This is a genomic window from Bradyrhizobium sp. BR13661 (genome assembly GCF_029892425.1).
Lineage (GTDB): Bacteria > Pseudomonadota > Alphaproteobacteria > Rhizobiales > Xanthobacteraceae > Bradyrhizobium.
On record NZ_JARXWB010000008.1, the window covers coordinates 171,074 to 285,359 of the forward strand.

A 114,286-nucleotide genomic window follows, 5' to 3' on the forward strand; every position below is an offset into this window, starting at 1 on the left:
TCCAGGGTCATCACGAGGTAGGCGAGCTCAGGCGGGAAGCCGAGGCTGCCAAAGAACTTTGCGGTCCCGGCGGGGGTAAAAACGAACAGTTTCAGGCTGGCATGGGCCAGGAACAGCGCGCCGAGGGTCACGCGCAGGACCAGCGCGGCATAGGGAGCGGTACGGGAATCGATCATGAGAGGTCTCCTTTGTTGGGCAACCTATGATCTATTCTCACGAGAATGATAATCGGCTATTATGGAAAAATACTTCATACCCATAGAGTGAGGTGGATGCTCGACCGGCTGACCAGCCTGGAAGTCTTCGCCAAGGTGGCGGCGACCGGCAGCCTGTCCGGCGCGGCCCGGGCGATGGGCCTGTCGCAGACCATGGTGACCAAGCATATCGCTTCGCTGGAGGCGCGGCTCGGCATCAAGCTGTTCCATCGTACCACGCGGCGGCTGTCGATCACCGAGGCCGGTCGCCTTTATCTTGAGTCCTCCGAGCGAATCCTCGCTGACATGGAGAGCGCCGACGCCGCGGTCGCGCGCGAGCGCGTCGAGCCGCGGGGATCGCTGCGGGTCAATGTGCCCGTGGTGTTCGGCACAAGGCAGATCGCACCGCTGATAGCGGATTTCTCGGAACGACATCCCGAGGTCACGATCGAGCTCGGCCTCAATGACCGGCTGGTCGACCTCGCCGAGGAAGGCTGGGACCTCGCGATCCGCATCGGGCGCTTACGTGACTCCAGCATGGTGGCGCGAAAGCTCGCGCCGAACCGCCTCGTCGTCTGCGCCGCCCCGTCCTATCTCGCCAAGCACGGCACGCCGCGCAGCGTCGCCGATCTCGCCACTCACAATTGTCTCGGCTACACGCTCTCGCAACAGGCGAGTGCGGCGGAATGGCTGTTCGGCGCGGATGGTGAGATCCGGGTGCAGGTCTCCGGCAATCTGCGCGCCAACAATGGCGATGCGCTGCGCGCGGCGACGCTCGCCGGCCTTGGCCTGGCGCGACAGCCGACCTTCATCATCGCCGATGATCTGCGCGCCGGTACGCTGGTGGCATTGCCGCTCGATCAGCCGGAGATGCAGGCCTCCGCCGTGCATGCGGTCTACCTGCCCGATCGCAGGCCGCCAGCCAAGGTGCGCGCCTTCATCGATTTCCTCGCCGCGCGCTTTGGGCCAGATCCTCCGTGGGATCGTGGACTATTTTGACATCGGCATGACGCATTGGCTTCGGCAGTGGCTCTGCCCCATTTTGCCGCACGCACATGCGTGAGCTAGCGCACAGACAGAGCAATGGCGGACGACTAGAAAAGGTGACATCCTCGCGCGCATTGCAACGGAGGTGACAACATGCGCCGTCCAGCCCTTTCTCATTTGATCCTTGCCTCCAGCCTGCTCGCCCTCACCCAGTTGATGACGCCGACGCAGGCTGCGGCCGAAGCGCGGCTTGCGCTGGTGATCGGCCAGTCCGCCTATCGCACGGTGCCGGAGCTGCCCAACGCGTCCAATGATGCCAAGGGCATGGCCGAGATGCTCGGCAATGCCGGCTTCAACGTCACCGCCGCGCCGAACCTTTCGCAAACCGAGATGCGCCAGGCGATCTCGGATTTCGCCGGCAAGGTCAGCGCCAGCGGAACCGACACTGTGGCGCTGGTGTTCTACGCCGGTCACGGCCTGCAGATCGATGGCGAGAACTATCTCGTGCCTGTCGATCTCGATCCCAAGCGCGAGGCCGACATTCCATTGCAGGGCGTGCGGCTGAACGATCTGCTCAACACGCTCGGCGCACTGCCGACGAAGGCGCGCATCTTCATGCTCGATGCCTGCCGCAACAATCCATTCCCGGCGCTGAGCGGCGCTGGCCACGGGCTAGCGGTCGTCGACACCAAGGCAGGCGCGCCCGGCACCTTCATTTCCTATTCGACCTCGCCTGGCGCCGAAGCCGAGGACGGTAACGGCGCCGACAGCCCCTACACCACGGCGGCCCTGACCGTTGCCAAGCAACCGAACATCCCGATCGAGGAAGTGTTCAAGCGCATCCGCATCTCGGTGGCGCAGTCGACCGATGGACGACAGATCCCCTGGGAGAGCTCGTCACTGACGACTGACTTCAAATTCTTCGGCGCCGAGAGCAACAACGGTCAGCCAGCCGCCCCGGGCTCGAATTCGATGGCGTTGGCCAGCGCCACGCGCAGCGTCGAGGACTGGCGCAAGGATTTGCAGGGCAAGGATGCCAAGGTCGCCTATGATCTCGTGATCGCCGACGACACCGTCCCTGCGTATCAGGCCTATATCGAGCTGTATGCGCAGGACGCCCGCACGCCGCGCTTGCGCACCGTCATGGAGCGCCGGCGCCAGATGCTGGCGTGGGATCGCGCGGTCGCGATCAACACGCGCGCATCCTACGAGGCCTATCTGGCGAACTGGGACAACAGCGATCTTGCCGCGACCGCGCGCCGGATGCTGCTCCGCGTGCAGAACCGCAACTTCGTGCTGCCGGTTGCAGCGGTGGCGGCCCCGGTCGCCGTCGCAATGGCGCCGACCTGCCCGTGCTCGACGCCGACGCCACCGGCAACGACGCCGATCAACCCGACGGTTGCGCCCATGATCAAGAAGCGCGTCGACGACACGCCGCCGACGACAAAGCGCAAGGTGGTCGATGCGCCGCCGAAGCGCCGGCCGCCGCCTGACGAGCCTGTTGTCGAGCATACACAGTCTCAGGGCGTGCCGCCCGCCGCCATCATGCAAGGCATCGGCATCGGTGTCGGGATTGGCATGGGAATGGGTATGGGCGGCGGCCGCGGCGGTGGCGGAGGCAGCGAGATGGGTCACGGCGACTACGGTGGCCGCGGCAACAGATACTGAGGCTGCCGCACTGCGATAGATACGGATGTCCGCAAGCATTGCTTGCGGACATTTCTGTTGATGGGGCAGAGCCACCGCTGTCTGCCGCCGCCGAAGCCGGAAATGCTGTAGTCTGACCGACCGACACGCATATTCCGGGGATTCGACATCGATGCCAAACGACGCTCACGCCAAAGGCTCATGGCCGGTCTTCCGCTCACTCGCGTCCTATGCGCTGCCCGGCGATCTCATGGCGGGACTGACGCTCGCGGCCATCGCCATCCCCGAGCAGATGGCGACCGCGCGGCTCGGCGGCTTCGCGCCACAGATCGGCTTCTTCGCCTTCATGGCGGGCTCGCTCGGCTTTGCGCTGCTCGGCGGCAATCGCTTCCTGTCCTGCGGCGCGGACTCCACGATCACGCCGATCTTCGCCGGCGGGCTTGCGGCGCTCGCAGCTAGCGGCTCGCCTGAATATCAAGGGCTAGCGATCGCGCTGGCGCTGATGGTGGGCGCGATGATGCTCGCCAGCGGCGCGTTTCGCCTCGGCGGCATCGCCAACCTGTTGTCGATGCCTGTCATGGTCGGCTTCCTCGCCGGCATCTCCGTCCATATCATCGTGTCGCAACTGCCGAGTGTGCTCGGGCTGGAATCGCCAAGTGGGCCGACGCTCGATCGCATCGGCGTGCTCGCAAGCGAGATCGGGCGGACCAATCCGATCACGGCCTGCATCGGCTTCGGCGTGCTGGCCGCGGTCTTCATCTCCGAGAAGATCAGCGCGAAAATTCCCGGCGCGCTGATCGGCCTCGTCGCCGCGACCCTGGCGACGATCGCGCTCGGCCTCGAGAGCAAGGGCGTCAACGTGGTCGGCATCGTACCTGGTACGCTGCCGCGGCCAACCCTGCCCGATCTCGCGCCGGAGCAATGGGTGCATCTGGTGCCGCTGGCCTTCGTGATCACTGTGGTGGTGATGGTGCAGACCGCGGCCACCACGCGATCGTTCCCGTCCGATCCCGACAAGCCCGCCGACGTCGACCGCGACTTCCTCGGCGCCGGCGCGGGCAGCGTGCTGTCCGGGCTGTTCGGCGCCTTTCCCGTCAATGCCAGTCCGCCGCGCACGGGAATCGTGGCCGAGACCGGCGGGCAATCGCAGCTCGCAGGGCTTGCGGCAGCCGCGATCGTGCTGTTGCTGCTCGCCTTCGGAACCGGATTGCTGCGCCATGTGCCGGACGCGGCGCTCGGCGGCATCCTCCTGTTCGTGGCGCTGCGGATCATTCGCACCCGGCAGATCGTCACGATCTATCGCCAGTCCTTCAGCGAGTTCCTGCTGATCGTCGCCACCGCCGCACTGATCATCGTGCTGCCGATCCAGCAGGGCGCATTCCTCGGCATCGTGCTGTCGCTGCTACACGGCATCTGGAGCACGACGCGCGCGCGGCTCATCGAGTTCGAGCGCGTGCCGGGCACCACGATCTGGTGGCCGGCACATCCGCACATCGCCGGCGAGCGCATCGCCGGCGTCGCCGTGATCGGGCTGCAGGCGCCACTGTCCTTCCTCAACGCGCCCGGTTTCCGCAGCGACGTGATCAAGGTTCTCGGCACGGCGACACCGCAATTGCTGGTGCTGGAGGCGAGCGGCATGGTCGAGATCGACTTCACCGCCGCGCAGATCCTGCTCGACGTCTTCAGGGCATGCAGCCAACAGGGCGTGACGGTGGCCCTGGCGCGGCTGGAATCGGTGCGCGCGCAAGACGCGTTCGAGCGCTTCCGCCTGTTCGAGGTCCTGCCGAGAGAGCACGTCTTCCACAGCGTGGACGAGGCCGTGCACAGACTGGCGAAGTAATCGCCGCTACTGCACCAGCGTCGGATGCTCGCGCTGCGCGGTTTCGCGGATCCAGCTGGCGTGGATGGCGCGGAAAAGGATCTGCGCCGTCTTGATGTCATTGGCCATCATGCAGAGATCGACGATGCGATGCACCGCGTCGTCGCGCATCAGGCTGTCGGAGATCTTCATCGCGATTTCCATCGCGACCTTTGCCGCCCGCTCATAGCGCGCGCCGTCGTGCTTGTCGTTTTGCGCACACCCCGCGGCGCTTGGGGCCGCAGCGTCACAAATGGCACGGATACGCGCGGCGGCCTCGATGTCGCCGAGCGGCCATTCGATCGCTTCGTCCCAGATCTCTTTCCGCGTCTTGCGCGCGAACCACTGCATTGCATCGCTCCGCCGTGACGGAGCGAGCATAAACGAAAGCCGATGCCGCGCGCTACGCCTGCGGCACGATCTTGCCGGGGTTGAAGATGTTTTGCGGATCGAGTGCCTTTTTCAGGGCACGCATCGCATCAAGCGCCTCGGGGCCGAGCTCGGCCTTGAGATATTTCTGCTTGCCCTGGCCGATGCCGTGCTCGCCGGTACAGGTTCCGTCCATCGCCTGCGCGCGCTCGACCAGGCGATGCATGAATTCCTCGCCGCGCGCCATCTCGGCGGCATCGTTGGTGTCACACACCAGCGAGCAGTGGAAATTGCCATCGCCGACATGGCCGACGATCGGCGACAACAGGTTGAGCCGCTTGAGATCTTCCTCGGTCTCGCTGACACAGTCGGCAAGGCGCGAGATCGGCACGCAGACGTCGGTTGCAACGACGCCGATGCTGTCGCCGGGCCGCAATGCTTTCACGGACCAGTATGCATCGTGCCGCGCCTGCCACAATTTTGTGCGATCTTCCGGCTTGGTGGTCCACGAGAAATCGCCACCGCCGCATTCCCTGGCGATCTCGCCGAACGCCTTCGACTGTTCGGCGACCTCGATCTCGCTGCCGTGGAATTCCATCAGCAGCAGCGGCGTCTCCGGCAGCGTCAGTTTCGAATAGGAATTGCAGGCCTTCACCTGCGCGGCATTGAGCAGCTCGATGCGCGCAACGGGAATGCCGGTCTGGATCGCGAGGATCACGGCCTGACACGCCCCGTGCACGGTTTCGAACGACACTGCGCCGGCCGCGATCGTCTCGGGAATACCGCGCAGGCGGATGGTCAGTTCGGAGATGATGCCGAGCGTGCCTTCGGCGCCGACGAACAGATGCGTCAGGTCGTAGCCGGCCGACGATTTCTTGGCGCGCGTGCCCGTGGTGATGATCTCGCCGTCGCCGCGGACCACTTTCAGCGCCAGCACGCTGTCGCGCATGGTGCCGTAACGCACCGCGTTGGTGCCCGAGGCGCGCGTCGAGGCCATGCCGCCGAGCGAAGCGTCCGCGCCGGGATCGATCGGGAAGAACAGGCCCTGGTCGCGCAGATGCTCGTTGAGCGCCTTGCGGGTGACGCCGGGCTGGATCACGCAGTCGAGATCCTCGGCATGCACCGCGAGCACCTTGTTCATGTCGCGCAGATCGATCGAGATGCCACCAGCGGGCGCGTTGACCTGGCCCTCCAGCGAGGTGCCGGTGCCGAAGGCAATGACGGGCACGCCGTGTTTGGCGCAAATCCGCACCACGTCCTGGATGTCGGCAGTCTCCTGCGCCATCACCACGCCGTCGGGCGGCTGGTTGACAATCCATGTCGTGGTATGGCCGTGCTGCTCGCGGACGGCCTGCGAGGTGATGAGGCGGTTGCCGAAGCGTGCGGCAAGCTGCTCCAGCGCGCTTGCGAGGGCTTTCGGCTCCGGCCGCGGCGGATTATTGGTGATAGCAGTACCCACGGATCGTCCTCCCGACACAGGAAACCGTGGCAAAGGACATCTCACCGGTCAAGTCAAGCGACCGGACGCATAGCCAGGGAATGAGACATGCCGGAGAGCGCCACCACAGACGCAAAGCCCGAGCCATTCCGCGCCTCGATCATGCAGATCGAGCCGCAATGGATCGACTATAACGGCCATCTCAACATGGCCTATTACAACGTGATGTTCGACCGGGCGATCGACGAGTTCTGGCTCGAGCTGGGCATCGGTCCCGCCTACAAGACAGAGCGCCACGGCTCGACCTTCACCGCCGAATGCCATGTGCGGTATCTGCGCGAGATCCATCTCGGCGACCCCGTGCAGATTCTGGTCTGGCTGCTCGAAGCCGACGACAAGCGGCTGCACACATTCGAGGAGATGCGGCACGCAACCGAGGGCTGGCTGTCGGCGACCTCCGAGAACATGTCGCTGCACATGGACATGAACGCGCGTCGCGTTGCGGCGTTTCCGCCCGATATTCAGCAGCGCATTGCCGGGGTCGCCAAGGCTCACAGTGCACTGGCGCGGCCCGAGGGCATCGGCCGCAACGTGGCGATGCCCTCGAAGACGTCGCGCTAGATCCTGGCGCTAGATCCTGCGGCCGCGGGCGAGGCCGACCACCGCCGAGACCAGGAACAGCACGATCGCGACGAAGAAAATGATCTTGGCGATTTCGATCGACGCGCCGGCGAGGCCGCCAAAGCCCAGAAGACCGGCAATCAGTGCGATAACCAGAAATGTCACAACCCAGCTCAGCATGGCCCTAACCTCTGTTTTGATGTCTGTCTGCGATCGGCGCGGCTGAGGCGCCTCACTTGCAGAACCAATCGCTGGCTCGGAACATTGGTTCCGGCCCGCGGAAGCTGGAAATTCGCCTGTTGCCCAGGAACAAATCGGCCCGCCGCGCACGTGGAAAACCCGGCACGGCGGCCCCATATAGGGGCCAATCCTGTTATGAAGGCTCCCTTCCACCACCCCGCGGTGCCATCGTGGGGCCAATGATTCGCATGACCGAGCCGAGCAAGATCACAACCGTACCCGACCACCAGCCCGCAGCCGGCGGCATCGCCGCGCGTGCGCGCGCGTCTGTGGGCCCGAAATACCTCACCGGGCTCAATCCGGAGCAGCGCGAAGCCGTGGAGACGCTGGACGGCCCGGTCCTGGTGCTGGCCGGCGCCGGCACCGGCAAGACGCGCGTGCTGACCACGCGCATCGCCCACATCCTCAGCCAGGGCCGCGCCCGTCCCGCCGAGATCCTGTCGGTGACCTTCACCAACAAGGCCGCGCGCGAAATGAAGCACCGGCTCGGCCAGATGCTCGGCCACGCCGTCGAGGGCATGCCGTGGCTCGGCACCTTCCACTCCATCGGCGGCCGCATCCTGCGCTTCCATGCCGAGCTCGCGCAGCTCAAGTCGAATTTCACCGTGCTCGACGTCGACGACCAGGTGCGGCTCTTGAAGCAGCTTCTGCAGGCCGAGAACATCGACGACAAGCGCTGGCCGGCGCGCATGCTGGCCGGGCTGATCGACGGCTGGAAGAACCGCGGCCTGATGCCCTCGCAGGTGCCGTCGGGCGAAGCCGCCGTCTTCGCCAACGGCAAGGGCGGCAAGCTCTATGCGAGCTACCAGGAGCGGCTGAAGATCTTGAACGCCGCCGATTTCGGCGATCTCCTGCTCGAGGACATCCGGATCTTCCGCGAGCATCCGGATATCCTGCGGCAGTACCAGCAGCGCTTCAAATTCATCCTGGTCGACGAGTACCAGGACACGAACGTCGCGCAGTATCTCTGGCTGCGGCTGCTGTCGCAGGCGCCTTCTCCCGGCTCGTCATTGCCGGGCTTGCCCCGGCAATCCATCGAGTCTTCACAAGATGGATCACCGGGTCTCGACGCTTCGCGCCGGCCCGGTGATGACGAGCAAACTAATGCAGTGTCTGTTCCCACCAGCGAAAAAGCTCACGTCAAAAACATCTGCTGCGTCGGCGACGACGACCAATCGATCTATGGCTGGCGCGGCGCCGAGGTCGACAATATCCTGCGCTTCGAGCACGATTTCCCGGGCGCCAAGGTCATCCGCCTCGAGCGCAACTACCGCTCGACCGGCCACATCCTCGCCGCCGCCTCGCATCTGATCGCGCACAACGAAGGCCGGCTCGGCAAGACGCTGCGCACCGAGGACGTCGAAGGCGAGAAGGTCACGGTGACGGGCTCGTGGGATTCCGAAGAGGAAGCCCGCGGCATCGGCGAGGAGATCGAGCAGATCCAGCGCAAGGGCGAGAAGCTCAACGAGATCGCCATTCTGGTGCGCGCGTCCTACCAGATGCGCGAGTTCGAGGACCGCTTCGTCACGCTCGGCCTGCCCTATCGCGTCATCGGCGGTCCGCGCTTCTACGAGCGCGCCGAGATCCGCGATGCGCTGGCTTATCTGCGTGTCATCAATTCGCCGGCCGACGATCTCGCCTTCGAGCGCATCGTCAACGTGCCCAAGCGCGGCCTTGGCGACGCCACCGTTCAGATGCTGCACGACCACGCCCGCAAGCGCCGCATCCCGCTGTTCGAGGCGGCGCGCGCCATGGTCGAGACCGACGAACTGAAGCCGAAAGCGCGCGGATCCTTGCGCGACGTCGTCGCCCAGTTCGACCGCTGGCGCGCCCAGCGCGAGGTCACCGCGCATACCGATCTCGCCCAGATCGTGCTCGACGAGAGCGGCTATACCGAGATGTGGCAGAAGGACCGTTCAGCGGATGCCGCGGGTCGGCTGGAGAACCTCAAAGAACTCGTGCGCTCGATGGAGGAGTTCGAGAATCTGCAAGGCTTCCTCGAGCACATCTCATTGGTGATGGACCGCGAAGGCGGCGCCGAGGACGACGCGGTATCCTTGATGACGCTGCACTCGGCCAAGGGTCTCGAATTCGACAACGTGTTCCTGCCCGGCTGGGAGGAAGGCCTGTTCCCGAGCCAGCGCACGCTGGACGAACAGGGCCGCGCCGGCCTCGAGGAAGAACGCCGGCTCGGCCATGTCGGCATTACCCGCGCCCGCCGCCGCGCGATGATCTATTTCGCGACCAACCGCCGCATTCATGGCACCTGGTCGACCACGATCCCGTCGCGCTTCCTCGACGAATTGCCGGCCGCCAATGTCGAGATCACGGAATCCAAGGGCGGCTCGGCCTGGGGTGGCACCGGCGGCTACGGCGCCTCGCGCTTCGACGACATGGAAGCGTTCGGCTCGACCTATTCGACGCCGGGCTGGCAGCGCGCCCAGGCCAATCGCAACCGGGGCGGCGGACGCAATGGTGGCGGTAGCGGCGGCTTCGAGGAACAAGCCTCGACGTTTTCGTCGTCGTCATCCTCACCCGATTTCGGCAGCTTTTCCTCGCGCCGCCGCGGGCCGATGACGATCGAGGGCGAGCTGGTCGCCAAGTCGACCGGCACGACCTCGGAATTTTCGCTGTCCGACCGCGTCTTCCACCAGAAATTCGGCTACGGCCGCGTCACCAAGATCGACGGCAACAAGCTCACCATCGCCTTCGACAAGGCCGGCGAGAAGAAGGTGGTGGACAGCTTTGTGCAGCGGGCGTGAGGAGATTTTCGCCCTCCACTCATCCGTTCAGGATGTTCGCTCCCTGATCGTAGATCAGCTGGTCGACGTGCCCGGCACCAGGCGCGATTTCGAGCCTCCAGCCCAACGCCACATCGAGGCTCTTCGCCAGCTTCGTGCAGTGTTCGAAATGCCAGAGACCACGCGCAAGGCGGTGAGGCCCTTGGGCCATCGCCTCGTCCCAGCGAGGCAGGTCCGGAGCGTCCGGATCGTTGTCGGCATCGCCCAGCAAGATGACGAGCGAGCGCCCCAGATACCTCCGTAGATGACCTTCCTGGAGGCCGATCCCTCCCATGCCGTCCGGATAGTCCTTGGCGAGGTTCGGCAGCATGTAGCATCCGCAGTTGGCGGCCACTGCGACATCAACGGAAGCGGCCTCGTTGAGCGCGAGATAGCGCAGCACAAATTGCGCGCCCGCGGAATTGCCGAAGAGCCCGAACGTGTCCCGGCTCGACCCGATCGCGTGTCGGACATGATGAAACAGCCGGTCGATCACGCCAAAATTCCAATGGTCGCGCGGCAGGACCGTGTTGTCCGGCGGCGGCCGCCGCACGCCGCCGAAATTATACGCGTGGACGCCCGGGAACTGATCCGGATCGAACTCCGGCACCAGCACGATCTGCCCATTGCGCTCGGCTTGCGGCGCCAGCAGATCGCGAAATTCCGCAGCGGCACGATCGACGCCATGCATCGCCATGACGATGCGCGTGTGCCGGGTGCTCGATCGAGGGCAAAACGAGAAGACCCGCATCGAACGTTGTGAGGGGGTGGCCCCTTCATCGTCAAACACGAACGAGCCGGCGCCTTCGGCCAGAGTCAGTTTGCTCAATTGCTTACCTCCACAGATGGGATAGTCATAATTGAAGTAAACCGGGCGGCACAACCGCCCGAACACCAGTTCTGCGAGACCGGCCCTGCCATGCCTCACTACGTCGCCATCATCGAAGACGCAGGCCCGGACGACGTCAGCTTGTGGTTTCCCGACCTGCCCGGCTGCATTTCCGGCGGCGACGACGCCGACGAGGCCCTCGAAAATGCGCCCGAGGCGATCGCGTTCTATGCGCAGGAGCTGATAGACGATGGAGGGCAGCTCCCCCCGCCGCGAACATTGGAGGAGCTCAAGGCAAATCCCGAATTTGCCGACGCGATCCGGAACCACACGGCCGTCCTGATCGAATTCCCTCCCCGCGACGACGCCCAAGAGTGAGGGCCGAGTGAGGACTGTTCGCCGCACTGGCCGGACTCTCGACGGTTCTGGGGCGAACAGCCCTTGACCATGGCAAACTTCCCCGTATCAGATGCAGTCATGGTCCGGGGCTCAATCACACTGATCGCACTTGTATTGGGGATGCCATCGCTCGCGATGGCGGAGACCATGAGCTTTGGCGATTCGATCGGGCTGCTGGCCAAGAGTTGCGGTGCGGAAATCGTCGCCAATTGTCGCGGCGTCAATCCCGACTCGACGCGCCTGAAGGAGTGCCTGTCCCGCAACCGCGACGTGCTCACCCAGCAGTGCCAGAACGACTACCTCACGGTGTTCGACGCGATCCAGAAGCGCATTGCCGCCCGTGTCACGGTGGCGAACGCCTGCCAGCGCGAGATCGTCAAGGTGTGCGGCGGCTCGACCAAGGAGACCAGCAAGTCGATCCCCTGCCTGATCTCGACACCCAAGGGCATCAGCAACAACTGCCTGAAGGCCGTCGACGACGCGGGGTATCGATGATGATGCGCACAACCGGGCACACCATCGCCGGCATCAGCATCGCGTTGGGCCTCGCTCTGCTAACAGGCACAGCCGGGGCGCAGACGGCGCCGACCCGTGACGACATCGTCGGCAAGCTCAATCATTTCGAAGAGGCCGGCGAGGTCGACATCCCCGCGCTGAAGCTGCAGGTGATGGAGCGGGCCAAGGCCAGGATCAAGAACGATCCGGGTCCCGTGAACCGGCCGCCGATCGCGCCTGATCTCGCCAAGCTGCCCACCTTCAACGCCCAGATCCAGTTCGACGCCGACACGCCGATCATCCAGCCGGAGTCCTACCAGACCGTCGGCCGGATCGCCGACGCGCTGGTCCACGCCTCGCTGCTGCCCTACACGTTCCTGATCGTTGGCCACGTCGAATCCAATCAGAAGACACGGGAAGCCAACGCAATCCTGAGCCAGCGCCGGGCTGACGCGATCCGCGACGTGCTGGTGAACACGTTCAAGATCTCGACCAAGCGGCTGCAGCCGATCGGCCTCGGAGAGGAGCAGTTCCTCGACCGCGCCAAGCCGACCTCCGCCCTCAACGGCCAGTTGCAAATCCTGACCTTTGCCAAAGTGCCCGAAGAAGCGCCTGCGCATCCCGCGGCGGCCCCTGCGCCTGCGGCGAAAAAGCCCGCCAAGAAGCACTGACCACCCGGCCTTTGCGCCCGGCGGAACCCATTGAAGTTCTGATTATTTTGTGACCTGTCTCACAGCGCGACAGCAGGGCTTTGCGCGACAATAGTGCCGGTTTGTGCACTGCTCTTTCAGGTGCTATAGGCTCTGTTCGTCCTTCCCCGACCCCCGTGCTGCAAGAGACCGAGATGGGTGGCTTTTTTCATCGCCAACTGGCCGTTTATGTCGAGTATCATCGCGACCCCCGGAACACGGCGATGCATGTGGTCGGTATTCTCCTGCTGTTCACGGGCGCCGTCCTGCCGCTGACGCTGGTGAGGCTGTCTCTGTTCGGCTTCGACGTCAGCCTGGCGGTGATCCTGGCCCTGCCGGTTCTGATCTATTGGCTGCTGCTCGACGTGGCACTCGGGACCGGTATTCTGGCCGTCTCCATCGTGCTGTTTTCGATCGCGACGACGATTGCGACGCAAGTCAGCACCGTGACGATGTGGGCGATTTTCGCTGCGCTGGTCGTGCTCGGCCTCGCCGCGCAGACCATCGGCCACAAGGTCTTTGAGGGTCGCGAGGCGTCATTGTTCACGTTTCCGTCTCATCTCTTGCTCGGACCGATGTTTGTGATGGCAAAATTGTTTATTGCGCTGGGTTTCCGTCGCGACCTTGCCGCGATTCTGGCGCCTGTTCCGACCAATTCTCTTTCGACCCGTTAGTCCTAGAAGCGAAACAGCAAACCATTTGCATGACTCTCGTACTGGTTACCGGTGGCAGCGGTTTCATCGGACAGCATCTCGTCGAAGCGCTCCGCGCCCGTGGGCAGCGGGTACGTATTCTCGATGTCCGGCCGCCGGCGACCGCGAATGCGGACGTCGAGTATGTGCACGGCTCGGTGCTGGACGCTGCGACGGTCGACGCGGCGGTTTCGGGTATAGATCAGGTCTATCACCTTGCCGGCCTGCCCGGCATGTGGGTCGCCAACAAGCAGGATTTTCACGACGTCAATTTCCGCGGCACCGAGGTCGTGCTTGCGGCTGCGATGAGGCGCAACGTCTCGCGTTTCCTGCACTGCTCGACGGAATCAATCCTGTTCCCCTACGCCAATCTCAACGGCGTCGCCGCCGAGGAGGCACTGCAGCCGGCCGATGCGATGCCCGGCGCCTATACGCGGTCGAAGTCGCTCGCCGAGCATCATGCCGCCAAGGCCGCAGCCAGCGGCTTCCCGCTCGTGATCGGCACGCCGACCATGCCGATCGGCCCTGCCGACCATAATCTGACGCCGCCGACCGCGATGCTGTGGTACTTCCTGCAGAAGAAAGTGCAGCCGCATATCGACTTCCCGGTCAATCTCGTCGACGTCCGCGACGTCGCCATGGGCCTGGTGCTGACGATGGAGCGCGGCCGCATCGGCCAGCGCTACATCCTCGGCGGCGATTGTGTCAGGCTCGGCCAGATCCTGCGGATGATGTCGGCGATGAGCCGACGGCGACAATATCCGGTCGTCGTTCCCGGCAAGATCGCCGAGCTCTCCGCGATCATGCTTGAGAAGATCTCCGATCACATCACGCGCCGGCCGCCCAACGGCACGGCGGAGGGCGTCCGCATCGCGCTCGCCGCGAGCGACCTTTCGATTGGCAAAGCCCGTCAGGAGCTCGGCTATGCGCCGCGCCCGATCGAGCCGGTGCTGCGCGAAACCATCACCCATCTGCTCGCCCGCGGCGGCCAGGCCGCCTCCAATGCCATCGAGCATCACGCGCTCTCCTCGCGCGTGAGCTGATCTGCTCCCGAACCCAAAGAACCTTTCCTTATGTCCTTCGATTTCAGCAAGCTTCTGTCCGTCGCCTGGGGTGGCTGGACCACGACCTGGCCGACCGAGCTCCTGGCCCTGATCTGGCTCGCCTTCCTCGCCAGCTGGGTCGGCGCCTCGTTCTGGCAGGGGCGGACCAAGAAGCAGGTCATGACGCTCGAGTCGCAGCGCTATCGCCTGCCGATCCTGATTGGGGGCATCCTGTACACGCCGTTCATTGCGGAGGTGATGGGCTGGAAGCCGCTCTGGGTGCTCGGCAACACCGGTATCACCATCGCCGCGGTTCTCTCGGTCGCCGGCATCGCCTTCGCCTGGTGGGGCCGGCTGCATCTCGGAAAGTTCTGGTCCAACACCATCACCCACAAGGAAGACCACCGCGTCATCGACACCGGCCCCTACGGCATCGTCCGTCACCCGATCTACACCGGGTTGATCTTCGGCATGCTGGTCACCGGCTTCGCGATCGGCAGCGTCACGACGATCCTCGGCGCGATCCTGATCTCGCTCGGCATGTGGCAGAAGGGTCGGATGGAAGAGGTGTTCTTGTCGAAGGAGCTCGGCGAGGACGCTTACGGCGGCTATTGCCGCCGCGTGCCGATGATCATCCCGTTCACGTCGCCGCGATAAAGGCCGGCCGGACGTCTCAGCACCACCCCATGCAAATTCGATCGGCAGCCATTCCACGGGAATAGGCACCGATCGGGTTTTGCCCCGGTTGACCTTTTTACCGCCAGCCAGTTGGATGCGCGCGCAAAAAGGGCACGACGACGTTCCATCGGCGATCTGGAGAGGTCGGCGATCAGACAGAGATTGGTTTCCTGGCCCGCGCGGGGCTTGGTGCGATCCGGACCGTGCCGCAGGGTTCGACAGGGGCTTCTCATGACTTTTTCCAGTATCTTCGCGCAGTTCGTCGCAGTCCTCGGGGGCATCGCGCTGCAATGGCGGAAGCTGACAGGCACCGAGGCCGCGCCGGCCTGGGGCCAGACGCCGGCCATTCCCGAAGCCAAGCCGCAAGGTGCGATCCCGACCTTGAAGATGCCGACCGCGCGCGGCTGGAGCCAGGGCCAGAAGCCGACGGCGGCGCCCGGGCTCAAGGTCAATGCGTTTGCCACCGATCTCGATCATCCGCGCTGGATCGAGGTGCTGCCCAATGGCGACGTCCTGATCGCGGAAGCGACGCAGATCGCAGGCCCGCCGCGCAGCGTGTTCCACTACGCGATGCAGGCGACGATGCGGCGCGCTGCGGCGCTCGGCGAATCCGCCAACCGCATCACGCTGCTCCGCGACAAGGACGGCGACGGCGTTGCCGAAGTGCGCGGCGCCTTCATGGAAAACCTCAACCAGCCGTTCGGCATGGCGCTGGTCGGCAACACCTTCTATGTCGGCAACACCGACGGCGTGATGGCGTTTCCCTACGTCGCCAACGCCGACAGTATCAAGGCGCCGGGCAAGCGCCTCACCACGTTCAAGCCGAGCGGCCACTGGACGCGCAGCCTGCTCGCCAGCCCCGACGGCAAGAAGCTCTATGCCGGCGTCGGCTCGCTCAGCAACATCGCCGAGATGGGCATGGAGGTCGAGGAAGGCCGCGCTGCGGTCTACGAGCTCGACCTCGTCGCCGGCACCCATCGCATCTTTGGCGCGGGCCTGCGCAATCCGGTCGGTCTTGCCTGGGAGCCGAATACGAACGTGCTGTGGACCGTCGTCAACGAGCGCGACGGCCTCGGCGACGAGACGCCGCCGGACTATCTGACCTCGGTGCGCGACGGCGGCTTCTATGGCTGGCCCTATTGCTACTGGGGCAAGACGGTTGACGACCGCGTGCCGCAGGATCCGGCTATGGTGGCCAAGGCGCTTCAACCGGACTACGCGCTCGGCGGTCACACCGCCTCGCTCGGCCTGTGCTGGGTGCCGGCGGGCACGCTGCCCGGCTTCCCCGACGGCATGGCCATCGGCCAGCACGGTTCGTGGAATCGCAGCACGCTGTCCGGCTACAAGCTGGTGTTCGTCCCGTTCGAGAACGGAAAACCTTCCGGCCCTGCGCGCGACATCTTGTCGGGCTTCCTTGCGCCGGACGAGAAGGAATCCTACGGCCGCCCGGTTGGCGTCGTGATCGGCCCCGACAAGAAGTCGCTGCTGATGGCCGACGACGTCGGCAACGTGATCTGGCGCGTGACAGGCGCGTAGGGCTCTATTGTTTGAGCATGATCTTGCCGGAAAACCGCTTCACACTTTTCCGGATCATACTCTAGGTCCCAACGCACAACGTGGCGCGCTGCTTGCGCAGCAGCGCGATCACGGACAGCGCGGTGATGATCCCGGTCTTGGGATTTTCAGACGGAATGTTCTCGATGCCCATCGAGAACCGCGCTGAGTCCGCCTCGACCTCGATGCGATGAACATTGCGCGTCACGGTCGGGTCGGCCCAGACCTGCATCTGGGTGCGATCGGGCCCGATGCCCGCCAGCGACAGCGCAACGGCGACATTGACGTTCGCCGGAAAACCCTTCGCCGCTTCGCGCGCGCTGCCCTCGAACAGTTTCAGCGGTTCGCGCAGATTGTCGATGTCGATGTTGTTCTGAACGATGAAGGGGGCGCCTTTCAGCCCGTCGACCGGCTTGCGCGTGACCATCTTCACCGAATGAATGGTGCCGACAGCTGCGGCGTTGACCGCATCGAGCCCGATCAGCGCACCTGTCGGCACGAGGATGCGGCCGCCATTGGCGCGGGCGAGATCGATGAGGTCAAAATTGTCGAGCAGCCCGCCGACGCTGACGACGACCGCGGACCTGCCGCGCTTGACCGCTGGCTCCACGATCGCGCGCAGCTGGCTACTCGGCGCGCATTCGACGACGATGTCGGCGGCCTCGCCGAGCTGGTCGATCGGCAGGATTTGCGGCGGATGCTTTAGACCGCTGATGAAGGCCTGATGCTTGGCGGGATCGCGCACCGCGACGGCTGACAACGCCAATCCCTCGATGCCCTGATCGAGCGCGGTGGCGACCTTGGTGCCGATCGAACCGAGGCCAGCGATGGCAACCTTCAACTCGCCCGAAGCTTTCTGTTCAGTCATTGCATCCTGCCGCTTGTCCAAGCCGATGTCATAGCCCCTCAGGCCTCCCGCGCATAGCTGCGCAGCCGCGCCTCCAGCACAGACAGCATTGCATCACGGGCTGGATCGCGCGAGCCACGCAACCAGGCCGCCGCTAGCGGCAATCGTCCGACGGGACCGCTTTGTTTCGGTCGGAGCGGCACGAAGCGTACGCCTGATACCGCCATCCGCGTGGTCCAGCGCGGCACGATGGCGACCCCAAGCTTTGTTGCCACGAGGTTGATGATGGTCTGCTTCTCATCGGCGACCTGCACGATGCGCGGCGCCAGGCCAGCCTGCTCGAACAGTTTGACGGTGAGGTCATGGCTGTGCGGCCGTGAGCGGCGGTCCGGCACCAGCATCGGCTCATCGGCGATGTCGGCGAGCGTGATCGACTTGCGTGAGGCGAGCGCATGGCGCACCGGAAAGGCCACGATCGCGGTCTCCCGAAGCAGCGGGCGAAACTCGAGCCGTTTGTCCGGCCGATCGGGCGGACGAACAAAGGCGAGATCGAGCGCGCCGGTCAGGATCTTTGGCAACAGGCGGATGGTCTTGTCTTCGAGCAGCTGCACCGCGACCTCGGGATGCTTGGCGCGGAAGTCCCGCAGCAACAGCGGCAGCAGCCCAGCGGCGGCGCTATCGACAGCGCCGATCCGCAACCGCCGCGCGGCGCCCGCGCGCGAACGGTTGCGCAGGTGACTTTCGACCGCCTCGACCTTGGCGAGAATGGCGCGGGCATCGCGCAGCAGCGTGGTGCCGTCCTCGGTGAGCGAGACAGCGCGGGTCGTGCGCGCGAACAGCCGCGTTCCCAGATCCTCTTCCAGCAGCCTGATCTGGCGCCCGAGCGCGGACGGCAGCATCTGCAGATGCTGCGCCGCGCGGCCGAAATGCAGCTGCTCGGCCGCCGCCACGAAGCATCGCAACTGATACAATTCCATCCCAAGTCCTCTCGTCTCGCCTTAAAATGATTATATCATTTTTTTGTATAAACCAGCGCCAATTGAGTGCGCCTCCCGCATCCGCCTAGGCTCATGACCGGCGTGGACCTCTGGGTCCGCCGAGATAACCAAGAACCGGAACTTTGGGAGGCCAGGGTGGCGAGCGAGATTCAGACGCGCGTGCTGCGCAAGATCAGCTGGCGCATCGTTCCCTTCATCATGCTGCTGTACTTCGTGGCCTTCATCGACCGCGTCAATATCGGCTTCGCCTCGCTGACAATGAACAAGGACCTCGGCCTGTCGTCGACGGTCTACGGTCTGGGCTCCGGTATCTTCTTCTGGGGCTATTTCCTGTTCGAGGTGCCCTCCAACATCATCCTGCACAAGGTCGGTGCGCGGATCTGGATCGCGCGGGTGATGATCACTTGGGGCCTCGTCTCGGCAGCGATGGCCTTCGTGCAAGGCGCGACGAGCTTCTACATTCTCCGCTTCCTGCTCGGCGTCGCGGAGGCCGGCTTCTTTCCCGGCATCATCCTGTATCTCTCCTATTGGTTCCCGGCACGCCAGCGCGCGGCAGTGACCGCGCTGTTCATGGCGGCCGCCCCGCTCTCGACCGTGCTGGGCTCGCCGGTCTCCGGCGCGCTGCTGGAGATGGATGGCCTCTTTGGCTTCAAGGGCTGGCAATGGCTGTTCGTGCTGGAAGCGGTGCCGGCCGTGCTGCTCGGCTTCGTGGTGCTGGCATTCCTCACCGACCGGCCCGAGAAGGCCAAATGGCTCGCTGACGACGAACGTCGCTGGCTGGTCGAGACCATGAATGGAGAGACCACCAGCAAGGCCGCGACCGCGAGCCACAGCATCTGGCGCGGGCTTGCCGATCCGCGCGTGCTGGCGCTGTCACTGATCTATTTCGGCACCTCGGCCGGTCTCTATACGCTCGGCATCTGGGCGCCGCAGATCATCAAGCAGTTCGGCCTGTCCTCGCTGCAGATCGGCTTCCTCAATGCGCTGCCGGCCACGGCTGCCGTCGTCGCCATGGTGCTGTGGGCACGGCATTCGGACCGCACCGGCGAGCGCACCTGGCACGTCGTGATCGCCTGCGTGGTCGCGGCCGCGGGCCTTGCCTATGCCGGCCTTGCATCCGGCGTGATCGCGGTGCTGATCGCGCTGACGCTGGTGAACATCGGCATCTCCTCGGCAAAGCCGCCGCTCTGGAGCATGCCGACGCTGTTCCTCTCCGGCCCCGCGGCCGCGGCCGGCATCGCCACCATCAACTCGATCGGCAATCTCGGCGGCTTCGTCGGACCCGCCATGATCGGCTGGATCAAGGACCAGACCGGCAGTTTTGTCGGTGGCCTCTATTTCGTCAGCGGCCTGCTCGTTCTCTCCGCCATCCTGACCCTGCTATTGTCGCGCGCGCAGACAGCGCCCGTCGAACCCGTCCCGCAATCCCACTGACATCCCGACCGGAGCCTTCCCATGCGCACCCATTCGATCGCAGCCATTCCCGCCGACGGCATCGGCCCCGAGGTCATCTCGGCCGGCGTCCGCGTGCTAGAGGCCCTCGCAAAACGCAGCGGCGACCTCGCCTTCAACGTCAAGACCTTCGACTGGGGCTCGGACTATTACAAGAAGCACGGCGTGATGATGCCGGCCGACGGCCTCGCTGAACTGAAGACGTTCGACGCGATCTATTTCGGCGCGGTCGGCGCCCCTGATGTGCCCGACCACATCACCCTGTGGGGCCTGCGCCTGCCGATCTGCCAGGGCTTTGACCAATACGCCAATGTGCGCCCGACCAGGATCCTGCCCGGTGTCGCCTCGCCGCTGCGCAATGTCGGCGTCGGCGATCTCGACTGGGTGATCGTGCGCGAGAATTCGGAAGGCGAATATGCCGGCATGGGCGGCCGCGCGCACAAGGGCCTGCCGGAAGAGGTCGGTACGGAGGTCGCGATCTTCACCCGCGTCGGCGTCACCCGCATCATGCGCTATGCGTTCCAGCTCGCGCAGTCGCGTCCGCGCAAGTTCCTGACTGTCGTGACCAAGTCGAACGCGCAGCGCCACGGCATGGTGATGTGGGACGAGATTGCCGCCGAAGTCGCGACCGAATTCCCCGACGTGACCTGGGACAAGATGCTGGTCGATGCCATGACCGTGCGCATGACGCTGCATCCGAAGAGCCTCGACACCATCGTTGCGACCAATCTGCACGCCGACATCCTCTCCGACCTCGCCGGCGCGCTTGCCGGAAGCCTCGGCGTGGCGCCGACCAGCAACATCGATCCGCAGCGCCGCTTCCCCTCGATGTTCGAGCCGATCCACGGCTCGGCCTTCGACATCACCGGCAAGGGCATCGCCAACCCGATTGCGACGTTCTGGACCGGCGCGCAGATGCTCGAGCATCTCGGCGAGAAGGACACGGCTGCGCGGTTGATGAAGGCCGTCGAGCGCGTCTGCGCGGCCGGCGTGCTGACGCCTGATGTCGGCGGCAAAGCGACGACGAAGGAAGTGACTGATGCCGTGATCGACGCGATCCACGGCTCGAACGTCTGAGAGGTTCTACTTCTTCCGCCCCGAAGGTGCCGCCGGCGGCGGCACCGCCATCGCGGCCGTTGCGTCCAGCGGCGTCAAGTGCCTGGGCACAATGACGGACTGGCCAGGTGTGAGCGTCGCGTTCTCCGCAAGCGAATTGCTCTGCGCGATGGTCCAGACCGGAACACGATGCGTCGCCGCGATGCTCTCCATCGTGTCGCCGGCACGGGCCGGTAAGCGCACGCCGCTGTCCCACAATTCGACCAGCGTGTCCGCGGGGACCTGGTAGCGCAACGGCACTGCGTCAGCCTGGGTCTGCGTCTGGATGCGCGAAAGCTGCGTCACCATCTCGACGATCTGGCGGTGGATGTCGTCCGATTTCTCGATATTGATGTGCGAGACGCGCTTGTTCAGCTTCAAATCGTAGCTGGCGTAGTGGCCGCGAAAGCCGGGCACCGTCACCACGTCGCCGCCTCCGAGCACGCTGTCGGAGAGAAAGATGTTGATGAAGCGCTCGACATTGAGCGGCACGTCGTCGGTCGCATGCGCGGGGTCGATGGTGATGACGAGGCTGATCGGGATGTTCTCCTTGGCCGCCATCTCGGAGATCAGGACCGAGCACAGCCCGCCCATGGAATGGCCCATCAGGACGATCGGCGCCGGGCTCTCCTTGTAGCTGGCGATCGCGCGGTTGCCGATCAGCCGGCACAAGGTGAACTCGTAGACGTCGGCCGAGAAGCCGGCCGCCGTCAGCTTCTCGCTGAGCCGGTCGATCCCGGTCGAGAAGATCGGCCCCATCGCGCCGCGGAACAAATAGATCTTCGGCGGCGGCAGCGGCTCTGCGGGCGGCGCGGGAGGCGGCGGCGCGACAGCTGGAGCCACGACCGGCTTCGGCTTGGCAGGCGATGCTGCAGCCAGACCGGAATTCAAGGCGAGCAGCGCAACAGCTGCGAACACCACAAGTCGCCTTGGATCAATCATCAAGTCCTGCAGTCCCACCACGGAAGGCGAACGCCTCCGTCGCGGGGCTTAGTGACCGCGGAATTGGCTGATTTTGCGGCACCTCGCGTGCAGCCGTGGTCATTCAATTCCGCGCCGGGGCCGTTGCCGCCGCCGAGCGGGCCGCCGCCCGCGGTGCGGCGCCGGGCTCGGCGACCGGGGCAGCCGGAGCGCGCGAGCGGGCGATTGCGGCATCGATCTCGGCGATGACGCGGCGCTGGATCGCCTCGTTCTTGTCGATGGTGATGTGGCCGACGCCACTGCCGCGCACGTCGACATTGTCGAGCTTGCCGCGCAGGCCGGCCGCGGCGCGCACGGGTTCGCCCGGACCGTCACCGATATAGATGTTGATGTAGCGCTCGGCGCCAGCCGTCAGCTTGGTCTTGAATACGGAGTCGAGGCCGATCGCGAGCTTCACGGGAACGCCGAGCTGGTTGAGCTTGGCGATCATGTCAGGTAGCGCGGTCGCACCTGAGGAGTGGCCGACCAGGATGATGGTCTTGAGCCGGCCCGCCCTGTATTCGGTCGCGGCTTCATCGGCGAGCGAGGACCAGGACACGAAATTCGCGACGGTCACCGGGATGCCCTGCGCCTGGAGCCGGGCGCCGATCGTGTCGAGCCCGAGCGAGAAGATGTTGAGCACACCGCGCAGCAGGTAGACATGCGTCGTCGCAGCGGTCTGGGTCGGTGCCGCCCCGGCCGTGGTCGGGTTGATGGCAACAGCTGACAACAGGAGCAGGCAGATCGCCCACACGCGGAGGGCGGGCAATTGGCTTGCACCGGCGGTGTGACGGCCGTTCAGTCTCATTGATTTTTTCCCTGGGGACAAACGCTTCGCGATTGGGCGGAATCGTAGCCACGGCCTGCTCGCAGACGCAACAAAGAGCCGCGTGAATGGCGATCTTAGCCGCAAGTCGTGACCATCGCGCAACACTTGCCCGAAATCTGCCACGTAAGGGACCGTTTTGAGGCCATTTTTCTCCAGGCAATTGCGGCCGGGCAAGGCCGTTCCTATTTCGGGGGTCCCCCGGTTTTCCCGCCCAACAGGGTGCGGGTTCCGGCGAATCAATCCCCATCCCCACCGGCCATCATGTCTTCCATCATTTCCGTCGCCAATCTGTCGAAGACCTATGGGTCCGGCTTCAAGGCGCTCAAGAACGTCAATCTCGACATCGAGCGCGGCGAGATCTTTGCGCTGCTCGGCCCCAACGGGGCCGGCAAGACCACGCTGATCTCGATCATCTGCGGCATCGCCAATCCGAGCGAGGGCAAGGTCCTCGTCGGCGGCGAGGACATCCAGGCCTCGTACCGCAAGGCGCGCTCGCTGATCGGCCTCGTGCCGCAGGAATTGCACACCGACGCCTTCGAGAGCGTGTGGGCGACGGTGAGCTTTTCCCGCGGCCTGTTCGGCAAGCCGAAGAATCCCGATCACATCGAGAAGGTGCTGAAGGACCTCTCGCTCTGGGACAAGAAGGACAGCAAGATCATCACGCTCTCCGGCGGCATGAAGCGCCGCGTGATGATCGCGAAAGCGCTCTCGCACGAGCCCCAGATCCTCTTCCTCGACGAGCCGACCGCCGGCGTCGACGTTGAGTTGCGCAAGGGCATGTGGGAGGTGGTGCGGACGCTTCAGCAGTCCGGCGTCACCATTATCCTCACGACGCACTACATCGAGGAAGCCGAGGAGATGGCCGACCGCATCGGCGTCATCAACAAGGGCGAGATCGTGCTGGTCGAGGACAAGGCGACCTTGATGCAGAAGCTCGGCAAGAAGCGGCTGACGCTGCATTTGCAGGGCAAGGTCACCTCGCTCCCGGAGAGCCTCAGCCAATACCAGCTCGACCTCTGCGACAGCGGCGCGACGCTGGTCTACGATTACGACACCAAGGGCGAACGCACCGGCATCACCAGCCTGCTCAGCGACCTCCGCAACGCCGGCATCCGCTTCAACGATCTCGACACGACCCAATCGTCGCTCGAGGACATTTTCGTCGACCTCGTGAGGACGTCATGAACCACCGCGCCGTCCGCGCCATCTATCTGTTCGAAATGGCGCGCACCTGGCGAACGCTGCTGCAAAGCATCGTCTCGCCGGTGGTCTCGACCTCGCTCTATTTCGTGGTGTTTGGCGCCGCCATCGGCTCGCGCATCAGCCAGGTCGAGGGCGTCAGCTACGGTACCTTCATCGTGCCCGGCCTGATCATGCTGTCGGTGCTGACGCAGAGCATCGCCAACGCCTCGTTCGGCATCTACTTCCCGAAATTCACCGGCACGATCTACGAGATCCTGTCGGCGCCAATCTCCTATTTCGAGGTCGTGCTCGGCTATGTCGGTGCCGCCGCGACCAAATCGATCATTCTGGGCCTGATCATCCTGGCGACCGCCGGGCTCTTCGTTCCACTACACATTCACCATCCGGTCTGGATGCTGGCGTTCCTGGTGCTGACGGCGGTGACGTTCAGCCTGTTCGGCTTCATCATCGGTATCTGGGCCGACGGCTTCGAGAAGCTGCAGATGATCCCGATGCTGGTGGTGACGCCGCTGACCTTCCTCGGCGGCAGCTTCTACTCCATCGACATGCTGCCGCCGACCTGGCGCACGGTGGCGCTGCTCAACCCGGTCGTCTATTTGATCTCCGGCTTCCGCTGGAGCTTCTATGAGATCGCCGACGTCAGCGTCTCCGTCAGCATCGGCATGACGCTGGCGTTCCTGGCTATTTGCCTGGCGGTAATCTGGTGGATCTTCCGGACAGGATACCGGCTGAAAAATTGAGCTGTCCTTCCAGGGGCGCCCGAAGGGCGAGCCCGGAATGACGACTGTGGGCTCACCTGTAGCAGTGGAAGCGGTGGTAGCCGTCATAGTAGCCACGGCAGCGGTAATGGTGGTGATGGGGAATGCCGAACACCCCCTCCACTGCGCCTACGGCGCCGCCCACACCGGCGCCGACCGCGCCGCCAACCACGCCACCGACGGGCCCGGCGATCCGGTTCCCCTCATAAAACCCTTCCTGGGCACCACGCACGATGCCCTGGGCATGGCCGGCTTGCGGCAGCGAGATCAGCGCGAGAAGTATGGCGGCAGCTGCAAACGACACGCGGACAGGCAAGCCGGCCAACGGGCTGGCGGCGGTAGCACGGGCTTTGTTCATCTTCAGTCCCAAGGGAAAGTACAGGGGTTAAACGGCGGCGGAAGCCGCCAGTCGGTGGGCCACGATCAACGCCCGAAGCGGCCAAATGGTTGCGCCTTTGCGACGAATTGTCGGCGTCGTGAATGCAGCTCCCGCTCGCGAAAATGTCAGCATCGCCAGAGCCGGCACGGCACAAAGCGGCCTTGCTTACGCCCGGCGTCACGTTAACGATGGGTGGCTAGGCCGCTGGAACGAAAGCCGGATTGCAGGCATAGTGCACGCCGGGGACGGAGAGCCGCGGCGCCTAGCGTGAACAGGCCGGAGGCCAGAATTCAGATGCGTTCCTTTTTCATTGCATTCACTTCCCTGATGCTTTTGAGCGCGGGCACCGCGCAGGCCAAGGTCGACATTACGGTCGACAAGGACAATCAGCAGATGACCGTCATGGTCGACGGCGTGACGCGCTATCACTGGCCGGTCTCGACAGGCATTCCCTCGCGCGAGACGCCGAACGGCGCCTTCCGCGCCTTTCGCATGGAAGAGGATCACTTCTCGAAGGAATTCGACGACGCGCCGATGCCGCACTCGATCTTCTTCACCAAGGTCGGGCACGCCATCCACGGCACCGACTCGGTCGGGCGATTGGGCACGCCTGCCTCGCATGGTTGCGTGCGACTGTCGCGCCAGAACGCCTCAACGCTCTATGCGCTGGTACAGGAGCAGGGCGTGCTCAACACCTCGGTGACGCTGACGGGCTCCGCGCAGGTGGCATTGGCCCGCAACCCGCGCGGCCGCACGAACAACGCCGTCGCCCGCGCCCAGCAGCCGGCTGAGCAGCAATACGCCACCTCAGGCGATCCCATGAATCTGACGCCGCCAATGCAGCCCGCGCAGCGCTACATGCAGCAGGACAGCAACTACATCTATCCCGCCGACGGCAGCGACACTGGCGCGCGCTATCCGGCGCCGCGTCCGATCACCCGCCCCTACGGCACGCAGGTCTACCAGCAGCTCCCGCAACCGCAGCCGGGCTACGGTTACGATCCGGCCTATAGCCAGCAGCAAGGCTACTACTATCAGCAGCAACAGCCGCGCCAGTACTATCAGCCGCGCAATTACTACTATCAGAACTGACGCTATTGTTTGAATGCAGCGTCGCCGCGCTCAACAATTTTCCGCGCAGCATCGACGAACGCACGTGCGACCGGCTCCAGAATCTCGGGCCCGGTCGCGTTGAGATCGTCCGCCGGCGTATGGAAGGTCTGATGGCGGCCGGCCATGCCGAGGAAATTGGCGTAGCCCGCCGCATGGACGTCGCGCAGCTCACCAACCGCCTGCTTCTCCGTCACCAGACGTTTGGCCGCGACTGAGGCAAACGCCTCATCGGTCACCGCAACGGCTGACTTACTGAGCACGAGATAGCGCTCCTCCTCGGGCCTGACGGTGCGAACGCCTTCCGCAAAGGCGTAGCACGCATTCGACGAGCCGAAATGGATCCAGGCCAGCGTCTCCTTCGGCACGGGGGCGCCGTCTTTCAGGAACAGCTCCATGCCGCCATGGCCGATCTCGTGGCCTGATGTCGCGATGAAGACGAAATGCGCCGGCCATTTCTCCGCCGCTGCCGTCCGCGCCAGCGCGAGAAAATTGGCGATGCCGGGGCCGCGCTCGCAGACGCAAGAGTACCAGCCGGTCATCGGCGTGGAGACGACGATGGTCGGCCCGCGGCCGACGCCGGTCTCGGCAATGACATTGCGCCCCGACACATTGCTCTCGTAATGCCCGACAACATCGAACGTCACCGGCGCGCCTGAGGCGAGCGCACGGTCGAACGTGCCACGCATCGTGGCGCCGACCACCATCACCGGCACCGGCCAGGGTGCGTCTTCCTGCGTGACGTTGTAGGCAAACCGGTCGTCGGCAGGATTGCCGATCATCAGCAGGATGGCGGCAGGCTTCTTTCCAGCGGCTTCACTAATCGCAGCACGATGCGCCGGACCGAGATAGGCGCCGCGATCAAACGGCAGATCGACCCAGAGAATTTTGCCGGCGACATCGCCATCCCGCGCGAGCGGCGCGGACAGATGGAAGCTTGCCTTGTCTTCCGGCGGCCACCAGAACGGCGTCGCCTCGACCACCGTACCGCCCGCCTCCGCGCTCGCCCGCTCCACGACATATTGCCGGCCGAGCACGACCGGCTGGAATTTGATCGCGTAGCCGGCCTCGGAGAGCTCGCCCGCGATCCAGTCGGCGGTCGCGCGATCGCCGGGCGAACCGAAGCGGTGCAGACCGAAGGAGGCGTAGCGCGCCACATCGGCATAGAGGCTCGCGCCCGACAACACATCCCTGGCTGCCGCCTGTCCAAGCATCAGAGCCACCATCATTGCGATGAGAATAAGCCGCATGTGAATTCGCTCCCGATCTTTTTTGAAGACCAGTTTCGGCTTTCTTCGGCCGCCGTCAACCACCCTCGCCGACCAGCACGAACGGCGCCCATACGGCAGGATCGGCATTGCGGGGCGACGACCGATCCGCAATCAAGGCCCTCATCGAGCGCCGCAGCGCTTCGGCCCGGCCAATGCCGGGATGCGTCGTGAGTTCGGAGAAGGCCCCCGTGGTCAGGCGCACGGCCGCGTCGGAATCGACCGGCCAGTGCGAAACCAGCAGCGCGCGTGCACCGGCATAGAAGAAGGCGCGCGCAAGACCCGACAGGCCTTCTGCGCCCGGCGTGTCGCCCGCGGCCGTGTTGCAGGCCGACAGCACGGCCCAGTCGGCATCGAGCTTGAGTTTTGCGACGCGGCTTGCGGTCAGTAGACCATCATCGTCATTTGTTGGCTTGTCAGGCAACGTCAGCACGAGTGCAGGTTCGCTGAGGCCGTTGACCTCACCGGCGACGAGACCATGGGTGGCGAAATCGACGACGCGGTATTGGTCCAGCGACAGCTGGTTGACGTTGGTCACGGTCGCGGCCGCACCAAGCTTGACGTCATCCTGCGGCGAAGCACCGAGCGCCTTCGCCACGGCCCGGAGTTCGCCCGCGGTCTCCGGCAGCGCGGGCAGGCCGGTGCGCAGGCGATCAAGATCGACAGCGGAGCCCTCATAGTAGTTCTGGTAGGGCTGCACATTGCGCCCCGCGCGCTTGTCGCCCGGCGATTGTTGAAACACGGGATCGCCGAAGCCGATGAACGGCTTTTGCGCGCGCGATTCCCTGGCAAAACTGCGCAGTGCGCGCAGGCTGGGCACCGAGGGCAGCACCGTGATGGCGCGCTCGTTGAGGAGCCAGGCCGCCTGCCGGTAGCGGTCGGCGGATGCGCCATCAGGCTTCTTCGTCACCAGCACCTGAAACGGCAGGCTGGTCAGCGCTCCCGCCGGAACGATCAGCCATTTCGGCTTGCCGGCGATATCAGCCGTGATCTGGCTAAACAACGCATTGTAAAGCTCGAAGGACGCAGCGAGATCGAACGACGAATGGGCGGTCTCGGAATTGGCAAGCCCCTGCCGCAAATGAGCGACGCGATCGCTGATCTCGCGGCTGCCGAGAGGGATCTGGCGCAGCGCACTGGCCTCGCGAGTGACTGCAAAAGCATAAGTCTTGTCACTGAGCGCGATGAACGTCACCAGCGCTTCGTCCGGTCTCAACAACGCTTGCGTCTGCGCGATCGACAGCGGCTGCGGATTGGACAGTTCGGCATAGGCCGGAAAGCTGCGGTCGAGCTGCGCGGTGACATCGTCGAGCGACTTCTGCGTTTGCGTTGCCTGCGCGCGCAGGCTCGCGATCAGCTGATCGTTGCGCTTTCCGTCCGCCTGCCCGAGCTCCGAGGTGATCCGTTTGCCGAGCGTCTCGAGACTCGTTCTGAGATCCTGCTGCCGCCGGACCAAACCCGCGATCGCATCGTTGCCAGCGCCGAAGCGGGCTGCCATCTGCGACAACGCGGCGCCCGCCCTGGTCTCATGCGCCCGCTGCGCGGCACCAAAGGCTTCGTCGCTCGCAGCGAGGTCGGGCTTGCCGTCAGAGACGCGCCAGATCGCCTCGATCAGCCAGGGATCGATGTCGCTGAAGCGGGCGAATTGCGCATTGCGCTGCGCGTTGAGCGCCGTTGCCGCAAGCCGCAGCCGCGCCAGGCTGTCCGGCCATTTGCCCTCGCGGCGATCAATTTCGGCGAGGTTGATCAGGGTCCCGATGGTTTCCTGATGGTCCGGCCCGAGCTTGCTCTGCGCGATCGCCAGGGCCCGATCAAGCTGGCCGCGGGCCGCGGCCAGCTTGCCGGTCTTCAGGTCGAGCACCGCCACGGCGCGCAGATCCCTGATCAATTGTGGATGGGTGCCACCGAGCACGCGCTGGTCGATCTCGAGGCAGCGCTCCAGATATTGCCGCGCCTCGTCGGTCTGACCCGCGTCCAACAAGGCCACTCCAAGCGAACGCGCCGCCAGCGCGCTCGCGCCGCTGCCCTCCCCGAACTTGTGCTCCATCACCGCCAGCGAGCGACGATACAGGCCGAGCGCCTGATCGTTGCGGCCGAGGCTCGCATAGCTGGTGGCGAGATTGTTGAGGGCGCGTCCCACATCGGGGCTGTCAGGCCCGAAGGCCTTTTCATAGATCGCGAGCACGCGCTCCTGCAAGCCGGCAGCCGCCTCGTTCCTGCCCTGCGCCGAGTAGACGTTGGCTAGATTGTTCAGCGCGATCGCCGTGGTCGGATGGTTCGCCCCATAGATCCGCTCATAGACCTGCAACGTCTGCTGATTGAGCTTTTCCGCCTCGGCGTAGCGGGCCTCGTGCTCCAGCACCGTTGCAAGGTTGCCCATGGTCGCGGCGACATTTGGATGTGCATCGCCGCTACGCGCCCGCGTGACCGCCAGCGCACGCCGCATCGTGGCCTCGGCGTCGCGCAGACGACCCGCGTCGAGATAAAGGTTGCCGAGATCGTTGAGCATCTTGTCGTAGTTCAGCGCGGCTTCGGCCCGGTTGCCAAAGCTGCGGTCGAGTAACTCAAGCCCCTGTTTCAGCAAACGCTCGCCGTCATCAAAACGACCCTGCAAGCCGTAGACATCGCCGAGATTGTCCATCGCGGATGCGATTTCCTGCGGCGGCGCATTTGCAGCCTGCAAGCTCGTGAGCGCGCGCTCGAAATAGACGGCAGCCTCCCTGTAATTCTCCTTGTCGCGCGCCAGTCCGCCAAGCGCGGCAAGCGGGTCCGCAAGGCGGACGTCGTTGGACCCGAATGCGCCGGTGCCGAGGGCCAGCGCCCGCTCGGCGACCGTAGTCGCCTCCGCCCGCCGGTCGAGCATACCGAGCGAGGCGACCAGGATCTTGGAGGTGCGCAGCGTGGAGGCCACGTCGTTGTTGCGCAGCTTGATGGCCAGCGCGGCATTGAGCTTGTCGACCGCCTCGTTGAAGCGACCGAGATTGTTTAGGTACATGCCCTCGTTGTGCAGCACGCCGGCATAGTTCATGTTGTCGGCGCCCTGCTGACGGCGCACGAGTATTTCCAGCTTCTGGGCCGCCGCCAGCCCCTCGGCCCAGTGCCCGCTTTCTGTCGCCGCATTCATCTGCGCCAGCAGCGAATCGAAATCGTTGCCGCGCTGGGCGGCGGCTGGCTTCTGTATGATCAGGGCCGCGAGTAAAAGGGCGGCGAACAAGCGGGCGCGGTTCATGCGAAAATCCCGTCACGCGCGTCAAATAGCAATCCCAGGACCATACGGGCGCTCGCCGGCCCTGTCGACGGCGGGTCGTCGCGACGAGATACCCACGACATGACGCCTCGGACAGAAACGGGCGGCTCGAGCGGCGATCCCCTCACTTTTGCGAGAGCAGACGGTGGCGCGGCTTCGGGCGGCCCGGCCAGTCATCCAATTGTAAAAAAAGCCCGGCAATAGCCTCTCACACGGACGTCCGGCCGGGCCCCGAGGCCGCTTTGACCATCGAGACCAGACACGGCGTCCCACCGGCATGATTTCGAACACGGATACGGAGATTGTCATGAAGCGTGGCATTGCCGTTTTCGCCTCAGTCACAGCGCTGATGGCCTTCATCTATTTCGTTGCCGGCAAATGGGCTATCCATCACAGCACCATGGCGTTCGCCGACATTCTGCGCGGCGACCGCGACGTCACCGTGGAGGTCTCGGTTCGCCGCGACCGCGAGATGGAATCGATCGCGGAGATGATCGAGCTACCGGTCGTGATCCTCAGCCACGGCAACACGGTCAAGCACACCGAGTATTCGTTCCTCACCAATACATTCGCCGCACGCGGCTATCTGGTGGTCAGCATCCAGCACGATCTCGCGGCCGACGATCCCATGGTGACCAAGGTCGGCGAGGAATATGTCGGCCGCCGCTCGCAATACAACCGCGGCATCGCCAACATCCTGTTCACGATCGACGAGCTCAAGAAGCTCTACCCGAATGCGGACTACCGCCATTTGACCATGGTCGGTCATTCCAACGGCGGCGACATCTCGATGTATTTCGCCAAGCTGCATCCGGACCTGGTGAAGAAGGTCGTCACGCTCGACAATCTGCGCGTGCCCTTCATGACCGACGGCAAGGTCAAGATCCTGTCCTTCCGCTCGAAGGACCCGCAATTCAAGGCCGATCCCGGCGTCGTCCCTGACGACGAGACCTGCGCCAAGGCCGGTATCCAGGTGGTCAGAACCGAATTCCAGCACAATGACCTCAGCGATCGTGGCTCGGACCAGGTCAAAGGCTTCATCGGCAGCGCGGTCGACGAATTCCTCAACGAGCTCGGCGAAGACGACAGCCCGTTCAACATGCCGCGCCCGTCGAAGGCGCATCCCACGATCGACCAGCTGACGGCCTCGGTATCCGACCGCTGAGCGCCCGAGCCGCGCATGTCTCCGGCGGCTCTGATGCTCCGCCCTCGCCGGGTGGACGGCACTGATAATGCCGACTATTGGTCGATCCGGCTTTAGCGGCTGAAACTGCCGTCCCTCTTGCCCCCAGCGGTTCATGATGTCATTCCGTCCCGCGCTACTACTCGGCACAATCTGTCTTCTCGTTGCAGGAAGGGCCATGGCCTTCGATATGGCTTTCGATCTCGAGGCGCATCGTGGCGGGCGGGCGCTGCTGCCGGAAAATACCCTTCCGGCCTTTGCCAATGCGCTCACGATGGGCGTGGATACGCTCGAGCTCGATGTCGGCGTGACCGCCGACGGCGAGGTTGTCGTGTCGCACGAACGCGGGCTCAATCCCGATCTCGCACGGGATGCCAATGGTGGGTATGTCGCGGCCCCGGGCACGCCCTTCGTGAAGCTGCAATTCGCCGACGTCAGGACCTACGACGTCGGCCAGATCCGGCCGGACAGCGCCTATGCAAAGCAGTTCCCCGACCAGCATGCCGTGCCGGGGACCCGCATTCCCACGCTGAAGGAGCTGTTCGCGCTGGTGCGCAAATCCGGCAACGAACGCGTGCGCTTCAACATCGAGACCAAGATCGATCCGGATCATCCGGATGAATCGCTTCAGCCGCAGGCCTTCGTCGCGAAGCTGCTTGGGGTGATCGAGGACGCAAAGTTCTCCGACCGCGTCATGATCCAGTCGTTCGACTGGCGGACGCTACGCCTCGTCCAGCAGCAGGCCCCGACAATTCCGACGGTGTATCTGACGCTCCAGCGCGGCTCGGCACCAACAGTCGTTCTCGACAAAGCCACCAACTGGACGGCGGGATTTAGCCCTGCCGATCACGGCGGCTCGCTGCCGCGCACGATCAAGGCTGCTGGCGGTGCGGTGTGGTCGCCCAATTTCGGCGACGTGACCGCCGCGCTTGTCAGTGAGGCGCACACAGAGGGATTGCGCGTCGTGGTCTGGACCGTCAACAAGCCCGACGACATGGCGCGGATGATCGAGCTCGGTGTCGACGGCATCATCTCTGACAGGCCCGACCTGCTGCGTCAGGTCGCCGGCGAGAAGCGAATAAAGCTGCCGCTCGGGACGCCTGTCCAGCCGTAGGCTTGCCCGACCGGCGCGATGCGCCACTTGCTGCGCACCCTCCTCGCCCAGCCGAGGCCGCCCTCCGGCAAAAGGTGAAAAACAACCCCATGCACAGTAGACGTGCGATCGCTCGCCGGCGCTTGGTCCGCTCGGTTAGGCCCTTGCTGCGTCGAGCAAATCAGCGGCAAACCGGCAAGGAGCGCGGCACCTGCGGCGCGTGTTCGTTTTCGTAACCAACCGTGCTGTCTATCGGCCGCGATTCAGATCTGTGTGATTTCGAATTTTTCGAATATTGTTTGACTCGTCGGGCAAAACAGTGGCACTATGCCATGCTGCCTTCGGAGGCTCACGAGCTGGACGCCATATGCGACCCGGGAAAGTCTTGTCCTTCGCGATCCTCAGGTCATGCCGAACCAGATGCTTGATGGTTGCGGGCTCAGCAATTTGAGCGACCGTCGGTCACTATAATTATCGTGTCTCACTTCAGGGGTGAGTCCAGCACTGTCACCGTAGTTCCAGTCGCTGCATTGTCTCGTATCACTTCGGGGATCCAATCTTGTAGGGTGTTCCTTTGACCCGCCTGACAATCGGGATCATTATCCACTCCTTCGTGCGCGGATCTTGGATCCTTGTGTCTTCAACTACGACCATCTGATTCCAAAGATTTGCGCCAGCGACCCATTGTTCGAGCCACGATTGAAGGTCCTGCCCTGTGTCCATCAATCCCGATTCGCTCATTGTCAGGACCGCGCCCGTCGCGTTGTCAAGGCAAGTCCAAATTCCATCACCCCAATCGCAAAGCGGAACAACGTGACGATGGTCGTTCGGCCAGAGTATTTGACGTAACTCCGTTAACGTGCGCCCCTCAACATCCAATGAGCCCCCCGCGATCCCAATCAATCCGTCGCCAGGTCCATAGCCGCCATTACCAACGGTTTGGAGCAAATGTCGGAGTAGCGGATAAAGCAAGAAGCCAAGCTCTTGCTCAGCAGCCCGTATCGACTCTGTCGTGGCGAGCGGCGCAACCTCGCGAGGCCTTATTTTGGCATAGTCGGTACGGGTCTCTGTGTTTGCGATCCGCTTGCCAATCGCAACAACCAGTTCGTTGTTCATCATCGGTCAACTCACGGCCCAAAGATAAATGTGCGAGCACTTGTAAGCCCTGCGCCCAGACTATAAGGCGCAACAGCGCATTGTGAGCACGACGCCGTCCCGTAGACCGGATTTCTTGCAGCACAATCCGGGTACCGGAAAACTACTGCTCCCCGAACCGCAGGCGCCGATACAGTGCGCCGAGGATGTTGGAATAATCGTCGGTCCAGACCCGCACCTTCTCGTCCGGATCGGTCTCCTCCCACTGCTTCGAAGACGCCAGCTTGCCGACGTCTTCAGTCTCGCGCGCGGAGATGACGACATCGGTCGAGAAGATGTAATCGGCGTCGCGGCCGGAATCCTCGTCGAAGACCCAGCTCTTGAGATCGTTGGCATCGGCAATGCCGACCACGACCGGTTCGAGATCGAGATGCCGGTTGGACACGTGCATCACCACGGCGCCGTGCGGCGCGAGCTTGTCCTTGTAGATCTTCATCGCCTCTTCGGTGGCGAGATGAATCGGGATCGCATCCGACGAATAGGCATCGACGATGATGAGGTCGTAGACGCCGTCGGGCTCCCTGGCGAAGGTGAGACGCGCATCGCCGATGACAGGCTTGAAGTTCGGCTGGCAGCTCGAGATGTAGCGGAAATTCTTCGGATCGCTGGCGGCATCAACCATCGACTGATCGATCTCGAAGAACTTCCAGTCCTCGCCGGGCTCGGCGGCGCAGGCAAGCGTGCCCGAACCGACGCCGATCGCCGCGACCTTCAACGGCGCGCCCTTGCGCTCGCGGATCGCGGTGATGGCCTGACCGATACCGCCGTCCTTGTGATAATAGGTGATCGGCTCCGGCCTGCCGGCGACCGGCGTGCCGTCATTGTTGCGGAAACGCTCGGCGCCGTGAATCGTGGTGCCGTGCATCAGCACATGGAAATAACCGCCCGGCGTCACCACGATCTTGTGGACGCCGAAGAAGCTGCGCACGGTGGTGACGCGGCCTTCGTCGGCGGGGTAGATCCGCGTCAAGGCCAGCGCCAGCGCAACGGTGGCAAAGATCTTCCAGCGGCCGGCGTTGAACGCCAGCGCCAGAACGGCTGCGAGCACGCCAACCGCACTGGCGATCCAGACGCGCTGATCCTCGAACCAGGTCGAGAGATCACCCGTCATGGTGGACGGCGCAACCAGTGCCGCCGCGAGCACGGCAAGTGCCAGCCAGTACCACTTCACGATGCCGGCAAAACGCTCGTTTGCCGACGGCCGGCACAGCGCCGCGAGCGCAACCAGGATCGGATATTCGGCAATCCAGGAGAAGGTGAAGGGCGCCACGAGGCCGGCAAAGAGACCGCCGACCATGCCGCCGAACGACAGCGCGACATAGAAGCCGGTGAGATATCTGGCTGCGGGGCGGGTCCGCGCCAATTCGCCGTGACAGGCCATCGCGATGACGAAGAAGCAGAGTTGGTGTCCGCCGAGGGTCAGCAGCAGATTCTGCTCGCCGCCGAAGGCGAGCAGGAAAATGACGCCCGCGATCGCGACCGGCTGCAGCATCAGCATCCATTTGTGCGGCAACAGCGGCCGCGACTGGAACACCACCACCCAGGTCAGGAGGTACAGCGACAGCGGCAGCACCCACAGCAGCGGTGCCGCCGCAACGTCGGTCGAGATATGTGCGGTCACCGCGATGAGCAGGCCTGACGGCACGGCGGCGAGGAAAATCCAGCGCAGCCGCGTCACAAGAGTCGGTGCTGGGGCGTTCCCCTCCTCGGTTTGCGCATCGACGACCGCGAGCTTCGGCGAGCGCAGCAGCAGCACGCCGCAGGCCACGATCAGGAGGATCAGAAGGCCATAGCCGCCGGTCCAGAGCCTGTTCTGCGTGTGCAGCGTGAACATCGGCTCCAGCAGGAATGGATAGGATAGCAGCGCGAGAAAGCTGCCGATGTTGGAGGAGGCATAGAGGAAGTAAGGATCGTGGCCGTCGGGATGTCCGGTGCGCACGAACCAGGCCTGCAGCAGCGGATTGTTGGCGGCGAGCGCGAAGAACGGCAGGCCGATCGACATCACGAACAGGCCGAGCAGCCAGACCGCATAGCCCGACGCAGGCGGCTCGCCATAGGCGCTGGCGATACCGAGCGGCAGCGTGATGAAGGCCGCGATCAGCAGCACCAGATGCACCGCGACCGGAACGACGCGGCTTTTGATCTGCATCAGCAGATGCGCATAGGCGTAGCCGGCGAGCAGCAGCGACTGGAAAAACACCATCGCCACCGACCACACCGCCGGCGAGCCGCCGAGCCGCGGCAGCACCATTTTCGTGAACAGCGGCTGCACCGAGAACAGCAGCAGCGCGCTGACGAAGATCGCAGCCGTATAGACCGTCAGCAGCAGCCGGTTGCGCGACGAGGACGGCAGCTCCGTGGCGGCGGGTTGCACGATCGAATCCATGGGAGCTCCAGGCAAAAGCGTTTTCCAGCGAAGTGGGCACCGGTTCGCGCTCGAAAACGCGTCGAATAAAGCTTCCGGCAGGCGCCGGCCGGGCGCAATGGAGCACACCGCGCCTGAACGGGCAATAAATGGTCTCGTGATGTTGCCGCGAGAAATGCCTGATATAGAACATCATTTCCGGGACGGTCGAAGGACCCGCCCCGGGTTGATCCTGGGAACAGCTAGAATTTTTCATGACTGAAACCGACGTCGTCATCATCGGCGCGGGCCACAACGGCCTCACCTGCGCGGCCTATCTCGCCATGGCGGGCCTGCGCGTGCACGTCGTCGAACGCCGCAAGGTGGTGGGCGGAGCTGCGGTAACGGAAGAGTTTCATCCCGGCTTCCGCAATTCGGTCGCGGCCTACACCGTGAGCCTGCTGAATCCGCAGGTCGTCCGTGATCTCGGGCTCGCCGAGCAGGGGCTGCGTGTGGTCGAGCGGCGTGCGCAGAATTTCCTGCCGGCGCCCGACGGCAGTTATCTTCTCACCGGCGAGGGCCGGACCAAAGCGTCGGTCGCACGGCTCAGCGCGCGCGATGCGGATGCGCTCGACGGGTTTTCGCGCGAGCTCGAGGACATCGCGGATGTGCTGCGGCAGTTCGTGCTGCGCGCGCCGCCGAACCTGCTCGATCATTTTGGCATTGGCGCGCTCCGCGAGGCCGCGAACGCGCTGACGACGGCCAACATCCTGCGCGGGCTCACACTGGAGCAAAGCCGCAGCCTGCTCGATCTCTTTACGCGCTCCGCCGGCGAGATGCTGGACGACCGCTTCGAGCATGATCTGGTCAAGGCGCTCTTCGGCTTCGATGCCATCGTCGGCAATTATGCGAGCCCCTACGCTGCGGGCTCGGCCTATGTGATGCTGCATCACGCCTTCGGCGAGGTGAACGGCAAGAAGGGCGTCTGGGGTCATGCCATCGGCGGCATGGGCGCGATTACGCAGGCAATGGCGCGCGCCGCGCGTGCGCGCGGCGTCACGATCGACCTGGATGCCGGCGTGCGCGAGGTAATCGTCGAGCGCGATCGCGCCGTCGGCGTGGTGCTGGAGAATGGCACGTCGATCCGCGCCAAATATGTCGCGGCCAACGTCAATCCAAAGCTGCTCTACACACGGCTCATCGCAGCCGACGCGCTGCCGCAGGATTTCCTCGCCCGCATCCGCCACTGGAAGAACGGCTCCGGCACCTTCCGCATGAACGTGGCGCTGGACCGCCTGCCCTCTTTCACGGCGTTGCCCGGCGAAGGTGATCACCTCACCTCCGGCATCATCCTCGCGCCAAGCCTCGGCTACATGGACCGCGCCTGGCTCGATGCGCAGGCAGAGGGCTGGAGCCGCCAGCCCATCGTCGAGATGCTGATCCCATCGACGCTCGACGACACGCTCGCGCCTGCGGGGCAACATGTCGCGAGCCTGTTCTGCCAACACGTCGCGCCTAAGCTTCCTGATGGCAAGTCGTGGGACGACCATCGCGAAGAGGTTGCCGATCTCATGATCGCGACGGTGGACAGCTACGCGCCGGGATTTGCGGCAAGCGTGCTCGGCCGCCAGATCCTCTCGCCGCTCGATCTGGAACGGCAATTCGGGCTGTTGGGGGGCGACATCTTCCACGGGGCATTGTCGCTGAACCAGCTGTTCTCGGCGCGGCCGATGCTGGGTCACGCCGATTATCGCGGGCCCGTGAAGGGCCTCTACCATTGCGGCTCCGGCGCCCATCCCGGCGGCGGCGTCACCGGCGCCCCCGGCCACAACGCCGCGCAGGCGATCCTGCGGGATCATCGCAGCCTGTTTGCAAGCCGTGGATAGGCTGTGGATGGGCTGTGGACAAGCCTGTTGGCTGGGCTGTGGTGAAGCGGCGGAAGCTTCGCGCCGAAGCCTGGTACAATCGCGAACCAGGCTGTGGAGAACGGACGGGATAAACCGGGTACAAGCCGGTGGATGGCCTCGGGAGTGTGGGTAGACAACCTGTGGGCACGGATAGCAGCGACGCCTGGCCCCCGAAACGACCTCGCCCGCCAGGAGCAATTCCCAGCGGGCGGTCGTCCAAAAAAGCCATCCATGAAGAAAGTCACCCCCACTGGGAAATGGGAGGCAGAAATTACTTCAAGGAGCTGCTAACCGAACCGAACTTGTCATTCATTGTGGTGCCCAGGCTGTTCACGACGGTGATGATGGCCAGCGCGATACCGGCCGCGATCAGGCCGTATTCGATTGCTGTCGCGCCTCGCTCATCGAACCAGAACTTCGAAACCATGTGCTTCAAGACTCGCCTCCATTTCCATTCCAGGATGTGCTGGTTGCTTCCAACATCCGGAAATCTACGGAATACAACCTGCGGTCTAGTTAACTCGAACATCGCAAGTTATGCGAAAAATCGGGAACAAAAGTTCCCTAAATTGAATCTCGGGGAACCCTGACATGCAGCCTTTGCCCACTCATCGCGCCAGCTTTTCGATCGGCAATGAGGCTGCTGCCAGGCGTGTCGTGGATGTGCTCACGGAGGTGTTTTTCGAGGGCGATGCCGCGGTGGCTGCCTTCGAGAGGCCGGACGGACAATGGGACGTCACACTGCATTTTGCAGAGGCGCCTGATCAGGAATTGCTGCGCGAACTCGTTGCAACTTCTGCAGGAAACGACATCGCAGCCACCCTCGCCTTCGATACGGTCGAGGCCAAGGACTGGGTCAAGGCGAGCCTTGAGGACCTCGTTCCGGTGCCGGCCGGACGCTTCGTCGTCCATGGCAGCCACGACCGCGACCGCGTGGCGCCAAACAAGCTCGCCATCGAGATCGAAGCGGCACTCGCTTTTGGTACGGGCCACCACGGCACCACGCGTGGCTGTTTACTTCTGCTTGACCATGTCCTGAAACATGCGCGGCCGAAGCGCGTGCTCGACCTCGGCACCGGTACCGGCGTGCTGGGAATCGCGGCCGCCAAGGCGTTGCATCTGAGGGTGCTGGCCTCGGACATCGACCCGCCGTCGGTGCGGGTCGCGGCCGAAAACGCCACCCTGAACGAGGCTGGTCAGTCTATGCGGGTGATCCGGGCGACCGGCTTTGCCGCACCGGATTTCGCCAGAAGCGGTCCGTTCGACCTCGTGCTCGCGAACATCCTCGCCAATCCGCTGCGGCAATTGGCCGGCCCGATGGCCCGGCATCTGGCCCCCGGCGCCCGCGTCATCCTCTCCGGCCTGTTGACCCACCAGGCGCCCGCGGTGATCGCTGCCTATCGCGCGCGAGGTCTCGTGCCGCTGCGGCATCTGCGGATCGAGGGGTGGAGCAGTCTGTTGCTGAGAAAGAAGGGGTGAACTCCCTCGCCCCGTTCTTACGGGGATAGGGTTGGGGTGAGGGGCTGTATCCGCGAAGGCGGTGAGATTTGAACTTGCTGAGAGTCCCCATCACCCGATCGCTTCGCGATCGACCTCTCCCCGCAAGCGGGGCGAGGTGAAAAGACCGCGCTACTCCGCCGACTTGTCGTCCCGGCGCATTGCGCGCTCGGCCTGCAAGGCCCGCCTTGCACGCCGCTCGGAGATGCGATCGATCATCTGGCTGATGAGGCCGCGTGGCTTCTTTGGCGGCGTTGCCGCGGGTGCAAGGCGCACCGGCGGCGAAATCTTCTCAAAGGTGAACGCTGGCATCGTGTGTCCCCTCGCCGTTGAGATGAACCACTTGCTCGAATTTCCCTGACATCCGGACGAAGCGCAACTGCTGCATCCACTACTCCACTCAATTCGAATGGAACATTTTCAAGCACAGTCCATGCCAGATGAGATGCCAATTGCGTCTACATTGCGGACTGATCTCCATGATCCTAAACTGAGCTATGTTCGAAGCTCACTTCCAGACATTCGAAGAGCCCGAGGCCGGCGTCGCATTGACGGCGCGGCTGGCGGCGCTCCGTGAAGAACTCGCCCGCCGCAAGCTAACCGGCTTCGTCGTTCCGCGCGCCGATCAGCAGCAAAACGAATATGTAGCGCCCTCCGAGGAGCGGCTTGCCTGGCTGACCGGATTTACCGGCTCGGCCGGGCTCGCGGTGGTGCTGACCCAGGAAGCCGCATTGTTCGTCGACGGCCGCTACACGATCCAGGCGGCCAAACAGGTCGACGCCAAGGCATGGGCGGTGGAATCGCTGATCGATCCGCCACCGGAGAGCTGGGTCTCGACCCATCTCAAAGCCGGCGATCGCCTAGGATTTGATCCGTGGCTGCACACTTTTGCGGCAGCTGACCGTCTCTCGGCCGCTTGCGCGAAGGCCGGCGCCGAACTGGTCGCGGTCGACAGCAATCCCATCGATGCGGTCTGGCAAGACCGGCCGCAGCCGCCGGTCGCGCCGGTCGCAGTCCACGGCCTGCAATATGCCGGCGTTGCCGAGGCCGAGAAGGTCGCGCAGATCAAGAGCGAGATCGAGAAGCTCGGAGCCGAGGCGCTGGTGCTCTCGGACAGCCATGCGGTGGCCTGGACCTTCAACATCCGCGGCGCCGATGTCGCGCATACGCCGCTGCCGCTGTCCTACGCGCTGGTGCCCAAGGTCGGCCGGCCCACGGTGTTCATCGATCACCGCAAGCTTTCCAACCTCACCCGCGACCATCTCGAGCAATCCGCCGACGTGCGCGAGCCCGACGCGCTGACGCCGACGCTGATGGCGCTCGCCAAGAGCGGTGCGGCGATTGCGCTGGACAACGCTACCGCGGCGGACGCCCTGAGCCGGTTGATCACGAGCGGCGGCGGCAAGCCGGTGCGCGGCAGCGATCCGATCGCGCTGCTGAAGGCCGTCAAGAACGCCACCGAAATCAAGGGCACGCAGACCGCGCACCGGCGCGATGCGATCGCGCTCGCGCGCTTCCTCGCCTTCATCGATCGAGAGGCGGGAAGCGGCAAGCTCACCGAGATTGATGCGGTCGAGGCGCTGGAGACGTTTCGCCGCGACACCGGCGCGCTGAAGGACGTGTCGTTCCCGACCATCTCCGGCACCGGCCCGAACGGCGCCATCGTGCATTACCGCGTCACCCGCAAGAGCAACCGGCGCATTGCGCCCGGCGATCTGCTGCTGATCGATTCCGGCGCACAATACGAAGACGGCACCACGGATGTGACCCGCACCATGGCGGTGGGCGAGCCGACCGAGGAGATGCGCGACCGCTTCACCCGCGTGCTGCGTGGCCATATGGCGATTGCGCGCGCGGTCTTCCCTGATGGCACCACCGGCGCGCAGCTCGACACGCTGGCGCGGCAATATCTCTGGGCGGCCGGCGTGGATTTCGAGCACGGCACCGGCCACGGTGTCGGCAGCTATCTCAGCGTGCACGAAGGCCCGGCGCGGATCTCCAAGCTCGGCACCACGCCGCTAAAGCGCGGCATGATTCTCTCCAACGAGCCCGGCTATTACAAGACCGACGGTTTCGGTATCCGCATCGAGAATCTCGAGCTGGTGGTCGCCGCCGATATCAAGGGCGCCGAAAAAGCGATGAACGCATTCGAGACGCTGACCTTGGCACCGATCGACCGCCGGCTGATCGACACCGCGATGCTGAACCGCGACGAGCTCGCCTGGCTCAATGCCTACCACGCGCGTGTCCGCACCGAAGTGGGGCCGGCACTGGACGAGGCGACGAAAGCCTGGCTCGATCAGGCCACGGCGGAGCTGAAGCTCTAAATCCGTCACAGACTGCTGCGCCTTGACGCCGTGCGCATAGCCGTATTCCGAAATGGCCGTATTCGCTCGCAACGCGGTGCGGCTAGTGTCCGGCGATGCACGGCATGATCAGCAAGCCGCCGGACGCGGCGACGAAGAAAATCGCGACCTCGCGCGTGGTGTTGCTGCTGCTGGTCGTCATGACCGGGATCGCGCCGATCTCGCTCTACATCCTGGTTCCGGCGCTGCCTGTGCTGGCGACGAATTTCGGGCGCGACATCTCGATCGCGCAGATGACGGTGTCGCTCTACATGGTCGGCATCGCGCTGTCGCAGCTGATCATGGGGCCGTTGTCGGACAGGTTTGGCCGGCGCCCGGTGCTGCTTGGTGGCCTCGCGCTGATGGTCGCCGCAAGCGTCGCCTGTATCTTCGCCGAAACCCTGCCGCAGCTGATCGCGGCGCGCTTCTTCCAGGCGCTTGGCGGCGCCTCCGGCATGGTGATCAGCCGCGCCATCATCCGCGACATCTACGAGCGCGACCGCGTCGCCTCCATGATCAGCCTCGTGGTTGCCGCCCTGATGATCGGCCAGATGGTTTCGCCGCTCACCGGCGGCCTGATCGAGACTGCGTTCGGCTGGCGCGCGATCTTTTACGCGGTCACGATCGGCGCGCTTGCGGTCTCCGTCGGCATTGCGATCGCGTTGCCCGAGACGCGCCGCGACCGCGCAGTCGGCAGCGGCGGCTTTCGCAGCGACGTCGGCACCCTGATCAAGAGCCGCGCCTTCATCGGCTATGTGATGTGCCAGGTGCTGGCGTCGCAGATCATCTTCACCTTCGCCGGCGGCGGGCCCTATATCGTGGTGACGCAGATGGGCCGGACCAGCGCCGAATACGGCGCGTGGTTTGCCACGACAGGATTTGCGTATCTGGTCGGCAATCTGCTCTGCGTGCGCTTCGCGCCGCGGCACTCGCTCGAAAAGCTGATCTGGTTCGGGCTCGGCCTGCAGCTCTGCGGCAGCCTGCTGAACCTGTTCTGGAGCTTCACCGGTTGGAATGAAGCGCCCGGCTGGCTGTTCGGCACGCAGATGATCGTGATGGTCGGCAATGCCTTCGTGATGGCGAACTCCGCGGCCGGCGCCATCAGCATCCGCCCCCAAGCCGCCGGCACCGCGTCGGGCGCGATGGGCTTCCTGCAACAAGGCATCGGCGCGCTGATGTCGCAATTCGGCGCCTATCTCGGCGGCCATTCCGCGACCACGCTGCCGCTGACGTCTGCCGTGCTGGCGATCTCGCTGCTCTGCGCCTGTATGATGATCTTCGTCGTCCCCCGCCACGAGCTCGTGATGAGCGAGGACTTGATCGAGCAGGCGGAAGAGGAAGAGGCGGGGATGATGTGAGACGCGCACAGCGCGTACCCCAACCTCGCTGTCATGCCCCGGCTTGACCGGGGCATCCAGTACGCCGCGACGCCTATGGCAACAGCGAGAAATCCAACGCTCGCCTCTGGATACTGGGTCGCCCGGTCAAGCCGGGCGACGACAGCGGAACGAATGGCACGAGCGCGCCCCTCACTCCCCGATCAGCTTCAGCCACTCATCCTCGGTCAGCACCTTGACGCCGTGCTTGTTGGCGTCCGCGAGTTTTGAACCCGCACCGGGGCCGGCAACCACGAGATCCGTCTTCTTCGACACCGATCCCGAGACCTTGGCACCTAATCGCTCGGCAGTCGCCTTGGCCTCGTCGCGCGTCATCTTCTCCAGCGAGCCGGTGAACACCACGGTCTTGCCGGCAACCGCCGAGTTGCTCTTCGGCTTCTCGGCGTCGACGATCTCGACCTCCTTGGTCAGCCGCTCGACGATGCCGCGATTGTGGCTCTCGCCGAAATAGTCGGCGATGCTCTTGATGACGGTGTCGCCGATCTGGTCCAGTGCGTCCATTTCCGCGATCGCTTCCTCGTCGCCCTTGGCGACCTTGAGGCAGGCCTCGTGGAAGGCATCCCAGGAGCCGTAGCCGCGCGCCAGCGCGAGCGCCGTGGTCTCGCCGACATGGCGCATGCCGAGTGCAAAAATGAAGCGCTCCAGCGCAATTCTGCGGCGGCTCTCGATAGCGCCGAACAAATTGCGCACCGAAGTCGCGCCGTAGCCTTCGATCTCCTCGAGCTTCAGCTTCGAATTGCGCTTCTCCAGCGTGAAGATTTCGGCGGGTTCCTTCACCCATCCTTCATCGAAAAAATACTGGAGCTGCTTCTCGCCCAAACCGTCGATGTCGAAGGCGCGCCGCGACACGAACAGTTTCAAGTGCTCGATCTTCTGATACGGGCAGGCGAACTCACCGCTGCAGCGGGCGCGCGACTCTTCCTCGCCGGCGGCCGTTTCCCCGCGCACGACGTCGGTGTGCAGCGGGCACGGACACTTCTTCGGAAAGTGGAATTCCTTGGCGCCCTTCGGCCGCTTGTCGAGGACCACGTCGACGATCTGCGGGATGACGTCGCCGGCGCGCTGGACCACGACGGTGTCGCCGATCCTGATGTCGCGGCCATCGCGCAGCACCTCGCCCTTGTTGCCGATGCCCTTGATGTAGTCCTCGTTGTGCAGCGTGACGTTCTGCACGATCACGCCGCCGACGCCGACTGGCTCGAGCTTGCCGACCGGCGTGAACGAGCCGGTGCGGCCGACCTGGATCTCGATGTCGCGCAGCACGGTCAGGGCGCGCTCGGCCGGGAATTTGTGCGCGATGCCCCAGCGCGGCGTGCGCGACACGAAGCCGAGCCGCTCCTGCCAGTCGATGCGATCGACCTTGTAGACGACGCCGTCGATGTCGTAGTCGAGTTCGGCACGCTCTTCCTCGATGCTCTGGTGGAACGCGATCAGCTCCTCGACGGAATGGCAGAGCTTGGTCAGCGGATTGGTCTTGAAGCCGCAGCGCTCGAACCAGTGGATCATGCCGGTCTGCGTCTCTTCCGGCATCGCGCTCATCTCGCCCCAGGCGTAGGCGAAGAAGCCGAGCGGACGCGACGCGGTGATGGTCGGATCCTTCTGCCGCAACGAGCCTGCAGCCGAATTGCGCGGGTTGGCGAAGATGGTGCTGCCTTCCGCCTTCTGCCGCTCGTTGAGCGCGAGGAACGCCTTCTTGGTCATGTAGACTTCGCCGCGCACCTCGCAGACATCAGGGATATTGCGCCCCTTCAGCCTCTCGGGCACGTCCTCGAGTGTCCGGATGTTGGCGGTGACGTCCTCGCCCTCTGCGCCGTCGCCGCGCGTCGCCGCGGTGACGAGCTCGCCGCCCTCATAGCGCAGCGACATCGACAAGCCGTCGATCTTCGGTTCCGCGGAGAAGTCGATTCTGTCGTCGTCGAGCTTGAGGAAGCGCACGATACGGCCGACGAAGTCGCGCACGTCCTCGTCGGCAAAGGCGTTGTCGAGCGACAGCATCGGAACCGAGTGCCGCACCTTCTTGAAACGTCCCGATGGCGCAGCGCCGATCTTCTGCGAGGGCGAGTCCGAGCTGACGAATTCCGGAAAGCGCTTTTCGATCGCGTTGAGGCGCTGGCGTAGCGCATCGTACTCCGCGTCAGTCACAACAGGCGCATCATCCTGATAATAGCGCTTGTCGTGCTCTTCGAGTTCGAGCGTCAGACGCATGTGCTCGACCCTGGCCTGCGCCTTGGTGAGATCGGCGACGTCGCGAAGCGGTTTCGATTTTGCTGCTCTTGCCATGGTGCTTGGATACGACGGAGCGGGCGGGAGGGTAAAGGCGGTAAAGATCCTGTGCCCCGGACGCAGCGCAGCGCCTCTTAGCGGTGCGCTGCAGAGCCGGGGCCCATACAGTGGAAGTTCTGGGTCCCGGCTCGCGCTGCGCGCGTCCGGGACACAAGAGTCAGGACGCCGCCTTGAGCAGCCGGTCCGCGGCCGCCCGCGCCTCGGCGGTGATCTCGGCGCCGGCGAGCATGCGGGCGATTTCCTCGCGGCGGTGGTCGGCGGCGAGCGCGTTGACGCGGGTGGCGACGCGCTTGCCCTTGTCCAGCGCATCCTTGGAGATCAGCAGATGCTGGTCGGCGCGCGCGGCAACTTGCGGGGCGTGGGTCACGGCCATCACCTGAACCTTGCCGGCAAGTCGCGCCAGCCGCGCGCCGATCGCATCCGCGACGGCGCCACCGACGCCGGTATCGATCTCGTCGAACACGAGCGTCGGCGCCGAGCCGCGGTCCGATAGCACGACCTTGAGCGCCAGCAGAAAGCGCGAGAGCTCACCGCCGGAGGCGACCTTCATCATCGGGCCCGGCTTGGTGCCCGGATTGGTCTGCACCCAGAACTCGACGCGATCGAAGCCTTGCGGCCCCGGCGTCGCCTCGTCGGTGGTCACCTGCGTGATGAATTTCGCGCGTTCGAGCTTGAGCGGCGCGAGCTCGGCGTTGACGGCCTTGTTGAGCTTCTCGGCCGATTTCTGCCGCGCGGCCGAGAGCTTTTTCGCGGCAGCCGCATAGCGTGCGTCGGCCTCGATCGCGGCCTGCTCCAGCTTCTTCAGGCGTGAGGCGCCGGCATCGATCAGCACGACGTCGGCGGCGTATTTGGCGGCAAGCGCGGCCAGACCATCGACCGGCGTCGAATATTTGCGCGAGGCGGCGCGCAGAGCGAACAACCGCTCCTCGATGCGTTCGAGCTCGGCCGGGTCGAAATCCGTTGCGGCAAGCGCGGCCAGAAGATGCTGGTCGGCCTCCTCCAGCGCGTTGATCGCGATGTCGATCGCCTTCACGGCCGGCTCGACCAGCGCAGGCGAATTGACACCGCGACGCTCCAGCCGGCGCACGGCGGCCGATAGCGCCGCGACTGGCGAATTATGCCCGCCGACGACCTCCTGCGCCTCGCGCAGATCGGAGGCGATCTTCTCGCCCTGCATCATGGTGGTCCGGCGGTGGGCCAGCGAGGTTTCCTCGCCATCCTTCGGCGAGAGCTGCTTCAGCTCGTCAGAGGCATGGCGCAGATAGTCGGCTTCGCGCGCGGCGCGTTCCATGCCGGCGCGGTGTTCTTCGAGCTCGGTATTGGCAGTGCGGCGCGCGTCCCAGAGCACTTCGACGCTGGCTACGTCCTTTTCGAGGCCGGAGAAGGCATCAAGCAGGCGACGATGGGTGGCAGCATCGACCAGCGCGCGCTCGTCATGCTGGCCGTGGATCTCGACCAGCGCGGCACCGACTGCCTTCAACGTCTGCACGCTGATCGACTGATCGTTGATGAAGGCGCGGGTGCGGCCGTCAGAGAGCTGCACCCGGCGCAAGATCATCTCACCGGTATCATCGAGCCCGTTCTCGGCCAGGATTTTCGTCGCGGGGTGATTCTTCGGGATATCGAACACGGCGGTGACCTGCCCCTGCTCCGCACCGTGGCGCACGAGGCCGGCGTCACCGCGGCCGCCAAGCGCCAGTGCAAAGGCATCGAGCAGGATGGATTTGCCCGCACCGGTCTCGCCGGTCAAAACCGCAAGTCCGGTGGCGAATTCGATATCGAGCCGTTCGATCAGGACGATGTCACGGATCGACAGACGCGCCAGCATGGAACCCAATTTCCTAGCCGAGACCTAAAGGCCTATCTTCTTGAAGGTCTGGCTGATCCAGGACCCCTGATTCTCGCTCGGCTCGAGACCGCCGGATTTTACAAGATTATAGGCGTCCTTGTACCAGCGGCTGTCAGGAAAATTGTGGCCGAGCACGGCGGCGGCGGTCTGGGCCTCGCCGACAATGCCGATCGACATATAGGCCTCGGTGAGACGGTAAAGCGCCTCCTCGACGTGGCGGGTGGTCTGGTATTGCGTCACCACGGCCTTGTAGCGGTTGATCGCGGCCGTGTAGTCGCGCTTCTGCATGTAGTAGCGGCCAACGGCCATCTCCTTGCCGGCGAGCTGGTCGCGGGCGCCCTCGATCTTGGCCTTGGCGGAGGTCGCATATTCGGACGTCGGATATTTGCGCACCACCTCTTCCAGCGAGGCGATCGCTTTCTCGGTGCGGCCCTGGTCGCGGTTGATGTCCGGGATCTGATCGTAATGCGACGCGGCGATCAGATATTGCGCGTAAGCGGCGTCCGGGCTGCCGGGATGCAGGGTGACGTAGCGGGTCGCAGCGCCGATGCAGCTGTCATAGTCGCCGCCCTGGTAAGACGCGTAAGCCGACATCAGCAGCGATTTGCGCGCCCAGTCGGAATAAGGATGCTGGCGGTCGACCTCTTCGAACTTCTTGTTCGCCGCCTTCATGTCCTTCTTTTCGTTCATGAGGTACAGGCCCTCATTGTAGATCTTGTCGGCGGGCTCCTCGACGAAGGTGTCGTCCTTGTTGGTGAACTTGTCCCAGAGGGAGCCGGTGCCGCAGCCAGCCAGCGGCACCGCGAGCAGGAACAGGGTTGCCGCCTGAAGCAGCCCACGGGCTTGAGATGAAATCGAGAGATATCCGCGCGTCATACGCTGTGCCGACATAGATTTAAGACCTGACGCCCTGTGATGCGGTGTCCGCAGGCCCAAGATCCCCGTCATGGGCGCGAAATGTGATCGTGGTGCCTGCCATGCGACCACGCCGGTGTAACCGAAAATCGATCGTTAACCTACCGGATAGGCAGGCATTCCGCCCGGATTAAGGCGAACTTGCCGCAATCCTAGGGGATCATGGTTACCAGGAGTTTCCCGGGAGAAATCGTCGCTTGATCGCCTGCTGCAGCCGGCGCTCAGGACACGTCCGGCCCGTAGGCCGCGGCGATCCGACCACCGACAATGCCGCTGCCGACCTCGACCACGGGACGCGTGGTGCGGCGGGCTGCCTCGCCCTCGACCACCCGCCAGGCGGTACGGTCGGCGAGCAGTGCGGTCAGGACGGCGTGGTTGAGCTTGTGTCCGCCACGCACCGAACGATAGGCGCCGAGCAGCGGCAGGCCGGCGAGCGCAAGATCGCCGATCACGTCGAGCACCTTGTGGCGGGCGCATTCGTCGGCGTAGCGCAGGCCCTCGGTGTTAAGCAGCCGCTCGTCGTCGAACACGACGGTATTTTCAAACGAGGCGCCGAGCGCGTAGCCCGCGCTCCAGAGCCTGGCAACATCGCCCATCAGACCGAAGGTCCGGGCGCGGCCGACTTCGCGGCGGAAACGTTCCGGGCTGACGTCGAAGCCATAGCTCTGCTGGCCGATGACAGGATTGGTGAAGTCGATCTCGACCTCGGCGCGGAAGCCATTTGCGTAGGGCCTGATCTCGCCGAAGGAGTCGCCCATCTTGACCGAGATCGGCTTCAAAACCTGGATGAACCTGCGCTGAGCCGGCTGGTTGACGATGCCAGCCTGATCGATCGCGGCGATGAAAGCAGCGGCGCTGCCGTCCATGATCGGCACTTCGGGACCGTCAACTTCGATGACGGCGTTGTCGACCCCCATGCCCCGCAGCGCAGCAAGCACATGCTCGGCAGTTGAAATCAGCGGACCGTCGCGATCACCAAGGACAGTCGCCAAATCGGTGGCCACCACATGCTCGGCAGTCGCCTGGATCTCGCGGTCACTTCCCTCAAGTCCGGTGCGGACAAAAATAAGACCTGCATCGACAGGTGCAGGTCCAAGCGTGAGCGTGACGGGAAGACCGGAATGAACGCCGACGCCGGCCACGGTGGCTTGCGCACGAAGCGTTGTTTGCCGGCTAAATTTCATCAGGAACCCGCCCCACTACAACCTACTGCGACTTATACTGACCCGACTGATCGATCGAGATCGACCGTCCGAATCCCCGTATCCCCAAGTCACGGCAAACCATAGTCACTGCCTCAAAGAGCGCCAACTCACGCTTTTTTACCGATTGTTACCCCAAACCTGCCGTATTCGCGCCAAGGCTTAACCAAATTGCACCTCGGTCTGGGGCCGTTACCGGCGATTTTACTGAAGCACCGAACAGGTAATTAATGATTTAAAATCAGTTGCTTGAGCGTGCACCCCGGATATTTACGGGGCATAAGAAAAGGTCCCGGCGAGGGTCTCGCCGGGACCTTTTTGCGTCCGCCTTATTGTAACAATCCTCAGGTCGCCTGCCGTCGCAGGAAGGCCGGGATATCAAGATGGTCGTCTCCCTGTGGCGCCGGCGCAACAGGTGCGGGGCGACCATGGGCATCCAGACCCTGCGGCGCGGGCCGGCGGGCATATTCGGACACCGGCTCGCTGGCTGCGATCTGCTGCTGCACCGTCCGTTGCGGCTTGCGATCGGGCAGCGCCGGCATGGCGGGGCCGGAGGTCCGGGCAGCGATCGGCGCCTCGGTCTCCTCGTCGCGACGGCCGAGGCCGACATTGGCGAGGCGCTGCAGCAGCGACAGGCGGGTCTTCTGGGGCGTCTCGTCCTCGACCTCACCACGGGCCTGACGAAGCTCGGCCTGGGCCGGCATCGGCAGTTCATCGAGGCGCGGCATCCGCGGCGCGCGGGCCGGAGCACGCTCGGCCTGCGGCGGGATGAAGGTTTCCGGCGTCATCGGCTCCGACATGGCAAGCGGCGCCTGCTCGGGCTCCGGAAACAGCGTGGGCTTCTGCGCGATCGGGCGCACGGTGACGTCACCATAGGTCTGCGGCGCGGCGGCCTGCGGAACTTCGGCAACCGCAGCCGCGATGGCGGCCAGCGCCGCACGCTCGACATTGGGACGCGGGGCGGGCGCAGCGGCGACGGGTGCGGCGGCCGGGATCTGCGATTCCAGCTTCTGGGCACGCTCGGCCATGCGCTGGTTGTCAGCGCGCAGGCGCGCGGTCAGGTCGGCGAGACGGCTCTCGGCAGCGGCGGCCGGAGCCGCAGGAGCCTGCTGCAGCTGCTGCGGCGCGGCGTTCGCGACCGGAGCGGAGGTGGCCTGGCTGTTGCGGGCGATCGCCGCCTGCTCGATGCCGGTGGCGACGACCGAGACGCGGATCAGGCCATCGAGCGCTTCGTCGAAGGTGGCGCCGACGATGATGTTGGCGTCCTGGTCGACTTCCTCGCGGATGCGGGTCGCGGCTTCGTCGACTTCGAACAGGGTCAGGTCCTTGCCGCCGGTGATCGAGATCAAGAGGCCCTTGGCACCCTTCATCGAGCTATCGTCGATCAGCGGGTTGGCGATCGCAGCTTCGGCGGCGGTCAGCGCGCGCTTGTCGCCGGAGGCTTCGCCCGTGCCCATCATTGCCTTGCCCATTTCCCTCATCACCGCTCTCACGTCGGCGAAGTCGAGGTTGATCAGGCCTTCCTTGACCATCAGGTCGGTGATGCAGGCGACGCCCGAGTAGAGCACCTGGTCGGCCATCGCGAAGGCGTCGGCGAAGGTGGTCTTTTCGTTGGCGACCCGGAACAGGTTCTGGTTCGGGATGATCAGCAGCGTGTCGACCACCTTGTGCAGCTCGGCAATGCCGGCTTCGGCGGTGCGCATGCGGCGGCCGCCCTCGAAGTGGAACGGCTTGGTCACGACGCCGACGGTGAGGATGCCCATGTCGCGCGCGGTCTTGGCGATGACGGGAGCAGCACCGGTGCCGGTGCCGCCACCCATGCCGGCGGTGACGAACACCATGTTGGCGCCCGAGAGATGGTCGCGCAGCTCGTCGATCACTTCCTCGGCAGCAGCGGCGCCGACGTTCGGCTGCGAACCCGCGCCGAGCCCTTGCGTCACCGCAGTGCCCATCTGCACGATGCGCTGCGCCTTCGACATCGTCAGCGCCTGCGCGTCGGTATTGGCGACCACGAAGTCGACGCCCTGGAGGCCCGCCGTGATCATGTTGTTGACGGCGTTGCCGCCGGCGCCACCGACGCCGAACACGGTGATGCGGGGCTTCAACTCGTGAATATCAGGAACGTTGATGCTGATGGTCATGTTTGCCTCTCGATCACGCGCGCGTGGGTTCGCCCCGGCCTGCGGCCGCGGGAGTTGGTGAAATCAGACATGTGCGGAAAGCGGTCATCAAAAGCCCTCGCGTAGCCATCGTCCGACCTTTCCGAAATAACCGCCCGTTCCTGTCCTGACCTGCTGCCGCGTATGCCGCGGTTCGACATGTTCCTGGTGAACATATTGCGGGTAGACGAGAAGACCGGCCGGCACCGCGAACGCGGCGTTCTTCGCCTCGTTGGGCAGCCGGCCGAAACCGAGCGGACGTCCGACCCGCACGGGCCGGCCGAGAATCTGGGTGCCGAGCTCGACGAGGCCGGTGAGCTGCGAGGCGCCGCCGGAGAGCACGACGCGGCCCTTGGGCTCTGCCGCGAAGGGCGAATCCTTCAGCTTGTCCCGAACCATTTCGAAGACTTCCTCGGCACGGTGCTTGACGATGTTGGCGATGGTGGCGCGCGAAACGATCTGCGGCAGATCCTGGTCGTCACCGGCTGTCGGTACAGACATCAGCTCACGCGAGTCCGATCCGCCGGTGATGACGGTGCCGTATAACGTCTTGATTCGCTCGGCATCGGCAATGGTCGCCGAGAGTCCGCGCGCGAGATCCATCGTGATGTGTTGCCCGCCGACCGCAAAACCGGCCGCGTGCACGAAGCGGCCGCCGGAATACACCGCGATCGTCGTGGTGCCTGCCCCCATCTCGACGACGGCGGCGCCGAGATCGGCCTCGTCGTCGGTCAGCACCGACAGGCCGGCCACATAGGGGCTCGCCGCCATGGCTTCGACGTTGAGATGGCAGCGTTCCACCGCCAGCATCAGGTTCCGCGCCACGGTCGCGTCGCAGGTGACGACGTTCATGTCGACGCCGAACTGATGCGCGACCATGCCGCGGGGATCGCGGATGCCCTTGACGCCGTCGAGCGTGTAGCCGACCGGCAGCGCGTGCAGCACGGTGCGGCCCTCGCCGGTGGCGTGGCGCATGCCGGTGGAGGTGACGCGGCTGACATCGGCCGGCGTGACTGCGCCGCCGCGGATATCTGCAGCAGCCTCGACCAGCTGGCCGGAAAGGCGTCCGCCGGAGACCGACAGCAAAACGGACTCGACCCGCACCTTGGCCATCTTCTCGGCGAGACCCACGGCCTGGCGCACCGCCTGCTCGCATTCGCCAAGATCGACCACCGCGCCGGCCTTCATGCCGCGCGACTGGATCTGGCTGTAACCGATCAGCTCCACCGCATGGGTGCGGCCGCCCAACGCCTCGCTCGGCGCCGACGGCTTCAGCCGCGCGATCATGCAGGCGATCTTGCTGGTGCCGATGTCGAGGCAGGCGACGAGGCCGCCGCGCTTGTGCGGCATCGGGCGCGTCTTCGGCGTCTGGGTGCGATCAAGACCGGTCATGCGGCGTCCCCGGCCTTCTTTTTCTTCTTGTCCTTGAACAGATCCTCGCGCGCCTTGGCGGCGTCGTCGGACAGCTGCACCACCAGACGGTCGGGCAGGCGCATGTCGATCGCGACGATATCCTTCGAGAACAGGCGATCGTCCTTGTCGAGCTTGGACAGCGCGGCGAGCGCGTTGCCGACGTCCTGCTCGGGCAGGCGGACGTCGAGGCCATCCTTCAGCCTCAGGTTCCAGCGCCGCTCACCGACATAGATCGCGGCCTTGGTCACCGAATTCACCTGCGGATAGCGTGCGAGCAGCGCGAGGAAATCGCGGGCCTGGGTGTCGGCGCCCTTGCCGACCACGAGCGGCAGCGACAGGAACCGGCGCGACACATAGGGTTCGAGCAGCGCACCGTCGTCGGCGATGACGGAAAGCCTGCCGGCCTCCTGCCACAGCGCGAACGCCTTGCGCTCGGTGATCTCGATCATCAGCCGGCCCGGATAGAGCTTCAGCACGGTCGCGTCGGCAATCCAGGGATTGGCCTTGAGCTTGTCGCGGACGTCGTCGGCATCGAGGAAGAGCAGCGAGGAGCGGCCGCTGACGCCGCCGATCGCGAGGATCTCGTCCTGGCTGAGCTGCTTGCGACCGTTGATCACGACCGAGGTGATGCGAAAGCCGGCCGAATTGGCCATGGCGTTGCGCGCGTCGCTGACGGCGGTGATGAAATCCTGGAGATGGCCGCCCTTGACGATGCCGAGGCCGCAGCTGCCGATCAGCAGCAGCACGGTCATGGTGATCCCGACCCGGCGCGGCAGATAGCGCTCGACCAGCGCAATCAGTCGCGGCGGCGGCTCGCGCTCGACGACAGCCTTGATCTTGGACTTGGCCTTGATTTTCTGCTTGGCGGTGGCGGGCTTCTCCGCACGCGTGTGCTCGAGCTTCTCTTGCACCCACTCGCGCAGAAGCACGACCGCTCCGATAGCGGCCGCCTTCAGGTCAGCTTGGGGCCTCAGCGATCTCACAAACGACCGGGTGAGGCTTCCTGCTCCATCCATTGCACGAGCTCGTCAACAGTTTGCCCGCAACACTGCGCGGGTCCTGGCGAACATGACGTCTCGGACGTGCCGGGCCGGGTGGTGGTCTTCGGCAGAAGAAACCGCTCCCCTTCAAAGCGTTCGCCGGTCGGATCCTTCCCAAACGGTTCACGCGCCGGCAGCCAAAACGCCATATGCGCCGCCAGCGTTAACCTTCGGATGTCCTGGTAAACAAAAGGTAAAATTCGTTAACGCCGGATGCTTTTTGCCCAGACGAGTGAGGCAGTTGCGCCACGATCTCCGGCATTTTACCGGTTTTGGCCGCCAAACCGGGCGTTTTGGCAGGTTCGGCCGTTAACCAATCCTAACTATTTCCGCACCCGCCGCTCGGCGAGCTCGATCAGGCCGCGGAGGAAGTCGACGAATGCGATGCCCTCGGCTTTCAGCGCCTTGGGGTAGAGCGAGGACTTTGTCAGCCCGGGCAGCGTGTTGGTTTCGAGATAGACCAGCTCCTTCGCCGAGACGATGAAGTCGGAGCGGGAATAGCCGGTGCAGGACATTGCACGATGCGCCAGCATCGCCTGGGTCTTGAGCGCGGCGGTGATCTCAGGCGTAAAGCGGCCGGGGCAGATCTCCTGGGTCGTCGACAGCAGATATTTCGCGGCGTAGTCGAAACTGCCCTCGCCCGGAATGATCTCGATCGGCGGCAGCGAGATGATCGATCCATCGAGCCGCTCCAGCACACCGCAGGTCGCCTCGACGCCCGCGATGTAGGGCTCGATCACGTACTCCTCGTGCTTGGCGGCATTGCGGACGGCGACGAGATCCTGCCTGGCGTTGACGAAGATCAGGCCGTAGCTCGACCCGTCACGCGCCGGCTTTGCAATCAGCCTGCCGTATTCGGCAAAGGCATCGTCGATGTCATCGAGCGCGATGCCCGCGGGCGGTGTCACGCCACCGAGCGCGGCAAAACGCTTGGCCGCGATCTTGTCGAAGGCAAGATGCGAGGAGGCCGAGCCGGAGCCGGTGAACGGCACGCCGCGTGTCTCGCACATCACCTGCAATTCGCCGTTCTCCGCGCTGCCGCCGTGCAGGCTGAGCACGAGGACGCGATCTTCCGCCTTGGCCTTGTCGAGCGCCTGTACGAGCGGAATGCCTGATGTGCCGGGCTTGAACTCGTCCTCGAACGGACGGGCGTGTTCGAGCAGTTGCCTGGACTGCACCACATGCACCTTGTCCTCGACGTCCCAGAACCAGAGATCGGCCTCGGGCAGCGCCTGATGCAGCGCCTGGGCCGAGGCGACCGAGACCAGACGTTCGCGGTTGGAGCCGCCGAAGAGGATGGTGATGCGCATGTTCTCTCGTCCCAATCTCTCTATTCGTCATTCCGGGGCGCGACGAAGTCGCGAACTACGGTGCGCACTTGCGCACCTGAGAATCCATTTCGCCACCGTCTCTGCCGCCCGATGGATTCCGGGCTCTCGCTTCGCGAGCCCCGGAATGACGGTGATCATGAAACCCCGATCCGCTTGATTTCCCAGTGCAGTTCAATCCCGGAATTCGCCTTCACGCGTTCGCGCACGGTCTCGCCTAGCGTCTCGATGTCGTGCGCGGTGGCATCGCCCGTATTGATCAGGAAATTGCAGTGCATCTCCGAGACCTGCGCGCCGCCGACACGCAAGCCCCGGCAGCCGGCAGCATCCACCAGCTTCCAGGCAGAATGGCCGGGCGGATTCTTGAAGGTCGAGCCGCCGGTCTTCTCGCGGATCGGTTGCGCGGTCTCGCGGTGGTTTTGCACCTCAGCCATCCGCGCCCGGATCGCATCAGTATCCCTGATCTCGCCGCGGAAACGCGCGGACGTGAAGATAATGGTGGGATCGACGCCGCTGCTGCGGTAGACGAATTTCATCTCGGCGTTGGAGAAGATTTGCTTGGTACCGTCACGCCCGACGCCGCGCGCCTCGACCAGCACATCCTTGGTCTCGCCGCCATTGGCACCGGCATTCATGCGCAGCGCGCCGCCGATCGTGCCGGGAATGCCGAAGTAGAATTCGAGCCCGCCGATATTGGCGGACGCCGCCACTTCCGCGACGCGCTTGTCCAGCGCAGCCGCACCGGCGGTGACGATATCGCCATTCGCAGTCGCCTCACCGAAAGCGCGAGGCGCAAGCCGGATCACCACGCCGGCAATGCCGCCGTCGCGCACGATCAGGTTGGAGCCAACGCCGACGACGTAGACGGGAATATCGCTGGCGAGATGCGCGAGGAAATAAGCGAGATCATCCTCGTCCGCCGGCGTGAATAGCACCTGCGCCGGTCCGCCGACGCGAAACCAGGTGAGCTCGGCCAGCGACTGGTTCGCAAGCAGCCGGCCACGCAAGTCCGGCATTGCGGCTTTGAGTGAAGGGGTGATGTCGGGGAAGCTCATAGCGCGCTGACCGACATACGAGCTGGGTCAAGATTGCGGCGCATGACGTTGTCCGCCAGCGCCCGGGGCTTACTCCTCTCCCCAACCCTCCCCCGCAAGGGGGGAGGGAGCCTGACCAGCGTGCTCACCTCACCTCGCGTCACGGCTGCGCTCTGATCCCTTTCGGGAGTCAGGGAGGCACGGGCGGATGGGTTCTCTCCCCCCTTGCGGGGGAGGGTTAGGGAGAGGGGTGGCCACACGGGCGGTGATCGACGATGACTCGACATCAACGCGCCCTACCCCAACGCCTTCAACTGGTCCGGCAGTGCATAGGCCCATTGCGTGATGTTGCCGGCGCCGAGACAGACGACGAGATCGCCCGACTTGGCGAGCCCCTTGACGATGCCCGGGAGCTCCGTTGCAGCCGGCAGCGGGATCACCTCGCGGTGGCCGTGCGCACGCAAGCCTGCGACGAAGTGCTCGCGGTCGATGCCATCGATCGGCGTCTCGCCCGCGGCATAGACGTCGGCGACGACCACCGCATCGGCATCGTTGAAGCAGGTGCAGAATTCCTCGAACAGCGATTGCAGGCGGGTGTAGCGATGCGGCTGCACCACGGCGACGATCTTGCCATTGGTGGACTCGCGCGCCGCCTTCAGCACCGCAGCGATCTCCACCGGATGGTGACCGTAATCGTCGATCACGGTGACGCCGTTCCATTCGCCTGTCTTGGTGAAGCGGCGCTTGACGCCGCCGAAACCGGCGATCGCCTTGCGGATCGCATCGTCGGAGACGCCGAGCTCGCGCGCGACCGCGATCGCGGCCGTCGCGTTCGATGCGTTATGGCGCCCCGGCATCGGCAGCATGAGATCGGCGATCTCATGGACGGCGCCGGTCTTGCGATCGTGGAACGCGACCTTGAACTTCGAACCGCCGCTCATCGGGGTCAGGTCAAGCAGTCGCACATCAGCCTGCGGGTTCTGGCCGTACGTGATGATGCGGCGATCCTCGATCTTGCCGACGATGGTCTGCACAACGGGATGATCGGTGCACATCACGGCAAAGCCGTAGAACGGCAGGTTTTCGACGAAATGGCGGAACGCGTCCTGCACGGCATCGAATGTCTTGAAGTGATCGAGATGTTCAGGGTCGACATTGGTGACGATTGCCACGTCCGTCGGTAGTTTCAAAAACGTGCCGTCGCTCTCGTCGGCTTCCACCACCATCCACTCGCCGGCACCAAGCCGCGCGTTGGAGCCGTAGGCGTTGATGATGCCGCCGTTGATCACGGTCGGATCGAGCCCGCCGGCATCGAGCAGCGTTGCGACCATCGTGGTCGTGGTGGTCTTGCCATGCGTGCCGGCAATCGCGACGCAGCTCTTCAGCCGCATCAATTCGGCCAGCATCTCGGCGCGGCGCACCACGGGAATGCGCCGCTCCCGCGCCGCCATCAGTTCCGGATTGTCGCGCTTGATCGCGGTGGAGACGACAACGACCTCGGCACCATCGACGTTCTCGGCCTTATGGCCGACCGAGACCTTCGCGCCCTTCTTGCGCAGACGGTCGAGATTGTAATTGTCCGAGGCGTCCGAGCCCTGCACAACATAGCCGAGATTGACCAGCACCTCGGCGATGCCGCTCATGCCGATCCCGCCGATCCCGACGAAGTGGATGGGTCCGATCTCGCGCGGCAGTCTCATGGTCTATCCTATGGTTCCGTCGTCATGCCCGGGCTTGTCCCGGGCATCCACGAATCCTAGCGTCTTTCTTGCAAGACGTGGATGCATAGGCACTCGGTATACCGAGTGCCGTTCCTTTTGAAAGTACGAAGTCGGATAGATCCGACTTCGTGTGACAAGCCCGGCCATGACGGTAAAACTATGGAAATTCCCCGTTTCGCGTCAGATTCCCGCAACCTTCACCACCAGATCGGCCAGACGCTCGGCGGCATCGAGCCGGCCTGCCCCTTTGGCCGCAGCAGCCATGGCGGCAAGACGCGCCGGCTCGGCGGCAAAGGCGGAGATCTCGGAGGCGAGACGGTCGGAGGTAAATTCGGTCTGCGGGATGCGGATGGCGCCGTCGACCTTGGCCAGCACGCCGGCATTGGCAAATTGGTCCTGGTCGATCGCGCCCGGTAGCGGCACCAGGATCGAGGGCCGGCCGATCGCGGCGAGTTCAGCCACCGTGCCGGCGCCGGAGCGCGACACCACCAGATGATTGGACGCGAGCCGTGCCGGCAAATCCGTGAAGAACGGTGCCAGCTCGGCATTGATCTTGAGCTTGTCGTAAACCGCGCGCACCCGGGTCATGTCTTCGTCGCGCACCTGCTGGGTGAGGACGAGACGGCTCCACAGCGCAGGCTCGAGCCGCTCGATCGCACCGGGCACGATGTCGGCCATGATGCGCGCGCCCTGGCTGCCGCCGACGACGAGCAGACGCAGCGGGCCATTCACCTCGGGTGCGGCATAGGGCACTGCGGCGGCGGCGAGGATCGCCGGCCGCATCGGCGTGCCGACCATCGTGGTCTTGCCCGCCAGCGCCGGGTCGCGGTCGAGCACACCGGGCAACGACGTTGCGATGGCCTGGACGCGGCTCGACAGGAAACGGTTGGCGCGACCGAGCACCGCATTGGCGTCGTGGATGATGCCGGGCACGCCGGCGAATTTTGCCGCAACCAGTGGCGGCAATGTCGGATAGCCGCCGAAACCGATGACGGCAGCGGGCTTCAACCGCTTGATCAGGCGGTACGCAGACAGCGTGCCGGTCGCGAGCGTCAGGCCGGCATAAGCGAGCTGGATCGGATTGCGGCCGCGCGCGGTTTCGCTCGCGACGACGTCGATCATGTCCTTGGTGAACAGCCCGCTGTAGCGCAGCGCGCGCTCGTCGGTGACGAGGCGGACGCGAAAGCCGCGCCGGATCAACTCGACGCCGAGCGCCTCGGCCGGAAACAGATGGCCGCCGGTGCCGCCCGCGGCGAGAAGAATCAAGGGGGATTGGTCCATGGAGGCCGTATTTACAGGGAAAGGGCGATCATTGCGAGCTAGCTACCAAGGCTCGTGCCCCCGGGCGCAGCGCAGCGCGCCGCCCTTCGCGGCGTGGTGCGCTGCTGAACCGGGGCCCATCTCTTCCAGCAACATGGTTGCGGCATTCTGGGTCCCGGCTCTGCGCGGAGCCTGTCATCGGGCCGCGCAACGCGCGGACCCGTTGGCTTGTCCGGGACACGAGAGCGGTTACGCGTAGCTGCGCATCGCCTCGGCGTGGCCGCTGGCCTCGACCTCGGTGCGCGGGCGCAGGCGTGTCAGGGCCAGCATCATGCCGACGCCGTAAGCGAGCGACACGATCGAGGAGCCGCCGTAGGAGATGAACGGCAGCGTCATGCCCTTGGCAGGGATGAGCTGGAGATTGACCGACATGTTGATCGCGGCCTGCACGCCGAACAGGATCGCGAGACCCGACGCCGCGAAGCGCGAGAACATGTCCTCATTGGCATAGGCGCGCGACAGCGTGCGGATGACGACGAAGGCGAACAGCGCCAGCATCGCCAGACACAGGATGATGCCGAACTCTTCGGCAGCGACCGCGAACACGAAATCAGTGTGGCTGTCAGGCAGGCTGCGCTTGGCGATGCCCTCGCCCGGCCCCAAGCCGAACCAGCCGCCGTTGTAGAAGGCCTCCATCGCGGTATCGACCTGGAAGGTGTCGCCGGAGGCCGGGTTCATGAAGCGCTTGATGCGGCCTGCGACGTGCGGAACAAAGAGATAGGCGCTGAACAGGCCGGCCGCGCCGATGCCGGCGAGACCGAACACCCAGATCATGCGCATGCCGGCGATGAAGAACAGCGAGCCCCACACCATCAGGATCAGCATAGTCTGGCCGAAGTCCGGCTCCATCACCAGCAGCGAGACCAGCATCAGCAGCAGCACCAGCGCCATCGAGGTTGCCGGCATCTCCGGCCGCTTGGTCGATTCCGCGAACAGCCAGGCGGCGATGACGACGAAGGACGGCTTTGCGATTTCGGAGGCCTGGATGTTGACGCCGATCAGCGTGATCCAGCGCCGCGAGCCCTTGACCTCGGGGCCGATCGCCAGCGTCACCACGATCAGGATGATGCTGAGCGTGAAGATGATCAGCGCCGAGCGGCGGATCGCGCGCGGCGACAGGAAGGACACGCCGAGCAGCACAATGAAGGACGGCGCCAGGAACATCACGTGACGGCTGAAGAAATGGAAGGGATCGAGCCCGATGCGGGTCGCAACCGACGGGCTCGCCGCCAGCGACAGGATGACGCCGGTCAGCATCAGCAGCAGGATCGCGCCGAACAGCGGCTTGTCGACGGTCCACCACCACTCGGAAAAGGGGGTGCGTTCTTCACGGGAGAGCATGGGCGGCCGCTTTCGGACAGAGGTCGGTCCATTGGTCGCCGAGGTTGGTTACCGGGAGGTTAAGGGAATGTATGAAGTTTTTGGGAGTGCCCCGGACGCAGCGCAGCGTCTCTTCGACGGTGCGCTGCAGAGCCGGGGCCCATCTCTCCGACCCGGCGTGCAACTTCTGGGTCCCGGCTCGCGCTACGCGCGTCCGGGACACGAGGGCCCTATTCGTAGACGATCGCGACATCCCCCGCGCGCTGTTCGCGCTTGTCGATCTGGCTTGGCTCGGGAATGAGACCGATCCTGACCGCCCGCTCGCTGCTCCAGGCGACGACGACCTCGAGATGCCCGCGCACGCTGACGAAGGTCGGCGTGCTCTCGGGCGAGAACGTCCGGCCGCGCGCCACGATGCTGGCTTGCGTGCTGTCAGTTGCTCCGCACGACTTCCAGACCACGACGACCAGCTGACCGCCGCTCGGAGAGGCATACAACTTCTGGCGAACGACGTGACACGCACCGAATCCGGTCATGACGTTGTCAACGAGGACAACGCAGAGAAAACCAACGGGAACAGCAAGCGCAGCGACGATAATTGCGATCCGGCGCCGCCGCGACATCACACCACCGGCTTCACGCCCGGCAACGCCTGCACCAGTTCGCGGAACCTGGTGCCGCGGATCTCGAAATTGCGGTACTGATCGTACGAGGCGCAGGCCGGCGATAGCAGCACGACGGCGTCGGCAAGACCGGATGCTTCCGCATCGCGCGCGGCGTGCTCGACGGCGACGTCGAGCGTCTGGCTGATCTCGTGCGCGACCGAACCGAGCGTTCCCGAAAACTCCTGCGCGGCCTCGCCGATCAGATAGGCCTTGCGGATGCGCGGGAAGAATCCGGTCAGGCTGGTGATGCCGCCCGCCTTCGGCTTGCCGCCGGCGATCCAGAAAATGTCGGCAAAGGACGACAGCGCGTGCGCGGTGGCGTCCGCATTGGTGCCCTTGGAATCGTTGACGAACAGCACATTGCCGCGGCGGCCGACCTGCTCCATGCGGTGCGCCAGGCCCGGAAAGCTGCGCAGGCCGTTCTGCAGCACGTCGAGGCTGATGCCCATCGCGAGCGCGGCGGCCGCCGCGCAGGCTGCGTTCTGCGCATTGTGCAAGCCGCGCAGCGAGCCGATGCCGCCGAGCGTCGCAATCTCGCTGCGGGCGCCGCCCGAATTGCGCACGATGGTGCCGTGCTCTACATGGATCCCGGTCGCGAGCGGATTCTTGACGGAGATGCGCACAACGTTCTTGCCCGCACGATCGAGCCGGTCGGCAATGTCGCGGCAATAGCCGTCATCGACGCCCACGATCGAGGTGCCGCCTGCCTGCACGTTCGCAACCAGGTGCTCCTTCACTTCAGCGTAATGCGCGAGCGTGCCGTGACGATCGATGTGGTCTTCGCTGACGTTGAGCAGGATGCCGACGGAGGGATCGAGCGACGGCGTGAGGTCGATCTGGAAGGACGACATCTCGATGACGTGGACTCGGCCCGTGCGCGGCGGCTCCAGCGACAGGATCGCGGTGCCGATATTGCCGCCCATCTGGGTGTCGTAGCCGGCAACCTTCGTCAGATGCGCGATCAGGGCCGTCGTGGTCGACTTGCCGTTGGTGCCGGTGATGGCGACGAACGGCGCGTTCGGCGCGTGGCGGCGACGCTCGCGGCAGAACAGCTCGATGTCGCCGATCACCTCGACGCCCGCTTCGCGCGCTTTCAGCACGCTCCAATGCGGCACCGGGTGAGTGAGCGGCACGCCGGGCGCGAGCACGAGCGCTGCGAAATTGTCCCAGGAGACGTTGCGCAGATCGGCGGTGATGAAACCGGCCTGCGCGGCCTTGGCGACGTTCTCGGTATTGTCGTCGGCGGCGATCACTTCGGCGCCGCCCGCCTTCAGCGCGTGGCAGGAGGCCAGCCCCGAGCCCCCGAGGCCGAACACCGCGACCGTCTTGCCGGCAAAGGATGTGACCGGGATCATGACTTTACTCCCGTCATTCCGGGGCTCGCGCAGCGAGAACCCGGAATCTCGAGATTCCGGATCGCCGCTTCGCGCCGTCCGGAATGACGAGAATGGGATACAGGGCCGTCACCATCATCACCGCAGCTTCAGCGTGGAAAGGCCGGCGAGGGCCAGCATCACCGAGATGATCCAGAAGCGGATCACGATCTGCGGCTCGGTCCAGCCGAGCTGCTCGAAATGGTGGTGGATCGGCGCCATGCGGAAAATGCGCTTGCCCGTGAGCTTGAACGACACCACCTGCACGATGACCGAGACCGCCTCCAGCACGAACAGGCCGCCGATCACAGCGAGCACGATCTCGTGCTTCACCGCGACCGCGATCGACCCCAGCATGCCGCCGAGCGCGAGCGAGCCGGTGTCGCCCATGAAGATCGAAGCTGGTGGGGCATTGAACCAGAGAAAACCGAGACCCGCGCCAAATAGCGCGCCGCAGAGCACCGCGAGTTCGCCGGTGCCCGCGACATATTTGATCTGGAGATAGTCGGCGAAGACAGCGTTGCCGGCGAGATAGGCGATCAGCGCGAAGCTCGTGGTCGCGATCATCACCGGCACGATGGCGAGGCCGTCGAGGCCGTCGGTGAGGTTCACCGCATTGCCGGCGCCGACGATGACGAAGGCGCCGAACACGACGAAGAACCAGCCGAAGTGCAGCACGGTGTCCTTCAGGAACGGGATCGTCAGCGCGGTCGAGGCGGGATCGCGGTTCAGCCGCACCAGCGCGTAGCAGGCGACCAGCGCGATGACCGCTTCGATGAGGAGGCGCAGCTTGCCGCCGAACCCGCTCGTGGTCTGCTTGGTCACCTTGAGGTAATCGTCATAGAAGCCGACGAAGCCGAAGCCGAGCGTCACCGCGAGCACGATCCAGACGTAAGGATTGAGCGGATTGGCCCACAGCACGGTGCCAACCGTGAGGCCGGACAGGATCATCAGGCCGCCCATGGTGGGCGTGCCCTTCTTGGCAAAGTGCGATTGCGGACCGTCGGTGCGGATCGGCTGGCCCTTGCCCTGGCGGATGCGCAGATGATCGATGATCCAGGGTCCGAACAGGAACACGAACAGCGCGCCGGTGGCGATGGCCCCGCCGGTGCGGAAGGTGATGTAGCGGAAGACATTCAGAACGGTGCGAACGGCACCTAAACCCGGAAATGTGTTGGAGAGCTCGATCAGCCAGTAAAACATTCAGTCGGTCCTATGGCGCCTTTCGCACGCGGCCTTCACGATGGCCTCACCGTGTCTCGCGCATTCGCTGGTCTTCATCATGGGGTCGGGCGACCCCAAAGAAACCGGACGGCGGCGCGCCGCAAAGGGTGGGATTCGGGAACTACGCCTTCCAAGCAGTTTACGCCTTTGCCTGCAAGGCGGCCACTAGGCCCGGCACAAACTTGTTGACCCAGAACATCTTCTTGCTGCCCTTGACAACGACGACATCGCCTGCCTTCAGCAGGCTGGCGACCTCGCCGGCTTTCAGCGTCGCGGGATCGTCGTGCCAGCCGAGCCCCTTGCCGGCGGGAAGCGCGTCGTAGAGGTGACGCATCAGCGGTCCGACACAATAAATGCCGTCGATGCCGTCGAGATGCGCGGTGAGGCCCGTGTGGTAGCGCGGCGCGTCGTCGCCCAGTTCAAGCATGTCACCGAGCACTGCGATGCGGCGGCCGCCCGTCATATTGCGCGCTTGCAGGCTTTGCAGCGCGGCAGCGACGCTTGCAGGATTACCATTAAAGCTGTCGTCGATCACGGTGACGCCGCCGACCGCCTGCTCCACCCCGCGGCCGGTCATGATGCCGACGCGATCGAGCTTGATCGCGAGCGTCGCCACATCGAGATGCGCGGCGTGAACAGACGCGAGCGCGGCGAGCGCATTCTGCACGCGGTGCGGCGCGCCGGGCGTCAGGCTGAAGGCGATCTCCTTCTTGCCGATCGCAGCCACGACCTGCCAGCTCTCGCCATGCGGGGCGTGTGCGACCTCGTGCACCTCGGCCTTCTCGCCGAAGCGCACCACCTTGCCTTTCCAGTCCGGCGCCTTGATACCTGATGGCAGCACCAGCACGCCGTCCGCGGACAGCCCGAGCGCGATCGACACCTTCTCGCGCCTGATGGCATCGAGCGAGCCGAGCTTTTCCAGATGCACCGGTTGGACGTTGACGACGAGCGCGACCGTCGGCCGCGTCAATTCGCTGAGCCGCGCGATCTCGCCAGCCTGGTTCATGCCCATCTCGACGACCCACAAGCTCGCGTCAGGCCGGGCATTGCACAGCGTCAGCGGCACGCCCCAGAAATTGTTGAAGCTCGACGGGCTCGCATAGGCATTGGGATAGGCCGCGAGAAACTCCTTGGTGCTGGTCTTGCCGGCGCTGCCGGTCAATCCGATCACCGGGCCTTTGAAGCGCGCGCGTGCGGCGCGGGCGAGGCCCCAGAGCCCATCGATCAGCGTATCCTTCACGACGACCTGCGGAATGCGGATGCCCGCAATCTCGTGCGGCACGATCATCGCGACCGCGCCCGAGGCTTCCGCCTTGTCCGCGAACTCCCAGCCGTCGCGCGCGCTGGCGAAGGCCGAGATGAAGCCGCCGCTCGGCGTGCCTGATAGCGCGACGAACAGGCTGCCGGGCTTCACCAGCCGGCTGTCCTGGGTGACGAAGTCGATCGGCGTGTTCGGGAACGATCCGGTCGCGCCAAGCGCGCGTGCCACCTCGGCAACCGTCCATAATGGCCCGCTCATGCGACCCTCGATGCTAATGCGGCGGCAACCGCCTCGTGATCACTGAACGGCAGGACCTCGCCACCGACGATCTGCCCGGTCTCGTGGCCCTTGCCGGCGACGAGCAGCGCATCGCCCTCTTCCAGCTCCTCGATCGCGGCGCGGATCGCGGCCGCGCGGTCGCCGATCTCGCGCGCGCCCTTGGCCGTGGCGAGGATCGCGGCGCGGATCGCTTCCGGCTTCTCGCTGCGCGGATTGTCGTCGGTGATGATGACGCGATCGGCATTTTGGGCCGCGATCTCGCCCATGATCGGGCGCTTGCCGGCATCGCGATCGCCGCCGGCGCCGAACACGACGATCAGTCTTCGTTTCGCGTAAGGACGCAGCGCCTGCAACGCCTTCGCAAGCGCATCGGGCTTGTGGGCGTAATCGACGAAGATCGGCGCGCCGTTGCGCTCGCCGACCCGTTCGAGCCGACCCTTGGCGCCTTCGAGATGTTCGAGGCTGGCAAACACGCCTGCCGCATCGCTGCCGGTGCCGATCGCGAGGCCGGCGGACACCAGCGCATTCTCGATCTGGAATTCGCCGACCAGCGGCAGCCGGACCGCATAGTTCTTGCCGCGATGTTCGAGGCTGAGCCTTTGCGAGAAGCCTTCGACCACCGCATCGGCAAGACGAATACCCTCACCTGCCCCATCGCCGCGACGTCCCACCGCCATCACGCGCAGACCGCGCGTCTTCGCCGCATCGATCGCCTCCGCCGAGCAATCATGATCGGCCGAGATCACCGCGGCGCCACCTGATGGAACGAGCTCGCGGAACAGCCTGAGCTTTGCTGCAATGTAGTGCGCGACAGTCGGATGATAATCCATGTGGTCGCGCGTCAGATTGGTGAAGCCGCCGGCGGAAACACGCACGCCATCGAGGCGATATTGATCGAGCCCATGCGATGACGCCTCGAACGCCAGATGCGTCACGCCCTCGCGCGCGATTTCATCGAGCTGCCGGTGCAGCGCGATCGGATCCGGCGTCGTCAGCGAGCCATAGACGGTGCGCTTGGGCGAGACGAGCCCGATGGTGCCGATGCTGGCCGAGGCATGGCCAAGCCGCTCCCAGATCTGGCGCGTGAAAGCGGCGACGGAGGTCTTGCCGCTGGTTCCGGTCACCGCCGCGATGGTCGCAGGCTGGCCCGGGAAGAACCTTGCCGCAGCCAGCGCCAGCGCGCGGCGCGGATTGACGACGGCAACGAACGGCACGGGGCACGCATCAGGCGCGTGATCGCCGACCACCGCTACAGCGCCGCCCGCAATCGCAGCATCTATGAAGCGTGCGCCATCGGTCTTGCTGCCGGCGAGCGCGAAGAAGAGATCACCCGGCTTGACCACGCGGCTGTCGAGCGCAATGCCTGTCACCTCGAGCGCCGCAATGTTGGGCTCGGTGGCGGCATCATTGCCTAAGAGGTCAGCCAGCTTCATGGTCTTCCAGTCGCGGTGCCGGAAAGCCGAATCTCGAGGGAAAATCCCGACTCAGCAGCGGCTACGGCCCACCCGATTGATTACTGGGTTGTCCTGGATGTCGCAAGAATAAGGCGGTCCGCGGGCGGCAGGTCGTAGCGGGGCTCGATGCCGAGCAGCGGCCCGATACGGGTAATGACGTTACCCGCGGTCGGAACGGCGTTCCAGCCCGAGGTGATGAAGCCGTAGGTTTCCTTCAGGGGCTGCGGCTCGTCGAGCATGATCAGAAGCTGGTATTTCGGCTTGTCGGCCGGCAGGATCGCGGTGAACGCGGTCAGCACCTTCTTCTTGGCATAGCGGCCGTTGATCACCTTTTCAGCAGTGCCGGTCTTGCCGCCGATATAGTAACCGGGAACGTTGGCATTCTTGGCGGTGCCGATCTCGGCGTTGAGCCGCATCAGGAACCGCATCTTGTCCGACGTCTCGGGCTTGATCACGCGCTTGGCAATCGCGCGGGCCTCCTCTTCGGAGCGCTTGAGGAAGGTCGGCGGAATCAGCAGGCCGCCATTGGCGAGCGCGCTGACGCCCATCACCGCCTGCAGGGGAGCCACCGCGATGCCGTGGCCGAACGAGATGGTGATGGTGTTCAGATCGCTCCAGCGTCGCGGCACGATCGGCGAGGCGCTCTCCGGCAGCTCGGTGCGTAGCCGCTCCATCTGGCCCATCTTGCGCAGGAACGCCTTGTGCGCCTCCACGCCCTGCGACAGCGCAATCCGCGCCGCACCGACGTTGGAGGAGAAGGTGAACACCTCTTTCATGTTCAGGAAACGGCCTTTCGGCTCGTCATCATGGATCGCGAACTTGCCGTAGTGCAGCGGACCGCGTGCATCCCACAGCGAGTCGAGGCCGTACTTGCCGGTATCGAGCGCCATTGCGAGCGTGAAGGCCTTGAAGGTCGAGCCCATCTCGTAGACGCCGGTGGTCAGGCGGTTGATGCGGTCGGGGTCGTGCGCTTCCTTCGGATTGTTCGGATCGAAATCCGGAACCGAGACCATCGCCACGATCTCGCCGGTGTTGACATTGGTCACGAGACCGGAGGCCGCCTTGGCGTGGAACTTCTCCTTGGCCTTCAACAGCTCATCGCGTAGCGCGTGCTCGACGCGCAGATCGACCGACAGCTCGATCGGCTTCTGCAGCCGGTCGATGGCGAAGCCGGCTCGGTGGAGATCGGCGAGGCCCTGATTGTCGAGCCACTTCTCCATCCCGGCGATGCCCTGATTGTCGATGTTGACGAGACCAATGAGGTGGGCGACCTCGTTGCCGGTCGGGTAGACGCGCTTGTTCTCGCGCAGGAAGCCGATGCCGGGAATACCGAGCTTGTGGATGTCCTGCTGCTGCTTCGCCGTGATCTCGCGCTTCAGCCAGACGAAGCCCTTGCGCGACGACAGGCGATCGCGCACCTCGGCTTCATCGAGGTCGGGCACGGTCGCGGTCAGAAGCTCGATCGCCTCGTCCTTGTCGATGATGCGGCGCGGCTCGCCGAACATGCTGGCTGCCTTGACGTCGGTCGCAAGGATCGCGCCGTTGCGGTCGACGATGTCGGGCCGCGCGGTCGCAACCACTTCCTGCGAGGCGGCGCGGCGCGCGCTATGGGCGTCGGCGCCGATCGCGAACATCACGAGCCGGCCGCCGATCAGGGCATAGACCATGGCAAAGGCGAGCATCGCCAGCCCGACGCGCGCGCGCGCCTTGGCGGCGCGATCGACATTGCGCCCGTAGAGCAGGCTGCGGATCAGACGCTGATGCCAAGGCTCGGCTGGCCGTGCGGTGGGTTTGGCCGGAACAGCGCTCATTGCTTGTCCTCGGTCTGAGGCACGGAGCCGGTCACGCTGTCCGGATCGCTCGCGGCTTCGATCGTGTTGATCATGGACCCGATCGGATCAGGCTCGCCCGGCCTGAACATCCGCGGCGGACGAGCCGGCAGGTTCTTCAGCGAATCATATTGCGTGCCGTTGACGGGCTTGAGCGGCAGATGCCGCTCGGACAGACCCTGCAGGCGCAGGGGCGCATCGAGCTTGGCCCATTCGGAGCGTAGCTGAGCGATCGCATCGCGCTGCTCGCGGATTTCCGCATGCAGCCGCAGCACCTTCTCGGTGCGCGCGGTGGAATCCATCTTGATCCGGTAGACATAGGCCGCCGCGAAGATCAGCGCGCCGATGACGAGGAGGTGGATGAAGCGCATGGGCTAGCCACCCCTCATCACTTCGGAGAGTTTTGGCCAGGACGACGGCTCGTCGTCACGATGCGCGGGCGCTTCCGTGCGCTCCGCGGCGCGCAGCTTTGCAGACCGGGCGCGCGGATTGTGTGCGACTTCCGCTTCGCCGGCGATCACGGGCCGCCGGGTCAGAAGCTGGAAGCTCGGCACCGTCTGCGCCACTTCCGGCAGATGCCGCGAGCCGCCGCCGGTCTTTGAGCGCTCGGAAAGGAAATTCTTGACGATGCGGTCTTCCAGCGAATGGAACGAGACCACGACCAGACGACCACCGGGCTTGAGCACGCGCTCGGCCGAGGCCAGCGCGGTCTGAAGTTCCTCGAGCTCTTCATTGACGAAGATACGCAGGGCCTGGAACGTTCGCGTCGCTGGATGAATGTCGCCCGGCTTGGAGCGAACCACGCGGCCGACGAGATCGGCGAGCGCGCGCGTGGTGGTGAACGGCGTCTCCTGCCGGTCAGCCACGATGGCGCGGGCGACGCGGCGTGAATGCCGCTCCTCGCCGAAGAGATAGATGATGTCGGCGAGATCGCTTTCCGAGGCGCGCGCGACGATGTCGGCAGCGGTCGGTCCTGTCTGCCCCATCCGCATGTCGAGTGGACCGTCGAGACGGAACGAGAAGCCGCGACCGGCCTGGTCGAGCTGCATCGAGGAGACACCGACATCCATCACGACCCCGTCGACCGCATCGACGCTTTGCGCGGCGCAGACCTCGGCGAGATTCGAGAAGCGGTCTTCGACCAGCGTCAGCCGGCCGGCGGCGCGGGCCACCAGCTCGGCACCGCCCGCGATCGCGGTGCGGTCACGATCGATCGCGATCACGCGAGTTCCCGGCACGTCGAGGATGGCGCTTGTGTACCCGCCAGCGCCGAAGGTGGCATCGACATAGATACCGCCCTCTCGCGGCGCGAGATGCTCGATTGCCTCGCGGCCAAGCACGGGAATGTGCGGCGCGTCGCTCATGCGTCGCGCCTGCTGCGTGCGCAGGTATAATCGTGGGCGAAGCAGCCCATGACGCCTCGAATAATTCCATGTCGCGGCGGTTCCACGACCCAACCCCAGTCCAGCATGTGCGCCGAGCCCGGTCGTCCCAGGCGGCAAGCCCGGTGTCCCCAGCGGAATATGTCGGGCAACCATGGGATTCCGAGCCAAAAACGCTTTTTTGGCCGCCTCCGGACGCGGGTCGGCTCTTCACCTCTCAGTAACGGCCCTTAGCGTTAAGAAAGCGTTGATCGGCTCGTTACATCTCGAAAAGGTCGCCCGCCGGTGATGCGTCATCCACACACATCGCCAAAATGCGCCCGTTAACCGACCTGCGCGATTGCGCGGACCGGAGGGTAAAGGAATAGTAAAGAGAAGGGCTTGGTCCACTCCTTGGCCCACCCTTCGTCCGATTCCGAGCTGTTTATGTCGTCCGGTTCGTCCACGCCGCCAGGAACTGATTCGAAACGTCAGCGCGTTCTCCCGGTTCCCAAGACCGCGGCGAGCATGCGGACGTTCGAGCCGGATTCATCGATCGTCTCCGACATCATCCCCTCGCCCAATCATGGCGAGCGCAGCAAGGGCCGCCAGCCCGACATGATCCTGCTGCACTACACCGGCATGCCCGACGTCGAGGGTGCGCTGGCGCGGCTGTGCACCGCGGGCACCGAGGTGTCGGCCCATTATGTCGTGCTGGAGGATGGCCGCATCGTGCAATGCGTGCCGGAGTCGCGGCGCGCCTGGCACGCCGGCGTCTCGTCCTGGGCCGGCGAGGACGACATCAACTCCTGCTCGATCGGGATCGAGATCGTCAATCGCGGCCACGATTGGGGCTATCCCGAATATCCGCTGCGCCAGATCGCGGCCGTCATCGCGCTGTGTCGCGGCATCATGCTTCGCCGCAAGGTCGCGCCGCAGCGCGTGCTCGGTCATTCCGACGTCGCGCCTGCGCGCAAGAAGGATCCGGGTGAAAAATTTCCCTGGCATTCACTCGCCAATTCCGGCGTCGGCCACTGGGTGACGCCGGCGCCGATCGTGCGCGGAGAGAGCCTGATGCTCGGCACCATCAGCGACGAGGTGCTGAGCCTGCAGCAGGCGCTTGCGAAATATGGCTACGGCGTGCCGCTGTCCGGCAAATATGACGCCGCCACCATGGAAGTCGTCACCGCCTTCCAGCGCCACTTCCGCCCGGCGCGGCTTGATGGCGTAGCCGATCATTCCACGCTCTCAACGTTGCAGGCGCTGCTGGCGAGCCTGCCGCCGGAGGCGAACGTCGTGGCGGCGAAGTGACGAGCAAGCCGTCGGTCGGGGGCGAAGACGAGAGACACGACGTCCCGTCCTTGCACGGCGTGAGCGCGCGCATCCTGCGAGACCCTCGCCTGCAAAACCCATGGCGGCTGATGCTGGCCGTCAACATCGCCGTAGTGACCGGGGTTTTCATTCACAAGATCCTGCTGCAGCCTTATGTTCCGTACATTCACCTGCTGGTCACCTATCAGTTCGGCTTCATCAAGCGCGCGCTGATCGGGGCCATCGTCGGACTGTTCACGGCGAAGGTGCCGGTCTGGCTGGTGTTCGCGCTCGGCGGCACGGTGTGGCTCGTGACGCTCGGGCTGTTCGTTCAGCTCTTCCGCAGGACGTTCGGGCTCGATGACAAGAGTCTGCCGCTGTTCATTTTCATCGCGGGGTCGCCGTTCTTCTTCAAGAACTTCATGCACTCGCTGGGGCATTTCGACATCTACGGCTGCCTGCTGGCGATCGTGCTCTTGCTGCTGCCCGCGCGCTCGGTCCTGTTCATCGTCCTGGCGGCGCTGTTTTCGATCATCCTGATCCTGATCCACCACATCCATCTTCTGATGTATGTGCCGACGATCGTCGTCATCGTGGCGGCGAGGCACTATCTCGCCCACGGCCTCAACCGGCTGAGCGTCGCGGTTGGAATCCTGTCGGCAGCCTGCGTCGTCGCACTGTTCTTCGCGGCGCAATTCTGGGGGACGATGCCGATCCCGGAAGCCGACTTCGTCAAATATCTGCAGGGCCGGATGGCGGACCCGTCCCGCACCAACCTGCTGAGCTTCAGCTACATCTGGTACCAGCCGCTGTCGAAGGAGATCGCGGACACCTGGGCGCGCATGCCGTCGAACATTCTCGGCGTTCCCGTTTTCGCACTGCTGATCTGGCTGCATACCCCGCTGTGGCGCTACTTTGCTGACTCGATCCGCGCGCTCGCGAGCGAGACGCACCGGCGCCTCGTCGTTGCGGCGCTGATCGGGGTCGGCCTCGGCTATCTCGTGATGTTTGCCATCGTGTTCGACTATTCGCGCTGGATGTCGAACTGGGTCGTCTGCATGTTCCTGATCCTGCATGTGGTGAAGATGCTACCGGCCGCGCAGGTGGCGCCGCCGATCCTCGCGCAAGACCGCAAGGCCGGCGTGTTCGGCTGGATCGTCACGCTGTACCCTCGGGTCGGTATCGTGCGGCCATTCTAGCCTTTGATGCAGCGAATGGACACTTTCGTTTCCGCGGAAAAGCCGATAGTCTGGATATCAGATTATCAACGTCGGTTTTTGGCTTCCTCTGGGTGTAGTGATGGCGACACTTGCTGAACGCATCAAGTCTGATCTGGCAGACGAGCTCACCGCGCACGCGGTCGCGAGCATCAATGCCGCGGATCATTTCGCGCTTCCTTTCCCCCATATCGTGTTCCGCGATTTCTTCCCGGCGGATTTCTATCGGGATCTGGTGCGGCATGTCCCGACCCAGGGATACGATCCGATCACCGGCACGGGAACGCGCATGGCACTGCGGCTCTACGGCGAGAACGTCGACAGGATCGAACCGGCACTGCGCCCCGCATGGGCCGCCGTGTCGGCCATGTTGACATCCAAGGAGGTCGAACAGGCGATCCGCAATCGGCTGCACGACGGGCTCGAGATTCGCGCCCGCGGCGACAAGGTGCCGAGCGCCGAGGACCTGACGCTGGTCGCGAAACCGGTCGTCTACCGGGACACCGACGGCTACCAGATCAAGCCGCATCCCGACACGCGCAAGAAGGTCGTGACGATGCAGCTCTATTGCCCGACCGACGACAGCCAGGAAGCGCTGGGGACCACGCTCTACCAAGCGTCGCTCAAAGGTCTGTTCCACGTCGGCTCCTACTGCCTGGAGCCGGTGAAGACCATCCCGTTTCTCCCCAACGTCGGATACGCGTTCGTCGTCCTGAAGGCCTACCATTCGCTGACGAAGATGAGCTGGCATGGCCGGCCGAAGATCGAGACCAACAAACCCCGCATCACGATCCTCAACACGTTCTACATGAACGAAAGCGTGGGATTCTAATCCGCCGCAGAAGGCGGACATCGCGATTGCCAAGTCACTTCCCTCGCCTGCGGGGCGGCGCTAGGCCAGCTCCGTGATTCGCCGCGCGTACAGTCTGCGCAGCGGCTCCAGTTGCGTCGCCTCCGTCGCGGCCACATACGCCGCCCGCGCCTCGTCCTTAAGGTCCAGACGGCGCAGCAGGTCGGCGCGCACGGCCGGCAACAACTCGTAGCCGTCGAGCCCGCCGCGCGCCGCGATCGTGTTGACGAGGTCGAGCGCGCGCGCCGGGCCGTCGACCATCGACACGGCGGCCGCGTGGTTGAGCTCGATCACCGGTGACGGGCTGATCCTGAGCAGCACTTCATAGAGTCCGGCGATCTGCGGCCAGTCGGTGTCGGGATAATTCGGCGCGCGCGCATGAAGGGCTGCGATCGCGGCCTGCACCGCATAGGGCTGCGGTCGGCCCGGCACGCGCAGCGCCTCATCGACGAGGCGCAGGCCTTCCTCGATCTGCGCGCGATCCCAGAGCGAGCGGTCCTGCTCTTCGAGCAGCACGATGTCGCCGGCCGCGGTTTCGCGCCCGGCGCGGCGTGCATCGTGCAGCAACATCAATGCCAGCAGGCCCTTGATCGCCGCGCGATCGGGCATCAGGTGGTCAAGCAAGCGGCCGAGCCTGATCGCTTCCACCGCAAGATCGGGCCGCATCAGATCCGCACCCGAGGTCGCGACATAGCCTTCGGTGAAGACGAGATAGATCACGGCGAGCACACCGTCGAGCCGCGGCGCCAGCGCGTCACGTTCCGGCACCTCATAGGGAATGCCGGCGAGCCTGATCTTCTGCTTGGCGCGGACGAGGCGCTGCGCCATCGCGTCCTCACCGATCAGGAACGCGCGCGCGACCTGCGCGGCGGAGAGACCGCAGACGGTGCGCAGCGTCAGCGCGACCTGAACCTCGGCCGCGAGCGCCGGATGGCAGCAGGTGAAGATCAGCCGCAGCATGTCGTCGTCGAGCATCGCGGGCGGCTCGGCCGGCGCCTTCGCGTTGAGCTCGAGCTCGTGCAGGAGCGCCTGCTGCTTGCCGCGAAACACCGCCTGGCGGCGCACACGATCGATCGCCTTGTTGCGACCGACATTGACGAGCCACGCGCGCGGATTGTCGGGGACTTCGCCAGCCGACCAGCGCTCCAGCGCGACCGCGAACGCATCCTGCAGCGCGTCCTCGGCCAAATCGAAATCGCCGACGAGGCGGATCAGGGTGGCCAGCGCCCGCCCCGCCTCGTCGCGGAAGATCTTGTCGATGTCCTCGGGGCAGATCACTTGTAGATCATGACCGGCCGGACCTCGATCGAGCCTCGCTTGGCCTCGGGAATTCGCGCGGCGAGCGCAACGGCGTCATCGATATCCTTGGCCTCGACCAGATAGTAGCCGCCAAGCTGCTCGCGCGTTTCCGCGAACGGACCGTCGGTGGTCATGGTCTTGCCGTCGCGCACGCGCACGGTCGTCGCCGTCGTCGTCGGCTGAAGCCCGTCGCCGGCCTTGAAGTGGCCGCTCTGGATGATCGACTGCGTGAAAGCGCCGTATTCTCCCGCCAGCTTCTGGCGGTCAGTGGCGCTCATGCCGGTCATGTAGTTTTCGTTCCGGTAGATCAGCAGCAGATATTGCATGGTTTAACTCCTGTGGTTCGGCTGGATCGCCGACATCAGTCGAACGAGCCAAACGTCAAACGACATCTCCGCGGATTATTTCGAGGTCATTTGTAGATCATGACCGGCCGGACTTCGATCGACCCGTCCCGGGCGCCGGGAATTCGCGCGGCGAGCTCGATCGCGGCGTTGAGATCCTTGGCCTCGACCAGATAATAGCCGCCGAGCTGCTCGCGGGTCTCCGCGAACGGACCCTCGGTCGTCAGCGTCTTGCCCTCGCGCACGCGCACAGTGGTTGCGGTCGAGGTCGGCTGCAGCCCGTCACCGGCCTTGAAATGGCCGCTCTGCACGATGGACTGCGTGTAAGTGCCGTACTCCGCCGCCACCGCCTGACGGTCTGCCGGCGTCATCTTGCTCATTTGCGCTTCGTTCTGATAGATCAGCAGCAGATACTGCATGGCTCAACTCCTGTTGTTCGGCTGGATTGCCGGCATCCAGTCGAACCGGGTTCGCGCCCGACGACATCTTCAGAATAAATTATTTACGCTGCCGCGCGCGCCACGATCTTGGCTTGACGAAACCGTCACAAATGCCCATTGCGTAACCCGTCAGTCGGCCGGACGGCCGCTCCGGCAGGTGCCGAAAGGCCGCCGGGGAGGAAAGTCCGGGCTCCCTTGACATACGGTGCCGGATAACGTCCGGCGGGGGCGACCCCAGGGAAAGTGCCACAGAGAACGAACCGCTCCCTCCTCGGAGGAAGTAAGGGTGAAAAGGTGCGGTAAGAGCGCACCGCGGGTCCGGCAACGGAGCCGGCATGGTAAACCCCACCGGGAGCAAAACCGAATAGGGACGGCGTAGCGGGCTGTTCGCGAAAGCGATAACGCCGCGGGGCGATGTCAGGCCCGCTGTCCGGGTAGGTTGCTCGAGGCCATGTGCAAACATGGTCCCAGAGGAATGGCCGTCACGTATCGCTTGCGCAAGCAGGCGGTGCCCTACAGAACCCGGCTTACAGGCCGGCTGATATCTTGCGACGAGGGGTTCGATGCTGACGCATCGGACCCCTCACCAATTTTGGAAGGTCGTCATTCCGGGGCTCGCAAAGCGAGAGCCCGGAATCCATCAGGCGGCAGGGAACGTGGAGGAATGGATTCCGGGCTCGTGCTGCGCACGCCCCGGGATGACGACGGAGGCCTAGGCCACGATCTCCTGCAGAGCCTTCATCAGCGCCTCCGGCGCCGTGACATTCGGCGCGTGGCTGGCGTCGAGCTCGACATAGCGCCAGCCATCCTCGCTGTTCGCGCGCCTGGCGAATTGCCCGAACACATCGCCCGGCGGAATGCGTTTACAGTAGATGTAGCTGCGCGGCATCGCGGGTTCACCGTGTTGAAGCTTCAGCTTGGTCTCGAAACATTGGATCGGCATGTTGATGCGACGCGCATTGAGCCAATCGAGATCGGCCTGCGGCGTGTCCGGCGGCGGCGGGTTCGGTGGGATGCGGTAGCCATCGGCGGCAGCAGCCGCCTTGCGCATCGGCTCGCGCCCGCCTTCGTTGAGATCGAACAGCGACTGGCCATCGCGCGGCACGAACGCGTCGAGATAGACCAACTGTGTCACGCGCTCGCGGGCGCGATCGGCAACGCCTGTTGCGACCATGCCCCCATAGCTGTGGCCGAGCAGCACGATATCGCTGAGGTCCTCGAACTTGATGACGTTGAGGATGTCCTGGATATGGGTCTCGAGATCGACAGCGGCACTGGCGAGATGCGACCGTTCACCGAGCCCGGTATAGGTTGGCGTGACCAGGCGGTGGCCGGCCTGCGCCATCAGCGGATGCATCTTCTTCCAGGCCCATCCGCCGGACCACGCGCCATGACAGAGCAGGAAGGTTTTCGCGCGTGCGGTCATCGGCGTTTCCATCGGTCTTGTTTTGATACGATGGAGTGTAGCGGCCGAACGCGCGAAGTAAACGCCGCGGCTCAGGCCGCGCGCGGCGCCTTGACCAGCACGGGCGCAAGCTGGCCGGCTTCGCGCCGCAACTTGCTCGCCTCGAAGCCGTGCATGCCGATTTGCCATTGCAGGCCGACGATGGCGCCCTTGGTCGGTTGCAGCAGCGCCAGCGAGGCAAACAGCGTCACCGGCAGCCACACCGCGAGTTGCAGCCAGACCGGCGGCGCATAGGCGGTCTCGACCGCGAGGATCGCCGGCACCACGAGATGGCCGACCACGACCATCACCAGATAGGCCGGAAAATCATCCGCGCGCTGGTGAAACAACTCCTCGCCGCAATGATCGCAAGCGTCGGCCACTTTCAGGAAGCGGCCGAACATGTGTCCTCCGCCGCAGTTCGGGCACTTGCCGCGAAAACCGCGCCACATCGCTTTTGCCAGGGAAACTGAACCGGTCGCCATGACGACACCTCTTCCGTTTTGCTGATCCATACAATAATATATTGCATCCATACATTCAAAGGATATGGACCTAAATTGCATGGACTGGACCCCTACAATCTCGGAGCTGTCAGGGCCGCGCTACCAGCGCATCGTCGAGGCCATGGAGGCGGACATCGCCGCCGGACGACTGGTGCGCGGCCAGCAATTGCCGACGCAGCGCGCTCTCGCCAAGGCGCTGGGCATCGATCTGACCACGGTGACGCGCGCCTACACCGAGGCACGGCGCCGCGGCATCATGGAGGCGCGCGTCGGCCAGGGCTCGTTCGTGTCGGAGACCAGCGCGCGCCGCGCGGTCGACCTGCCGCATCCGGTCGCGATCGACCTCTCGATGAACGTGCCGCCACATCCGCTGGAAGCGCAGCTCGACGAACGCATCATCGCCGGCCTCGAAGCCGTCCGTGCGCAATCGGGCCTCACTGCATTCCTGAATTACCAGCCGCCCGGCGGCAGCGCCCATGAACGCGAGGTCGCCGCGCGCTGGATGCGCACGCGCGTTCCCCACGCCAACGCCGACAAGCTCGTGATCTTTCCGGGCGCGCAGACGATCCTGTTCAACCTGCTCGCCCATCTTGCGCAGCCCGGGGACGTCGTGCTGACGGAGGCCATCACCTTTCCCGGGATCAAGGCCGCGGCAGCGCAGCTTGGCGTCAAGCTCGTTGGCGTGACGATGGATGACGGCGGCATCCTGCCCGATGCGCTGGCGAAGGCCTGCAGCACCCACAGGCCAAAGGCCGTCTATCTCATTCCGACGCTGCACAATCCGACCACGGCGACGCTTGCTCCCGAGCGACGCAGCGCAATCGCAAAAATCATCCGCGATGCCGATACTGTTCTGATCGAGGACGATGCTTACGGACTGCTCGACAAATCGGCCTCGCCGATCGCCAACCTCATCCCGGAGCGGACATATCTGGCGACGACGCTGTCAAAGTGCATCGCGCCGGCATTGCGCGTCGCCTATCTGCTGACGCCTGACAGCGACGCGCAGCTTCAGATGCGCGGCCATTTGCAGGCGACCGTGCAGATGCCGGCGCCACTGATGGTCGCGCTGGTCACCCAATGGATCGAGAGCGGCATTGCCGACCGGATCATCACTGCGATCCGCAACGAGGCCGTCGGCCGCCAGCAATTGGCCCAGCGCGCCCTGAAGGGGTTTCGGCTTCAAGCGAAGCCAGCCGCGCATCATCTGTGGCTGCATTTGCCGGAGGGACTAGGCCGCCGCGATGTCACCGCGCGGCTGTTGCGCGATGGGCTCGCCGTCGTGGCCAGCGACTCTTTTGTGGTCGATGGCAACCCGCCGAATGCTGCGCGGCTGTCGCTCGGCGCCGCGCGCAATCGCGCGGAGCTCACACAAGCACTTCGGATTCTGATCGGCGCGCTGCAGAAGCCCGCTGATGCCAGGCAGATCGTCTAAGGCGCGTTAGCCACCTCGTCTCACGCTGTCGAGAAATTCCTCGCGTTCGCCAGGCGCGTAACCCTGGGAAGCCCCCGGATACGCTTCATATCTTTCGCCATACGGTGCCGTCCCGGACGGCGCGTAGCCAAAAGCCGAAGCGGGGCCTGAAACGCCTCCCCCCTGATCGGGACGAACGATGGCATGCTGCCGGTGCGCGTGATGCACCGTAGCCGCGTTCGCAGAGCCAGCCAGGGCGATCAAAAGGCCCGAAGCCAGAATAATACGCATCGCATTCTCTCCAATCGACAGCCGGTGGCTTACATACAAATCAGGTCGCTCGATTCCAACACGGAGCGGATTCACGATTAGTCACATCGGTGGCATCACGGCTGCTGCGCCTCTATGGTCGTTTTCTATCGCCCAACCTGGGACTGCGGATCAGCAGGGCTTCGCTCATCGCGCCGCTAGCCCAAATCCTATGCGGGCTATCCGGGCGTGTCGTTCGAAAATGCCCGACGATTGCAGGTCTCGGGTCCGTGCAAGCATGCATTGACCGCCACGCCCGCGGCTGTGCTATGCCCGGTGCGGCGATCACGAGATCGCGACAACAGGAACTTGGTGTTGGAAACGTTCACGATTGCATTGCTCCTGTTCGGTGCGCTGGCCGGCGGCTTCGTCTCGGGGCTTGCAGGGTTCGGCACGGCGCTAATGGCGCTCGGCATCTGGCTCTACGTGCTGGCGCCCTCGCTCGCGGTGCCGTTGGTGCTGATCTGCTCGGTGATCGCGCAGACCTCGACGCTGCCCTCGATGTGGAAGAGCTTTGATCTCTCGCTAGTGTGGCCGTTCCTGATCGGCGGGCTGATCGGCGTGCCGATCGGGACCACCCTGGTTGCCTCCGCTGATCCGAAGGTGTTCAAGCTCTGTGTCGGCGTGTTGTTGCTGATCTTCTCGAGCGCGCTCTACTTCAACAAGAGGCAGTTCACCGTCACCTTCGGCGGGCGCATCGCCGACGGTGCGGTCGGTTTTGCCGGCGGGATTCTGGGCGGGCTCGCCGGACTGTCCGGGCCGTTGCCGATCCTGTGGGCCAATATCCGCGGCTGGAACAAGCACGAGCGGCGCGGCATCTTCCAGCTGTTCAATTTTACGGTGCTCGCCGCCGCGCTGGTGTTGCAGACGGCATCGGGCCTGGTCGCCGTCAAGGTGGTCTGGCTCGCGATGGTCGCCTTTCCCGGCACGCTGATCGGCGCATGGGCCGGCGCGCGCGTCTATCACGCGCTCAGCGACAAGCATTTTGGCGATGTCGTGCTCGGCCTGTTGTTTCTGTCGGGCGCCACGCTGGTCTGGAACAGCATCGGGACGCTGTAGCCCGCGCTTTCGTCGCAGCGCCCTGGAGCGTTCGGATCGAACAAGCCATCGCTACGCGGGCTCGCGCGCGAGAGGTGCGATGGGCTCGGGGCTGGCGGGCTCCGCGGCTTTCGGCGTCACCAGGCGCTTCCTGAACTCGCGGCGCAGCAGCCACAGGCTCTGGACGGCCTGCAAGGTCGTCGCCGCGTTCGATATGTACCAGACGTACTCGATCCGAAAACCCGGCTGCGTCGAAAGCCAGATCGCCGGCAAGGAATAGGTGAGCACCCGCGTCGCCGAGCTCCACAACACCGGCTTGGTGTTGCCGAGGCCCTGAAACATGCTGGAGCAGGTGAAGATCAATCCCTGCGCCACCATGTTCAGCGAAATCATCTTCAGGAACAGCAACGCGACCTTCATCGTCTCCGGATCATTGGAGAAACTGGCCAGCAACCATCCGGGCTCGAGCTGCGCGAGGAGCGTGAGCGCGACCATCACGACGGTCGCGATCATCGCCGCTCTGACGAAGGTCTCCCGCACCCGCTCGTAATTGCCGGCGCCGAAATTCTGTCCCGCAATCGGCCCGGCGGCGAGCGCAACGGCAAGGGCCGGCATCTGGATCAAGCCCACGACACGCGTGCCGATACCAAAGCCCGCTTGCGCCGTCGGGCCAAGGTTCCGCAGCACGTAATAGATCGCGGCCATGAAGATGAAGATCATCACGAACTCGCCGCCGGCCGGCAGGCCGACATTGAGGATCCTTTTCCATTGCCGCAATTGCGGACGCCATTGCGCGGGATGGAAGGCGACGTAGCGCTCCAGCCTGTGAAAATACGCGAACAGCATCAGCGCGCCGATGAAGACGGCGATCGTGCTCGCAAGGCCCGCCCCGGCAACACCGTACGCGTGCCCGGTGCCCCAACCCGAGATCAGGACCGGCGCCAGCGCAATGTTGATGACCACGGCGAGCACCTGGACCAGCATGCTCGGCCGCACGATGCCGGTCGCCCGCAGCGCGGCCGCCATCACCTGGGTGACGAATTGCAGCGCCAGCGCCGGCATGAACCACAGGAAATAGGTGGTACCGGCGTCGATGGTGGCCGCATCGGCCGCGATCGCGCGCATATAGGGACGCGCCAGCACCAGGCCGCCGAGCAACGTCAGCAGCCCTGATAACACCGACAGGATGACCGCCTGGTTGAAGACGAGATTGGCATCGTCGCGATCCTTGCGGCCCACCGCATGCGAGACCAGCGCAACCGTGCCGACGCCAAGCATCTGCATCAGCGCGTTGACGAGGAAGCCGGCGTTGCCGGCCGCAGCGACGCCCGCAACAGCGGCATCGCCGAGCCCGGTCACGAAGTACAGGTCGACCAGCTGGCAGATCATGATCGTGATCATGCCCGCCACGATCGGTGGCGCCATGCTCAGGATGTGGCTCACGATGGAGCCGCGCGTCAGGTCCTTCATCTCATTCCACCTTCGGCGAGGTGACGGCGGGGCATGTGCCCCGCCGCCCCGCCTCATTCCGCTGCTGCGATATGCCCGAGCTCCACCACCTGGCGCTCGAACAGGCTGCGATAGATGCCGCCGGGCTTGCCCGCGAGCACGGCATGCGTGCCCTGCTCGACGATCTCGCCGCGGTCGAACACCAGGATCCGATCGAGGCTCTTTACCGTCGACAATCGGTGCGCGATCACGATCGAGGTGCGGCCTTTCATCAGCCGCTCCATCGCCTGCTGGATCAGCGCCTCCGATTCCGAATCGAGGCTCGATGTCGCCTCGTCCAGGATCAGCACCGGCGCATCCGCCAGGAAGGCGCGCGCCAGCGCCACGCGCTGCCGTTCGCCGCCCGACAGTTTCACCCCGCGCTCACCGACCAGCGTGCCGTAGCCCTTCGGCAGGCGCAGGATGAAGTCGTGCGCATTGGCAAGCCGTGCCGCCTGCTCGATCGCCTCCAGGCTGGCGCCAGGCCGGCCATAGGCGATGTTCTCGGCGAGTGTGCGGTGAAACAGGATCGGCTCCTGCTGCACGATCGCGATCTGGCTGCGCAGCGATTGCTGCGTCGCCTTCGCGATATCCTGCCCGTCGATCAGCACACACCCATCCGTGACGTCGTAGAGCCTCTGCACCAGCTTGACGAAGGTGGTCTTGCCGGAGCCTGAGCGACCGACGAGACCGACGCGTTCGCCGGCGCGGATCGTCAGCGACAATCCGTCGTAGAGCGGCGCGCGATGGCCGCCATAGTGGAACGTGACGTCGTCGAACACGATCTTGCCGCCCTCGATCGCGATCGGCCGCGCATCGGCAGCGTCTGCAATGCCGATCGGCTCGTCATGGATCGCCACAAGCTCCTCCATGTCGTTGACCGAACGCTGGAGGTTGTTGATGTGCATGCCGACGTCGCGCAAATAGGCGTGGATGACGTAGTAGCTCGTCAGCACGTAGGTGACGTCGCCGGGCGAGGCATGTCCGTACATCCACAGCAGCACCGAGCCGCCGATGACAGACCCCCGCAGGCACAGCAGCAGCGAGAGCTGCACCATGGCGGTGTAGTTGTAGCGAAACCACGTACGCCGAACGCGCGCGCCCCAACGCTTGATGACACGGGCGAGGCGCGCATCCTCGCGCGCTTCCGCGCCGAACGACTTCACCACCGCATTGCAGGTCAGCGCATCCGCCAGGGTGCCACCGACCTTGGTATCCCAGGCATTGGAGACGCGCGCGGCGGGCGCGATGTAGCGCGTCGAGAACAGCACCGTCGTCGTGACATAGCCGAGCGCGCCGAGCGCGATCACCGTGCCGAGCGAGGCCCAGTGCACGCCGAGCAGGATCATCGATCCGATCAGAACGACCAGCGACGGCAGCAGCGCGAGCAGGATGGTGTCATTGAGCAAATCGAGCGCCCACATGCCGCGCGTGACCTTGCGCACGGTCGAGCCCGCGAAGGAGTTGGCGTGCCAATCGGTCGAGAAGCGCTGCACGCGCAGGAACGCGTCCTGCGCGACGTCGGACATGATCTTCAGCGTGAACGGCACGATCACCTGCAGGCCGCTCAGGCGCAACACGATCGAGGCCGCGCCCAGCACGACGATGCCGCCCAGCGCCACCAGCGCGGCGTGGCGCGCTTCGGAATCGGACGGGCCGCGCGTCAACGCGTCGATCAAATGCCCCGAGAAGACCGGCATGAAGAGGTCGGCGACGGTCGCCCCCAGCAGACCGGCGACGATGGCAAGCGTCCGCCGTGGCTGCTTCAGCCAGTGCCGGAATACGAAGGGCAGCACCACGCGGATCGCCGCGGGCTTTTTTGACAAAGCGGTCATGGCATCATCCGGCCGCTGTTGGCGCGGGCCGGCTCCATCAATGGACGCAAGCCGGCCGCGAGGGCCGAGACGGCGTCACTTGAAACTGACTTGATTTGGGAAGCGGAACGATCGGGGAAAAAAGCCCAATCGAAGCTGGCGGAAGCGGCCTCTAGCAGGCCGAAAGATTACCGAGCCAGACCATCATCGAGCGCGGAAACGCGATCTGCGATTGCGACGAAATCATGCAAATCTCTCCCCGGTTCGATTAAATGAGGTGCGCTTTATAGATGTGGGATTCGCCATTTGCAACGGGGCCCGCGCGAGATCCCGCACGAGTGTTGCATTTTGGTGCGCCTGCCACCCGGTCGAGCCGGGGCGGCGCACTGATCGTATCGCGTCAGTGCGCGTCGCCGCCGCCGGTCATCGGGGCCGGCTTGTTCAACAGTGTGACCAGCAGGCTGAGGCCGAGATAGAACAATGTCAGAATGAAAAAGGCATCGCCATAGCCCATGACGGAGGCCTGGCGATGCACGATCTGGCTGAGCTGCTTCATCGCCATCAGCGTGGAATCGCCGAGCCCCTGGAACTTCTGCTGCAGCATCGTCAGGGTTTCGGTGGCGGTCGCATTGCCCCAGGTCACGCGCTCCTGCAGGCGCGTGATGTGCAGGTCGGTGCGGTCGTTCAGCACGGTGTTGATGACCGCAAGGCCGACGGCGCCGCCGAGATTGCGCATCAGGTTGAACAGGCCGGAAGCGTTCTTCACCTTTTCGGGCGCCAGCGTGCCGAGCGCGACGTTGTTGGTCGGCACCATCGCGAACATCATGCCGATGCCGCGCAGGATCTGCGGCATGAGCAGCTCGTAGAAATCGTAGTCGCGCGTGATCCAGGTCATCTGGTAGGAGCCGATCGCGAACACGATCAGCCCGAACGCGATCATGTAGCGCATGTCGACCTTGACCATCAGCCTGCCGACCAGCGGCGCGACCAGGAACATGGTGATGCCGGAGACGAACATGGTCTCGCCGATCATCAGCGCGCTGTAGCCGCGCACCTCGGCGAGGTAGCGCGGATAGATGTAGGTCAGGCCGTAGAGGCCGATGCCGATGCAGAATTGGAGGATGCAGCCGACGGCGAAATTGCGGTTGGTGAAGGTGCGCAAATTGACAATCGGCTCGGCGGCCGTGAACACGCGCCAGAAGAAGGCGATCGCCGAGATCGCGCAGATCCAGGCGCAGATCGCCACCGACGTATCCTGCATCCATTCATATTGCGGACCTTCCTCCAGCACATATTCGAGCGTGCCGAGAAAGCCGGCCATGAAGATCAGACCCCACCAGTCGAAGCGATCGAGCAATTCGAAGTGCGGCTCGTCGAAATCGACCAGCGCCCACACACCGAGCGTAATGCCGATGCCGGGGACGACGTTGATGAAGAACAGCCAGTTCCACGACATCAGATCGGTGATGTAGCCGCCGACTGTCGGTCCGATCGTGGGGGCCAATGTCGCAACGAGGCCGATGATTGGACCGACGATGTGGAATTTCGAACGCGGGAAAACCGTATAGGCCGAGGCGAAAACCGTCGGGATCATGCCGGCGCCGAGAAAGCCCTGCAGCGCACGCCAGAGGATCATCTCCTCGATGGTCGTGGCAAAGCCGCAGAGCAGGCTCGAAATCGTGAAGCCGGCCGCCGAGATCGCGAACAACAATCGCGTGCCGAAGGCACGCGACAGGAAGCCCGACAGCGGGATCGCGATCACCTCGGCGATCAGATAGGCGGTCTGGACCCAGGAGACCTCGCTCGAGCTCGCTGACAGGCCGGCCTGGATTTCGCTCAGAGATGCCGAGACGATCTGGATGTCCAGGATCGACATGAACATCCCGAACACCATGATGATGAAGGCAAACAGCCGTTTCGGCGCGATGCGCTCCGAAGCAGCTGATGCCATCATGGCAGGTGAAGCAGTCGTGGCGTTCGCCATGGTCTGACCTCGCAGCGCTGGTTGCGCTTACTGCGGATGGATCATGGTGGGATCGTCGAGATCGATCTCGCTGTCGGCGTCGGCGGCCCCCTTGTTGGTGTCGACGGTTGCGTAGACCGACATGCCGGCGCGGAGCAGATTCTGCCGCGCGACCGATTTCGGCACGCGGATGCGGACCGGCACACGCTGCACGATCTTGGTGAAGTTGCCGGTGGCATTGTCGGGCGGCAGCAGCGTGAACACCGAGCCCGCGCCCGCCGCGATGCTGTCGACGACACCAGAGAACTTGCGCATGCCGTAGGCATCGACCTTGATCGTCACCGGCTGGCCGGGACGGATGCGCTTGAGCTGCGTTTCCTTAAAATTGGCGTCGATATAGACGTCGTCGAGCGGCACGACGTTGCCGAGCCGCTGGCCGACCGCGATGAAGTCACCAGCGTTGACGAGACGGTTGGAGAAGGTGCCGTCGACCGGCGCCCGCACTGACGTGAAGGCGAGATCGCGCTCGGCCTTGGCCAGCGTGGTCTTGAGCTCGGCGAGTTGCGCCTGCGCTTCGGCCTGCTGGGCCTTGGCGACGTCGACATTGCTCACGGCAACGTCGTAGGCCGCCTGCGCGGCCTTGACCGCGGCGGCGCCCTGGTCGCGGCCGGCTTCCGAGGTCTCGAACGTGGCGCGCGAGGCGAAGCCCTTGTTGCTCAGCGCCTGCTGGCGCTCATAGTCGAGATCGGCGCGCTTGAGGCCGGCTTCCGCCGAAACCAGTTGCGCCTTGGCCTGCGCGACCTGGCTGTCGAGCGCCGCGATCTGGCGGCCGATGCGATCGATGGTGGCCTGCTGGGTCGCGATCCGGGTCGCGGCGGCGTCGACTGCGATCTTGTAGTCGCCGTCGTCGATACGCAGGATGGTGTCGCCGGCATGCACCAGCGTGTTGTCGCCTGCGAGGATCGAGGAGATATGGCCGGCCACGCGCGCACCCAGCATGGTGTTGTTGGCGCGGACATAGGCGTCGTCGGTCGAGACAAAGAAGCGCCCGACCAGCGTGTAATAGCCGGCATAGCTTGCCGCCGCGAGCGCCAGCACCAGGCCAATGCCCATCATGACGAATTTGCGCTTGCCGGATTTTGCCGCGACAGCGGCGGGCGCGGATGCGGTCGGGGCCGGCTGGTCGGTCACGGGCTTCTCCGGCACCTCGCCGGTGCGGCGCTTGGTCTCCTCGGCCACGTGAGAGCGCAACTGCTCGGCGAGAACAGCGGATTTCTCGAGCGCCGCCTCGCCATTCGCCGAACTCGTCTCCACCGCTTCCTGGCGAAGGACGCGCGCAGCCTGGTCTCTCGATGTGGCCATAAAGGCCTCCCCAATAAAACGCGATCCGGGGCATCCGTCGCACGGCTGCGATCCCGTTCGCCCATCCCAAATAGCATTGACCGAACGGTTCGGTCAATATACTTAATATTCCCGGGCAGGACCCTACTGGCCCGAATCCTTTATTCAGGTTTCATGCTTCGAACCCGACCCAAAAACCTTCCGAGACGCTGAACCAATGGTTGTAGCCGGCCCCGAATCTGTGCGCGTCCTCCAGGAGGAGGACAGCTCCAAACGCCGCCAGATCCTGGCCGGCGCCCGCAAGGTGTTCATGGATCTGGGTTTTGACGGCGCCAGCATGGGCGAGATCGCGCGCGCGGCCGGTGTCTCCAAGGGCACGCTCTACGTCTACTTCGCCGACAAGAGCGCGCTGTTCGAGGCCATCCTCGAGGAGGAAGCGCTCTTCCACGGCCAGGTCGTGTTCAATTTCGACCCCGCCCGCGATGCCGAGACCACGCTGAAGGACTTCGGCCAGGCCTATCTGCATCTGATCTGCCGGCCCGGCGGCGGGTCGGCCATCCGCACGGTGATGGCGATCGCCGAACGTATGCCCGATGTCGGCCGCCGTTATTATGTCTGCGTGCTGGAGAAGACCATCCGCCGACTCTCCGACTATCTCAAAGCCCATGTCGGCCCCGGCGATCTTGCGATCGACGATTGCGACCTGGCCGCCTCGCAGTTCATGGAACTCAGCAAGGCCTCGCTCTTCCTGCCGCTCATCTTCCAGGCCGCGCCGCCGCCGTCGGAAGAGCGCATGGCGGAAGTGATCGACAGCGCGACGCGGATGTTCCTGGCCGCGTACAAGGCGAAGTAACGGCAGCAGGCGGCGCGTTGCGCGTGCGCCGCGCGGCACTATAGTAAGTGCCATGTCCCGTGATCTTCGCCCGCCGGTCGATATCCTCCATTATGAGATCGTCCAGGAACAGGCCTCAGCGCTTGGACGGATGGGCCGCGCACTCGAACAAGCGCTGACGCAATTGCGCGAATTCGATGCCGTTCACGCAGCTTCCGAGACGCCGGCCGCGATGCAGCCGGCCAGGCGCAAGCTGGTGATGGAAGCAGGCCAGGCACTCTGGATGTTCGTGGTCCAGCGCGAGGCGACGGGCTTGCGCGACAGCCGCCACATCATGCGGACCTACAATGTCCCCGCCGAAGTGCAGCTCTGCATGGGGCTGGCGCCGGCGCCGAACACCGCAAAGCTCAAATCATGATCACCCCTGGTCGCCATCGCGCACTTGTGCAGGACGTCTGGAGCGAGCCGGCTGTCCGCACCGCGATTGCGGACATCGTTGCCGACGCCATCGCGGATTTCGATCCTGACGCATATTGGCCCGGTCATCCCGGCGACGATGGGGTGGGAGACGGCAACCCCAGCTTCTACTTCGGCGCGGCGGGCGTGATCTGGGCGCTCGACTATTTGCATAGCGTCGGCGTCGGCCCCGTTGCAAAGGACTTTCGAGCAGTCCTGCCGAAACTCCTCGAACGGACCACCGCCAGATTCGAGAACAATTCGCCGGCCGGCTATGCCAAACACGGCTCATTGCTGTTTGGCGACATGGGCACCGCACTTCTCGCCATGCGGCTTGCTCCGACGCCGGCCCTGGCCGATCTCGTCCACACGCGGGCCGAAGCCAATAGCGGGCTGCCGATCCGCGAGCTGATGTGGGGCATGCCCGGATCCATGCTGGCTGCGATCCACATGGCCGAGATGACAGGCGAGCCGCGTTGGCGCGCCCTGTTCGAAGCGCAAGCAGCCCGGCTGCTGGATGATCTGGAGGAAACGCCGCAAGGCCGGCTCTGGACCCAGGATCTTTACGGCGCCAAGGACCGCTGGCTTGGGCCGGTGCACGGCTTTGCCGGCAATATCATCCCGCTGCTGCGTGGATGGGACTGGTTGACGCCGGCACAGCAGGCGCTGGTCACCGATCTCGTGCCGAAGTCCTTGGCGGCGAATGCGTGGTCGACCGAGTTCGGAACCAATTGGGGCGCGCGAAGCAAGCGCGAGACGCTGCCGACCTTGTGTCAGCACTGCCACGGCGCTCCCGGCATGGTGACGACATTTGCCGACGCGCCGTTCGCGACGCCTGACTTTGACGAACTTCTGCTCGATGCCGGCCGGTACACCTGGGCGGCCGGACCGCTGACCAAGGGTTCGAATCTGTGCCACGGCACCGGCGGGAACGGCTACGCATTCCTCAAACTCTATCGCCGCACAAAAGATCCGGTCTGGCTCGACCGTGCGCGCCAATTCGCGATGACCGCCATCGTTCAATATCGCGGCTCCAAGACGGCCGTCGGCCGCGGTCGCTATTCGCTTTGGACCGGCGACGTCGGCCTCGCGATCTACCTCTGGGACTGCATCACCGGCGAGCCGCGCTTCCCGACGATCGACGTATTCTGATCCGAGCGGCGGCTAATCGTCCGAGAACTCGTCTTCCTCGTTGATCTTGTCGTGCTTGCCGCTCTTGCGCGCGCCGAGCGCGCCGGTGACGTAGGGATCGCGCGAATGCGCGTAGGGACTGCGGCCACCCGCACGTGCGGCGACCTCTTCGCCGGAAACCGCGGCGGGCTGGCAGATCAGCCGGCGGCTGGCGCGGCGCATCAGATCCACGTGGATGTGATCGTAGTGATAGACGTTCGAGCCCGGCGCCAGCACCGTCGTGAAATGCGCGCACGCGCCGGCTTGCACGTCGCGCAAGAACCCCTGCTCTTCCGGCATGCCGCGCCAACCGTCCTTCACCGTGATGCGACGGCCATCGGCAAGCACGAAGGCTGCCACATCGAGCGCGTTGCCGAAGGCGTGCTCGGAGATATGGGCGTGGGGGTTGCCGTTCATGCCGCGGCAGGAATAGGCGGAGATCTGCTTGATCTCGACCACGCGGGCGCCGAACCAGCGCATCGCAGACGGCTGCACGCTATCGGCGAACCAGCGATCGAGTTCGGACACGATGGGACAGGCCAGCGTCGCGGTCGGCTTCACCGCGACCGGACCGACGGCGGTGACGGGATTGCCCTGCGCCGGACCCAGCCGCGGCAGCGGCTGCGCGGGCGCCTGCGAATACGGTGCCGGCTGCCGCGCCGGATAGCTCGGCGCATTCATGTAGCGCTCCGCACCCGCGGCATCGGTGCCCTCGGGCGGCAGATCGATCTCGTCGTCCTGCTGCGCGATGCCGGGCGCGCTCAGCGACACCGGACCTGATGAGGCGCCATAGCCGGCAGGCTGGCGTACCGCGCTTTCGGGATAGTTCGAGCGCTGCGGATAGCCGGAGGCCGGATAATTCGATTGCGGCTGCGTCACCGGCCAGCGCGGCTGATTGCCAACGTTCCCGGGCGGGCGCAATTCCTCGTCGGCAAAGCCATAGCTCGATGACGGGTCGCCGATCGCGGCGACCTTCAGCGGGAACTCGGCGCCGCACATGCCGGGGCCGGAGATCGGGTCGATCCGGACGATGTCCGCGCTCTCTTTCACGGCGCCCGATTTCAGGCACGCCGCTTCGGCCTCGGCCCGCCACGGTTCACGTTCGGCCTGGAAAAAGCCGCGTCCGCAACCCGCGAGCGAAACGAGGACGATGGAGCCGACGAGATACAAACGAACTCCGCGCGTCATGCGCGCACGTTCGGTGAATTTACTTAAAGACTCTTCAACGTGTTGACTTCAACGTTCCTTAACCATACCGCCCGCGGACAGCCGGCCGTGGTGGTCGTCATGCGTCATTCGTAGTTCGAGCACTCCGACCCCGTGATGCCGCCGATCCTAAAATTGCGGCACATCATGCCGGGATCGTCGGGGTCAGGATAGCGGTCGTCCTTCTCGTGCACGGTGTGGCTGAAGCGCCAGCCGCGAGCGCGCATGCAGCGCTTGTACTCCGCCGATGTCGGCGTGCCGTTCTTTGGTGCACCCAACTGCGCATCGCAGAACGAGCTGTCGATATCCAGCGCGTCGTGGCCGCGCTTCTGCTTCAGGACATTGGTCCAGACATTGGTGTCGGCGTGGGCCGAGATCGCGCTGCCGATCAGCAGCGCCGCGATGAGGGCGAGACGTTTCACATGCAATCTCCTTGCGTGCGTTGTCAGCCATGGGTCGCGCGCAAGGCGGATGCAGGTTCGGTGCAGGACGATTACGAATTGGACAGACGTGGAGCTGCGCTCCGCTACCGCCAGGTCGTGGTGAGCTTCTCCTGCACCTCCTCGACCCGTGTCCAGTCATTGCCGGAACACCAGAAGTGGCCGAACGCGCAGGCTTCGACATAGAGCTTGCCGGAGTTTTTCAGCGTCATCGTCCCATAATAGGTATCGCCGCTGGAGCGACTGTAGATGTTGCCGGTCCAGACGTCGTGCGCTTGCTGCTTCATGTTGACCAGCACGTTCTCGCCCCTGGTCGACGTCCCGGTCAGCGCATAACCGCATAGCGCGGCGCCGCAACGTTCGATGCGGACCGGGCTCTTGTCACCGCTCTTGGCGCCATCGCTCTCCCACTCGCCGAGCGGCATATAGGCCGGGACGTCATCGCTGCGCGGCGCCGTCCCGACGGTCTGATCGGACTGCGGAACGATCGGCGTATCGTTCCGCGAGAGATCAACGCGTGGCGGGTTGGTGCTCAGCGCCTCGAATTTGGGCGCCTCGAGTTTGGGCTGCTGCGGCATCACCACGGGCCGCGAATTCGTCGCGGCAAGAACGGGGGCTGGCAATGGCGGCGGTGGTGGAGGCGGCGCGGTGACTGTTGCTTGAGGCGGCCGAACAGGCGCAGCGGGAGCAACCGGCTGCGGCGCCTGAACCACCGGCGCAGCTGTGGGTGCGGGCGGCGGAGCCGGCGTCGTGTCGGCATCCTCGAACGACTTGTGATCCGTGGAGATCGAAACGCAGGACATCGATCGGCAATTGCGCGGCGCCTCGACGCGAATGCGGTGGCCGTCGATCGTGAAATTGTAGGAACCGGCCTGCGCCGCGGACGCAACCGCAGTCAGTACGGTCAACGCGCCAAGCAAAGTCGCAGCAAGCCGCTTCATCGACGTCTCCCTCTTTGTCCCGGCGATGCTAGGCAGAAGAAGCGCTCACTGAATGTGCGCGGACTCACTCAAGCCACGGCACGGCGGTTGTGACGTCCATCACGGAAGGCCCGACTGCGCCGGTCTAGGGTCGAACCACATCCAGTCCACCACCGACTCCAGCCCATACCGGACCCAAACCCTTTCGGAGGTTGTCATGAACAAGCTCGCTATCGCCTTCACTGCAATGTTCCTCGCGTCGACCGCCGTCGCGCACGCCGGCAATGCGATCTCGTTTCAGATAGACGGCCAGCGCGTCCGCATCGAGAGGCCGCGCAATTGCTCGTCTCTCGATTGCCTCACCATCGCGACGCAAGATCTGTCGAACAAGTCGGACAAGTCGACCACAACCACGGCGCCGCCCGCGCCGGCTCCGATGCAGCAGCAGCCCGCACAGCAGGCGCCGGTGCAGGCCACCGCTCCGGCAGCTCCAGCTGCCCCTGCCGCTCCCGCAGCTCCCGTGATCGTTGCCGCCGCACCGTCCGTCGACACGACCACACCGCCCGCGCCCGTCGCACCTCCGGCACCTCCCGCACCAGTCGCTGCTGCGCCCGCTCCGGCCCCGGCGCCTGCAGTTGCTGCTCAGTCCGCGAACACGCCGGTCGGCGTGTGGGCGACCGAGGACAACAAGGGCAATGTGCGCGTCGAACAGTGCGGCACCAATCTCTGCGGCTATGCCGAGAAAACCAATGATCAGATCCTGGTCAACATGAAGCCCAGCGGCGCCAATTGGAGCGGTCGCATCCGCGATCCCAGGTCCGGCAAGAACTACGACTCGACGATCGCGCTTAAGAGTCCGAACGCGCTGCGCGTGCAGGGCGGTGCCTTCGGCGGCATGATCTGCGGCGGCGAAACTTGGAAGCGCGTGAGCTGACACCGGACGCCAGCGCCGCTGGCAAAGGTTCTTGTTCTCAAGATGGCGCCACGTCCCTTACCCCCGGGACGTGGCGTTTGCACGTTCTCCGGTCCCGTGCGACAGATGTTCATCCGCCATTCAGCAATCTCCGGCTGATATCAGCCAATCTCGCCTCGCGTTCTCACCGGGACCTCAATCGTGGCTTTGATGGTGGCTTGGCGCCGCTTCATGTTTGCTTTGCCGCTGCTGGCACTGCCGCTGGCCGGCGCGGACAATGCGCGCGCATCCGACGCGATCGAGCTCGCCCAGGCGCAGCCACAGGCACAAGCAACGCCCGTACCTTCTGCGACTCCATCGGCTTCGCCGACGCCGGCCACCGATACACAGTCCACCTCAGTCGAGCCGATCGGCAACGTCGCGACCGTCACGGGCATCGCAACCGTGGTCCGCGACAAGAACTCCTATCCGCTGAAGGTGCGCGACGACATCTATCTCAATGATGTCGTGCAGACGTCCTCGAACTCGTCGCTCGGCATCACCTTCAATGACGCTACCACGTTCAATCTCTCCGCCAGTGCCAAGATCACCATCGACAATTATGTCTATGAGGACGGCGGCAAGCAGAACTCGGCGATCTTCGACATCGGCAAGGGCACGGTCGCCTTCGTCGCAGCGGCGGTGGCGAAAACCGGCGACATGAAGATTGCGACCCCGACCGCTACGCTCGGCATCCGCGGCACCACCGGTGTCGTCGACGTGCCCGAGGGCGGCGCGGGCGCGCAGAGCGCCAACAACGTCAACATCAAGCTCTATCCCGACGCCGACGGCCGGGTCGGCCATATCGACGTCAACGACCGCGCCAGCGGCACGCGGCTTGGCGCGCTGACGCAAGGATCGAGCGGCTTTGCGATCCGGCCGGGTACGGCCGGCCCGGGCGGCACGCGCTTCGCAGCGGTGCCGATCACGATCCCGCCGCAACAGCTCGCGCGCGACCGCGGCTTCGTCAGCCAGGTGCATGAGGCGCAGACCACCGGCCGCCAGATCGTCACCGAGCAGCGCGACTTCCGCCGCGCCAACCCGACCGCAGTCAGCCGGATTCCGCGCCCGGCACAGCCGCCGCAACAACAGCAATTGCGGCCGAACCCGGCGCCGAACCAGCAGCAGCCGCAGCGGCCGAATGGTCAGCCGGGCCAGCCCGGTCAGAACAACCGTCCGGGTCAGCAGCAGCCGGGTTCGCCGAACCGCCAAGGCACGCAAAAAGGCACGCAACAGGGAACGCAACCAGGCACGCAGCAACCGCAGCGCCAAGGTGGTGCCGCGCAGCCGGGCACGCCGCGCGCCGGGCAGAATCAGCAGCAGCCGGGCCAGCAGCAAGGCACGGGGCAGCCGGCCGCCCAGCCGCGCACCGGACAAGGCACGCAGCCCGGTGCCACACCGCAGCCGCAGCGCAGCGGACAATCTCCGCAGCCCGGAGCGGTCACGCCGGCGCAGCCGAACGGCACCACGCCGCAAACGCCGCGCACCGGAGTGCAGCCCGCCGCGCAGCCGACGGCCCAGCCGCAACAAGGCGCCGCACCGCGCCAGCCCGGTTTCCAGCAGCGCCTGCCCGGCGCCCAACGCCCCGCCGCGCCGCGCAAACCGGCGCCGGCTCCGAAGGAAAAGAAGAAGCGGTAGAGAGCGCGCTCCAGCCTCTCCACCCGTCATTGCGAGCGCAGCGAAGCAATCCAGAGTCCCTCCGCGGAAAGATTCTGGATTGCTTCGCTGCGCTCGCAATGACGTTGTGGGAACAGCCGAACGGAAACCTCACGCCTCGCCGCGCAGCCAGGCCTTCACCTTCTGCAACAGGCCGTGCCGAAACTCGTCAACGGACGCCACCTCGGCCGGAGTCAACGTCTCCAAGGCCGCGTCGACATCATCGGCTGCCAGCGTTGGCGTCGGCTCGGGCGCGGGCGCGGGGGACGGCGCAAGTCCCGCCGCGGCAATGGCGATCGGGCCAACCTGGGTGAGGAAGGCGCGCTCATATTCACGCGACAGGCGCGCGAGCGCGTCGTCCAGCGTTACCCAGTCGACCGCCTTGATGTCACTCATCAGTTTGCGGACGGGACCGCCCTCGGCCTCCATCCGCCAGAAATGCACGACTTTCGAGCGCCCGCCCGACTGGTACACGAGCGTGCCCAGAAACTCGTGCATGGCGACCTCGTGGCCGGTCTCCTCCAGCACCTCGCGGTGCGCGGCCTCCTTCGGCGTTTCGCCGTCGTCGAGCTTGCCCTTCGGCAACACCCATTCATTGCGCTTGCGCTGACGCACGATGGCCATCAGCGGCGTGTCGCCACGCCGCAGCACAATACCACCCGCCGCCATGACCGGCGCCCGCGCCATCACAAGTCCCGTCGAATCGTCGTTTGGTCCCCACCGAAATTATAGACGCCCGGCGCGGCGGAATGAAGACTACTTCCTGCGAAGCAGGGCTTGCCCCGCTTGGATGCGCGTTCCCTCGGCTATCCCGTCGCAGAACGAAAAGTCACCCGGCGCCAGGATGATGATAGTCGAGCCGTGCTCGAACCAGCCGAGCTCCTCGCCCTTGGTCACGTTGACATCGCAGGGAAAATTGACCGGCCCCCTGGTCTGAGCGTTCAACACCATGTCGAGGAAGTGCAGCCGGATGCTGGCGACGAGAATCGCCGCCACCGGCACCAGCGTCACGGCCTCGCCGGTTGCCAGATGCGTGCGGATCACCGCGCGCTCGTTCTTGCAGAACAGGCGCTCGACCCTTTTCAGCGCAATCGGATTGACGTTCCAGACGTCGCCATGGATCAGCGTGACGCGCTCGATATGCGCGTCGTACGGCGCATGAAAGCGATGATACATGCTCGAGGTCAGCCGCAGGGTCACGAAGCTGCCGTTGCGGTGCTGCTCGACCAGTGCGGGGTCGCCAAGCAGATCGAGCAACGAATAGGGCGCGCCCTTGACCTGGAACAGCTCGGTGTCGGCGATCCGGCCATGGGCGCCGACGATGCCGTCCGAAGGGCTGGCAATCACGGAAGCATCCGGATCGAATGGCCGCAGGCCCGGTTTCAGCTCCCGGGTGAAGCAGTCGTGGAGGCTGGTGAAATGGTCCTTCTTCGCCTCCGACAGATCGAGGTCGGAGAACAGCTTCCAGAGCGCGATGGAGCCGTCCCGCACCAGCGGGTTCTCGATCTTGGAAAACCAGCCCATGAAGCGGGTCAGCGCCGCGCGGGGGATACGGTTGGTCAACAGGAAGTTGAGATCTTCCTGCTGGGTGAAAGAGGCGATGAGGGCTTTGACTGTCATGAATCTGTCAGCTGGTCCGGTTAGCGCTTGTTGTCATGGAAACGACACTCCCGATTCTCTCATTTTCCGTGGCCGCCGCAGCGTCTGCTGCCGCCGTCCTTCCGAAGATCAAGGCGCGGGTCGAGCTGTCCCGCGCCAAGCACCGCTCGCTCGCCGGACACTCCAAGATGTCGCGCCGGGTGGCCAAGCTGCTGCCGTTCTACGAGTTCGAAGGTGACAAATACTTCGGCTGCGACGGCGCGCCGGCGAACGTGGTGATGCAGCGCAAGGACGCCTTCTTCCGCCTCGCGCGCATCTATGCCGATCGCTACCCCAAGGGTCGCACGATGACGAAGGAGGCGGCGGAGACGATCTCCGACCTCAACTTCACCGAGAGCTACCGCGTGCCGTTCCAGTTCTCGCGTCTCGTCCGCGAGCATCTGGGCACCTCGACCTTCATGGAATCCTCGAGCGGTGTCACCGTCACCGATGTCGACGGCAACACCTCCTACGACCTCACGGGGTCCTACGGCGTCAACATCTTCGGTAACGACTTCTACAAGGAGTGCATCGAGGGCTCCGAGAAGCGCGCGCATGCGCTCGGCCCGGTGCTCGGCCCCTACCACCCCGTCATTCTCGAAAACGTGCAGCGGCTCTGCCAGATCTCGGGCCTCGACGAAGTCTCGTTCCACATGTCCGGCACCGAAGCCGTCATGCAGGCGGTGCGCCTCGCGCGCTACCACACCAAGCGCACGCATCTGGTTCGTTTCGCCGGCGCCTATCACGGCTGGTGGGGCGACGTGCAGCCCGGCGTCGGCAATCCTATCCCAGCGCACGAGACCTACACCCTCTCCGAGATGTCGGAGAAGACGCTGCACGTGTTGAAGACGCGCAAGGACATCGCCTGCGTGCTGGTCAACCCGCTGCAGGGCCTGCATCCGAATGTCAACGCGCCCGGCGATTCCTCGCTGGTCGATAGCTCCCGCGGCGGCAATTTCGATCGCGCGGCCTACACCGAATGGCTGAAGAAGCTGCGCGAAATCTGCACCGAGCGCGGCATTGTCTTGATCTTCGACGAGGTCTTCGTCGGCTTCCGTCTCGCTGCCGGCGGCGCCCAGGAATATTTCGGCGTCAAGGCCGACATGGTGACCTACGGCAAGAGCCTCGCCGGCGGCCTGCCGGTCGGCGTGGTCTGCGGCAAGCGCGACCTGATGCGCCGCTTCAACGACGACCGCCCGGCCGACATCTGCTTTGCCCGCGGCACCTTCAACTCGCATCCCTACGTCATGACGGCGATGGACGAGTTTTTGAGCCGGCTCGCCAGCCCGAACTTCCGCGCCATCTACGATGGTCTGGATGCGACCTGGAACGGCCGCGTCGCCAAGCTCAACAAGATGATGAGCGACGCCAAGCTGCCGGTGCAGTTCGCAAACTTCTCGTCGATCTGGACAGTGAAATACACCACCCCGTCGCGCTACAACTGGATGCTGCAATATTACCTGCGCGCCGAAGGCCTGGCGCTGAGCTGGGTCGGCACCGGCCGGCTGATCTTCAGCCTCAACTACACCGACGCCGACTTCGCCGAGGTCGCCGATCGCTTCGTCCGCGCCGCCGAGAAGATGAAGGCCGACGGCTTCTGGTGGCACGATGGCGTGCTCACCAACAAGAACATCAAGCGGCAGATCCTGAAAGAGATGCTGGCCAAGCGCTTCGGGCGCTGAGGCCAGCTCTTTCCGCACAACCACAACCACCGTCATTCCGGGGCGGCTCGAGGAGCCGAACCCGGAATCCCGAGATTCCGGGTTCGATGCTGCGCATCGCCCCGGAATGACGGAGCTAGCGGCAGCCCCCAAGACGTGGATGCCCGGCACAGGGCCGGGCATGACGTAACCATCAGACATCGGAGTGCTTGTTAGGCGCGGCGCGCTCAGGCGTGCTGCTCTTCGAGAACAGGCTCGTCGATGAAGCCCAGCGTGTGCTCGGGGTTGAGATGCAGGCCCGGATCCATCAGCTCGCCGCGCATCAGCGCCACCGGAGCGCTGCGATAGAGCATCAAATCGTGGAACGGGTCGGTCAGGATCTTGGTCATCCAGACGAGGCCGGTCTCGACGTCGCGGATGAAGAACAGGTGCACGGTGCGGAACAGCAGACCGCCGCCGCCGATCACCAGCCAGATCTTGGCGACCTGCCGCATGAAGTCGGCCGCTGTCGCCCACGGGGTGAACAGGCCGAACAGCGTCGGATCGACCACCAGCACCAGCGGCGACAGCGCCCAGATCGCCATCAGCACGACCTTGCGCTGAAGGTTGTAGCCGACCTTGATGTCTTCCTTGTACTCGTGCGTCGCCTGGTTGATGTGGTCGTAATCATGCGGCTCGAAGAAGAAGTGTCCGGCCTGGCGCGAGGTCATCGAGACCAGCCAGCCGACCAGCGCCGAGATCATGGGATCGACGAACAGCCAGACATAGGCAAAGAGGAAGCTCAGCGCGCTGACGAAGTGCAGGCTCTGATTGATGCGGCTGTGGTGATAGTAGCGATGGTCGTCCCAGCGCTGGATCCGCAGCTGCTCGAGGTAATTCTTGATCATGATCTCCCCCAAAATGCTTTCGGGTTCAGGATTTACAGGGATTCGATGTACGCCGTGTGACATCATCATTTTGTCATATGACGAAGCAGCGACGCGGTGACGCACGCGAATGCGTGAGCGGCGGACAGGCCGCCGCTCTTGCAGCCCGCTCAGGCTGCCTTGGCGACGTCGACCTTGCGGAAGCGCACCAGCGAGAAATGACCGAGCGGCGGAATCAGGCGACGCTCGGCGAGCTCGATGCCATGCGCGCCGGCGAGCCATTTGGCATAGCGCGACCAGGCGAACTCGGCGGTGCGGAAGCCGAGCGGACGCACCACCGGCTGCAGCTTCTGTTCGATGAAGCGGCGCATGCCGGTGTCGGCGCTGACGCGGGTGAGGATGATCAGCTCGCCGCCCGGACGCAGCACGCGGGCGAATTCGTCGAGCGCCTTCTCCGGGTTCGGCACGGCGGTGACGACATATTGTGCCATCACGACGTCAAAGGAATTGTCGGGGAATTCGAGCTTCTCGGCGTCCATCACCGCAAGGCCCTCGACGTTCTTGAGGTTGCCTTCGCGAACGCGACGGCGGGCCTTGTCGAGCATCGCATCCGAAATGTCGGTGCCGAAGATGCGCAGATTGGGGGCATAGAGCGGCAGCGAAATGCCGGTGCCGACGCCGACCTCGAGCACGCGACCGCCGATCTTGTTGGTGGCTGCGATCGCGGCCTGACGGCCCTTGGCGAACACACCGCCGAACACGAGATCGTAAACGGGCGCCCAGCGGTCATAGGCCTGCTCGACCGAGCCACGGGTGAGGTCGAGCTGCTGGGTGCCGTCAAGGTTCATGATCTTAGCCATCGATGAGGTTCTCGCTGTGGGTCAAAATATGGATCAGCCACGCACTGGCCGCCGCGCCATGACGGGCGAGGCGCGCAGGACGCGGCTGGGCTGGAGTGAGGTGAGATTGCCGACGAACTGGCGCGCGCTGTTTTCCCAGGAGCGCTCCAGCGCGAAATTGCGGCAGGTCTCGCGCGACATGGTCAGCGCGCGCAGGCACGCGGCACGCAGATCATTGTCGATTGCGCCGATCGGATGATCGGCGATGACGTCCTTCGGCCCCGTCACCGGAAACGCGGCAACAGGTGTACCGCAGGCGAGCGCTTCGAGTTGCACCACGCCGAACGTGTCGGTGAGGCTCGGGAATACGAAGACGTCGGCGGCGGCGAGATGCGCGGTGAGGTCCGCGCCCTTCTTCTCGCCGAGGAAGACGACATCTGGGTACTTCTTCTCCAGCGCCGCCTTTTGCGGACCGTCGCCGACGACGACCTTGGTGCCGGGCAGATCGAGCGAGAGGAACGCCTCGAGATTCTTCTCGACCGCGACGCGGCCCATGGTCATGAAGATCGGGCCCGGCAGGTCGAGCTTGGCTGGGGAATCAGGATGGAACAGCTCGGTGTTGACGCCGCGCCCCCAGAAGCCGAGCCGCTTGAAGCCTCGGGCAGCAAGCTCCTGCCGCAGCGACGGCGTGGCCACCATGGTCATGGCGGCGGCATCGTGGAAGTGGCGCAGCACGGCATAGCCGACGGCATCAGGGATGCCGGTCCGCACCGAGACGTATTCGGGAAAACGCGTCGTATAGGAGGTGGTGAAGGCGAGCCCATTGCGGCGGCAATAAGCGCGTGCGGCCCAGCCGATCGGGCCTTCGGTGGCGATATGCAGGGCTTCCGGCGCGGCCTTCTCGATCCGCCGCGCGATCTCTTTACCGCTCGGCAACGCAATGCGAAGGCCCGGATAGGTCGGCAGCGGCCAGGACCTGAAGCCCTCAGGCGTCAGGAAGTCGATCTCGACATCGAGGGCCCTGGCGGCAGCCGCCAGCGAGGTCAGCGTCCGGACCACACCATTGACCTGCGGATGCCAGGCGTCAGTCGCGATTAATACCCGCATGGGGAAATCCCGAGAGTTTGATGATTCTCGGGAAACGACCATCAACGAAGGATATTTCAGGCGTGTGACGTCACATAAGTGTCGGCCCACTGTTTTGTTCGTTAACGAACCTCCGCGGCCACGAAACTGTCATGAAACAATCCTTGCCGGGATGAAACCGTTTTCGGTTTTCCGCGCAAACGTCCCGAAACTTCTTTCCGTTAGTGAATTAGGCAACGGAGCACCGAAACGGTGCCGGGGTGACCAAGAAACACCAAGCAAACAGGGGCGACCAATGTTCAATCTGGACACGTTCAAGACGTATTCGCGCGCCGCTGCTTTCGGCGCAGTGGCTGTGACCGCCATCGCGTTCGCCGGCCCGGCCAAGGCCGCGCCCGTGCAGCTCTTCCCCTTCTTCCAGCCGCTGCCGATGATGCAGCCGGTCGAGCCCTATCAGGCGCCGACCTATCAGGCCGCGCCGTCGGAAGATCAGGACGCCGTCGAGACGCCGGCGCGCTTCCGCCGCCAGACCGTCAGCTACTCAACGCGTGAAGCCGCGGGCACCATCATCATCGATACGCCCAACACCTATCTCTACTACGTGCTCGGAGGCGGCCAGGCGATCCGCTACGGCATCGGCGTCGGCCGCGACGGTTTCACCTGGTCCGGCACGCAGTCGGTGACCAAGAAGGCCGAGTGGCCGGACTGGACCCCGCCGCCGGAAATGATTCAGCGCCAGCCCTATCTGCCGCGCCACATGGCCGGCGGCCCCGGCAACCCGTTAGGGGCCCGCGCCATGTATCTCGGCGGCACCGTCTACCGCATCCACGGCACCAACGCCCCCGATACGATCGGCAAGCACGTCTCCTCCGGCTGCATTCGCCTGACCAATGACGACGTCTCCGACCTCTACTCCCGCGTCAACGTCGGCACCAAGGTGATCGTGCTGCCGATGACCGAGCGCCGCGCCGAGCTTCGCTAACGCAAGGCGCTCATCAGCGAACAAAATTGCGAACGGCCCCGGCTATGTCGGGGCCGTTTTCCTTTTCGCCACGCAGTCCGTCATGAGATATCATTGCCCGCATGATCCGACTGCTCACGCCCGCCGACGCTGCTCTCTACCGCACAATCCGGCTGGAAGCGCTCGCGGCGCATCCCGAGGCTTTCGCCAGCACTTTCGCGCGCGAGCAGGAGAAGCCGCTCGCCTGGTTCGAGGAGCGCCTCACCAATTCGGACGTGTTTGGCGCCTTCATCGACGGCGAGATCGTCGGCATCGCCGGCTTCCACCGGCAGGATGGTCCCCAGACCATGCACAAGGCCCATCTCTGGGGCATGTATGTGCGACATCAGGCGGGGAGAGCGGGCGTTGGCCGGCGTCTCGTCGACACGGTGATTGCCCATGCCGCAGAGCGCGTCGAGAAACTCCAGCTGAGCGTGATGAGCAGGAATGAAGCGGCGTTGCGCCTCTACAAGGCCGCCGGCTTCGTCGAATACGGCCGCGAGGTGAAGGCGCTGAAACAGAACGGCCGATATTTCGATGAAGTGCTGATGGAATTGTTCGTCGACGGAAGCGGCAAATAGCGAAGACGGCCCCGGGGCTGGGATCAAGGCCGTCTTCGCTCTGCAATGATGACCGCGCTCTATGCCCGCCCGGCGCGCCGCCCCGAGATCAGCCGCAGCCACGCCGCCGAATGAAACGCGCTCATCAAGAGATACATCGGCGCCATCCCGCCCGGCGACAGCCAATGACCGCCGGAGCAAAGCATGTCCGCCGGGCCGCCGCCGATCACGGCCGTCAGCACGGCCATGATCGCAAACGTTGGGGTGGCAGCAAGTCCCAGCCATCGGGCGAACTGAGATGCGGCCTCCCTGCCGTCACGGCTGGCGCCGGCGGGATGGACCTCGGTCACTGCGCGCCCGGCGCACGGAGGGCGATTTCACCCACGTCGGTGATCTCGACCCATTTCTTGTCGGGCTCGCTACCCTCCTCGTAATTGTCGTTCCAGTTCCACCATTTGTAGGTCGGCGTCTGCGGATAGCCGGCCGGCGAATCCTCCCAGACCTCCTGGCGGCCGAGCGGCGTGATGTCGAGATAGTTCCAGGTGCCGCCCATCTGCTCGTCGCCGCGGCTCTTGATCAGATAGGTGCGGAAGACGCGCGTTCCGTCGCGGAAGAACACGTTGGTGCCGTGCCACTCGTCGACGCCGAAATCGGCATCGAAACTGTCGGTGATGGTGACCCACGGAATGTTCCAGCCCATCCGCTGCTTCAGCCGCGCGATATCCGCTTGCGGCGCGCGCGAGGCGAACACCAGCGTGGTATCGCGGGCATTCAGGTGCGACACATGGGCGACCTGGTCGGCCACCATGGAGCAGCCGCGACAGGCATGGTCGGGCCAGCCGAACACGCCGGGCTCGAAGAACGCCCGGTACAGGATCAGCTGGCGCCGGCCCTGGAACAGATCGAGCAGGCTGGCCTTGCCACTCGTCTTGCCTTGGGGCACCTCGAATGCGTAGGTTTTGGTCACTTCCATCCACGGCATGCGCCGTCGTTCGGCGGCGAGTGCGTCGCGGGCGCGGGTATGCGCCTTTTCCTTCACGAGCAGGAGCTGGCGGGCAGCCTCCCACTCCTCCGGCGAGACCACCGGCGGTGTTAGCATGGCGCCCTGTCCGTTCGTCGCTGCTTTGTTTGCTGTTGTCATCATGGCTCTCCAAATCTCTCGCTCACCGCACATCGTCGGCCGTCGACGATTTCTGGCACCAACCGGTTGCGCGGTGGGAGTAACAAGTGTGGCGGGATTTTCATGGAGTCGCTGATCACGGCCGCCGCACGCGCCCTCGAGGCCGGCGATCCGCTCGGCGCGCTGAACCGCGTCGCATTGCGCAACGATGCGCCTTCGCTGGCGCTGCGCGGCATTGCGATGGCGCAGCTCGGCGATCTCGCGAAGGCAAAGACGTTGCTGCGCAACGCCGCACGCGCCTTCGGGCCGCGCGAGGCCGTCGCGCGCGCCAGATGCGTGGTGGCCGAGGCCGAGATCGCATTGGTCTCGCGCGACCTGAATTGGCCGGCGAAAACGCTCGCGGCGGCGCGGGCGACGCTCGCAAGCCACGGCGATCTCGCCAATGCCGCCCATGCCGGTCATATCGAGGCGCGCCGCCTGCTCCTGCTCGGGAGGGTCGACGAAGCCGAGCGCACCCTGGCCGAGATCAGCGCCTGCCCGCTTCCGCCTGCATCCCAGGTCGTTCGCGAGCTCGTGGTCGCCGGCATCGCCATCAGGCGGTTGAAATCGAAGCAGGCGCGCAACGCACTCGATCTGGCAGCCAAGGCCGCGCGGCAAGCCGGGATCCCGACGCTGTTGGCCGAGGTCGACAGCGCGAGCCTCATCCTGAATACGCCGGCCGCGCGCCTGATCGCGCGCGGCAGCGAGCATCCGCTGCTGCTCGGCGAGGTCGAGCGCCTTGCGACCTCGACAGCGCTCGTGGTCGACACCTTTCATCATGTCGTGCGCAGGCAAGGCACGGCCGTGTCGCTCGGAACGCGGCCCGTGCTGTTCGCGCTGGCGCGGCTGCTGGCGCAAGCATGGCCCGCCGATGTCTCGCGCGAGGCGCTGATATCGGGCGCGTTCCAGGCCAGGCACGTCGACGAGTCGCACCGCGCGCGCCTGCGCGTCGAGATCGGACGGCTGCGCACCCAGCTCAAGGGACTCGCCGAGATCAGCGCCACGAAACAGGGATTTGAGCTGGCGCCGCGGAAGACGCGCGACGTCATCGTGCTGGCCCGTCCCGTCGAGGAGAAGCACGCCGCGGTCCTCGCCATTCTTGCCGACGGCGAGCCCTGGGCGAGCTCGGCGCTCGCGCTTGCGCTTCAAATGAGCGCACGCACGGTGCAGCGCGCCCTTGATGAGCTGGCGCGGTCGAACAAGGTGCAATCGTTCGGACACGGACGGGCGCGCCGCTGGATGACGCCGCCGGTGCCGGGATTCCCGACAGGCTTGTTACTCCCCTCGCCGCTCTTGAAGACGTAAGATGATTGATCGCCGCACCGGGACCACACCAAGGACGACACGATGAAACGAGCACCCGCCGAGATCATCCGCGAGTACGGCCCTTTCCCGGGCGTCAAGGCCGTGCATGGCGTCACCTATGACGGCAGCCATGTCTGGTTCGCGTCCGGCGACAAGTTGAATGGCCTCGATCCGGCGAGCGGCAAGATCTCACGCTCCATCGACGTCGCCGCCCATGCGGGCACGGCGTTCGACGGCCGCCACCTGTTCCAGATCGCGGAGGATCGCATCCAGAAGATCGACGCGGCGAGCGGCGCGGTGGTCAGTACGATCCCCGCACCCGGCGGCGGCGGCGATTCCGGATTGGCCTGGGCCGAGGGCTCGCTCTGGGTCGGGCAGTATCGCGACCGCAAGATCCATCAGGTCGATCCTGAAACGGGAAAGATCCTCCGCACCATCGAAAGCAAGCGCTTCGTCACCGGCGTGACCTGGGTCGACGGCGAGCTCTGGCACGGCACCTGGGAAGGCGACGACAGCGACGTCAGGCGGATCGACCCTGACACAGGCAAGGTGCTCGAGCAGCTCGACCTGCCCGCCGGGACCATGGTCTCGGGGCTGGAATCCGACGGCGGCGACCAGCTGTTCTGCGGCGGCGGCGACAGCGGGCGCGTGAGAGCGGTTCGCCGCCCCAGGCGCAGCTAGAAGCGCGCAGCCAGCACGAATAAACCGTAACAGCGCGGCCGCCGCAATTAACCCATTTGCCCCAATTCCACCCCACCGGTGCGCTCTAGCGCCCTCCTCGCCTGCCCTGTAGAATCCTCCCCGGGGCGGCCTGGGGGATCGATGCGTCTGACGTTGAATGTGAAGACTGTCCTGATCGCCGTCGCGGTGCTCGCGGCGTCGTTTTTCATCAGCCTGAAGGCGATGGACTGGCTCGCGCCGCGCGCGACCAACTCCGCGCCGCCGATCGCGCCACTGCCGCCATTGCCGCCGGTCTCCAAGAACTCGATCGTGGTGGCCCCCGTCGCGATTGCGCTGTCGGCGATCCGGGAGCAGGCCGAGAAGGCTGCACCGCGGAATTTCGCCGGCAAGGCCGAGAACCCGATCTCGCAGATCCTGCAGGACGCCGATATCGGCTGGACCGCGGCCCGCGGACCGATGTCGGCGACCGGCGACAAGGACGTGCTGACGATCTCGACGCCGATCACCGGCAAGCTGAACGTGACCGGATCGCTGTCGGCGAAAGCCACCGGCGCGCTCGGCGATGCGCTGGGCAGCGTGCTCGGCGGCGACGCGGCGAAGCGGATCGGCGCAGTCAACATCAAGAACCTGAACGCCAGCGCCGAGATCAGGGGCAACGTGATCGTCACCTCGCGCCCGAAGCTCGCGGCCGCCTGGCATCTCGAGCCCAATCTCGGCGCGCAGGTCAATCTCGGCGACACCAACCTCAACGTCGCCGGCGCCAAGGTCAACGTGCCGGCGCAGGTGAAGCCGCTGATCGACAAGACGGTCGGCGAGCAGCTCAACGCCGTCGCCGAGCGCATCCGCAACGATCCCAGCCTGCGCGACAACGCGAAGGTGCAATGGGCGAAAGCCTGCCGCTCGATCCCGCTGCAGGGCACCGGCTCGTCGGCTGCGCTGCCACCGCTCTGGCTCGAGATGAAGCCAACCCGCGCCATCGCCGCGCAGCCGCGCGTCGACGCGCAGGCCGTGACGCTGCTGCTCGGTCTCGAGGCCGAGACGCGCGTAACCTCGACGCCGACCAAGCCGGACTGCCCGTTCCCCGACAAGATCTCGATCGTGCCGCCGACCGCCACCGGTGTGAGCATCGGCGTGCCGATCGACGTGCCCTTCACCGAGATCAACAAGTTGATCGCGGCGCAAATGGTCGGCCACACCTATCCCGAGGACGGCTCCGGTCCCGTCGCAATCACCGTGAAGAGCGTCGACGTGATCCCGTCAGGCGAACGGCTGTTGATCTCGCTTTTGGTGCGCGCCAAGGAGAAGAAGAGCTGGCTCGGATTAGGGGCCGAGGCGACCGTGCACATCTGGGGCCGGCCGATGCTCGACCAGGCGCAGCAGACGCTGCGGCTCGCCGACATCCAGCTTGCGGTGGAATCCGAGGCGGCCTTCGGCCTGCTCGGCGCGGCCGCCCGCGCGGTGGTGCCGCAGATGCAGCAGGCGCTGGTGCAGAAGGCGACGCTCGACCTGAAGCCGATCGCCGCCAATGCGCGCGAGAAGATCGCAGCCGTCATCGCCGACTTCCAGAAGAGCGAGGACGGCCTCAAGGTCGACGCCGTCATCAGCAGCCTGACGCTGGCCGACATCGCCTTCGATGCCAAGACGCTGCGCGTGGTCGCGGAAGCCGGCGGCACGCTGAATGTCTACGTGACCAAGCTGTCGGGGATGTAGCGCGTCTTCGTCGCTTGCACCGCTGGCATTCTCATCGGAGGATGCTAAGCTATCTCGCAACCTCGGATGAGGTCCTGACAGCACTGGTGCTGATAACGCGAGGATAACATGGACGCCGGCATGGTTACATCTGCGCCGGCACTGGTGCGATTTTCCGGCATTCAGAAGACCTATGATGGCGAGCATCTCGTGGTGAAGAACCTCGATCTCGAGATCAAGAAGGGCGAGTTCGTCACCCTGCTCGGCCCGTCGGGCTCGGGCAAGACGACCACGCTGATGATGCTGGCGGGCTTCGAGGTTCCGACCCAGGGCGAGATTTACCTCGCGGACCGCCCGATCAAGAACATGCCGCCGCACAAGCGCGACATCGGCATGGTGTTCCAGAACTATGCGCTGTTTCCGCACCTGACGATCGAGGAGAACGTCGCGTTCCCGCTGTCCGTTCGCAAGACCGGCAAGGCGGAGACGCAGGAGCGCGTCAAGGCGGCGCTGCGCATGATCAAGATGGAAACCATGGCGCAGCGGCGCCCCGGGCAATTGTCCGGCGGTCAGCAGCAGCGCGTGGCGCTGGCGCGCGCGCTGGTCTTCAATCCTCAGCTCGTGCTGATGGACGAGCCGCTCGGCGCGCTGGACAAGCGCCTGCGCGAGCAGATGCAGCTGGAGATCAAGCAACTGCACGAGACCATGGGCATCACCGTCGTCTACGTCACCCACGACCAGAGCGAAGCGCTCACCATGTCGGACCGCATCGCCGTGTTCAACGACGGCATCGTGCAGCAGATCGACAGGCCCGACGCGCTGTACGAGCATCCGGTCAACAGCTTCGTCGCCAATTTCGTCGGCGAGAACAATGTGCTTTCAGGCACCGTCGAGACATCCGACAAGGATTATTGCCGCGTTGCGCTGGCGGCCGGCGGCACCGTGATGGCCCGTGCGGTCAACGTGTCAGGCGCGGGCGCAGCGACCTCGCTGTCGGTGCGCCCCGAACGGATCGCCATTGTCCCCGACGGCGCCTCCAGTGACGGCCCGAACCGCCTGCCGGCAAGAGTGCAAAACACCATCTATCTGGGCGACCACGCGCTGGCCGTGCTCGATGTCGCAGGGAATGCCGAGTTCATGGTCAAGCTTCAGCCGGGCGCGCATGACAGCCTGAGCCCTGGTGAAAATGTCTTCATCACCTTCCGTCCCGAGGACTGCCTCGCGCTCGACCCCGTTTGATTGATCGATCAACCTCATCGCAACTCACCTGAAGAAGGAACAACGACCATGCTGAAGCGCAAGATTGCTCTGGGTTTCGTCGCGGCGTTTACCGCCAGCGCCGCGCTGGTGACAGCAGCGCAGGCGCGTGACCTCACCGTCGTGTCGTGGGGCGGCGCTTATCAGGATGCGCAGAAGAAGGTCTATTTCGAGCCGTTCAAGAAGGCATCGGGCGTTCCCATGAACGACGAGTCCTGGGATGGCGGCGTCGGCGTGCTGCGCGCCAAGGTGCAGGGCGGCGCGGCCACCTGGGACGTCGTCCAGGTCGAGAGCGACGAGCTCGCGGTCGGTTGCGAGGAAGGCCTGTACGAGAAGCTGGACTATTCCAAGATCGGCGGCGAGGCCGCCTACATCCAGCCGTCGGTCAATCCCTGCGGCGTCGGCGCCATCCTCTATGATTTCGTGCTCGGCTACGACAAGGACAAGCTGAAGGACGCGCCCAAGGGCTGGGCCGACTTCTTCGACACCAAGAAGATCCCCGGCAAGCGCGCCTTGCGTCAAGGTCCGAAGACGACGCTGGAGATCGCACTCATGGCTGACGGCGTCGCGCCGAAGGACGTCTACAAGGTGCTGGCGACCGACGAGGGCGTCGATCGCGCCTTCAAGAAGCTCGACACCATCAAGGGCGACCTCGTCTGGTGGAAGGCCGGCGCCCAGCCGCCGCAATTGCTCGCCTCCGGCGAAGTGGCGATGACCTCGGTCTACAATGGCCGCATCGACACCGCGAACAAGAACGACAAGAAGAACTTTGGCATGGTGTGGGACGGCGCGCTGTTCACGCTCGACAGCTGGGTCATTCTGAAGGGCAGCCCGAACAAGGACGCCGCCTACAAGTTCCTGGACTTCGCCGGCAAGGCGGAGAACCAGTCGAAGCTGTCGGAGAACATTGCCTACGGCACCTCGAACAAGGACGCCGCCGCCCTGATCCAGCCGGCCGTCCTGAAGGACCTGCCGACCGCGCCTGACAACATCAAGAACGCGGTCGAGATCAATGTGGCCTTCTGGCTCGAGAACATCGACAAGCTGACCGAGCGCTTCAACAAGTGGGCCGCGAAGTAGCGCGCGGTCGTAGGCGTGCGGCGCGGGCGGGGCGGATAGCTTGCCCGCGGCGCATCCTTCGAGACGCCCGCCTGCGGCGGGCCCTCAGGATGAGGTCTGAGTCTGTGGTAGCGACTTCACAAGCACCAATGTCGATGAGCCTCATCCTGAAGAGACCGCGAAGCGGTCGTCTCGAAGGACGAGGCGCGCGCTCAGGCCTCTCCAAAAGGCTCTGCCCATGACAGCAGCCTCCCTGACCGACGCCGATGCCAGGACCAACGTGCCGCTCAAGCGCCGCCTGAAGCGGGCGGAGCGCGCGCGCCAGATCAAGGCATTCGCGCTTGTCGGGCCGCTGCTGCTGTTTTTGCTGTTCACTTTCGCCGGGCCCATCGCCGGCATGCTGTGGCACGCGGTCGATGACCATGAGGTGCGCCAGGTCCTGCCGCAAACGGTCGCTGCTCTCGCCAGCTGGGACGGCAAGGATCTGCCGGGCGAAAACGCCTATGCAGCACTGGCAAGCGACATCCAGGCGGCGCGCGCTGCCGGCACCATTGCCATCGCGGCCAAGCGGCTCAATTACGCGCAGAACGGCTTTCGCACGATCCTGACCAGCACCGCGCGCAATCTCAAGACGACGCCGGAGCCCGGCACGGCAAAGGAAGCATTGAGCAAGATCAACCCGGCCTGGCGGGAGCGCGCAACCTGGACGACGATCAAGGATGCCAGCGGACCGGTCACCAGCTTCTACCTTCTGGGGGCGCTCGACCTTGTCAGAAACGCGGACGGCGCCATCGTCGCGGCCTCACCGGATCAAGCCATCTACCGCGATGTTTTCGCCCGCACCTTCCTCATCAGCCTCGGCGTCACCGTGCTCTGCCTGATCCTCGGCTTTCCCGTCGCCTATCTGCTGGCCGCGCTGCCGCCGGGCCGGTCGAACCTCCTGATGATCTTCGTGCTGCTGCCGTTCTGGACCTCGCTTCTGGTCCGCACCTGCGCCTGGATCGTGCTGTTGCAGAGCAATGGCGTCGTCAACGACAGCCTGCACTGGCTCGGCATCATCGATCAGCCGTTGCGCCTGATCTACAACCGCTTCGGCGTCTGCGTGGCCATGACCCACGTGCTGCTGCCGTTCATGATCCTGCCGCTCTACAGCAGCATGAAGGCGATCTCGCCGGCTTACATGCGCGCCGCCGCCTCGCTCGGCGCACCACCCCTCACCGCTTTCTTGAGGATCTATTTGCCGCAAACGCTGCCCGGCATCGGCGCCGGCAGCCTGCTCGTCTTCATCCTGGCGCTCGGCTACTACATCACGCCGGCCCTCGTCGGCGGCGCCGCCGACCAGATGATCAGCTATTTCATCGCGCTCTACACCACCGAGACGGCCAATTGGGGCCTTGCGTCGGCGCTGGGCGCGGTGCTGCTGCTGGCAACCGTTCTGCTCGCGCTCGTCTACGGCAAGCTGGTGCAGGGCCAGCATGTCACGGGAGGGATGAAGAATTGAGCAACGCTCCCTCCTTGCGCACACCGAGCCAACGCATCGCGTGGATCGCGACCATCATCATCTCGACGCTGGTGTTCATCTTCCTGATCGCGCCGATCCTGGCGATCATGCCGCTGTCGTTCAGCTCGGGCTCCTACCTCACCTATCCGCTGCCCGGCCTCTCCTTGCGCTGGTATGACGACTTCATCAACTCGCCCCGCTGGATGAACTCGCTGAAGAACAGCATGATCATCGGCGTCGCCTCGACACTGCTGTCGATGGTGCTTGGCACGCTCGCCGCGCTGGGACTCGCGCAGTGGAAGAGCCGGTTCAAGCCGCTGGTGCTGGCTTTCGTGCTGTCGCCGGTCGTCGTGCCCGGCGTCATCACCGCGGTCGGTCTCTATTTCTTCTTCGCGCCGATTGGCCTCACCGGCAGCTATCTCGGCCTGATCCTGGCTCACACCGCGCTGGCGACACCCTTTGTCGTCATCACCGTTGGCGCGACGCTGCAAAGCTTCGATACCAATCTCGCCCGCGCCGCCGCCTCGCTCGGCGCCTCGCCGATCGAAGCGTTCCGCCGCGTGATCCTGCCGCTGATCCTGCCGGGCCTCGCATCCGGTGCGCTGTTCGCCTTCGCCACCAGCTTCGACGAGGTCGTGATCGTGCTGTTCATGGCAGGTCCCGAGCAGCGCACTCTGCCGCGCGAAATGTTCAGCGGCATCCGCGAGAATATCAGCCCGACCATCACGGCAGCCGCGGTGATCCTGACCACGGTCTCGGTCATCCTCCTCGCGACGCTGGAAGGCCTGCGTCGGCGCAACGAACGGCTTAAGGGCGGGGGCGCGTAAACGGCCGCCATTGTCATTCCGGGGCGCGCCCACTTGGGCGCGAGCCCGGAATCCATTCATCAACCGTCGCTGCGGCACAATGGGTTCTCAGATGCGCAATTGCGCACCATAGCTCGCGCTACGTGCGCCCCAGAATGACGCAGCCCCCTACTTATTTCTCATCCCACGTCACACATCCCTGCCTTTGCTCCCGAGGCGGTTTGTCGCTAGAACGGTCCCCGCAACAAACCCCAAACAACAACGCTGAGGGAGAAAATATGCAAAAACTCATCGCCGCTGTCGCGGCCAGCTTCGCCATTGCCGCGACCTGCGGCACGGCGCAGGCGCAGATTTCCGACAACGTCGTCAAGCTCGGCGTGCTCACGGACATGTCGAGCCTCTACGCCGACGCGACCGGCAAGGGCTCGCTCGCCGCGGTCGAGATGGCCGTCGCCGATTACGGCGGCAAGGTCGCCGGCGTGCCGATCCAGGTCGTGTCCGCCGACCACCAGAACAAGCCCGACGTCGGCGTCAACATCGCCCGCAACTGGTACGACAACGAGAAGGTGGATGCGATCCTCGACGTGCCGACCTCATCGGTCGCGCTGCCGATCTCGGCGCTGACGCGCGAGAAGAACAAGATCAACCTCAATTCCGGCGGCGGCTCCTCCGACATCACCGGCCCGGCCTGCTCGCCCAACACGGTGCACTGGACCTACGACACCTACGCGCTGTCGAACGTCGCCGGCAAGGCGATGGTCAAGCGCGGCGAGGACACTTGGTACTTCCTGACCGCCGACTATGCTTTTGGCATGGCGCTCGAGCGCGACGCCGCCAACGTCGTCAAGGAGAGCGGCGGCAAGGTGCTCGGCGACGTCCGCCATCCCCTGAACTCCTCGGACTTCTCGTCCTTCCTGCTCCAGGCCCAGGCTTCCAAGGCCAAGGTGGTCGCGCTGGCCAACGCCGGCGGCGACACCACCAACGCGCTGAAGCAGGCCGCCGAGTTCGGCATCATGCAGGGCGGCCAGAAGATGATCGCGCTGCTGCTGGAGATCACCGACGTTCATTCGCTCGGCATCAAGGCGACGCAAGGCTTGATCGTCACCGATGCGTTCTACTGGGACACGAACGACGAGACCCGCGCCTTCTCCAAGCGCTTCAACGACAAGGTCGGCCACATGCCGACCATGATCCAGGCTGGCCTCTATTCAGCAACCATGCACTATCTGAAGGCGATCGAGGCCATCAAGACCGACGAAGCGCCCAAGGTGATGGAGCAGATGCGCGCCACGCCGGTGAACGACTTCTTCGCCAAGAACGGCAAGATTCGCATCGACGGCCGGATGGTCCACGATATGAATCTGTACGAGGTGAAGAAGCCGGAAGAATCCAAGGGCGAGTGGGACCTCTACAAGCTGCTCGCCACCGTGCCCGGCGACGAAGCCTTCCGCCCGCTCGACAAGGGCGGCTGCCCGCTGGTGAAGTCGAACTGAGTCTCTTCTCCCTCTCCGCCGCGCCCTGCCAATTCCTCATCCTGAGGAGCTTGCGAAGCAAGCGTCTCGAAGGATGAAGGCCCGGCTCGTGGCCTCGCCCTTCGAGACGCGCGCAAGAAGCGCGCTCCTCAGGGTGAGGGTCAACATCTCGCAGTGACGGCGGAAGAAAAAGACACGACAACGCGCCCGGTGAAAACCGGGCGCGCTTCGTTTCGGCATTCACGCGACCTGGATTACTCCGAGTATTTGAACTCGGGCATGTTCTTCAGCTGGTCCTTGGTCGCGTTGAACACGGCGTGATCCGGATACCATTTCGACGACGAACTGGTCGTCGTGGTTGTCGTCTTGTCGGCGCCCGTTGCCGCGCCGGTCGTCGTCGTAGTGGCGGCAGGCTTGGCGTTCGGATTCGCGCCCGTCCCGGTGTAGGCCACCGCCTCGTTGACGAACTTCAGCTTCTCATAGGGTACGGCGACGAGATGCTCGCCCATGCCGAGGAAGCCGCCGACGCCGATCACCGCGATTTTCACGGTGCCGCTCTTGTCCATCAGCAGATCGTTGATCGAGCCAATGTTCTCGTTGGCCTCGTTGTAGACCTTCACGCCCGCCATCTTCGAAGCGCGCCATTCGCCCGATGCGCTGGTGGTTGTCGTCGTCGCGACGGGCGTC

At 64.8% G+C, this 114,286-nt stretch carries 100 protein-coding genes and 1 other RNA gene (2 of these 101 cut by a window edge); 45 read left to right on the plus strand and 56 right to left on the minus strand.

Translation table 11 applies throughout. The features are described 5' to 3' along the window. A protein-coding gene (locus M2427_RS15955) for a DoxX family protein (protein WP_280707350.1) crosses the window boundary here: on the minus strand, positions 1-176 show its 5' portion. It extends 268 nt beyond the left edge of the window; 176 of the gene's 444 nt are visible here — the first part of the coding sequence; the start codon lies at positions 174-176; the stop codon falls past the left edge of the window. Positions 177-272: 96 nt separating this feature from the next. On the opposite strand from M2427_RS15955, the gene M2427_RS15960 reads away from it, so the two are divergent. The 3 genes from M2427_RS15960 (at position 273) to M2427_RS15970 (ending at position 4,668) form a co-directional block, all read left to right on the plus strand. Then, positions 273-1,193 carry a LysR family transcriptional regulator gene (locus tag M2427_RS15960; RefSeq protein ID WP_280707353.1) on the plus strand — a complete coding sequence of 307 codons (921 nt, stop codon included), beginning with the start codon at positions 273-275 and terminating at the stop codon, positions 1,191-1,193. A gap of 141 nt (positions 1,194-1,334) precedes the next feature. Further along, positions 1,335-2,849 (plus strand): caspase family protein, encoded by a 1,515-nt coding sequence (locus M2427_RS15965; protein ID WP_280707354.1) that lies wholly within the window; start codon positions 1,335-1,337, stop codon positions 2,847-2,849. Positions 2,850-3,000: 151 nt separating this feature from the next. Beyond that, on the plus strand, positions 3,001-4,668 hold the full coding sequence (locus M2427_RS15970; RefSeq protein ID WP_280707355.1) for a SulP family inorganic anion transporter: 1,668 nt from the start codon (positions 3,001-3,003) through the stop codon (positions 4,666-4,668). A 6-nt stretch (positions 4,669-4,674) separates the two neighbouring features. Here M2427_RS15970 and M2427_RS15975 read toward each other — a convergent pair whose 3' ends face one another. Continuing rightward, complete coding sequence (locus M2427_RS15975; protein ID WP_280707356.1) at positions 4,675-5,037, minus strand: hypothetical protein; 363 nt, start codon at positions 5,035-5,037, stop codon at positions 4,675-4,677. 52 nt (positions 5,038-5,089) lie between these two features. Next, positions 5,090-6,514: an FAD-linked oxidase C-terminal domain-containing protein gene (locus M2427_RS15980; protein ID WP_280707358.1), complete on the minus strand. Its 1,425-nt coding sequence runs from the start codon at positions 6,512-6,514 to the stop codon at positions 5,090-5,092. Positions 6,515-6,601: 87 nt separating this feature from the next. Here M2427_RS15980 and M2427_RS15985 point away from each other — a divergent pair, with 87 nt between their 5' ends. Further along, positions 6,602-7,114: a thioesterase family protein gene (locus M2427_RS15985; RefSeq protein WP_280707359.1), complete on the plus strand. Its 513-nt coding sequence runs from the start codon at positions 6,602-6,604 to the stop codon at positions 7,112-7,114. Between the two features lie 9 nt (positions 7,115-7,123). On the opposite strand, the gene M2427_RS15990 is transcribed toward M2427_RS15985, so the two are convergent. Next, positions 7,124-7,294, minus strand: a complete 171-nt coding sequence (locus tag M2427_RS15990) for a DUF1328 domain-containing protein (protein WP_234679956.1) — start codon at positions 7,292-7,294, stop codon at positions 7,124-7,126. Positions 7,295-7,533: 239 nt separating this feature from the next. On the opposite strand from M2427_RS15990, the gene M2427_RS15995 reads away from it, so the two are divergent. Further along, positions 7,534-10,116, plus strand: coding sequence for a UvrD-helicase domain-containing protein (locus M2427_RS15995; RefSeq protein WP_280707360.1), 2,583 nt, complete (start codon positions 7,534-7,536; stop codon positions 10,114-10,116). Positions 10,117-10,135: 19 nt separating this feature from the next. Here M2427_RS15995 and M2427_RS16000 read toward each other — a convergent pair whose 3' ends face one another. Next, the gene (locus M2427_RS16000) at positions 10,136-11,029 is read right to left on the minus strand and encodes a hypothetical protein (protein ID WP_280707362.1); all 894 of its coding nucleotides are present in this window, start codon (positions 11,027-11,029) and stop codon (positions 10,136-10,138) included. Positions 11,030-11,053: 24 nt separating this feature from the next. Here M2427_RS16000 and M2427_RS16005 point away from each other — a divergent pair, with 24 nt between their 5' ends. The 7 genes from M2427_RS16005 to M2427_RS16035 all read left to right on the plus strand — a co-directional run bounded on the left by M2427_RS16005 (position 11,054) and on the right by M2427_RS16035 (position 16,495). After that, on the plus strand, positions 11,054-11,341 hold the full coding sequence (locus M2427_RS16005; protein WP_280707363.1) for a type II toxin-antitoxin system HicB family antitoxin: 288 nt from the start codon (positions 11,054-11,056) through the stop codon (positions 11,339-11,341). A 99-nt stretch (positions 11,342-11,440) separates the two neighbouring features. After that, complete coding sequence (locus M2427_RS16010; RefSeq protein ID WP_280707364.1) at positions 11,441-11,857, plus strand: hypothetical protein; 417 nt, start codon at positions 11,441-11,443, stop codon at positions 11,855-11,857. A gap of 2 nt (positions 11,858-11,859) precedes the next feature. Next, positions 11,860-12,528, plus strand: a complete 669-nt coding sequence (locus M2427_RS16015; protein WP_280707485.1) for an OmpA family protein — start codon at positions 11,860-11,862, stop codon at positions 12,526-12,528. 173 nt (positions 12,529-12,701) lie between these two features. Beyond that, on the plus strand, positions 12,702-13,220 hold the full coding sequence (locus tag M2427_RS16020; RefSeq protein WP_348521928.1) for an Mpo1-like protein: 519 nt from the start codon (positions 12,702-12,704) through the stop codon (positions 13,218-13,220). A gap of 29 nt (positions 13,221-13,249) precedes the next feature. Continuing rightward, the gene (locus tag M2427_RS16025; RefSeq protein WP_280707366.1) at positions 13,250-14,281 is read left to right on the plus strand and encodes an NAD-dependent epimerase/dehydratase family protein; all 1,032 of its coding nucleotides are present in this window, start codon (positions 13,250-13,252) and stop codon (positions 14,279-14,281) included. A gap of 30 nt (positions 14,282-14,311) precedes the next feature. Further along, positions 14,312-14,938, plus strand: a complete 627-nt coding sequence (locus M2427_RS16030) for an isoprenylcysteine carboxylmethyltransferase family protein (RefSeq protein WP_280707367.1) — start codon at positions 14,312-14,314, stop codon at positions 14,936-14,938. Between the two features lie 252 nt (positions 14,939-15,190). Then, entirely contained in the window at positions 15,191-16,495 is a 1,305-nt protein-coding gene (locus M2427_RS16035) for a sorbosone dehydrogenase family protein (protein WP_280707368.1), read from the plus strand. A 61-nt stretch (positions 16,496-16,556) separates the two neighbouring features. Here the strand turns inward: M2427_RS16035 and M2427_RS16040 are convergent, their stop codons facing one another. Beyond that, on the minus strand, positions 16,557-17,381 hold the full coding sequence (locus tag M2427_RS16040; RefSeq protein ID WP_280707370.1) for an aspartate dehydrogenase: 825 nt from the start codon (positions 17,379-17,381) through the stop codon (positions 16,557-16,559). 38 nt (positions 17,382-17,419) lie between these two features. Further along, positions 17,420-18,337 (minus strand): LysR family transcriptional regulator, encoded by a 918-nt coding sequence (locus M2427_RS16045; protein ID WP_280707371.1) that lies wholly within the window; start codon positions 18,335-18,337, stop codon positions 17,420-17,422. Positions 18,338-18,493: 156 nt separating this feature from the next. Here M2427_RS16045 and M2427_RS16050 point away from each other — a divergent pair, with 156 nt between their 5' ends. Both M2427_RS16050 and M2427_RS16055 read left to right on the plus strand, forming a co-directional pair. Continuing rightward, on the plus strand, positions 18,494-19,792 hold the full coding sequence (locus M2427_RS16050; RefSeq protein ID WP_280707373.1) for an MFS transporter: 1,299 nt from the start codon (positions 18,494-18,496) through the stop codon (positions 19,790-19,792). 21 nt (positions 19,793-19,813) lie between these two features. Beyond that, complete coding sequence (locus M2427_RS16055; protein WP_280707374.1) at positions 19,814-20,887, plus strand: tartrate dehydrogenase; 1,074 nt, start codon at positions 19,814-19,816, stop codon at positions 20,885-20,887. 6 nt (positions 20,888-20,893) lie between these two features. On the opposite strand, the gene M2427_RS16060 is transcribed toward M2427_RS16055, so the two are convergent. Together M2427_RS16060 and M2427_RS16065 are read right to left on the minus strand one after the other, a co-directional pair. After that, complete coding sequence (locus M2427_RS16060; protein ID WP_280707375.1) at positions 20,894-21,847, minus strand: LysM domain-containing protein; 954 nt, start codon at positions 21,845-21,847, stop codon at positions 20,894-20,896. A gap of 103 nt (positions 21,848-21,950) precedes the next feature. Further along, on the minus strand, positions 21,951-22,673 hold the full coding sequence (locus M2427_RS16065) for a hypothetical protein (RefSeq protein WP_280707376.1): 723 nt from the start codon (positions 22,671-22,673) through the stop codon (positions 21,951-21,953). A gap of 282 nt (positions 22,674-22,955) precedes the next feature. Here M2427_RS16065 and M2427_RS16070 point away from each other — a divergent pair, with 282 nt between their 5' ends. Both M2427_RS16070 and M2427_RS16075 read left to right on the plus strand, forming a co-directional pair. Next, positions 22,956-23,879, plus strand: a complete 924-nt coding sequence (locus M2427_RS16070; protein ID WP_280707377.1) for an ABC transporter ATP-binding protein — start codon at positions 22,956-22,958, stop codon at positions 23,877-23,879. Continuing rightward, positions 23,876-24,637 carry an ABC transporter permease gene (locus tag M2427_RS16075; protein ID WP_280707378.1) on the plus strand — a complete coding sequence of 254 codons (762 nt, stop codon included), beginning with the start codon at positions 23,876-23,878 and terminating at the stop codon, positions 24,635-24,637. Before M2427_RS16070 ends, M2427_RS16075 begins: the two co-directional genes overlap by 4 nt. A 52-nt stretch (positions 24,638-24,689) precedes the next feature. On the opposite strand, the gene M2427_RS16080 is transcribed toward M2427_RS16075, so the two are convergent. Continuing rightward, positions 24,690-25,013 carry a hypothetical protein gene (locus M2427_RS16080; protein WP_280707379.1) on the minus strand — a complete coding sequence of 108 codons (324 nt, stop codon included), beginning with the start codon at positions 25,011-25,013 and terminating at the stop codon, positions 24,690-24,692. Positions 25,014-25,328: 315 nt separating this feature from the next. Between M2427_RS16080 and M2427_RS16085 the strand changes: the two genes are divergently transcribed. Then, a complete protein-coding gene (locus M2427_RS16085) occupies positions 25,329-26,126 on the plus strand; it encodes a L,D-transpeptidase (protein WP_280707380.1) in 798 nt (265 codons plus the stop codon). A gap of 2 nt (positions 26,127-26,128) precedes the next feature. Here M2427_RS16085 and M2427_RS16090 read toward each other — a convergent pair whose 3' ends face one another. Together M2427_RS16090 and M2427_RS16095 are read right to left on the minus strand one after the other, a co-directional pair. Continuing rightward, a complete protein-coding gene (locus tag M2427_RS16090) occupies positions 26,129-27,394 on the minus strand; it encodes a hypothetical protein (RefSeq protein ID WP_280707382.1) in 1,266 nt (421 codons plus the stop codon). A 55-nt stretch (positions 27,395-27,449) separates the two neighbouring features. Beyond that, positions 27,450-30,641 carry a CHAT domain-containing protein gene (locus tag M2427_RS16095; RefSeq protein WP_280707383.1) on the minus strand — a complete coding sequence of 1,064 codons (3,192 nt, stop codon included), beginning with the start codon at positions 30,639-30,641 and terminating at the stop codon, positions 27,450-27,452. Positions 30,642-30,966: 325 nt separating this feature from the next. Here M2427_RS16095 and M2427_RS16100 point away from each other — a divergent pair, with 325 nt between their 5' ends. Together M2427_RS16100 and M2427_RS16105 are read left to right on the plus strand one after the other, a co-directional pair. Next, positions 30,967-31,824, plus strand: a complete 858-nt coding sequence (locus M2427_RS16100) for an alpha/beta hydrolase (protein ID WP_280707384.1) — start codon at positions 30,967-30,969, stop codon at positions 31,822-31,824. Between the two features lie 196 nt (positions 31,825-32,020). Beyond that, positions 32,021-32,956, plus strand: a complete 936-nt coding sequence (locus M2427_RS16105) for a glycerophosphodiester phosphodiesterase (RefSeq protein ID WP_280707385.1) — start codon at positions 32,021-32,023, stop codon at positions 32,954-32,956. A 519-nt stretch (positions 32,957-33,475) separates the two neighbouring features. Here M2427_RS16105 and M2427_RS16110 read toward each other — a convergent pair. Together M2427_RS16110 and M2427_RS16115 are read right to left on the minus strand one after the other, a co-directional pair. After that, complete coding sequence (locus M2427_RS16110; RefSeq protein WP_280707386.1) at positions 33,476-34,054, minus strand: SMI1/KNR4 family protein; 579 nt, start codon at positions 34,052-34,054, stop codon at positions 33,476-33,478. A gap of 139 nt (positions 34,055-34,193) precedes the next feature. After that, on the minus strand, positions 34,194-36,476 hold the full coding sequence (locus M2427_RS16115; protein WP_280707387.1) for a fused MFS/spermidine synthase: 2,283 nt from the start codon (positions 36,474-36,476) through the stop codon (positions 34,194-34,196). A 233-nt stretch (positions 36,477-36,709) separates the two neighbouring features. Between M2427_RS16115 and M2427_RS16120 the strand changes: the two genes are divergently transcribed. Further along, entirely contained in the window at positions 36,710-38,320 is a 1,611-nt protein-coding gene (locus M2427_RS16120) for an NAD(P)/FAD-dependent oxidoreductase (protein ID WP_280707389.1), read from the plus strand. Positions 38,321-38,612: 292 nt separating this feature from the next. Here the strand turns inward: M2427_RS16120 and M2427_RS16125 are convergent, their stop codons facing one another. Then, positions 38,613-38,777 (minus strand): Flp family type IVb pilin, encoded by a 165-nt coding sequence (locus tag M2427_RS16125; protein ID WP_280707391.1) that lies wholly within the window; start codon positions 38,775-38,777, stop codon positions 38,613-38,615. Between the two features lie 155 nt (positions 38,778-38,932). Between M2427_RS16125 and M2427_RS16130 the strand changes: the two genes are divergently transcribed. Next, the gene (locus M2427_RS16130) at positions 38,933-39,820 is read left to right on the plus strand and encodes a 50S ribosomal protein L11 methyltransferase (RefSeq protein WP_280707392.1); all 888 of its coding nucleotides are present in this window, start codon (positions 38,933-38,935) and stop codon (positions 39,818-39,820) included. A 150-nt stretch (positions 39,821-39,970) separates the two neighbouring features. Here M2427_RS16130 and M2427_RS16135 read toward each other — a convergent pair whose 3' ends face one another. Continuing rightward, on the minus strand, positions 39,971-40,150 hold the full coding sequence (locus tag M2427_RS16135) for a hypothetical protein (RefSeq protein ID WP_168998205.1): 180 nt from the start codon (positions 40,148-40,150) through the stop codon (positions 39,971-39,973). Between the two features lie 185 nt (positions 40,151-40,335). Here M2427_RS16135 and M2427_RS16140 point away from each other — a divergent pair, with 185 nt between their 5' ends. Continuing rightward, a complete protein-coding gene (locus M2427_RS16140; protein WP_280707394.1) occupies positions 40,336-42,165 on the plus strand; it encodes an aminopeptidase P family protein in 1,830 nt (609 codons plus the stop codon). 95 nt (positions 42,166-42,260) lie between these two features. Next, the gene (locus M2427_RS16145) at positions 42,261-43,541 is read left to right on the plus strand and encodes a multidrug effflux MFS transporter (RefSeq protein ID WP_280707395.1); all 1,281 of its coding nucleotides are present in this window, start codon (positions 42,261-42,263) and stop codon (positions 43,539-43,541) included. A 171-nt stretch (positions 43,542-43,712) separates the two neighbouring features. On the opposite strand, the gene ligA is transcribed toward M2427_RS16145, so the two are convergent. The 20 genes from ligA to rsmH all read right to left on the minus strand — a co-directional run bounded on the left by ligA (position 43,713) and on the right by rsmH (position 70,613). Beyond that, positions 43,713-45,860: an NAD-dependent DNA ligase LigA gene (ligA, locus tag M2427_RS16150; protein WP_280707396.1), complete on the minus strand. Its 2,148-nt coding sequence runs from the start codon at positions 45,858-45,860 to the stop codon at positions 43,713-43,715. Between the two features lie 160 nt (positions 45,861-46,020). Then, the gene (gene recN / locus M2427_RS16155; protein ID WP_280707397.1) at positions 46,021-47,691 is read right to left on the minus strand and encodes a DNA repair protein RecN; all 1,671 of its coding nucleotides are present in this window, start codon (positions 47,689-47,691) and stop codon (positions 46,021-46,023) included. A 24-nt stretch (positions 47,692-47,715) separates the two neighbouring features. Further along, complete coding sequence (locus M2427_RS16160; protein WP_280707398.1) at positions 47,716-48,603, minus strand: outer membrane protein assembly factor BamD; 888 nt, start codon at positions 48,601-48,603, stop codon at positions 47,716-47,718. A gap of 245 nt (positions 48,604-48,848) precedes the next feature. Beyond that, the gene (lpxC, locus tag M2427_RS16165; protein ID WP_280707399.1) at positions 48,849-49,811 is read right to left on the minus strand and encodes a UDP-3-O-acyl-N-acetylglucosamine deacetylase; all 963 of its coding nucleotides are present in this window, start codon (positions 49,809-49,811) and stop codon (positions 48,849-48,851) included. Positions 49,812-50,173: 362 nt separating this feature from the next. Next, on the minus strand, positions 50,174-51,970 hold the full coding sequence (ftsZ, locus tag M2427_RS16170) for a cell division protein FtsZ (RefSeq protein ID WP_280707400.1): 1,797 nt from the start codon (positions 51,968-51,970) through the stop codon (positions 50,174-50,176). 87 nt (positions 51,971-52,057) lie between these two features. Then, complete coding sequence (ftsA, locus tag M2427_RS16175) at positions 52,058-53,380, minus strand: cell division protein FtsA (RefSeq protein ID WP_280707401.1); 1,323 nt, start codon at positions 53,378-53,380, stop codon at positions 52,058-52,060. Next, the gene (locus tag M2427_RS16180) at positions 53,377-54,417 is read right to left on the minus strand and encodes a cell division protein FtsQ/DivIB (protein WP_280707403.1); all 1,041 of its coding nucleotides are present in this window, start codon (positions 54,415-54,417) and stop codon (positions 53,377-53,379) included. Before M2427_RS16180 ends, ftsA begins: the two co-directional genes overlap by 4 nt. Before the next feature lie 347 nt (positions 54,418-54,764). Further along, positions 54,765-55,751: a D-alanine--D-alanine ligase gene (locus M2427_RS16185; protein WP_280707405.1), complete on the minus strand. Its 987-nt coding sequence runs from the start codon at positions 55,749-55,751 to the stop codon at positions 54,765-54,767. 155 nt (positions 55,752-55,906) lie between these two features. Further along, entirely contained in the window at positions 55,907-56,824 is a 918-nt protein-coding gene (murB, locus tag M2427_RS16190; protein WP_280707406.1) for a UDP-N-acetylmuramate dehydrogenase, read from the minus strand. Positions 56,825-57,099: 275 nt separating this feature from the next. After that, positions 57,100-58,503 carry a UDP-N-acetylmuramate--L-alanine ligase gene (murC, locus tag M2427_RS16195; RefSeq protein ID WP_280707408.1) on the minus strand — a complete coding sequence of 468 codons (1,404 nt, stop codon included), beginning with the start codon at positions 58,501-58,503 and terminating at the stop codon, positions 57,100-57,102. Positions 58,504-58,704: 201 nt separating this feature from the next. Then, positions 58,705-59,805, minus strand: a complete 1,101-nt coding sequence (murG, locus tag M2427_RS16200; protein WP_280707410.1) for an undecaprenyldiphospho-muramoylpentapeptide beta-N-acetylglucosaminyltransferase — start codon at positions 59,803-59,805, stop codon at positions 58,705-58,707. Positions 59,806-60,033: 228 nt separating this feature from the next. Further along, complete coding sequence (ftsW, locus tag M2427_RS16205; RefSeq protein WP_280707411.1) at positions 60,034-61,185, minus strand: putative lipid II flippase FtsW; 1,152 nt, start codon at positions 61,183-61,185, stop codon at positions 60,034-60,036. A 209-nt stretch (positions 61,186-61,394) separates the two neighbouring features. Next, positions 61,395-61,700, minus strand: coding sequence for a hypothetical protein (locus M2427_RS16210; RefSeq protein ID WP_280707412.1), 306 nt, complete (start codon positions 61,698-61,700; stop codon positions 61,395-61,397). A gap of 86 nt (positions 61,701-61,786) precedes the next feature. Continuing rightward, positions 61,787-63,184 carry a UDP-N-acetylmuramoyl-L-alanine--D-glutamate ligase gene (gene murD, locus M2427_RS16215; protein ID WP_280707413.1) on the minus strand — a complete coding sequence of 466 codons (1,398 nt, stop codon included), beginning with the start codon at positions 63,182-63,184 and terminating at the stop codon, positions 61,787-61,789. 117 nt (positions 63,185-63,301) lie between these two features. After that, positions 63,302-64,405: a phospho-N-acetylmuramoyl-pentapeptide-transferase gene (gene mraY / locus M2427_RS16220; protein WP_280707414.1), complete on the minus strand. Its 1,104-nt coding sequence runs from the start codon at positions 64,403-64,405 to the stop codon at positions 63,302-63,304. Between the two features lie 160 nt (positions 64,406-64,565). Continuing rightward, positions 64,566-65,945, minus strand: a complete 1,380-nt coding sequence (gene murF / locus M2427_RS16225) for a UDP-N-acetylmuramoyl-tripeptide--D-alanyl-D-alanine ligase (protein WP_280707416.1) — start codon at positions 65,943-65,945, stop codon at positions 64,566-64,568. Further along, positions 65,942-67,399 carry a UDP-N-acetylmuramoyl-L-alanyl-D-glutamate--2,6-diaminopimelate ligase gene (locus M2427_RS16230; protein ID WP_280707417.1) on the minus strand — a complete coding sequence of 486 codons (1,458 nt, stop codon included), beginning with the start codon at positions 67,397-67,399 and terminating at the stop codon, positions 65,942-65,944. The genes murF and M2427_RS16230 overlap by 4 nt, the downstream gene beginning before the upstream one ends. An 80-nt stretch (positions 67,400-67,479) precedes the next feature. After that, positions 67,480-69,231: a penicillin-binding protein 2 gene (locus M2427_RS16235; RefSeq protein ID WP_280707418.1), complete on the minus strand. Its 1,752-nt coding sequence runs from the start codon at positions 69,229-69,231 to the stop codon at positions 67,480-67,482. Next, positions 69,228-69,620 carry a hypothetical protein gene (locus M2427_RS16240; RefSeq protein WP_280707419.1) on the minus strand — a complete coding sequence of 131 codons (393 nt, stop codon included), beginning with the start codon at positions 69,618-69,620 and terminating at the stop codon, positions 69,228-69,230. Before M2427_RS16240 ends, M2427_RS16235 begins: the two co-directional genes overlap by 4 nt. Before the next feature lie 3 nt (positions 69,621-69,623). Beyond that, entirely contained in the window at positions 69,624-70,613 is a 990-nt protein-coding gene (gene rsmH / locus M2427_RS16245; protein ID WP_280707420.1) for a 16S rRNA (cytosine(1402)-N(4))-methyltransferase RsmH, read from the minus strand. Positions 70,614-71,138: 525 nt separating this feature from the next. Between rsmH and M2427_RS16250 the strand changes: the two genes are divergently transcribed. The 3 genes from M2427_RS16250 (at position 71,139) to M2427_RS16260 (ending at position 73,970) form a co-directional block, all read left to right on the plus strand. After that, positions 71,139-71,921 (plus strand): N-acetylmuramoyl-L-alanine amidase, encoded by a 783-nt coding sequence (locus tag M2427_RS16250; protein WP_280707421.1) that lies wholly within the window; start codon positions 71,139-71,141, stop codon positions 71,919-71,921. Positions 71,922-72,031: 110 nt separating this feature from the next. Further along, positions 72,032-73,120 (plus strand): hypothetical protein, encoded by a 1,089-nt coding sequence (locus M2427_RS16255; RefSeq protein WP_280707486.1) that lies wholly within the window; start codon positions 72,032-72,034, stop codon positions 73,118-73,120. Between the two features lie 100 nt (positions 73,121-73,220). Beyond that, positions 73,221-73,970: a hypothetical protein gene (locus M2427_RS16260; RefSeq protein WP_280707423.1), complete on the plus strand. Its 750-nt coding sequence runs from the start codon at positions 73,221-73,223 to the stop codon at positions 73,968-73,970. A gap of 60 nt (positions 73,971-74,030) precedes the next feature. Here the strand turns inward: M2427_RS16260 and M2427_RS16265 are convergent, their stop codons facing one another. From M2427_RS16265 to M2427_RS16275, 3 genes are all read right to left on the minus strand, one after another. Next, entirely contained in the window at positions 74,031-75,263 is a 1,233-nt protein-coding gene (locus M2427_RS16265; protein WP_280707487.1) for an RNA polymerase sigma factor, read from the minus strand. Then, on the minus strand, positions 75,263-75,613 hold the full coding sequence (locus M2427_RS16270) for a YciI family protein (RefSeq protein WP_280707424.1): 351 nt from the start codon (positions 75,611-75,613) through the stop codon (positions 75,263-75,265). The genes M2427_RS16265 and M2427_RS16270 overlap by 1 nt, the downstream gene beginning before the upstream one ends. 86 nt (positions 75,614-75,699) lie before the next feature. Continuing rightward, on the minus strand, positions 75,700-76,050 hold the full coding sequence (locus M2427_RS16275; protein ID WP_280707425.1) for a YciI family protein: 351 nt from the start codon (positions 76,048-76,050) through the stop codon (positions 75,700-75,702). Between the two features lie 150 nt (positions 76,051-76,200). Here M2427_RS16275 and rnpB point away from each other — a divergent pair. Further along, an RNA gene (gene rnpB, locus M2427_RS16280) (RNase P RNA component class A) lies at positions 76,201-76,617 on the plus strand. Between the two features lie 166 nt (positions 76,618-76,783). Here rnpB and M2427_RS16285 read toward each other — a convergent pair. Then, a complete protein-coding gene (locus tag M2427_RS16285) occupies positions 76,784-77,497 on the minus strand; it encodes an alpha/beta hydrolase (RefSeq protein ID WP_280707426.1) in 714 nt (237 codons plus the stop codon). 71 nt (positions 77,498-77,568) lie between these two features. Continuing rightward, entirely contained in the window at positions 77,569-78,030 is a 462-nt protein-coding gene (locus M2427_RS16290; protein WP_280707428.1) for a DUF983 domain-containing protein, read from the minus strand. A 49-nt stretch (positions 78,031-78,079) separates the two neighbouring features. Here M2427_RS16290 and M2427_RS16295 point away from each other — a divergent pair, with 49 nt between their 5' ends. Together M2427_RS16295 and M2427_RS16300 are read left to right on the plus strand one after the other, a co-directional pair. Continuing rightward, positions 78,080-79,456, plus strand: a complete 1,377-nt coding sequence (locus M2427_RS16295; RefSeq protein WP_280707429.1) for a PLP-dependent aminotransferase family protein — start codon at positions 78,080-78,082, stop codon at positions 79,454-79,456. A gap of 603 nt (positions 79,457-80,059) precedes the next feature. Then, positions 80,060-80,803, plus strand: coding sequence for a sulfite exporter TauE/SafE family protein (locus M2427_RS16300; RefSeq protein ID WP_280707430.1), 744 nt, complete (start codon positions 80,060-80,062; stop codon positions 80,801-80,803). A 51-nt stretch (positions 80,804-80,854) separates the two neighbouring features. Here the strand turns inward: M2427_RS16300 and M2427_RS16305 are convergent, their stop codons facing one another. From M2427_RS16305 to M2427_RS16320, 4 genes are all read right to left on the minus strand, one after another. Continuing rightward, complete coding sequence (locus M2427_RS16305; protein ID WP_280707432.1) at positions 80,855-82,252, minus strand: MATE family efflux transporter; 1,398 nt, start codon at positions 82,250-82,252, stop codon at positions 80,855-80,857. A 53-nt stretch (positions 82,253-82,305) separates the two neighbouring features. Next, positions 82,306-84,105: an ABC transporter ATP-binding protein gene (locus tag M2427_RS16310; RefSeq protein ID WP_280707433.1), complete on the minus strand. Its 1,800-nt coding sequence runs from the start codon at positions 84,103-84,105 to the stop codon at positions 82,306-82,308. Between the two features lie 379 nt (positions 84,106-84,484). Next, a complete protein-coding gene (locus M2427_RS16315; protein WP_280707434.1) occupies positions 84,485-86,068 on the minus strand; it encodes a DHA2 family efflux MFS transporter permease subunit in 1,584 nt (527 codons plus the stop codon). Positions 86,069-86,095: 27 nt separating this feature from the next. After that, positions 86,096-87,409, minus strand: a complete 1,314-nt coding sequence (locus tag M2427_RS16320) for an HlyD family secretion protein (protein WP_280707435.1) — start codon at positions 87,407-87,409, stop codon at positions 86,096-86,098. Positions 87,410-87,605: 196 nt separating this feature from the next. Here M2427_RS16320 and M2427_RS16325 point away from each other — a divergent pair, with 196 nt between their 5' ends. Genes M2427_RS16325 through M2427_RS16335 form a run of 3 tightly spaced genes read left to right on the plus strand, consistent with a single transcriptional unit; the run spans position 87,606 to position 89,828 of the window. Then, positions 87,606-88,241 (plus strand): TetR/AcrR family transcriptional regulator, encoded by a 636-nt coding sequence (locus M2427_RS16325; protein WP_280707436.1) that lies wholly within the window; start codon positions 87,606-87,608, stop codon positions 88,239-88,241. Between the two features lie 52 nt (positions 88,242-88,293). Further along, entirely contained in the window at positions 88,294-88,638 is a 345-nt protein-coding gene (locus M2427_RS16330; RefSeq protein WP_280707437.1) for a DUF6665 family protein, read from the plus strand. Further along, on the plus strand, positions 88,635-89,828 hold the full coding sequence (locus M2427_RS16335; RefSeq protein WP_280707438.1) for a LanC-like protein: 1,194 nt from the start codon (positions 88,635-88,637) through the stop codon (positions 89,826-89,828). Before M2427_RS16330 ends, M2427_RS16335 begins: the two co-directional genes overlap by 4 nt. Before the next feature lie 12 nt (positions 89,829-89,840). On the opposite strand, the gene M2427_RS16340 is transcribed toward M2427_RS16335, so the two are convergent. From M2427_RS16340 to M2427_RS16350, 3 genes are all read right to left on the minus strand, one after another. Next, complete coding sequence (locus tag M2427_RS16340; protein ID WP_280707439.1) at positions 89,841-91,034, minus strand: extensin family protein; 1,194 nt, start codon at positions 91,032-91,034, stop codon at positions 89,841-89,843. Between the two features lie 104 nt (positions 91,035-91,138). Further along, positions 91,139-91,474, minus strand: coding sequence for a hypothetical protein (locus M2427_RS16345; protein ID WP_280707440.1), 336 nt, complete (start codon positions 91,472-91,474; stop codon positions 91,139-91,141). Positions 91,475-91,578: 104 nt separating this feature from the next. After that, positions 91,579-92,433 carry a DUF2147 domain-containing protein gene (locus tag M2427_RS16350; protein ID WP_280707441.1) on the minus strand — a complete coding sequence of 285 codons (855 nt, stop codon included), beginning with the start codon at positions 92,431-92,433 and terminating at the stop codon, positions 91,579-91,581. 196 nt (positions 92,434-92,629) lie between these two features. Between M2427_RS16350 and M2427_RS16355 the strand changes: the two genes are divergently transcribed. Next, complete coding sequence (locus tag M2427_RS16355) at positions 92,630-93,346, plus strand: DUF2147 domain-containing protein (RefSeq protein WP_280707442.1); 717 nt, start codon at positions 92,630-92,632, stop codon at positions 93,344-93,346. 189 nt (positions 93,347-93,535) lie between these two features. Next, complete coding sequence (locus M2427_RS16360) at positions 93,536-95,002, plus strand: FecR domain-containing protein (RefSeq protein WP_280707488.1); 1,467 nt, start codon at positions 93,536-93,538, stop codon at positions 95,000-95,002. 129 nt (positions 95,003-95,131) lie between these two features. Here the strand turns inward: M2427_RS16360 and M2427_RS16365 are convergent, their stop codons facing one another. After that, entirely contained in the window at positions 95,132-95,707 is a 576-nt protein-coding gene (locus M2427_RS16365; protein ID WP_280707444.1) for an NUDIX hydrolase, read from the minus strand. Positions 95,708-95,776: 69 nt separating this feature from the next. Next, entirely contained in the window at positions 95,777-96,640 is an 864-nt protein-coding gene (asd, locus tag M2427_RS16370; RefSeq protein WP_280707445.1) for an archaetidylserine decarboxylase, read from the minus strand. A gap of 35 nt (positions 96,641-96,675) precedes the next feature. Here asd and M2427_RS16375 point away from each other — a divergent pair, with 35 nt between their 5' ends. Further along, positions 96,676-98,340 (plus strand): aminotransferase class III-fold pyridoxal phosphate-dependent enzyme, encoded by a 1,665-nt coding sequence (locus tag M2427_RS16375; RefSeq protein ID WP_280707446.1) that lies wholly within the window; start codon positions 96,676-96,678, stop codon positions 98,338-98,340. A 206-nt stretch (positions 98,341-98,546) separates the two neighbouring features. On the opposite strand, the gene M2427_RS16380 is transcribed toward M2427_RS16375, so the two are convergent. From M2427_RS16380 to M2427_RS16390, 3 genes are all read right to left on the minus strand, one after another. Beyond that, positions 98,547-99,206, minus strand: coding sequence for a hypothetical protein (locus tag M2427_RS16380; RefSeq protein WP_280707447.1), 660 nt, complete (start codon positions 99,204-99,206; stop codon positions 98,547-98,549). A 149-nt stretch (positions 99,207-99,355) separates the two neighbouring features. Beyond that, positions 99,356-100,045, minus strand: a complete 690-nt coding sequence (locus tag M2427_RS16385) for a methyltransferase domain-containing protein (protein ID WP_280707448.1) — start codon at positions 100,043-100,045, stop codon at positions 99,356-99,358. Positions 100,046-100,078: 33 nt separating this feature from the next. Beyond that, positions 100,079-101,131 (minus strand): glycosyltransferase family 1 protein, encoded by a 1,053-nt coding sequence (locus M2427_RS16390; RefSeq protein WP_280707450.1) that lies wholly within the window; start codon positions 101,129-101,131, stop codon positions 100,079-100,081. A 274-nt stretch (positions 101,132-101,405) separates the two neighbouring features. Here M2427_RS16390 and M2427_RS16395 point away from each other — a divergent pair, with 274 nt between their 5' ends. After that, positions 101,406-102,092, plus strand: coding sequence for a L,D-transpeptidase (locus M2427_RS16395; RefSeq protein ID WP_280707451.1), 687 nt, complete (start codon positions 101,406-101,408; stop codon positions 102,090-102,092). Positions 102,093-102,193: 101 nt separating this feature from the next. Further along, positions 102,194-102,691 (plus strand): GNAT family N-acetyltransferase, encoded by a 498-nt coding sequence (locus M2427_RS16400; protein WP_280707452.1) that lies wholly within the window; start codon positions 102,194-102,196, stop codon positions 102,689-102,691. Between the two features lie 59 nt (positions 102,692-102,750). Here the strand turns inward: M2427_RS16400 and M2427_RS16405 are convergent, their stop codons facing one another. Together M2427_RS16405 and M2427_RS16410 are read right to left on the minus strand one after the other, a co-directional pair. Further along, entirely contained in the window at positions 102,751-103,020 is a 270-nt protein-coding gene (locus tag M2427_RS16405) for a hypothetical protein (RefSeq protein ID WP_280707453.1), read from the minus strand. Beyond that, positions 103,017-103,814, minus strand: a complete 798-nt coding sequence (locus M2427_RS16410) for a thioredoxin family protein (RefSeq protein WP_280707455.1) — start codon at positions 103,812-103,814, stop codon at positions 103,017-103,019. Before M2427_RS16410 ends, M2427_RS16405 begins: the two co-directional genes overlap by 4 nt. Before the next feature lie 99 nt (positions 103,815-103,913). Between M2427_RS16410 and M2427_RS16415 the strand changes: the two genes are divergently transcribed. The 8 genes from M2427_RS16415 to M2427_RS16450 all read left to right on the plus strand — a co-directional run bounded on the left by M2427_RS16415 (position 103,914) and on the right by M2427_RS16450 (position 113,620). After that, positions 103,914-105,134, plus strand: coding sequence for a helix-turn-helix domain-containing protein (locus tag M2427_RS16415; protein WP_280707456.1), 1,221 nt, complete (start codon positions 103,914-103,916; stop codon positions 105,132-105,134). Positions 105,135-105,176: 42 nt separating this feature from the next. Continuing rightward, positions 105,177-105,815 carry a PQQ-binding-like beta-propeller repeat protein gene (locus M2427_RS16420; RefSeq protein WP_280707457.1) on the plus strand — a complete coding sequence of 213 codons (639 nt, stop codon included), beginning with the start codon at positions 105,177-105,179 and terminating at the stop codon, positions 105,813-105,815. A 141-nt stretch (positions 105,816-105,956) separates the two neighbouring features. Beyond that, positions 105,957-107,525 carry a DUF4403 family protein gene (locus M2427_RS16425; protein WP_280707458.1) on the plus strand — a complete coding sequence of 523 codons (1,569 nt, stop codon included), beginning with the start codon at positions 105,957-105,959 and terminating at the stop codon, positions 107,523-107,525. Positions 107,526-107,633: 108 nt separating this feature from the next. After that, entirely contained in the window at positions 107,634-108,743 is a 1,110-nt protein-coding gene (locus tag M2427_RS16430; protein ID WP_280707459.1) for an ABC transporter ATP-binding protein, read from the plus strand. A 48-nt stretch (positions 108,744-108,791) separates the two neighbouring features. Continuing rightward, positions 108,792-109,841 carry an ABC transporter substrate-binding protein gene (locus tag M2427_RS16435; RefSeq protein ID WP_280707460.1) on the plus strand — a complete coding sequence of 350 codons (1,050 nt, stop codon included), beginning with the start codon at positions 108,792-108,794 and terminating at the stop codon, positions 109,839-109,841. Positions 109,842-110,058: 217 nt separating this feature from the next. After that, complete coding sequence (locus tag M2427_RS16440; RefSeq protein ID WP_280707461.1) at positions 110,059-111,321, plus strand: ABC transporter permease; 1,263 nt, start codon at positions 110,059-110,061, stop codon at positions 111,319-111,321. Next, entirely contained in the window at positions 111,318-112,148 is an 831-nt protein-coding gene (locus tag M2427_RS16445) for an ABC transporter permease (RefSeq protein ID WP_280707462.1), read from the plus strand. Before M2427_RS16440 ends, M2427_RS16445 begins: the two co-directional genes overlap by 4 nt. Before the next feature lie 257 nt (positions 112,149-112,405). After that, the gene (locus M2427_RS16450) at positions 112,406-113,620 is read left to right on the plus strand and encodes an ABC transporter substrate-binding protein (protein WP_280707463.1); all 1,215 of its coding nucleotides are present in this window, start codon (positions 112,406-112,408) and stop codon (positions 113,618-113,620) included. 233 nt (positions 113,621-113,853) lie between these two features. Here M2427_RS16450 and M2427_RS16455 read toward each other — a convergent pair whose 3' ends face one another. Then, a protein-coding gene (locus M2427_RS16455; protein ID WP_280707464.1) for a PRC-barrel domain-containing protein crosses the window boundary here: on the minus strand, positions 113,854-114,286 show its 3' portion. It continues 92 nt past the right edge of the window; the window shows 433 of its 525 coding nt (coding positions 93-525); its start codon lies off the right edge, out of view; the stop codon is at positions 113,854-113,856.

Excerpts from the sequence above, each read along its gene's own strand:
- M2427_RS16305 (WP_280707432.1), bottom strand. The coding sequence starts at position 82,252 with ATGAAGGACCTGACGCGCGGCTCCATCGTGAGCCACATCCTGAGCATG.
- ftsZ (WP_280707400.1), bottom strand. The coding sequence starts at position 51,970 with ATGACCATCAGCATCAACGTTCCTGATATTCACGAGTTGAAGCCCCGC.
- asd (WP_280707445.1), bottom strand. The coding sequence starts at position 96,640 with ATGACAGTCAAAGCCCTCATCGCCTCTTTCACCCAGCAGGAAGATCTC.
- M2427_RS16065 (WP_280707376.1), bottom strand. The coding sequence starts at position 22,673 with ATGAGACTGAACGGCCGTCACACCGCCGGTGCAAGCCAATTGCCCGCC.
- M2427_RS16350 (WP_280707441.1), bottom strand. The coding sequence starts at position 92,433 with ATGAAGCGGCTTGCTGCGACTTTGCTTGGCGCGTTGACCGTACTGACT.
- M2427_RS16230 (WP_280707417.1), bottom strand. The coding sequence starts at position 67,399 with ATGAAGCTGGCTGACCTCTTAGGCAATGATGCCGCCACCGAGCCCAAC.
- M2427_RS16130 (WP_280707392.1), top strand. The coding sequence starts at position 38,933 with ATGCAGCCTTTGCCCACTCATCGCGCCAGCTTTTCGATCGGCAATGAG.
- M2427_RS15970 (WP_280707355.1), top strand. The coding sequence starts at position 3,001 with ATGCCAAACGACGCTCACGCCAAAGGCTCATGGCCGGTCTTCCGCTCA.
- M2427_RS16310 (WP_280707433.1), bottom strand. The coding sequence starts at position 84,105 with ATGACCGCTTTGTCAAAAAAGCCCGCGGCGATCCGCGTGGTGCTGCCC.
- M2427_RS16290 (WP_280707428.1), bottom strand. The coding sequence starts at position 78,030 with ATGGATCAGCAAAACGGAAGAGGTGTCGTCATGGCGACCGGTTCAGTT.
- M2427_RS16080 (WP_280707379.1), bottom strand. The coding sequence starts at position 25,013 with ATGAACAAAGCCCGTGCTACCGCCGCCAGCCCGTTGGCCGGCTTGCCT.
- M2427_RS16390 (WP_280707450.1), bottom strand. The coding sequence starts at position 101,131 with ATGCGGGTATTAATCGCGACTGACGCCTGGCATCCGCAGGTCAATGGT.
- M2427_RS16400 (WP_280707452.1), top strand. The coding sequence starts at position 102,194 with ATGATCCGACTGCTCACGCCCGCCGACGCTGCTCTCTACCGCACAATC.
- M2427_RS16095 (WP_280707383.1), bottom strand. The coding sequence starts at position 30,641 with ATGAACCGCGCCCGCTTGTTCGCCGCCCTTTTACTCGCGGCCCTGATC.
- M2427_RS15995 (WP_280707360.1), top strand. The coding sequence starts at position 7,534 with ATGATTCGCATGACCGAGCCGAGCAAGATCACAACCGTACCCGACCAC.
- M2427_RS16185 (WP_280707405.1), bottom strand. The coding sequence starts at position 55,751 with ATGCGCATCACCATCCTCTTCGGCGGCTCCAACCGCGAACGTCTGGTC.
- M2427_RS16385 (WP_280707448.1), bottom strand. The coding sequence starts at position 100,045 with ATGGCTAAGATCATGAACCTTGACGGCACCCAGCAGCTCGACCTCACC.
- lpxC (WP_280707399.1), bottom strand. The coding sequence starts at position 49,811 with ATGAAATTTAGCCGGCAAACAACGCTTCGTGCGCAAGCCACCGTGGCC.
- M2427_RS16330 (WP_280707437.1), top strand. The coding sequence starts at position 88,294 with ATGTCCCGTGATCTTCGCCCGCCGGTCGATATCCTCCATTATGAGATC.
- M2427_RS16070 (WP_280707377.1), top strand. The coding sequence starts at position 22,956 with ATGTCTTCCATCATTTCCGTCGCCAATCTGTCGAAGACCTATGGGTCC.
- M2427_RS16025 (WP_280707366.1), top strand. The coding sequence starts at position 13,250 with ATGACTCTCGTACTGGTTACCGGTGGCAGCGGTTTCATCGGACAGCAT.
- M2427_RS15985 (WP_280707359.1), top strand. The coding sequence starts at position 6,602 with ATGCCGGAGAGCGCCACCACAGACGCAAAGCCCGAGCCATTCCGCGCC.
- M2427_RS16015 (WP_280707485.1), top strand. The coding sequence starts at position 11,860 with ATGCGCACAACCGGGCACACCATCGCCGGCATCAGCATCGCGTTGGGC.
- M2427_RS15990 (WP_234679956.1), bottom strand. The coding sequence starts at position 7,294 with ATGCTGAGCTGGGTTGTGACATTTCTGGTTATCGCACTGATTGCCGGT.
- M2427_RS16020 (WP_348521928.1), top strand. The coding sequence starts at position 12,702 with ATGGGTGGCTTTTTTCATCGCCAACTGGCCGTTTATGTCGAGTATCAT.
- M2427_RS16250 (WP_280707421.1), top strand. The coding sequence starts at position 71,139 with ATGCGGACGTTCGAGCCGGATTCATCGATCGTCTCCGACATCATCCCC.
- M2427_RS16380 (WP_280707447.1), bottom strand. The coding sequence starts at position 99,206 with ATGATCAAGAATTACCTCGAGCAGCTGCGGATCCAGCGCTGGGACGAC.
- M2427_RS16415 (WP_280707456.1), top strand. The coding sequence starts at position 103,914 with ATGGAGTCGCTGATCACGGCCGCCGCACGCGCCCTCGAGGCCGGCGAT.
- M2427_RS16180 (WP_280707403.1), bottom strand. The coding sequence starts at position 54,417 with ATGGATGGAGCAGGAAGCCTCACCCGGTCGTTTGTGAGATCGCTGAGG.
- M2427_RS16275 (WP_280707425.1), bottom strand. The coding sequence starts at position 76,050 with ATGCAGTATCTGCTGCTGATCTATCAGAACGAAGCGCAAATGAGCAAG.
- M2427_RS16100 (WP_280707384.1), top strand. The coding sequence starts at position 30,967 with ATGAAGCGTGGCATTGCCGTTTTCGCCTCAGTCACAGCGCTGATGGCC.
- M2427_RS16140 (WP_280707394.1), top strand. The coding sequence starts at position 40,336 with ATGTTCGAAGCTCACTTCCAGACATTCGAAGAGCCCGAGGCCGGCGTC.
- M2427_RS16375 (WP_280707446.1), top strand. The coding sequence starts at position 96,676 with ATGGAAACGACACTCCCGATTCTCTCATTTTCCGTGGCCGCCGCAGCG.
- M2427_RS15965 (WP_280707354.1), top strand. The coding sequence starts at position 1,335 with ATGCGCCGTCCAGCCCTTTCTCATTTGATCCTTGCCTCCAGCCTGCTC.
- M2427_RS16235 (WP_280707418.1), bottom strand. The coding sequence starts at position 69,231 with ATGAGCGCTGTTCCGGCCAAACCCACCGCACGGCCAGCCGAGCCTTGG.
- M2427_RS16425 (WP_280707458.1), top strand. The coding sequence starts at position 105,957 with ATGCGTCTGACGTTGAATGTGAAGACTGTCCTGATCGCCGTCGCGGTG.
- murD (WP_280707413.1), bottom strand. The coding sequence starts at position 63,184 with ATGATCCCGGTCACATCCTTTGCCGGCAAGACGGTCGCGGTGTTCGGC.
- M2427_RS16255 (WP_280707486.1), top strand. The coding sequence starts at position 72,032 with ATGCTGGCCGTCAACATCGCCGTAGTGACCGGGGTTTTCATTCACAAG.
- M2427_RS16260 (WP_280707423.1), top strand. The coding sequence starts at position 73,221 with ATGGCGACACTTGCTGAACGCATCAAGTCTGATCTGGCAGACGAGCTC.
- M2427_RS16420 (WP_280707457.1), top strand. The coding sequence starts at position 105,177 with ATGAAACGAGCACCCGCCGAGATCATCCGCGAGTACGGCCCTTTCCCG.
- M2427_RS16410 (WP_280707455.1), bottom strand. The coding sequence starts at position 103,814 with ATGATGACAACAGCAAACAAAGCAGCGACGAACGGACAGGGCGCCATG.
- murG (WP_280707410.1), bottom strand. The coding sequence starts at position 59,805 with ATGGACCAATCCCCCTTGATTCTTCTCGCCGCGGGCGGCACCGGCGGC.
- M2427_RS16295 (WP_280707429.1), top strand. The coding sequence starts at position 78,080 with ATGGACTGGACCCCTACAATCTCGGAGCTGTCAGGGCCGCGCTACCAG.
- M2427_RS16135 (WP_168998205.1), bottom strand. The coding sequence starts at position 40,150 with ATGCCAGCGTTCACCTTTGAGAAGATTTCGCCGCCGGTGCGCCTTGCA.
- M2427_RS16035 (WP_280707368.1), top strand. The coding sequence starts at position 15,191 with ATGACTTTTTCCAGTATCTTCGCGCAGTTCGTCGCAGTCCTCGGGGGC.
- M2427_RS16340 (WP_280707439.1), bottom strand. The coding sequence starts at position 91,034 with ATGACGCGCGGAGTTCGTTTGTATCTCGTCGGCTCCATCGTCCTCGTT.
- M2427_RS16160 (WP_280707398.1), bottom strand. The coding sequence starts at position 48,603 with ATGTCGGCACAGCGTATGACGCGCGGATATCTCTCGATTTCATCTCAA.
- M2427_RS16085 (WP_280707380.1), top strand. The coding sequence starts at position 25,329 with ATGCGTTCCTTTTTCATTGCATTCACTTCCCTGATGCTTTTGAGCGCG.
- M2427_RS16315 (WP_280707434.1), bottom strand. The coding sequence starts at position 86,068 with ATGGCGAACGCCACGACTGCTTCACCTGCCATGATGGCATCAGCTGCT.
- M2427_RS16440 (WP_280707461.1), top strand. The coding sequence starts at position 110,059 with ATGACAGCAGCCTCCCTGACCGACGCCGATGCCAGGACCAACGTGCCG.
- M2427_RS16030 (WP_280707367.1), top strand. The coding sequence starts at position 14,312 with ATGTCCTTCGATTTCAGCAAGCTTCTGTCCGTCGCCTGGGGTGGCTGG.
- M2427_RS16010 (WP_280707364.1), top strand. The coding sequence starts at position 11,441 with ATGGTCCGGGGCTCAATCACACTGATCGCACTTGTATTGGGGATGCCA.
- M2427_RS16060 (WP_280707375.1), bottom strand. The coding sequence starts at position 21,847 with ATGATTGATCCAAGGCGACTTGTGGTGTTCGCAGCTGTTGCGCTGCTC.
- M2427_RS16325 (WP_280707436.1), top strand. The coding sequence starts at position 87,606 with ATGGTTGTAGCCGGCCCCGAATCTGTGCGCGTCCTCCAGGAGGAGGAC.
- M2427_RS16355 (WP_280707442.1), top strand. The coding sequence starts at position 92,630 with ATGAACAAGCTCGCTATCGCCTTCACTGCAATGTTCCTCGCGTCGACC.
- M2427_RS16240 (WP_280707419.1), bottom strand. The coding sequence starts at position 69,620 with ATGCGCTTCATCCACCTCCTCGTCATCGGCGCGCTGATCTTCGCGGCG.
- ftsA (WP_280707401.1), bottom strand. The coding sequence starts at position 53,380 with ATGACCGGTCTTGATCGCACCCAGACGCCGAAGACGCGCCCGATGCCG.
- M2427_RS16110 (WP_280707386.1), bottom strand. The coding sequence starts at position 34,054 with ATGATGAACAACGAACTGGTTGTTGCGATTGGCAAGCGGATCGCAAAC.
- M2427_RS16075 (WP_280707378.1), top strand. The coding sequence starts at position 23,876 with ATGAACCACCGCGCCGTCCGCGCCATCTATCTGTTCGAAATGGCGCGC.
- M2427_RS16320 (WP_280707435.1), bottom strand. The coding sequence starts at position 87,409 with ATGGCCACATCGAGAGACCAGGCTGCGCGCGTCCTTCGCCAGGAAGCG.
- M2427_RS16335 (WP_280707438.1), top strand. The coding sequence starts at position 88,635 with ATGATCACCCCTGGTCGCCATCGCGCACTTGTGCAGGACGTCTGGAGC.
- M2427_RS16145 (WP_280707395.1), top strand. The coding sequence starts at position 42,261 with ATGCACGGCATGATCAGCAAGCCGCCGGACGCGGCGACGAAGAAAATC.
- ftsW (WP_280707411.1), bottom strand. The coding sequence starts at position 61,185 with ATGCTCTCCCGTGAAGAACGCACCCCCTTTTCCGAGTGGTGGTGGACC.
- M2427_RS16450 (WP_280707463.1), top strand. The coding sequence starts at position 112,406 with ATGCAAAAACTCATCGCCGCTGTCGCGGCCAGCTTCGCCATTGCCGCG.
- M2427_RS16360 (WP_280707488.1), top strand. The coding sequence starts at position 93,536 with ATGGTGGCTTGGCGCCGCTTCATGTTTGCTTTGCCGCTGCTGGCACTG.
- M2427_RS16285 (WP_280707426.1), bottom strand. The coding sequence starts at position 77,497 with ATGACCGCACGCGCGAAAACCTTCCTGCTCTGTCATGGCGCGTGGTCC.
- M2427_RS16105 (WP_280707385.1), top strand. The coding sequence starts at position 32,021 with ATGGCCTTCGATATGGCTTTCGATCTCGAGGCGCATCGTGGCGGGCGG.
- M2427_RS16115 (WP_280707387.1), bottom strand. The coding sequence starts at position 36,476 with ATGGATTCGATCGTGCAACCCGCCGCCACGGAGCTGCCGTCCTCGTCG.
- M2427_RS16090 (WP_280707382.1), bottom strand. The coding sequence starts at position 27,394 with ATGCGGCTTATTCTCATCGCAATGATGGTGGCTCTGATGCTTGGACAG.
- ligA (WP_280707396.1), bottom strand. The coding sequence starts at position 45,860 with ATGGCAAGAGCAGCAAAATCGAAACCGCTTCGCGACGTCGCCGATCTC.
- M2427_RS16045 (WP_280707371.1), bottom strand. The coding sequence starts at position 18,337 with ATGGAATTGTATCAGTTGCGATGCTTCGTGGCGGCGGCCGAGCAGCTG.
- M2427_RS16055 (WP_280707374.1), top strand. The coding sequence starts at position 19,814 with ATGCGCACCCATTCGATCGCAGCCATTCCCGCCGACGGCATCGGCCCC.
- recN (WP_280707397.1), bottom strand. The coding sequence starts at position 47,691 with ATGCTGGCGCGTCTGTCGATCCGTGACATCGTCCTGATCGAACGGCTC.
- M2427_RS16040 (WP_280707370.1), bottom strand. The coding sequence starts at position 17,381 with ATGACTGAACAGAAAGCTTCGGGCGAGTTGAAGGTTGCCATCGCTGGC.
- rsmH (WP_280707420.1), bottom strand. The coding sequence starts at position 70,613 with ATGAGCGACGCGCCGCACATTCCCGTGCTTGGCCGCGAGGCAATCGAG.
- M2427_RS16270 (WP_280707424.1), bottom strand. The coding sequence starts at position 75,613 with ATGCAATATCTGCTGCTGATCTACCGGAACGAAAACTACATGACCGGC.
- murC (WP_280707408.1), bottom strand. The coding sequence starts at position 58,503 with ATGAGACTGCCGCGCGAGATCGGACCCATCCACTTCGTCGGGATCGGC.
- M2427_RS16435 (WP_280707460.1), top strand. The coding sequence starts at position 108,792 with ATGCTGAAGCGCAAGATTGCTCTGGGTTTCGTCGCGGCGTTTACCGCC.
- M2427_RS15960 (WP_280707353.1), top strand. The coding sequence starts at position 273 with ATGCTCGACCGGCTGACCAGCCTGGAAGTCTTCGCCAAGGTGGCGGCG.
- M2427_RS16120 (WP_280707389.1), top strand. The coding sequence starts at position 36,710 with ATGACTGAAACCGACGTCGTCATCATCGGCGCGGGCCACAACGGCCTC.
- M2427_RS16430 (WP_280707459.1), top strand. The coding sequence starts at position 107,634 with ATGGACGCCGGCATGGTTACATCTGCGCCGGCACTGGTGCGATTTTCC.
- M2427_RS15975 (WP_280707356.1), bottom strand. The coding sequence starts at position 5,037 with ATGCAGTGGTTCGCGCGCAAGACGCGGAAAGAGATCTGGGACGAAGCG.
- M2427_RS16365 (WP_280707444.1), bottom strand. The coding sequence starts at position 95,707 with ATGGCGCGGGCGCCGGTCATGGCGGCGGGTGGTATTGTGCTGCGGCGT.
- mraY (WP_280707414.1), bottom strand. The coding sequence starts at position 64,405 with ATGTTTTACTGGCTGATCGAGCTCTCCAACACATTTCCGGGTTTAGGT.
- M2427_RS16210 (WP_280707412.1), bottom strand. The coding sequence starts at position 61,700 with ATGACCGGATTCGGTGCGTGTCACGTCGTTCGCCAGAAGTTGTATGCC.
- M2427_RS16005 (WP_280707363.1), top strand. The coding sequence starts at position 11,054 with ATGCCTCACTACGTCGCCATCATCGAAGACGCAGGCCCGGACGACGTC.
- murB (WP_280707406.1), bottom strand. The coding sequence starts at position 56,824 with ATGAGCTTCCCCGACATCACCCCTTCACTCAAAGCCGCAATGCCGGAC.
- murF (WP_280707416.1), bottom strand. The coding sequence starts at position 65,945 with ATGAGCGGGCCATTATGGACGGTTGCCGAGGTGGCACGCGCGCTTGGC.
- M2427_RS16395 (WP_280707451.1), top strand. The coding sequence starts at position 101,406 with ATGTTCAATCTGGACACGTTCAAGACGTATTCGCGCGCCGCTGCTTTC.